General features: G+C 45.0%; 80 protein-coding genes, 2 tRNA genes and 2 pseudogenes (1 of these 84 running past the window's edge). 37 read left to right on the top strand and 47 right to left on the bottom strand.

Features of this window, described 5'->3' with window-relative positions; translation table 11 throughout:
* A protein-coding gene (locus tag QUA23_RS11545; RefSeq protein WP_333076107.1) for an AAA family ATPase crosses the window boundary here: on the top strand, nt 1-5,532 show its 3' portion. 309 nt of this gene lie to the left of the window's left edge; the window shows 5,532 of its 5,841 coding nt (coding positions 310-5,841); its start codon lies off the left edge, out of view; it ends in the stop codon at nt 5,530-5,532.
* Nucleotides 5,533-5,661: 129 nt separating this feature from the next.
* Here QUA23_RS11545 and QUA23_RS11540 read toward each other — a convergent pair whose 3' ends face one another.
* Nucleotides 5,662-7,884 (bottom strand): PAS domain S-box protein, encoded by a 2,223-nt coding sequence (locus QUA23_RS11540; RefSeq protein ID WP_333076106.1) that lies wholly within the window; start codon nt 7,882-7,884, stop codon nt 5,662-5,664.
* A 412-nt stretch (nt 7,885-8,296) separates the two neighbouring features.
* On the bottom strand, nt 8,297-9,775 hold the full coding sequence (locus tag QUA23_RS11535; RefSeq protein ID WP_333076105.1) for a leucyl aminopeptidase: 1,479 nt from the start codon (nt 9,773-9,775) through the stop codon (nt 8,297-8,299).
* Nucleotides 9,776-10,112: 337 nt separating this feature from the next.
* Between QUA23_RS11535 and QUA23_RS11530 the strand changes: the two genes are divergently transcribed.
* Nucleotides 10,113-12,314, top strand: coding sequence for a transglycosylase SLT domain-containing protein (locus QUA23_RS11530; protein WP_333076104.1), 2,202 nt, complete (start codon nt 10,113-10,115; stop codon nt 12,312-12,314).
* Nucleotides 12,315-12,536: 222 nt separating this feature from the next.
* Here QUA23_RS11530 and QUA23_RS11525 read toward each other — a convergent pair whose 3' ends face one another.
* The gene (locus QUA23_RS11525) at nt 12,537-13,034 is read right to left on the bottom strand and encodes a pentapeptide repeat-containing protein (protein WP_333076103.1); all 498 of its coding nucleotides are present in this window, start codon (nt 13,032-13,034) and stop codon (nt 12,537-12,539) included.
* A 109-nt stretch (nt 13,035-13,143) separates the two neighbouring features.
* On the opposite strand from QUA23_RS11525, the gene QUA23_RS11520 reads away from it, so the two are divergent.
* The gene (locus QUA23_RS11520; protein ID WP_333076102.1) at nt 13,144-13,512 is read left to right on the top strand and encodes a phage holin family protein; all 369 of its coding nucleotides are present in this window, start codon (nt 13,144-13,146) and stop codon (nt 13,510-13,512) included.
* A gap of 10 nt (nt 13,513-13,522) precedes the next feature.
* On the opposite strand, the gene QUA23_RS11515 is transcribed toward QUA23_RS11520, so the two are convergent.
* Nucleotides 13,523-14,311, bottom strand: a complete 789-nt coding sequence (locus tag QUA23_RS11515; RefSeq protein WP_333076101.1) for a cobalamin biosynthesis protein — start codon at nt 14,309-14,311, stop codon at nt 13,523-13,525.
* A gap of 120 nt (nt 14,312-14,431) precedes the next feature.
* On the opposite strand from QUA23_RS11515, the gene QUA23_RS11510 reads away from it, so the two are divergent.
* On the top strand, nt 14,432-14,794 hold the full coding sequence (locus tag QUA23_RS11510; RefSeq protein WP_333076100.1) for a hypothetical protein: 363 nt from the start codon (nt 14,432-14,434) through the stop codon (nt 14,792-14,794).
* 72 nt (nt 14,795-14,866) lie between these two features.
* On the opposite strand, the pseudogene QUA23_RS11505 reads toward QUA23_RS11510, so the two are convergent.
* Nucleotides 14,867-15,067: pseudogene (locus tag QUA23_RS11505) on the bottom strand (TetR/AcrR family transcriptional regulator); the annotation flags it as partial.
* Between the two features lie 97 nt (nt 15,068-15,164).
* Here QUA23_RS11505 and QUA23_RS11500 point away from each other — a divergent pair.
* The gene (locus tag QUA23_RS11500; RefSeq protein WP_333076099.1) at nt 15,165-15,527 is read left to right on the top strand and encodes a hypothetical protein; all 363 of its coding nucleotides are present in this window, start codon (nt 15,165-15,167) and stop codon (nt 15,525-15,527) included.
* Between the two features lie 8 nt (nt 15,528-15,535).
* Here the strand turns inward: QUA23_RS11500 and QUA23_RS11495 are convergent, their stop codons facing one another.
* A complete protein-coding gene (locus QUA23_RS11495) occupies nt 15,536-16,057 on the bottom strand; it encodes a GNAT family N-acetyltransferase (protein ID WP_333076098.1) in 522 nt (173 codons plus the stop codon).
* A 24-nt stretch (nt 16,058-16,081) separates the two neighbouring features.
* The gene (locus tag QUA23_RS11490) at nt 16,082-16,699 is read right to left on the bottom strand and encodes a helix-turn-helix domain-containing protein (RefSeq protein ID WP_333076097.1); all 618 of its coding nucleotides are present in this window, start codon (nt 16,697-16,699) and stop codon (nt 16,082-16,084) included.
* Between the two features lie 282 nt (nt 16,700-16,981).
* On the opposite strand from QUA23_RS11490, the gene QUA23_RS11485 reads away from it, so the two are divergent.
* From QUA23_RS11485 to QUA23_RS31045, 4 genes and pseudogenes are all read left to right on the top strand, one after another.
* Nucleotides 16,982-18,577, top strand: a complete 1,596-nt coding sequence (locus QUA23_RS11485) for a pitrilysin family protein (protein WP_333076096.1) — start codon at nt 16,982-16,984, stop codon at nt 18,575-18,577.
* 276 nt (nt 18,578-18,853) lie between these two features.
* Nucleotides 18,854-20,335: a pitrilysin family protein gene (locus QUA23_RS11480; RefSeq protein ID WP_333076095.1), complete on the top strand. Its 1,482-nt coding sequence runs from the start codon at nt 18,854-18,856 to the stop codon at nt 20,333-20,335.
* Nucleotides 20,336-20,737: 402 nt separating this feature from the next.
* Nucleotides 20,738-23,293, top strand: coding sequence for a hypothetical protein (locus QUA23_RS11475; RefSeq protein ID WP_333076094.1), 2,556 nt, complete (start codon nt 20,738-20,740; stop codon nt 23,291-23,293).
* A 12-nt stretch (nt 23,294-23,305) separates the two neighbouring features.
* Nucleotides 23,306-23,434, top strand: a pseudogene (locus tag QUA23_RS31045) (helix-turn-helix domain-containing protein); the annotation flags it as partial.
* Between the two features lie 50 nt (nt 23,435-23,484).
* Here the strand turns inward: QUA23_RS31045 and QUA23_RS11470 are convergent.
* From QUA23_RS11470 to QUA23_RS11460, 3 genes are all read right to left on the bottom strand, one after another.
* Complete coding sequence (locus QUA23_RS11470; protein WP_333076093.1) at nt 23,485-24,231, bottom strand: Uma2 family endonuclease; 747 nt, start codon at nt 24,229-24,231, stop codon at nt 23,485-23,487.
* 138 nt (nt 24,232-24,369) lie between these two features.
* A complete protein-coding gene (asnS, locus tag QUA23_RS11465; RefSeq protein WP_333076092.1) occupies nt 24,370-25,761 on the bottom strand; it encodes an asparagine--tRNA ligase in 1,392 nt (463 codons plus the stop codon).
* A gap of 113 nt (nt 25,762-25,874) precedes the next feature.
* The gene (locus tag QUA23_RS11460) at nt 25,875-26,240 is read right to left on the bottom strand and encodes a DUF2203 domain-containing protein (RefSeq protein WP_333076091.1); all 366 of its coding nucleotides are present in this window, start codon (nt 26,238-26,240) and stop codon (nt 25,875-25,877) included.
* A 115-nt stretch (nt 26,241-26,355) separates the two neighbouring features.
* On the opposite strand from QUA23_RS11460, the gene QUA23_RS11455 reads away from it, so the two are divergent.
* A complete protein-coding gene (locus QUA23_RS11455; RefSeq protein ID WP_333056391.1) occupies nt 26,356-26,631 on the top strand; it encodes a DUF6439 family protein in 276 nt (91 codons plus the stop codon).
* A 246-nt stretch (nt 26,632-26,877) separates the two neighbouring features.
* On the opposite strand, the gene QUA23_RS11450 is transcribed toward QUA23_RS11455, so the two are convergent.
* Nucleotides 26,878-27,366, bottom strand: coding sequence for an anti-sigma regulatory factor (locus QUA23_RS11450; protein ID WP_333076090.1), 489 nt, complete (start codon nt 27,364-27,366; stop codon nt 26,878-26,880).
* Between the two features lie 697 nt (nt 27,367-28,063).
* Between QUA23_RS11450 and QUA23_RS11445 the strand changes: the two genes are divergently transcribed.
* Nucleotides 28,064-28,957 (top strand): alpha/beta fold hydrolase, encoded by an 894-nt coding sequence (locus QUA23_RS11445; protein WP_333076089.1) that lies wholly within the window; start codon nt 28,064-28,066, stop codon nt 28,955-28,957.
* A gap of 89 nt (nt 28,958-29,046) precedes the next feature.
* Nucleotides 29,047-30,087 (top strand): aldo/keto reductase, encoded by a 1,041-nt coding sequence (locus QUA23_RS11440; protein ID WP_445243491.1) that lies wholly within the window; start codon nt 29,047-29,049, stop codon nt 30,085-30,087.
* A 317-nt stretch (nt 30,088-30,404) separates the two neighbouring features.
* Here the strand turns inward: QUA23_RS11440 and QUA23_RS11435 are convergent, their stop codons facing one another.
* Together QUA23_RS11435 and QUA23_RS11430 are read right to left on the bottom strand one after the other, a co-directional pair.
* Complete coding sequence (locus QUA23_RS11435) at nt 30,405-30,545, bottom strand: hypothetical protein (protein WP_242717219.1); 141 nt, start codon at nt 30,543-30,545, stop codon at nt 30,405-30,407.
* Between the two features lie 108 nt (nt 30,546-30,653).
* Nucleotides 30,654-32,345, bottom strand: coding sequence for a transglutaminase family protein (locus QUA23_RS11430; protein WP_333076087.1), 1,692 nt, complete (start codon nt 32,343-32,345; stop codon nt 30,654-30,656).
* 422 nt (nt 32,346-32,767) lie between these two features.
* Here QUA23_RS11430 and QUA23_RS11425 point away from each other — a divergent pair, with 422 nt between their 5' ends.
* Together QUA23_RS11425 and QUA23_RS11420 are read left to right on the top strand one after the other, a co-directional pair.
* A complete protein-coding gene (locus QUA23_RS11425) occupies nt 32,768-33,634 on the top strand; it encodes a DUF928 domain-containing protein (protein ID WP_333076086.1) in 867 nt (288 codons plus the stop codon).
* 432 nt (nt 33,635-34,066) lie between these two features.
* Nucleotides 34,067-36,229 (top strand): ShlB/FhaC/HecB family hemolysin secretion/activation protein, encoded by a 2,163-nt coding sequence (locus QUA23_RS11420; protein WP_333076085.1) that lies wholly within the window; start codon nt 34,067-34,069, stop codon nt 36,227-36,229.
* A gap of 89 nt (nt 36,230-36,318) precedes the next feature.
* Here QUA23_RS11420 and QUA23_RS11415 read toward each other — a convergent pair whose 3' ends face one another.
* Nucleotides 36,319-36,717, bottom strand: coding sequence for an alr0857 family protein (locus QUA23_RS11415; RefSeq protein WP_333069077.1), 399 nt, complete (start codon nt 36,715-36,717; stop codon nt 36,319-36,321).
* A 153-nt stretch (nt 36,718-36,870) separates the two neighbouring features.
* Nucleotides 36,871-37,386 carry an HNH endonuclease gene (locus tag QUA23_RS11410; RefSeq protein ID WP_190660760.1) on the bottom strand — a complete coding sequence of 172 codons (516 nt, stop codon included), beginning with the start codon at nt 37,384-37,386 and terminating at the stop codon, nt 36,871-36,873.
* 567 nt (nt 37,387-37,953) lie between these two features.
* On the opposite strand from QUA23_RS11410, the gene QUA23_RS11405 reads away from it, so the two are divergent.
* Together QUA23_RS11405 and QUA23_RS11400 are read left to right on the top strand one after the other, a co-directional pair.
* Complete coding sequence (locus QUA23_RS11405; protein ID WP_039886507.1) at nt 37,954-38,289, top strand: ribbon-helix-helix domain-containing protein; 336 nt, start codon at nt 37,954-37,956, stop codon at nt 38,287-38,289.
* Between the two features lie 439 nt (nt 38,290-38,728).
* Nucleotides 38,729-40,060 carry a D-alanyl-D-alanine carboxypeptidase gene (locus QUA23_RS11400; RefSeq protein WP_445243492.1) on the top strand — a complete coding sequence of 444 codons (1,332 nt, stop codon included), beginning with the start codon at nt 38,729-38,731 and terminating at the stop codon, nt 40,058-40,060.
* A 141-nt stretch (nt 40,061-40,201) separates the two neighbouring features.
* Here the strand turns inward: QUA23_RS11400 and QUA23_RS11395 are convergent, their stop codons facing one another.
* Nucleotides 40,202-41,308 (bottom strand): N-acetylmuramoyl-L-alanine amidase-like domain-containing protein, encoded by a 1,107-nt coding sequence (locus QUA23_RS11395; RefSeq protein ID WP_333076084.1) that lies wholly within the window; start codon nt 41,306-41,308, stop codon nt 40,202-40,204.
* 506 nt (nt 41,309-41,814) lie between these two features.
* On the opposite strand from QUA23_RS11395, the gene QUA23_RS11390 reads away from it, so the two are divergent.
* The gene (locus QUA23_RS11390) at nt 41,815-42,990 is read left to right on the top strand and encodes a serine hydrolase (protein ID WP_333076083.1); all 1,176 of its coding nucleotides are present in this window, start codon (nt 41,815-41,817) and stop codon (nt 42,988-42,990) included.
* A gap of 451 nt (nt 42,991-43,441) precedes the next feature.
* Here the strand turns inward: QUA23_RS11390 and QUA23_RS11385 are convergent.
* Together QUA23_RS11385 and QUA23_RS11380 are read right to left on the bottom strand one after the other, a co-directional pair.
* Nucleotides 43,442-43,513: transfer RNA gene (locus QUA23_RS11385), tRNA-Gln, on the bottom strand.
* 101 nt (nt 43,514-43,614) lie between these two features.
* Entirely contained in the window at nt 43,615-46,422 is a 2,808-nt protein-coding gene (locus tag QUA23_RS11380) for a GAF domain-containing protein (protein ID WP_333076081.1), read from the bottom strand.
* Between the two features lie 740 nt (nt 46,423-47,162).
* On the opposite strand from QUA23_RS11380, the gene QUA23_RS11375 reads away from it, so the two are divergent.
* Nucleotides 47,163-47,549: a response regulator gene (locus QUA23_RS11375; protein WP_015175702.1), complete on the top strand. Its 387-nt coding sequence runs from the start codon at nt 47,163-47,165 to the stop codon at nt 47,547-47,549.
* Between the two features lie 147 nt (nt 47,550-47,696).
* Here QUA23_RS11375 and cheB read toward each other — a convergent pair whose 3' ends face one another.
* The 10 genes from cheB to QUA23_RS11325 form a co-directional block, all read right to left on the bottom strand.
* A complete protein-coding gene (gene cheB, locus QUA23_RS11370) occupies nt 47,697-48,782 on the bottom strand; it encodes a chemotaxis-specific protein-glutamate methyltransferase CheB (protein ID WP_333076079.1) in 1,086 nt (361 codons plus the stop codon).
* 272 nt (nt 48,783-49,054) lie between these two features.
* Nucleotides 49,055-51,544 carry a hybrid sensor histidine kinase/response regulator gene (locus QUA23_RS11365; protein ID WP_333076112.1) on the bottom strand — a complete coding sequence of 830 codons (2,490 nt, stop codon included), beginning with the start codon at nt 51,542-51,544 and terminating at the stop codon, nt 49,055-49,057.
* A gap of 105 nt (nt 51,545-51,649) precedes the next feature.
* Complete coding sequence (locus tag QUA23_RS11360; RefSeq protein WP_333076111.1) at nt 51,650-53,509, bottom strand: methyl-accepting chemotaxis protein; 1,860 nt, start codon at nt 53,507-53,509, stop codon at nt 51,650-51,652.
* Nucleotides 53,510-53,995: 486 nt separating this feature from the next.
* Nucleotides 53,996-55,456: a methyl-accepting chemotaxis protein gene (locus QUA23_RS11355; protein WP_333076077.1), complete on the bottom strand. Its 1,461-nt coding sequence runs from the start codon at nt 55,454-55,456 to the stop codon at nt 53,996-53,998.
* A 423-nt stretch (nt 55,457-55,879) separates the two neighbouring features.
* The gene (locus tag QUA23_RS11350; protein ID WP_333076075.1) at nt 55,880-57,010 is read right to left on the bottom strand and encodes a chemotaxis protein CheW; all 1,131 of its coding nucleotides are present in this window, start codon (nt 57,008-57,010) and stop codon (nt 55,880-55,882) included.
* A gap of 3 nt (nt 57,011-57,013) precedes the next feature.
* A complete protein-coding gene (locus tag QUA23_RS11345) occupies nt 57,014-58,690 on the bottom strand; it encodes a CheR family methyltransferase (RefSeq protein ID WP_333076072.1) in 1,677 nt (558 codons plus the stop codon).
* Nucleotides 58,691-59,079: 389 nt separating this feature from the next.
* Nucleotides 59,080-60,846 carry a R3H domain-containing nucleic acid-binding protein gene (locus tag QUA23_RS11340; protein WP_333076070.1) on the bottom strand — a complete coding sequence of 589 codons (1,767 nt, stop codon included), beginning with the start codon at nt 60,844-60,846 and terminating at the stop codon, nt 59,080-59,082.
* A gap of 129 nt (nt 60,847-60,975) precedes the next feature.
* Entirely contained in the window at nt 60,976-62,127 is a 1,152-nt protein-coding gene (gene ldpA / locus QUA23_RS11335) for a circadian clock protein LdpA (protein WP_333076069.1), read from the bottom strand.
* Nucleotides 62,128-62,553: 426 nt separating this feature from the next.
* Nucleotides 62,554-63,876 (bottom strand): four-carbon acid sugar kinase family protein, encoded by a 1,323-nt coding sequence (locus tag QUA23_RS11330; protein ID WP_333076068.1) that lies wholly within the window; start codon nt 63,874-63,876, stop codon nt 62,554-62,556.
* A 193-nt stretch (nt 63,877-64,069) separates the two neighbouring features.
* Entirely contained in the window at nt 64,070-64,738 is a 669-nt protein-coding gene (locus QUA23_RS11325; protein WP_333076067.1) for a hypothetical protein, read from the bottom strand.
* A gap of 96 nt (nt 64,739-64,834) precedes the next feature.
* On the opposite strand from QUA23_RS11325, the gene QUA23_RS11320 reads away from it, so the two are divergent.
* Nucleotides 64,835-66,007 carry an IscS subfamily cysteine desulfurase gene (locus tag QUA23_RS11320; RefSeq protein WP_190739111.1) on the top strand — a complete coding sequence of 391 codons (1,173 nt, stop codon included), beginning with the start codon at nt 64,835-64,837 and terminating at the stop codon, nt 66,005-66,007.
* A 133-nt stretch (nt 66,008-66,140) separates the two neighbouring features.
* Here QUA23_RS11320 and QUA23_RS11315 read toward each other — a convergent pair whose 3' ends face one another.
* Nucleotides 66,141-67,163: a glycosyltransferase family 2 protein gene (locus tag QUA23_RS11315; RefSeq protein WP_445243490.1), complete on the bottom strand. Its 1,023-nt coding sequence runs from the start codon at nt 67,161-67,163 to the stop codon at nt 66,141-66,143.
* Nucleotides 67,164-67,218: 55 nt separating this feature from the next.
* The gene (locus tag QUA23_RS11310; protein WP_333076066.1) at nt 67,219-67,971 is read right to left on the bottom strand and encodes a C40 family peptidase; all 753 of its coding nucleotides are present in this window, start codon (nt 67,969-67,971) and stop codon (nt 67,219-67,221) included.
* 108 nt (nt 67,972-68,079) lie between these two features.
* On the opposite strand from QUA23_RS11310, the gene QUA23_RS11305 reads away from it, so the two are divergent.
* Entirely contained in the window at nt 68,080-69,018 is a 939-nt protein-coding gene (locus QUA23_RS11305; RefSeq protein WP_333076064.1) for a serine hydrolase, read from the top strand.
* Between the two features lie 154 nt (nt 69,019-69,172).
* Here the strand turns inward: QUA23_RS11305 and QUA23_RS11300 are convergent.
* The 4 genes from QUA23_RS11300 to alr all read right to left on the bottom strand — a co-directional run bounded on the left by QUA23_RS11300 (nt 69,173) and on the right by alr (nt 72,806).
* Nucleotides 69,173-69,261, bottom strand: a tRNA-Ser gene (locus QUA23_RS11300).
* A gap of 97 nt (nt 69,262-69,358) precedes the next feature.
* Nucleotides 69,359-70,498 (bottom strand): patatin-like phospholipase family protein, encoded by a 1,140-nt coding sequence (locus QUA23_RS11295; protein ID WP_333076062.1) that lies wholly within the window; start codon nt 70,496-70,498, stop codon nt 69,359-69,361.
* 47 nt (nt 70,499-70,545) lie between these two features.
* A complete protein-coding gene (locus QUA23_RS11290; protein WP_333076060.1) occupies nt 70,546-71,394 on the bottom strand; it encodes a mechanosensitive ion channel family protein in 849 nt (282 codons plus the stop codon).
* 209 nt (nt 71,395-71,603) lie between these two features.
* Nucleotides 71,604-72,806 (bottom strand): alanine racemase, encoded by a 1,203-nt coding sequence (alr, locus tag QUA23_RS11285; protein ID WP_333076058.1) that lies wholly within the window; start codon nt 72,804-72,806, stop codon nt 71,604-71,606.
* A gap of 134 nt (nt 72,807-72,940) precedes the next feature.
* On the opposite strand from alr, the gene QUA23_RS11280 reads away from it, so the two are divergent.
* Entirely contained in the window at nt 72,941-74,521 is a 1,581-nt protein-coding gene (locus tag QUA23_RS11280) for a peptidoglycan-binding protein (protein ID WP_333076056.1), read from the top strand.
* 95 nt (nt 74,522-74,616) lie between these two features.
* Here the strand turns inward: QUA23_RS11280 and QUA23_RS11275 are convergent, their stop codons facing one another.
* The 4 genes from QUA23_RS11275 to QUA23_RS11260 form a co-directional block, all read right to left on the bottom strand.
* On the bottom strand, nt 74,617-75,654 hold the full coding sequence (locus QUA23_RS11275; RefSeq protein ID WP_333076055.1) for an S-layer homology domain-containing protein: 1,038 nt from the start codon (nt 75,652-75,654) through the stop codon (nt 74,617-74,619).
* Between the two features lie 182 nt (nt 75,655-75,836).
* A complete protein-coding gene (locus QUA23_RS11270) occupies nt 75,837-76,718 on the bottom strand; it encodes a hypothetical protein (protein WP_333076053.1) in 882 nt (293 codons plus the stop codon).
* A gap of 132 nt (nt 76,719-76,850) precedes the next feature.
* On the bottom strand, nt 76,851-77,456 hold the full coding sequence (locus tag QUA23_RS11265) for a DUF1517 domain-containing protein (protein ID WP_333076052.1): 606 nt from the start codon (nt 77,454-77,456) through the stop codon (nt 76,851-76,853).
* Between the two features lie 467 nt (nt 77,457-77,923).
* Nucleotides 77,924-78,469, bottom strand: a complete 546-nt coding sequence (locus tag QUA23_RS11260) for a hypothetical protein (protein ID WP_333076051.1) — start codon at nt 78,467-78,469, stop codon at nt 77,924-77,926.
* 357 nt (nt 78,470-78,826) lie between these two features.
* On the opposite strand from QUA23_RS11260, the gene rfbB reads away from it, so the two are divergent.
* From rfbB to hpsJ-A, 4 genes are all read left to right on the top strand, one after another.
* Nucleotides 78,827-79,933, top strand: coding sequence for a dTDP-glucose 4,6-dehydratase (gene rfbB, locus QUA23_RS11255; protein ID WP_333076049.1), 1,107 nt, complete (start codon nt 78,827-78,829; stop codon nt 79,931-79,933).
* A gap of 387 nt (nt 79,934-80,320) precedes the next feature.
* A complete protein-coding gene (gene crtA / locus QUA23_RS11250; protein WP_333076047.1) occupies nt 80,321-81,172 on the top strand; it encodes a cyanoexosortase A in 852 nt (283 codons plus the stop codon).
* Complete coding sequence (locus QUA23_RS11245; RefSeq protein WP_333076045.1) at nt 81,172-81,840, top strand: cyanoexosortase A system-associated protein; 669 nt, start codon at nt 81,172-81,174, stop codon at nt 81,838-81,840. The genes crtA and QUA23_RS11245 overlap by 1 nt, the downstream gene beginning before the upstream one ends.
* 185 nt (nt 81,841-82,025) lie before the next feature.
* The gene (gene hpsJ-A / locus QUA23_RS11240) at nt 82,026-82,706 is read left to right on the top strand and encodes an HpsJ-like protein, cyanoexosortase A-associated (protein ID WP_333076044.1); all 681 of its coding nucleotides are present in this window, start codon (nt 82,026-82,028) and stop codon (nt 82,704-82,706) included.
* Nucleotides 82,707-83,040: 334 nt separating this feature from the next.
* Here hpsJ-A and QUA23_RS11235 read toward each other — a convergent pair whose 3' ends face one another.
* Both QUA23_RS11235 and rpaB read right to left on the bottom strand, forming a co-directional pair.
* A complete protein-coding gene (locus tag QUA23_RS11235) occupies nt 83,041-83,688 on the bottom strand; it encodes a cofactor assembly of complex C subunit B (protein ID WP_333076043.1) in 648 nt (215 codons plus the stop codon).
* Nucleotides 83,689-83,785: 97 nt separating this feature from the next.
* The gene (gene rpaB / locus QUA23_RS11230; RefSeq protein WP_071587789.1) at nt 83,786-84,517 is read right to left on the bottom strand and encodes a response regulator transcription factor RpaB; all 732 of its coding nucleotides are present in this window, start codon (nt 84,515-84,517) and stop codon (nt 83,786-83,788) included.
* A 164-nt stretch (nt 84,518-84,681) separates the two neighbouring features.
* Here rpaB and radA point away from each other — a divergent pair, with 164 nt between their 5' ends.
* The 11 genes from radA (at nt 84,682) to QUA23_RS11175 (ending at nt 107,192) form a co-directional block, all read left to right on the top strand.
* Nucleotides 84,682-86,238 (top strand): DNA repair protein RadA, encoded by a 1,557-nt coding sequence (gene radA, locus QUA23_RS11225; RefSeq protein ID WP_333076042.1) that lies wholly within the window; start codon nt 84,682-84,684, stop codon nt 86,236-86,238.
* Nucleotides 86,239-86,283: 45 nt separating this feature from the next.
* Nucleotides 86,284-86,520, top strand: a complete 237-nt coding sequence (locus QUA23_RS11220; protein ID WP_333076041.1) for a type II toxin-antitoxin system prevent-host-death family antitoxin — start codon at nt 86,284-86,286, stop codon at nt 86,518-86,520.
* Between the two features lie 102 nt (nt 86,521-86,622).
* Entirely contained in the window at nt 86,623-86,874 is a 252-nt protein-coding gene (locus tag QUA23_RS11215) for a DUF4258 domain-containing protein (protein ID WP_333076040.1), read from the top strand.
* Nucleotides 86,875-86,887: 13 nt separating this feature from the next.
* Nucleotides 86,888-87,127 carry a DUF2283 domain-containing protein gene (locus QUA23_RS11210; RefSeq protein WP_333076039.1) on the top strand — a complete coding sequence of 80 codons (240 nt, stop codon included), beginning with the start codon at nt 86,888-86,890 and terminating at the stop codon, nt 87,125-87,127.
* A 60-nt stretch (nt 87,128-87,187) separates the two neighbouring features.
* Complete coding sequence (locus QUA23_RS11205; protein WP_333076038.1) at nt 87,188-88,144, top strand: WD40 repeat domain-containing protein; 957 nt, start codon at nt 87,188-87,190, stop codon at nt 88,142-88,144.
* Between the two features lie 46 nt (nt 88,145-88,190).
* Nucleotides 88,191-89,048, top strand: coding sequence for a TIGR02587 family membrane protein (locus QUA23_RS11200; protein WP_333076037.1), 858 nt, complete (start codon nt 88,191-88,193; stop codon nt 89,046-89,048).
* Nucleotides 89,045-89,449 carry a TIGR02588 family protein gene (locus QUA23_RS11195; RefSeq protein ID WP_333076036.1) on the top strand — a complete coding sequence of 135 codons (405 nt, stop codon included), beginning with the start codon at nt 89,045-89,047 and terminating at the stop codon, nt 89,447-89,449. The genes QUA23_RS11200 and QUA23_RS11195 overlap by 4 nt, the downstream gene beginning before the upstream one ends.
* A gap of 987 nt (nt 89,450-90,436) precedes the next feature.
* Entirely contained in the window at nt 90,437-96,130 is a 5,694-nt protein-coding gene (locus QUA23_RS11190; RefSeq protein WP_333076035.1) for an AAA family ATPase, read from the top strand.
* Between the two features lie 333 nt (nt 96,131-96,463).
* Nucleotides 96,464-102,259 carry an amino acid adenylation domain-containing protein gene (locus QUA23_RS11185; protein ID WP_333076034.1) on the top strand — a complete coding sequence of 1,932 codons (5,796 nt, stop codon included), beginning with the start codon at nt 96,464-96,466 and terminating at the stop codon, nt 102,257-102,259.
* Nucleotides 102,252-106,112, top strand: coding sequence for a beta-ketoacyl synthase N-terminal-like domain-containing protein (locus tag QUA23_RS11180; protein ID WP_333076031.1), 3,861 nt, complete (start codon nt 102,252-102,254; stop codon nt 106,110-106,112). The genes QUA23_RS11185 and QUA23_RS11180 overlap by 8 nt, the downstream gene beginning before the upstream one ends.
* A 45-nt stretch (nt 106,113-106,157) precedes the next feature.
* Nucleotides 106,158-107,192, top strand: coding sequence for a methyltransferase (locus QUA23_RS11175; protein ID WP_333076029.1), 1,035 nt, complete (start codon nt 106,158-106,160; stop codon nt 107,190-107,192).
* Between the two features lie 346 nt (nt 107,193-107,538).
* Here QUA23_RS11175 and QUA23_RS11170 read toward each other — a convergent pair whose 3' ends face one another.
* The 7 genes from QUA23_RS11170 to QUA23_RS11140 form a co-directional block, all read right to left on the bottom strand.
* Nucleotides 107,539-108,132 (bottom strand): CPBP family intramembrane glutamic endopeptidase, encoded by a 594-nt coding sequence (locus QUA23_RS11170; protein WP_333076027.1) that lies wholly within the window; start codon nt 108,130-108,132, stop codon nt 107,539-107,541.
* A 31-nt stretch (nt 108,133-108,163) separates the two neighbouring features.
* On the bottom strand, nt 108,164-109,246 hold the full coding sequence (locus QUA23_RS11165) for a DUF3326 domain-containing protein (RefSeq protein ID WP_333076026.1): 1,083 nt from the start codon (nt 109,244-109,246) through the stop codon (nt 108,164-108,166).
* Entirely contained in the window at nt 109,243-109,434 is a 192-nt protein-coding gene (locus tag QUA23_RS11160) for a hypothetical protein (protein ID WP_333076025.1), read from the bottom strand. The genes QUA23_RS11165 and QUA23_RS11160 overlap by 4 nt, the downstream gene beginning before the upstream one ends.
* 57 nt (nt 109,435-109,491) lie before the next feature.
* On the bottom strand, nt 109,492-109,809 hold the full coding sequence (locus QUA23_RS11155) for a 2Fe-2S iron-sulfur cluster-binding protein (RefSeq protein ID WP_333069026.1): 318 nt from the start codon (nt 109,807-109,809) through the stop codon (nt 109,492-109,494).
* A 244-nt stretch (nt 109,810-110,053) separates the two neighbouring features.
* Nucleotides 110,054-110,599 (bottom strand): Uma2 family endonuclease, encoded by a 546-nt coding sequence (locus QUA23_RS11150; protein ID WP_333076024.1) that lies wholly within the window; start codon nt 110,597-110,599, stop codon nt 110,054-110,056.
* 154 nt (nt 110,600-110,753) lie between these two features.
* Entirely contained in the window at nt 110,754-111,935 is a 1,182-nt protein-coding gene (locus QUA23_RS11145; RefSeq protein ID WP_333076021.1) for a GTPase, read from the bottom strand.
* Nucleotides 111,936-112,130: 195 nt separating this feature from the next.
* Nucleotides 112,131-112,670, bottom strand: a complete 540-nt coding sequence (locus QUA23_RS11140; RefSeq protein ID WP_333076020.1) for a Uma2 family endonuclease — start codon at nt 112,668-112,670, stop codon at nt 112,131-112,133.
* Between the two features lie 195 nt (nt 112,671-112,865).
* On the opposite strand from QUA23_RS11140, the gene QUA23_RS11135 reads away from it, so the two are divergent.
* Nucleotides 112,866-115,310, top strand: a complete 2,445-nt coding sequence (locus tag QUA23_RS11135; RefSeq protein WP_333076018.1) for a type ISP restriction/modification enzyme — start codon at nt 112,866-112,868, stop codon at nt 115,308-115,310.
* Nucleotides 115,311-115,343: the final 33 nt, after the last annotated feature.

Genomic DNA, 115,343 nt, shown 5'->3' with positions numbered 1-115,343 from the left:
CAGGAATGGGCGATTAAAGGGAAAAACGCACTATCTTTGAGAGAGTTTTTGGAAATCGCGCTCGCTCTTTGCAATACCTTAGATATTCTCTACCGAAAGCGCATCATTCACAAAGACATAAAGCCCAGCAATATCTTAATTAATCCCGAAACCAAACAAGTCAAATTAATTGACTTTAGTATTGCGTCTTTACTTCCAAGAGAAACACAAACTTTGATAAATCCCAATGTATTAGAAGGGACACTTGCTTATATTTCCCCAGAACAAACTGGTCGAATGAATCGGGGGATTGACTACCGGACAGACTTTTATTCTTTGGGTGTGACTTTCTACGAATTACTCACAGGGAAATTACCATTTGAATCAAATGACCCAATGGAGTTGGTACATTGTCATATTGCCAAAGCAGCACTATTAGTACATGAAAATAACCCACAACTCCCCTCGGTAGTCTCAGAGATTGTCAGTAAATTGATGGCAAAAAACGCCGAAGATAGATATCAAAGTGCATTAGGACTGAAATATGATTTAAAAAAATGTTTACATCAACTACAAAAAACTGAGAAAATTCAGAGCTTTAAAATTGCACAACGGGATAGGAGCGATCGCTTCATCATCCCCGACAAACTCTACGGACGAGAAACCGACGCAGCAACCCTGCTCCAAGCCTTTAAAAGAGTCAGCTTAGGCGCAACAGAAATGATGCTAGTGGCAGGTTTTTCTGGAATTGGCAAAACCGTCGTCGTCAACGAAGTTCATAAACCCATTGTGCGGCAACGCGGCTACTTCATCAAAGGTAAATATGACCAGTTCAACCGCAACATCCCGTTGAGTGCCTTTGTGCAAACCTTCCAGGACTTGATGGGACAACTATTGAGTGAAAGTGATACTCAGGTGGCGCAGTGGAAAGACAAAATCCTCTCAGCTTTGGGTGAGAACGGGCAAGTCCTAATTGAAGTCATTCCCGAACTCGAACAGATTATCGGCAAACAACCTGCTGCCCCTGAACTTTCAGGTAGTGCCGCCCAGAACCGCTTCAACTTGCTATTCCAGAAATTCATTGCCGTATTCGCTAAAGCAGAACATCCTTTAGTGATGTTCCTCGATGACTTGCAGTGGGCAGATTCAGCCTCATTGAGCTTGATGCAAGTGTTGCTGAGTCAAAGCGAGGTGGGCTATCTGCTAACGATCGGGGCATACCGAGATAATGAAGTCTTCCCCGCTCATCCACTAATGCTGACATTGGAAGAGATGAAGAAAGACTCAGCAACTATCAGCACCCTTACCCTCACCCCGTTAAGTCAATCTCACATCAATCGTTTGGTTGCCGACACCCTCAGTTGTTCCACAGTTCTAGCGCAACCGCTGACAGAGTTAATCTATCAAAAAACCAAAGGCAACCCTTTCTTTGCCACGCAGTTTCTCAAAACCCTGCATCAGGAGGGCTACATTGCCTACGATCTGCAAGTCGGACACTGGCAGTGCGATATGGTAGCAGTGCGATCGCTCTGGCTCACTTCGGATGTGGTGGAGTTCATGGCGCTGCAATTACAAAAGTTGCCAGAAGCCACTCAAGAGATACTGAAGCTAGCTGCTTGTGTGGGGGCACAGTTCGATCTGGAAACATTGGCGATCGTTTCACAACGATCGCCAACCGATGCCGCAACAGCATTGTGGAAAGCCTTGCAGGAAGGCTTGATTTTACCCACGAGTCAGATTTACAAGTTTTTTCAGGGTGCGGGACAGTCTGAGGCAGAGGATACGGTTAATCCCACCTATCGATTTTTGCATGATCGCGTCCAGCAAGCCGCCTATTCTTTAATTCCCGCTGACAACAAACAAGCAACCCACCTGCAAATTGGACAATTGCTCCAGCAAAAGCTCTCAGAAATAGACCGAGAAGACAAGCTGTTTGATATTGTCGGGCATTTAAATTTAGCCATTGAGTTAATCGCGCCACCGGAGGAACGGCAAGCTCTAGCACAACTGAACTTGAAAGCGGGAACTAAGGCCAGAAGTGCGACCGCTTATGCTGCGGCAAAGGTTTATTTGCAAAGCGGGTTGGAGTTACTTTCGCCAGACTGCTGGGAAACTCAGTACGAATTGACGCTCAATCTGTATGTAGCCGCCGCCGAAGCCAGTTACTTGAATAGTGACTTTGAGGGCATGGAGCAGCTTGCCACATTCGTCTTGCAGCAGGCACAGACGATTCTCCACACAGTGAAAATCTACGAAATTCAAATCGCAGCACACACGGCTCGCAACCAAACATTGCAGGCGATCGCAGTCGGTGCAGAGGCGTTGAAGCAATTGGGGGTAGAGTTCCCGACAGAAGCAGACTCAGCCAGGATTGGCAGTGCTTTACAGCAGCTCAAGGAGCAACTCCAGGGCAGAGAAATTGCCGAACTGGTTGATTTGCCCGCGATGAGCGACCCCAATGCTCAAGCCGCCATCCAACTGTTAGGAAGGTTATTTTCACCCGTGTACCAGGGGATGCCGGCATTGCTGCCTCTGTTGGGCGCGACGATGGTGCGGTTATCCCTGGAGTTTGGTAATGCCCCCGCTTCAACGATCGGCTATGTGGTTCACAGCATGGTACTGTGTGCCTTTTTCGGCGAAGTCGAAACTGGCTATAAGTTTGGTCGATTAGCACTCTCAATGCTGGAGCAGGTGACTACTCAAAGTATGAAGTGCATCACTTTGGGGATGTTTGGGTTTTTCATTCAACCTCACCAAGAAGCGTTGCGGGCAGCACTTGTGACGTTGAAAGAGAGTTACAAGGCAGGTATGGAAACAGGTAATCTGCTCAGTGCCGGCTACGACATAGGAAGCTACTCCCATCTGGCTTTTTTCGCAGGTGTAGAGCTAGACCTGTTGGAACCCGAATTAGCAGCTTACAGTGCTGCTATGGCTCAGATGAACAATGATTCGGCGGGTTTTCTTTTGGACATGACGTGGCAAACGGTAAAGAATTTGCGAGAAACGGTGAGCCAGCCCGATCGCCTAATTGGTACTGCCTATGATGAAACCGTGATGCTGCCCAAGCACCAGCAGGATAACGAACTCATGATGATTGTCGTTGTCTACATCTTCAAACTGCTGCTTGCCTACTCATGCGGCAATTATCCGGCTGCTCTCGATATCCTCATCAAACTCAAGCCCTGTTGGATGGTACTATCGGGAACGGTTTTTATTCCCATTTTCCATTTCTATGCGGCGCTGACGCATCTGGCACTCTTCCCCACCGGGTCAGAACCAGAGCAAGCTGAACGGCTGACTGTGGTTGCTACCCATCAAGCGGCTCTGCACCAATCGGCGCACAATGCCCCGATGAATCACTTGCACAAATGGCATCTGGTGGAAGCAGAGCGATATCGGGTGTTGGGTGACAAAGCCGCTGCCATTGAGCATTACGATCGGGCGATCGCGCTGGCTCAAGAACACCAATTCATCCACGAAGCAGCTTTAGGCAATGAACTAAGTGCTAAGTTCTATCTGGAATGGAACAAAGAGCGCATCGCCCAGGAATACATGACCCAAGCCTACTACGGCTATGCTCGCTGGGGAGCCAAAGCCAAAGTTGCAGACGTAGAACGTCGCTACCCGCAACTGCTGGCTGCTATCCTTGGGCAAGCTCACTCTGCCCTCTCGGTCAACGAAACCGTCTTTGCAGTAGGAACCGTCACCTCCACCACTTCCTCCTTCAGTGTCTCCAATTCCCTCGACATCTGTGCCATCCTCAAAGCTTCTCATGCTATTTCCGGTGAAATCGAACTGGAAAAACTACTTTCATCGTTACTTTCGATCGTCATCGAAAATGCTGGAGCCGATAAATGCGTGTTAATGCTGTTGCGAGACTCGCGCCTGCTGATCAAAGGGTCAATTACTGTAGGGAAAGAGCCAGTCGTGTTGCAGCGCCTTCTGGTTGAAGAGAGTCAAGAAATTCCCCTGAAGCTGATTTACAAAGTCAAGCGTGACAGGCAGACTGTTGTGCTACTTGATGCCAGTGCCGATCCTACTTTAGCCAATGACCCGTATATCATGCGTCAGCAGCCGAAGAGTATCTTGTGTAGCCCGATTTTGCATCAAGGTAAGTTGATGGGCATTTTATATCTAGAGAATAATTTAGCAACGGGGGCGTTCACGAGCGATCGCGTTGAACTACTTAACTTACTTTGCGCTCAAGCGGCGATTTCCTTAGAAAATGCTCGACTTTACGAGCGATCGCAGAACTATGCTCAACAGCTAGAACAGTCTCTGGAAGAGTTAAAGAATAGTGAAGCCCGCTTTCAGAAACTTGCCAATAACGTACCTGGCTTGATTTATCAGATTCGGATTCAAGCCGATGGTTCTGCTTCAGTGCCCTACGTCAGTTCTGGATGTCAAACACTCTATGAAGTGGCGGCAGAGGATGTGATGCTAGGAAAATACAGCCTACGCGATTTTGAACATCCCGACGATCGAGCAGAGACGTTTCGGGCAGTTATCGAGTCCGCTCAAACGATCACCCAATTTCAACATGAGTGGCGGATTATTACTCCCAATGGGAATGTGAAATGGGTGAAAGCCGCTTCTCAGCCAGAACGTAGAGAAGACGGAGAAATCGTTTGGGATGGAATGCTGATTGATATTACCGATCGCAAGCAAGCAGAAGCAGCGGTGATTCAAAAATCACAGGAACTCGAACAGACTCTGGCAGATTTGCAGAACACCCAACTGCAAATGGTGCAAAGCGAAAAAATGGCATCACTGGGAAATCTGGTAGCAGGTGTTGCTCATGAAATTAATAACCCCGTGGGCTTTATTTGGGGCAATTTGAATGAAACCCAGCAAACGGTGCAAGACTTAGTGGAGCATCTCAATCTCTATCGCGATCGCGCCTCAGAAACAGAGCTTGCAGACCATGCCGAAGATATCGATTTAGACTATATCATCGAAGACTGGCCTAAAATGGTTGACTCCATGAAACTGGGATGCGATCGCATTAAAAGTATCAGCACTTCGCTCCGCACCTTTTCTAGAGCTGACAAAGACTATAAAGCGCCCTTCAACATCCACGAGGGCATAGATAGTACGCTCTTAATTCTCAAATATCGATTGAAAGCGAACGATGAGCGACCCGCCATTGAAGTAGTGAAAGACTACGGCAATATTCCGGCGATCGAATGCTTCCCGGGACAGCTTAACCAGGTGTTTATGAACATTCTAGCCAATGCGATCGATGCGTTAGATGAATCAAATACTGGTCGAAGTTTTGCGGAAATTCAGGCAAATCCCAACCGCATTACAATTACAACCTCACTAGAAGATAACCAGGTGAAAATTACCATTACTGATAATGGAAATGGTATGAGTGAATCAGTCAAAGAGAAAATATTCGATCATTTGTTTACGACGAAAGCGGTAGGGAAAGGAACGGGATTAGGATTGGCGATCGCACGGTTGATTGTAGTTGAGCAACACTTTGGTATGCTCGAAGTCTACTCAACTTTAGGTCGCGGTACAGAATTTATAATTTCACTGCCATGTTGAGCATTAGCTGGCTAATTTATAGCCTATTTTGGGATTTTTCTTGAAAATTGAAAGTTTTTTACACCCCACTTTACAATTTATAGTGAGCGATAACTTCTGCCAAATTATTGATACTTCCGTTGCACTAATTTATAAAGGAATCTCGATCGCAAATTCCGTACCTTCTCCTACGGTGGAACGGCAGCTCAAGGCTCCGGCGTGTTTTTCGGCGACAATTCGGTAACTGATGGCTAACCCCAAACCAGTGCCTTTTCCCATCGGTTTTGTCGTGAAAAACGGGTCAAATAATCGGCTACGCACGTCTTCTGTCATGCCGATCGCATTATCGGCAATGCGGATGCAAATACTATTTTCGTTTAGGGCTTCTGTACGAATGCTAATAGTTGGTTTCCAATCGTCGCCGACCGCCGCAGATCGCCTTTTTTGGTTGCAAGCATCTTCCAATGCGTCAATACTGTTGCTAAGGAGATTCATAAATACCTGATTGAGCTGACCTGCATAACATTCTATTAAAGGGAGTTGACCGTAATCTTTGATTATTTTTATTTCTGGGTAGTCGCCTCTGGCTCGGAGTTTGTTGTGCAATATTAAGAGGGTATTATCTATGCCTTCGTGAAGGTTGGTAGGTTTTTTAACCGAGTCGTCTAAACGCGAGAAATTTCGCAAGCTCAGAACTATTTCGCGAATGCGATCTGCTCCCATTTTCATCGAAGATAATATTTTTAGTAAATCTTCTCTCAGAAATTCTAAATCGATCTTGTCAATACATTCTTGAACTTCTACCACGGGCTGAGGATAGTGTTTTTGGTAAAGTTCCACAAGCTGCAACAAGTCTCGGATATATTGGCTGGCGTAGGAAATATTGCCGTAGATAAAACTGACAGGGTTATTAATTTCGTGAGCTACTCCAGCTACCATTTGACCGAGACTTGACATTTTTTCGGTATGAATTAGGTGAGCTTGAGTTTCTCGAAGTTCTTTGAGAGCGATTTCTAGCTGCTGGGCTCTGTTGTTGGCGATCGCCTCCGAGAGCCGTAAAGCATCCTCCGCTGCTTTGCGTTCTGTTATGTCAAAAATGGCGCCGTTGAGAGATAAAACTTCATCGGCTGCGTTGAAAAGGGCTTGACCTTTCTCTGTAACCCACCGCACATTTCCGTCGCAGTGAATTAGGCGATATTCGATGATGTAAGGTTGTTTTGTCTTAATAGCCCGATCGATAATTGTCTCGATCTGCTCAGCGTCATCGGGATGAACTATACTCGGAAAAGCCTGCACCGGTTTTTGCATAAAGTTAGCGGCAGGATAGCCGGAAATAGCTTCTATGCCACTGCTGATAAAAGTTAGGCTCGATCGCCCAGCAGCACTGCACCGGTAAACCGCACCGGGAATGCTAGAAACTAATGACCTAAACTCTTCTTCCCTTTCTCGCAAAGCGGCCTCAATCCGCTTGCGTTCGCTAATGTCACGAGCAAACGCGCACTGATATTCTTTGCCGTTAAATTCCAAATGGTCGATCGTAATTTCTACCGGAAAAATGCGACCGTACTTAGTGATGTGGTGAACTTCAATATTAACCGAACCGCAACGTTTTAAGACTTTCCAGTGCAAACTCCAAGCAGTTTGGGGAAAATCTGGATTGATGTCGTGCACGGTCATTGAGAGCAATTCAGTGGCAGAATATCCCAATGAAGTGCAAGCAGCATCGTTGACGTACAAAAATTTACCGTCGGGCCCGATCCAGAATATCGCATCTGCCGATCGGTCGATCGCAAACTGAGTCAGTTGCAACTTTTCTTCAACTCGCTGGCGATCGGCAATTTCTTTTTCTAACTGTTCATTAAGCGAATTGAGAGCTAAAGCGCGATCGACAATAGTATCTGAAGCGTAAAAATCGATCAATTCTTTCGCCAATTCTCCTTTCTCGATATCATGCTGGTGCTGATTTTCTTCTACCTGTTTTAACGACTGTTGTTGAAATTTTTCTCTTTGATTAAAACCCGACTCGGCAAGTGCTTTCGGCATCAGGGCGAGGGCGACTGCGGCTAAAAGCCAAGAAATCAAAGCACTTGTAGCTTTGAGAGTTACCGACAGCCAATATATGGAATGCCAAAGCGTCCAAACTTCCGTCAATTTAGCCGCGCCCCAGGCAAAAAAAACAACGGCAAACACCCGGAAAATCTTACGGTGAGAACCTTGGCGGGTAAAATAAACTAAAGATAGGGCGATCGAGCAATAAGCCAGTGCCGTCAGCGAGTCAAAAACAGCGTACAATCGCAACTCCGGCACCACCTTGCAGGCGAGTGTAGAAGATACAGCAAGTGTGGAAAAAAAAATTGTTAATTGTTCTTGCATAAAGTTCAAGAAAAAAATTATCTGTACCAATGCAAATCCGATCAAATCTAATTATTTGATTTCGGCTAGTGAAATATTTACATAATTATATACTTTTTTCATTTTTTATGAAACAGCTATTTTTTCAGGAAATGTCAAAACTGTGGAGGTGGGGCCATGGGAAGGAAGATTTTCCCAAGTATGAGCAATGGTGAGCCTCACGGCTAGCAACGCTTAAGTTGCTCCCTGTAACGGAATAAATAGGTTCGCCTAGCTCTTGATTCAGAAACATTTAAATTGTTAATGATCGGTATTAAATTTTCTTTTAGATTACTTAAGCAGTGAGCCAGGGGTTTTTAACCCCTGGCTCACAGATGGACTAACAGACTTTTAAGGCAGAGAAAATCTCAATTTTTGGGCTGGAAATCCACAATTAAGCGCCGCCCAGGGCCCACTGCACCAAAGTCCGAACTCCAAAACCGGTAGCCCCAGGGCCATTGTAACCATTTTCTTTGTCAGTCCAAACCGGGCCGGCAATATCTAAATGCGCCCATGCAGTATCCTTTACAAACTGCTTCAAAAATAGCGCCGCCGTAATCGAACCGCCGGGGCGTGGGCCAGTATTTTTCATGTCGGCGTGCAATGCTTTCAAGCCCTCAAAATACTTCTCTTCCATCGGCATTCGCCAAAATTTTTCGCCTGCCAATTCTGAGGCGGCGACTATTTCGGCGGCGACGCTATCTTGAGGACTCCACAAACCCGCGATATCGTCACCTAAAGCAATTACGCAGGCGCCGGTTAGAGTTGCTAAATCGACAATTGCGTCAACTCCCAATTTATCAGCAAATACCAAAGCATCAGCCAGGGTTAAACGACCTTCAGCGTCGGTATTGTTGACTTCAATTGTTTTGCCGTTGGAAGCTGTAAGGATGTCTCCAGGGCGCATGGCACGGCCGCTGATCATGTTTTCAGTGACGGCGCTGATAAAGTGAACTTCCACATCTGGTTTGATGTGTCCGATCGCCTTTGCCGCTCCCAAAGTAGCCGCAGCGCCGCCCATATCTATTTTCATCATTTCAATGCCGCTGCCCGCACCTTTGATGTTCAAACCGCCGGAATCAAAGGTCAATCCTTTACCCACAATTGCTATTTTGCGGCGCGGTGTGCCTTCTGGTTTGTAAGTTAAATGGATGAATTTGGGTGGTAAATCCGATGCTAGGGCTACGCCCAGAAAGGCTCCCATTCCTAGTTTTTCACAGTCTTCTCGCTCCAGTATTTCTAATTCTAAACCGCATTCTGCAGCCAGACTTTGAGCAGTTTCTGCCATGGTAATCGGGGTGACAAAATTTGCCGGCGCTGCGACTAATTCCCGTGCTAAAATGACTCCGGCAGTGATTTGGCGGGCGCGGGCGATCGCACTTTCGGTACCGGCAAAACCGAGCAAATGAATTTGTTCGATTTGCGGGCTTTTGTCTTCAGGTTCCGATTTGAAACGGTTGTCTTGATTTAGGGAGAGTTCTACACCTTCGGCGATCGCGCTTGCTGTAACATCCGGCGCGTTTTTCCACACCGGAAAGCTAATTCCGAGAGTTTTGCATTTCTCTTTTTTGGCTAACTTGGCGCAAACGCCCGCAGCTTGCCGCACCGTGTCTAATTTTAAGTCCTCTGTTTTGCCCAAACCCACGATCGCAATTTTGCGAATGGGATTATTGCCGCCGACGCGGGTGATGGCGCTCGTACCCACTTTGCCCTTAAAATCTACTTCCAGTAGCAGCTCTTTCAAAGTGCCTGCAAGCTTTTCATCTAATTGTGCCAGATCGCCGGTGAGTTCCAGGGCGTCCTCAAATAGACCAACTGCCAAGGCGTCTCCGGTCCAAACAGAGCGGGGCGTATCGGTGACTAGAAATTCCATGTTTTGATTTACACTTTAGATTTTAGATTTTAGATTGTACTTTGTACTTGGTGGTTTGTGGTTTTTCCTTTGTGCGGGCAAATAGATCGATCGCACAAATTTTCCGCTCCACATCAAAATAAATTCTGCTACTATATCAGCCAAGTCCGCCTGCGATCGGATCTTCCACCAATCTCAATCATCTGTTTGGGGGTCGGCTGTCCGTTTTTGCCCCACTCTTAACATTTATTTCTCGTTAAACAGGTCTCCTGCCTGTGATGGCGTGGAACACCCATCCTGCCTCTGATGGCTTTTGACAAACGATCGGTTATCTATTGTTATTCTCTTAAATTTTCCCATGCTAAAACGACGCCGGGCCAGATTTTCTGTTTTAATCAGCGTTTCAGTTTGCGTTATTGCGATCGGCTCTTTGGTTGCTGCGATGAAATGGATGGGTTTTGGCTCGGTCCAGAAGGCTCAGCAGCCCCTGAATGCAGCGAATTCCGAATCGGAAGTCAAGATGCTGGTGTCGCTGTCACCGAGCGAGCGATCGGCGAAATTAGTTGAACTCGCAACCAGTCAGTCTGCAAGTACGAACCCGCAGCAGGAAATCTCCCCTCAAAGCCGCGCCCGCTACCTGCTTGCCAGCGATTTAATCCAGCAAGGAAATGCCGCCAAAGCATTAAAATTATTGGACAAATTAGAGCAAGAATATCCGGTTTTAGCTGCTCACATTGCCCTAAAAAGGGCGCAAGCTTACCAATTGAGCGGCGACAAAGGCAAAGCCCAAAAAGCTTGGCAGGAACTGCTCAAAAACTATCCGAGCGACCCCGTAGCAGCAGAAGCTTTATATGTTTTAGGCAAGTCAAAACCGGAATATTGGCAACAGGCAATTACTGAATTTCCTGGTCATCCCCGCAGCGTAGAAATTGCCCTCCGCAAGTTAAAAGAAAATCCCAATCAGCCGCAGTTGATGCAGCTCGTAGCAAAACACGGTCATTATGTCAAAGATTACGGGACAATTTTGGAACAACTGGTGCAGCGAAACAGCGCCGCTTTGAAACCGGAAGATTGGGAAGAAATTGCCTTTGGCTATTGGGAAAAACAAGATTACGGCAAAGGAGCTATTGCTTACGGGAAAGCTCCCCGCAACGCCAAAAATCTTTACCGCAAAGCTCGCGGTTTGTGGCTCGACGGAAAAATCCCGGAATCGAGAATTGCCTATCAAGAATTAGTGCGCGAGTTTCCCGATGCCGAAGATACTGGTTTGGGTTTAATTCGGCTATCGCGGCTGAGCGAACCGAAAGAAGCGATCGTTTTGCTCGATCGAGTTATTAGCAAATTTCCCAATTATGCCCCCGAAGCTTTGTTAGATAAATCGCAAATTCTCGACAAAGCACGCAGCGGTCAGCCCGCCTCAGATACCCGCAAGTTGCTCTTGACAAAATACAATAATTCTGATAAAGCAGGTGAATTGCGGTGGACGATCGCCCAGCAGTTTGCCAAAGGCGGAGATTTAAAATCAGCTTGGCAGTGGGCAAGAGAATTAACCACCCACAATCCCGACAGCGAACAAGCTCCCGAAGCCGCATTTTGGGTCGGGAAATGGGCACAGCAACTCGGTCGGCAACAAGACGCCAAGACTGCATTTGACTACACGATCTTACGCTATCCAGAATCATATTTTGCGTGGCGATCGGCTGTACTTCTTGGCTGGCCAGTCGGCGACTTTACCACAGTCCGAGATTTGTCTCCCAATGTAGTGCGGCCCCCTCAGCGCCCCGAACCAACTGCGGGTTCTCCTGCGTTGAAAGAACTCTATCAATTAGGTCAAGATAGAGATGCCTGGACGCTGTGGCAAATAGAATTTATCGATCGCGTAGAACCAAGTATTGCCGAACAGTTTACCGACGGTTTAATGCGAGTAGGAGTCGGAGACAATTTAGACGGTTTGTGGATGGTTGGGAGTTTGCGGCAGCGCGATAAACCAGATGATAGAACCCAATACCTCGAACTCAGACAGCAACCGATTTATTGGCAAGCACTTTATCCTTTTCCTTACTTAGAAACCATTGTCAAATGGTCGCAAGAACGCAAAATAAATCCCGTATTAGTAACAGCATTAATCCGGCAAGAATCGCGGTTTATGCCCGCAATCAAATCATCAGTTGGCGCCACAGGTTTAATGCAAGTAATGCCGGAAACAGCAGCTTGGGTTGCCGCTCAAATCAGCCTCAAAAAGTATTCATTGGAGAATGTCGACGACAACGTTAAACTCGGTACGTGGTATTTGGATCACACTCACGACGAGTACAAGAATAACTCGATGTTAGCTGTGGCGAGTTATAATGCCGGGCCAAATGCAGTATCAGATTGGTTGAAGAGGTTTAATTTTAATGACCCGGATGCTTTTGCGGAAAAGATTCCCTTTCCTGAAACGAAAGGATACGTAAAATCGGTGTTTGAGAATTACTGGAATTATCTGCGGATTTACAATCCAGAAGTTAATCAGTTAATGAGTGAGCATTATGCGGCTGCTCAGAAAAAAGCAAAGCCTTAGTAAATTTGGTTTAGGCTGTCAGAAGCCTGAGTGCCCGTTCCACAAACAAATTTATTTGTTGTATTTATTGATTGTGGGGTGGGCTTCTAGCCCGGAACAGGCAAGATGCCCGTTCCACAAACAAATTTATTTATTGTATTTATTGATTGTGGGGTGGGCTTCTAGACCGGAACAGGCAAGATGCCCGTTGCCGAAATTGAAATTATGGGATTGTAAAATAAATTAGCGACATCCCAAGGAATCACGAGTAGAAATCCCTGTTTGAGAATTAATACCGCTGGCTTTTGTGCACAATTCTTTAACTTGTGAGCCGTCCATAATTGCGTCTGTAAAATCAGCGCCGGTGATATCTACACCCTCAAAAGTAGAACGCAGCAAAATTGTTTCGGCTAAAATTGCATCACTTAAATCGGCATTAGTAAATTTAACTTGATCAATCATTGCATTAGTTAAATTGGCTCCGTGCAAATTCGCCTGAGTCATCACCGAAGCGCTCATAATTGCTCCCCGCAAATCGGCATTAGAAAAATTAGTCAAATCCATATTAGCGTTAGAAAACTCAGCGGCGCGCAGCATTTGACCCGAAAAATCGCGTCTTGTCAGTTCGGCGTTGCTAAAGGACAACGGCGGAGCGTAATATTTAGATTGAGCCAGGGCTGGACGCGGCAGGATGAAGATAGTTAGCGCCAAAAGGAATGCTGCTAGTTGCCGAAGTTTCATAAGTCTGATATTCTCGCAAGGTGGGTATTTCGTAGTGTATCCCGAACTTTGGTCGATCGACTAAACAGGTACAATCTTAATTAATAGTGATGGAGATGGAAAAAAAGATATGCTAAGTTTTTTCTTAACTTGGATAGTAGCAGCAGTTTCGCTGATCATTACCGCTAACATTGTACCAGGTATTTCGGTGGTTAGCTTTCCGGCTGCGATGGTGGCTGCTGTTGTTATCGGATTGGTGAACGCGGTTGTCAGACCGATTCTTACATTGCTGACGCTGCCTTTGACCATTATTACTTTAGGTTTGTTTTTATTCGTTGTGAATGCAATTTCGCTTTCCCTGGCTTCGTGGTTGGCGGGTGCGTTCAATATCGGCTTTGCGGTTAACGGTTTTTGGCCAGCTTTGTTGGGCTCCATTGTGTTGTCATTTGTTTCTGGGTTGATTGGTCGATTTGTGAATGCCAATACTTTGTCTCAGTAATACATTATCATTATCCCAGATACTCGATGGGGCAAACTGCAACCGCTACTGTTACCGCAGAACCCGCCCTAACCCCTCCTTGTGAAAGGGGGGGATTTTTGCTGCGAAATATTTTTTTAGGAACTAAGAGGGGATTTGAACCGCAGATAAACGCAGATGAACGCAGATGGTGGATGGATATCTGCATATCTTTGTGTTCATCTGCAGTTAAAATTTCTTCAATCGCACAAAGTGCCGCAGCTTCTGCTACGCTGGGCGTCCCGACTGCTTTTGCTGCAATATTAGAAGGATTGGGGACTTCTACGGAACTTAAAATTTCAGCCGCAAAGGTTTTTAACGGCCAATTTCGCTCTTGACAAAGTTCTAACAAGCCGACTTCACCTGCTTTAGTGTTTATTGTTGCAATACCTGCGATCGCACTTTCCGCTAAATGATAACCGCGACATACTTGTTTAATCGCTGTTTCGATTAATTCTCGCGCTGTGCCGCGTTCGCAACCTATCCCTAACCACAACACTCTCGGATGCCACTGAACTTTTGGCAAAGCAGATTCCGGCGAAAATCTTCTCTGCGTGAAACTAATCCAAATTCTGGCTTTGATAGTGGATAGATTTTCACCCTCCCAATACAAAGAATGTTTTTCTGGCAGACTGTTTTGCCACAAAGTAGAACCAACTTCTTGAATTACTTCGACAGTTTCCCCTCTAGCAAGAGTCGCCGCCACTCCTGTCCAGTCCCCTTCGCCTCGACTCCAACCGCTGGGAATGTCTAGCATATCTAAAGTGAATTCATCGCTCATTATTCAGTTATCTATTCTGTAGTTTCACTACGACCGCAATCTTAAAAAAAAATTAACACTCTGTTTAGTGAAAATTTTGGTATAATTGTAGCACAAACTACAAAAAATCCAACATTTAAGATGGTAGAACTAAATCAGTTAGTGTTAGAGCTTGAAAGCAACCTCAAATCGGAAGGAGTGAAAAAAGAATGGAAAGAGCGTCGCCCAAGTTGGGTGAGCGATGTGGCAGCATCAGTTAACCTGACATATCTAGCAGAATTGCTAGTTGAATGGCAATCTAACTTGCAGGGTAAATCGGTGGATATTCAGTGGGAAGAACGTCGGAACCGTTGGGTAGAAGAATGTCTGGCAGCATCGATTGTTCAAGAAGTATCAAGTTTATTGCTGGAACTAGAAACCCATATAAATTCGGAAGCTATGGCTGATGAATGGCAGCAGAATCGCGATAATTGGGTACAGCAAATGCACAAGTTTAACGAGTAGTGTCGAGGAGCCAGAGCCTGTAGATATTGCGTTTTCAGGCTCTAAAATTTCCTCATGACTAATGACTAATGATTCATCTTTCTGCCAAACCCCATTCAGAAAAATATCAGCGAGTCCTTCAGCCATTTCCTGCATTTGCTGCCGAGAAGCATTCGGCTTCATAATCGTATTTTGACTGAAGGGCGCGACTGCAAACATTCCCACAAATACCTGAGCGACAATTTTCGGATTCGTCTTTGGATAAACTTGTTTTTCCATCGCCGTTTCCAAATAAAGCCTCAGCCACATATCTCATTATAAAAAACCCACAGTCTAAATTACTAAAATTTGTACAAGAATAGCACAAACTGCAAACAAGACAAAATTTAATATGGTAGAACTAAACCAATTACTGTTAGAGTTTCAAGCCCACCTAAACGGGGACGCAGTGACGGAAGAATGGAAAGAACGTCGCAACTGTTGGATGAGCGAGGTGTCAGCAGCAATTGACGAAAAACATTTAGCAAAATTGCTAGTTGAATTAGAATCAAATTTTCAGCGAGACGCGGTACAAAGTCTCTGGAAAATGATCCGTGAAAGTTGGGTAGAAGAATGTCATATAGCATCGACGCTGGAAGAAGTATCAAGTCTATTGCTGGAACTTGAAAGCAATACAACTTGGGAAGTTGTGACAGATGAATGGCAGCAGAATCGCGAGAATTGGGTACAGCAAATGTACGAATTTATAGAGTAATAATTGACTTAATCAAAATCCACTTTCATGGTGAATGATGTCCCTCCTGTGCGGTTGATTGTCTCGCTTCCGTCAATTATTTTAAATCCCGATCGCTCGTACAAACTCACGGCTCGATTCGAGCTTCTGACACTCAGGGATACCGATCGATAAGAGACTTTTGCTGCTGACAACAAACGATCGAGCAACTGCGTTCCTACACCCTGATTTGTATATTCTGGAAGAACCGCGATCGCCAATTCCGGGATAGTATCATCAACCCAGCCAAACCCCTTGTCATCCCCTGTAAACAAACGCAGCCAGGCGGCTCCTACTGGCTGGCTCCCGTTCAATTCGATTGCTGCGAAGCCCAAATCGTTTGCACGTCCCCAATTCTGGACATATTTCGCAATTAAAGGATGATTGACAACAGCTTGCACCGTTGATTCACCTTCTTCTGCCATGTGCGCCGCTTCATACAGCATTTTCCAGAGAAAAGGCTCGTCTTCCTGGGTTAGCGACCGAATAGAATAGTGCAAAATTTTGCCCATAACAACTTTTCCCTGTTGCCCTAATTATTCATCTTTCAGCAAAACCCCATTCAAAAAAATATCGGCTAATCCTTCAGCCATTTCCTGCATTTCCTGCGGCGAAGCATTCGGCTCCATAATCGTATTTTGACTGAAACCCGCGACTGCAAACATTCCCAAAAATACCTGAGCGACAATCTTCGGATTCATCTGCCGATAAACTCCTTTTTCCATCGCTGTTTCAAAAAAAGCTTCAGCAACATCGCTCATTTTTCCGATGACTTCCAACTGAATTCTGTCGCGTAAATCCGGGTGAAATTGCGCCTCCAAAAAACACACCCGCATCATGTCGCTATTCTCGCGGATATTCAGCATCCGTCGCCGCATCACCTGAGCCACTGCTTTGTAACTGCCCATCTCGCTTAATTCAGTCAGCAAATCCGTCAGCAACTCCACCCATCCTTCCGTCGCCACCTCAATCAAAATCGCTTTTTTATTATCAAAATGCCGAAATAGCGTACCCTCGGCCACCCCCGCCGCCACTGCTAAATCGCGAGTTGTCGTGCCGTCGTATCCGCTGCGGGCAAACAACCGCTGAGCGGCTTGTAAAATCCGCTTCTTGGTTTCTGTTTCAGAAGGAGGAGACTGATTAAAAATTCGCATGGCTTTGCAATCGGTAATTTGCGACTTGGAACTACGGGTTCGGGACTGAAGCGCTAAATAATGTTAAGTTTTAAGTTGTGCGCGGCTTTTATCCCAAACTTAAAACTCCTCGCCGGGCCCCAGACCCTTTTTGAGATTTGCTGTATCAGCCTAACATCTGCGGCGCAACAGATCGCTTATGCCTCCAAAAATCTTTATCCTGAGAAAAGAATCTCTGGCCACCGAGCACAAACATTTTTTTGTTTGACACTCCAAAATCTAAAATCTAAAATCTAAAATCGAATGACCCCGCAGTTCCAAAAACCCCGTGAAGCGAAGCTATCCCGTAGGGAATCGCCCGATCGCCAAACTCGATTCATCGCCTCCCTGCTGGCCGCTGTACTGCTGTGGTGGGGCATTTCTCCCGAAATCGCCCTTGCCCGCCCCAACCCCGCTAGCGGCTCCCAAGCAGTTTCTGTTCAACCGTCGCTCGATCGAGTAATCAGCCAAGTCAGCGAATTTAAGCTCGACAACGGCATGAAATTCATCGTACTCGAAAGGCCCAGAGCGCCCGTAGCATCGTTTCTGATTCACGCCGATGTCGGCGGCGCAAACGAACCCGACGGTCAAACAGGCGTCGCTCACTATCTCGAACATTTAGCCTTTAAAGGCACGCCAAAAATCGGCACTACCGACTACCAAGCCGAAAAGCCGCTGCTAGAAAAACAAGACCAACTCTTCGAGCAAATGCAAGCAGCCAAGGCCAGCGGCAAAACTGAAGAAGTCGCCCAATTAAAAGCAGAATTTGACAAAGTTGAAGCTGAAGCTTCGCAATTTGTCAAGCGTAATGAACTCGGCAAAATAGTGGAACAAGCAGGCGGAGTCGGACTAAATGCCGCTACTTCCACCGACGCCACAATGTATTTTTACAGCCTTCCAGCTAATAAGTTAGAAATGTGGATGTCGCTGGAATCCGAGCGATTTCTAGAACCAGTATTTCGGGAATTTTACAAAGAAAAACAGGTAATTTTAGAAGAGCGCAGGCTGCGAACCGAGAATTCTCCGATCGGACAAATGGTTGAAGTTTTTGCCAACAAAGCTTTCTCTGCTCATCCCTACCGCCGCCCCGTAATTGGCTACACTGAAGACATTAAAAACCTCAGCCGCAGCGACGTGCAGAAGTTTTTCGAGACTCACTATGTCCCCAGCAAACTGACTGTGGCGGTGGTAGGAGACGTGAAAGCTTCGGAGGTGAAGCGACTAGCTCAAATTTATTTCGGCCGTTACAAGGCGAAACCAGCCCCTCCCGCATTGCAGATTGTCGAACCTCCCCAAACGCAAACTCAGGAAGTCACGCTGAAATTAAAAACTCAACCTTGGTATTTGGAAGGATACCACCGGCCGGCGATGAATCATCCCGACAATGCGATTTATCAAATGATTGGTTCTTTGCTCAGCGATGGCCGCACTTCTCGGCTTTACAAATCTTTGGTAGAACAACAGCAATTGGCGCTGGCGGCTCAAGGTTTTAGCGGTTATCCGGGGGAAAAGTATCCGAATTTGATGTTATTTTACGCTCAAACTGCTCCGGGCCGTACGGTTGATGAAGTAGCTGCAGCTTTGAGCAAGGAAATCGATCGCCTAAAAACTGAGCCCGTTTCTGCTTTGGAATTGGAGCGAGTGAAAACTCAGGCGAGAGCCGATTTGTTGCGATCGCTCAATTCTAATATGGGCATGGCATTTGCGCTGGTGGACTATCAAGTAAACACCGGTTCGTGGCGAAATTTGTTCAAGGAATTGGATGCGATCGCGGCTGTTACTCCCGCTGACATTCAGCGTGTCGCTCAGGCAACTTTTCGCCCGGAAAATCGCACGATTGGTAAGCTTTTGCCACTGTAACCAGAAGGAAGAAGGAAGAGGTAATAAGGAATAAGGAAGAAGGAACACTCGTTTCCAGGCTCTGCCTGGGAACGCATATCCGCGAGGCTCTGCCTCGAATTGTCAACTTATGAAATAAAGGAATAAGGAAAAAGGAAGAAGGCTCTTCTGCTGAGCTCAGGGTAAAAAGAGGGAAGAAGAAAGAGGGAATAAACACTCGTTTCCAGGCTCTGCCTGGGAACGCATATCGGCGAGGCTCTGCCTCGAATTGTCAACTTAGAAAACATTGGAGAAAGAATGAAAAGGACTAAATTGAGACTGAAAAAAGTAAAGTTATTTCTGCTATCGCTTTGCTTTTTTACTGTTTCACTTGGCACGTTTAATTTGTTACCTTCATTTGCGGCGGCACCCAAACACTACGACGAGTTAACATTTCCCCCGCTGGCAGAAATTAAACTGCCTAAATACACTCGCTTCGAGCTGAAAAATGGCATTCGGGTGTATCTGATGGAAGACCGGGAACTCCCGTTAGTCGGGGGAACGGCGCTATTTCGCACGGGCGAGCGCTTTGAACCTGCTGATAAAATTGGGCTGGGAGGTTTGACGGGAGAAGTGATGCGAACTGGCGGCACGAGCAGGCATACGGCTGATGAATTAAATCAGTTGCTAGAACAGCGAGCAGCTTCAGTAGAAACTGGGATTGATGTTGCTTCTGGTACGGCTAATTTTAGTGCTTTAGCTGAAGATGTGGAACCCGTGTTTGACTTATTTGCGGAAGTGATTCGGGAGCCAATATTTGCTCAGGAAAAGTTAGATTTAGCAAAGAATCAAACTCAAGGTGCGATCGCCCGCCGCAATGACGATCCTGACGGTATTACCGGCCGCGAGTTTCAAAAATTAATTTATGGCGATCGCAGTCCTTACGCGCGCACGGTAGAATACAAAACCCTCGCCAATATTTCCCGCGATGATTTGGTGAGTTTCTACCAGAAATATTTTCATCCCAAGAATATGATTTTGGGTATTTCTGGCGACTTTGATACAGCTAAAATGCGATCGCTCGTCGAGCAAAAATTCGGCAACTGGCAACCGAGTCAAAGTGCAGAAGTGCCTGCACTACCAACCGTATCGCCAGCAAATAGGGGCGGCGTATTTTTGGTAAATCAGCCGCAATTAAGTCAAAGTTACGTGCAAATAGGACATTTGGGCGGAATGCTCAGCAGTCCAGATTACGGTGCTTTGGACGTGATGAATGGGGTTCTCAACGGTTTCGGTGGTCGTTTGTTTAATAACGTGCGATCGCGCCAAGGCTTAGCTTATTCAGTATACGCCGCTTGGAGTCCGAGATATGACTATCCGGGGGTGTTTGTCGCTGGAGGCCAAACGCGATCGGACGCCACAGTACCGTTTATCCAGGCAATTCGCGCCGAGATCGATCGTATCCGCACCGAACCAATTACCCCGGCCGAATTAGCTTTTGCTAAAGATTCCACCCTAAATTCTTTCATCTTCAAGTTTGAAGACCCCAATCAAACTTTGTCGCGATTAATGCGCTACGAATACTACGGCTATCCCGAAGATTTCATTTTTCGCTACCGCCGCAGCATCGAAGCAGCAACAATTGCCGACGTGCAGCGCGTAGCCAAGACTTACTTGAAACCGGAGAATCTGGTAACATTAGTAGTGGGAAATACGGAGGCTATTCAACCGCCGTTATCGAGCTTGGGAACTTCAGTCAAAGTGCAATCTGTTGATATCACAATTCCCTCGGCGACTTAATCGAGAATTGGTGGCGATTCTCAATCATGGTGCAAAAATATGATGTCCGGTTAGATAAGCATAATTAAGTTCGTAGTTAGGACTTTAGTCATTCTTCAGACAAGGAGAGAGGACTTTAGTCCTCACTACAAACACGCGCTAATTATCAGCAATAACCGGGCATTATATAATCTCAAATCTGGTTAGATCAGCATTTTTGATTTGGAGAGTGGGATGGCGCGAGCGCTTTACATCACGCAGCAGTCGGTGGGTGCGGCGTTGAAAAGTTGCGATTGAGTCCAGCATCTGTGACCCGCCCCACCCCGACCCACAAACTAGAACAATAAAATTATTTTTACCAAAAATATTCTAGTAGTTTAATATATGTAAAGTACCTTGTTAAATACAAGATTATAGCCATCCATGCTTAATGCAAAATATAAAATAACTTTCACTTCCGGGCATCCGCATCCTTATGAGGATTATATTTATCAAATTCAAAATCAATTTCTATCTGCTTTGATAACAGGGCTATTGAAACGGTTAATAGAGGAGAAACAGACTTCTATAGATGAACAGCTTCGTTTATTATACGATAATAAGCATTGGAATTATGTTAAGGAACACTCAGGATTTAAAAAATATAAAAACAAAATTGTCGATACTTTCATTACTTCAAGCCGTCACCTAATTTTATTTAATAAAATTTTTAAAACATTTAATATTGAAGCAGGTGCTTTATCAAATTCTCTTCTAATTTGTGAATGTCTAGATAGAATTCCCCAAGAACTATCGGCGGAAATTTTAGAGGAGCTTCTTGATAGATTTATGGAAGAAGAGCAGTATAGAAGATCTCCACAAGATAACTCTCCTTTTTGTGAGGCACTCACACAAAGCCAATCGGTTTCTCCAGGTTCAGAACCTGACAAGCAAGTTGAAGAACATGAGAAATTACAACCATCTCCACAAGCGTTAGAAGAAGAGATTCAAACGTTCCAAGCAGAGGAGCGAGTCAAGTTTTCTCATCTAAGTTACATTAAGAGTGAAGTAGAACCAAAACTTTCAAAAGTTCAGTATGAACTGAGTGAGTTGCTCCATAAAATATTAGTAAACCTTCATCCCAGACGCACAGAAGCCTCTCTGATAAATGAGTACATAGCCCATTTAAATAATGTTCAGGAGTTAAATATTTATGGTGAACGGCCTGTTTATAAATTAGCCCTAAGAGTTAGAAACATCTTAGTGCTATCTTACTTTAAAGAGAGTGTAACTTTTCCAAAGAATATAATCAAAGATGTGGTGAACAAATTGGTTAATTTATTCAGGGAAAACCTGGAAATTGCTCTGGCTGTTAATCGGGCTAAAGGAATTACCTCACAGGAACAACTAAATTTTTATGTAAAAAATACTGTTTATCCACTTCTCTGCATGATGCAAAAGAGGATAATCAATATTCCTATACATACTGAAATACCAGAAGAATTTCAGAAAAATGAGATTGGGTCAAGTCAGTATATTAATTTAGTAAACGAAGCACAAATCTACAACCCAATTCCAACATCTGAGTTTCTCATTTCCAATTCTGAAGAAATTTACTTAAAAATTATTGAGGTTGTGATAGCAAACAATAATTTTGAAGAACTTCGTTTTATTCTGCGTGACGTATTTCTAAAAGCTGCTGAAGAAATAGCATCTTTAAAATCTATTGAAATTGATAGTGAAAAATTTGAAACCCAGTATTTCGCCCGTAACTCCTCCAATGTATTGCTGGAGTTCTCCCGTTTTTTTCTTGGTAGCATTACAAAAATTATATCTGAGCATAAATTAAATTCATTGCAAGAAGTTTTAATGAATCCAATACACTTCTTAAAATTATTTCATTATTTAGATAGTCAGTTTCCTCCTATTTCTACATGGACTGTATATCTACCTGTTGAGGGTATAAAAGTTTCTGATAATGTTCCTAGAGCTTTTTTCCCAGAGCAAAATAATTCTGCTAGTGAATTATACGAAATCAAATTTCTGTCAGCCAAAATTTTAGAGTCTATCTCTATTCAAAGTACATTACAAAATATGGGACAACCTGTTATTATGTTTTCGACTGACGCAGTAGATGCCTGTGCTGTTATAGCGAATATAAGTGCCAGAAATGGATATCAAGCAGCTACTACTGCTATCACTATTCTGTTTGAAACCATAGAGTCTCAATTTTTCTTTATGAACTCTGGTTATCAGTATCAGATAAAGCTTCACAGACAACGTAATAAGAAAACGGTTTGTTTTTGTAAAAAGAGCAGCGACCCTGCTCTTCAACAGCCTTGGTCTATATCAACAGTTCTTTTAGCTGGATGGCGAGGTACAACTGAGTTTGATTTGACTGAGCAGACTGAAAAGCTGTTTTCTCTCCCCAGCAGATTGTTTAAGATTGTGTCAGACAGAGCTCAACTCAATGATAGTCTCGGTAGTTTGGCTCAAGATTTAATTCACTGCATCAAGCTATATAGACAAGGGTATTTTGCCGAACAATTGTCAGAACGGTTTAGACTTTACTGGACTATTCTCGATACCATTCTTTTGCCTGAAGACACTCCCGGAATAGCAATACACTTAATCCCCTACAGAGTTTCTATGTTCTGCTTGGGCATGGAAAATTTAATTGAAGCAGGCGATGCTTATACATACGAGCAAGCCAGACTGTGGATGCGTGAAGATATAGAAGATCTCTACACTTTAGTTAGAAACCCACTAATTCATAAAGGGATCAATCATGCTCCTGCATATGAGAGGCTACTTGAACGGGTTGAAAGTATTGTGCGTTTAGTATTAATACGAATAGCTTATTACGTTATTTATATGCCTATACCTGAAGATTTTTTAGAAAAGGGGTTGGATGGTATTATCTCTTTCTTAGAACAACTCTATCCGGGAGTTGAGCAAATTTCTAATAGGATTATCGCCACAGATGACACAGATATGTAATATCAATAACCGATAGATCGCAAACCAGAAGTCCTGCGTGGTATTGCAAAAGGTTTGACCGATCGGGAAATTGCCGCCATCCAGGACGATCGCCCAAAAACAGTAAACTCTCACGTCAACAACATTCTGGGTAAACTGCAAGTGAGCGATCGCCCGCCTGGAAAAACTCGACTAACAAACATGGCGAAATTTCATGTCAGCCGATCGGGATCGACACCCAACTCGCGCAACTTTGCCGCCAATAAATCCGCCCGCTGGCGTTCCTGTTGGGCCCGCTGGCGTTCCTGTTGGGCCTGTTCCGAGCTCCACAGCAGCAGATTTCCCTGCGAATCCCACCAGCGCAGCCAGTTGATAGTTTGGCCCAGCCGTTCCCCCGGCCAAATCCCCAGCCACAAATCTAACTCTGGAATCCGCACCCGTCCGTCAGCATCAGCAGCCTGCGTTTCATAGGCTCCATTTTGCAGATACCGCACTTCCAGCTTGGGCTCGTAGGGATCGTAGGTGACGTAGGTGGGCACTTGCAGAATCTGTTCGTAGAAGTAGAGCTTGCCGTAGGGAGGAGTCGATCGCACCGACAGTTCCCCGTAATCTTCATTAGACAAAAACTCCATCACCACCGATACCGGCGCACCCTCCAGATTCGGCGTGTAACTGCGGCGAATGGTGCCCTCTGCGACTCGATGCACTTGCGGCACGTAAAACCAATCCGGTGCTTTGACTACAGTCTGCTTGTTTACAGTCGCTACCAGTCCAAAATTGGAACCGATTAGGGCGATCGGCCCAATAAGTCCAGCGACTCCCAGAGCATCGGTGAGAGCGGCCGCAAGGGGTGGTTGTTGAATATTTTCCACGGGATCGTCCGGTAATACAAAGTCGGCTGGTAAGGCTTCCCAGGTGACAGTTGGTGCTTTGGAACTCGATGGGATTTTAAGAACCATTAGCTCATACCATTTTAGATTTTAGATTTTAGATTTTAGATTTTAGATTTTAGATTGGAAGAGAAGGTGTTTGTAGTGATGATTAAAGTCCTCCTAAAACTCGCTCGGACTTTAGTCCTCACTACCAACAATCCTCAACTAAAAATCAATACTCAAAGGCGCTCTCGGAAACGGAATCACATCCCGAATATTCCCCATTCCCGTCATAAACTGCACTAACCGCTCAAATCCCAGACCAAACCCAGCGTGAGGGACAGTACCGTAGCGGCGCAAATCCAAATACCACCACAATTCCTCCTTATTCATACCCTGCGCTTCCATGCGTCGCTCCAATACATCCAGCCTTTCTTCCCGCTGCGAACCGCCGATAATTTCCCCAATATTAGGAGCCAAAACATCCATTGCTCGCACGGTTTTCTCGTCATCGTTTAAACGCATATAAAATGCTTTAATCCCGACTGGATAATCGCTAACAATTGTCGGCTTTTTAAACAAATCCTCAGCCAAATAACGCTCGTGTTCTGACTGCAAATCTAAACCCCAACTGACAGGAAAATCAAACTTTTTGTCGGCTTTTTCCAAAAGTGCGATCGCCTCCGTATAAGTAATCCGCTCGAACTGATTATTAATGATATTTTGAGCAGTAGCCAAAACCGTTTTGTCAATGCGCTCGTTGAAAAACTCCATATCTTCCGGGCATCGCTCCAAAACGTATTTAAAAATGTACTTTAAAAACGCCTCAGCCAAATCCATATCTCCCTGCAAATCGCAGAAAGCCATCTCCGGTTCAATCATCCAAAACTCAGCCAAATGTCGCGAAGTATTAGAATTTTCCGCTCGAAAAGTCGGCCCGAAAGTGTAAACATTTCCGAAAGCCATCGCCATAACTTCCGCTTCCAACTGGCCGCTAACTGTTAAATAGGCGCGCTTTCCAAAAAAGTCTTTAGCATAATCAACATCTTGCGAATCAGTGCGCGGCACATTCTTTAAATCAAAGTTGGTAACGGCGAACATTTCCCCCGCACCTTCGCAGTCGCTAGCAGCAATAATCGGAGTATGAACCCACAAAAAACCGCGTTCTTGAAAAAATTGGTGTACCGCCGCCGAACAAGCATTGCGGACTCGAAAGACAGCACCGTGGGTGTTTGTGCGCGGCCGCAAATGCGCGATTGTCCGCAAAAATTCAAAGGAATGCCGCTTTTTTTGCAACGGATAAGTTTGCGGGTCTGCATCACCGTAAACTTGCACTTGTGAGGCTTTCAACTCAATACGCTGTCCTTTTGCTGGAGAAGCTACCAGCACTCCCGACACTTCTAGAGATGCACCTGTATTCAGTTGTTTCAGTACATTTTCAAAGTCTGGCAAATCGGAATTTATGACTACTTGCAAGTTAGCCATCGCCGAACCATCGTTGACTTCGACAAAGGCAAATTCTTTCAATTCGCGCTTAGTGCGAACCCAGCCTTGAACAGTTACAGTTTCGTCGGGTTCACCTGCGCGCAAAATTGCTGCAATTCGTTGATTTTTCATATCCACTCCTGTTTATTTAATATTTATTTTGCACCATCTTTCTCTCTTTTCTCTTCCTCTGCGTCCTCTGCGCCCTCTGCGGTAAATAAAAAAATCAAAAATCCCAACCTTGTTCAACCTGCATAGGATTTCAAAATCCAACCGATCAAAATGCCGAGTCCCCCAAAGCGAACTGCTTGCCAAAAAGGTTGTTTTATGCTTCCCCAAGAAAACAGGCTGCTTTCTAAATTCAATTCGATAGTTTCCAATTCTTGCTCAATTTCCCGCAATTCTTTTTTGAGTTGCGGCAATGGATTTTGGCGTCCCGACTGGCGGATTTCTTCGCGCCGATGGCCGAGTTCGACTTGGCGCTGTCGATCGACCTGAATTTGAGTGTACCGTTCTTTGACTGCCGCAAGCGATCGCTCCACTGCTGCGATCGCTTGAACAAACTCACTTTCTTGCTCTTCCGGATTTAACTCTGACGGCTGTTGAGGCATTTCGATCTGCAAACCTGACAATAATAAAAAAAACCGATTTCCAATTAAGTTGTTATTATATGCAGTATATTTTTTAAATTCAGAAACGGCAGCCAAATCCCTATAATTGCCAATTATGCTTGAAACTACACAAACAACCCAAACTGTCAACCTCAACGAGCTGAGCACGGTAGAACTAGCCCAAGCTCTAGCCGCGCGCCTCGCCATCCCCGAAAAAGATTGGCACCGCCTCAAAGCAAACCGTTCCGCGCGGGCCTGCGAGCAAGCTGCGGCCGCTTTGGTCTTTTTGCTCAAAAAACAGCCCGAAGAAGCTCTCCCGCGCTTAAACCAAGCAGCAGGATGGCTGGATAGATCGATATCTGCTCCTCCCTGTCCCACCCACGGCAAATAATTTTGAGTATAGAGTCTTGAGTTTTGGTTTGATTAGTCGCTCAAAAATTAGACAATCGCGCCGATCGATCGAGCAGCGCGATTGTGAGTTCAAAAGATTTATACTTTTTTAACTCAAAACTCAGATTTTGCATTATGATCAGCTATCAATAGCCAGAGCGTTCAAATTCTCATTGCAAACTTCAGTCCGGAAACGAAAAATTTTCCAGGTCTAGCTGAGATGAAAAATGCTGCTTTCATAGCGCTGCTAGCGCAAGCGAGGCAGTCGGTAGCGACTTGGAAGTTCTTTGCACAGCCGTAACTCTGTACCTTGAGAATTCCACTCTACCCGATCGAATATTTGGTAAAGAATAAACAAGCCTCTACCGCATTCCTGTTCCACATTGGGTAGTCCAGAGTTATCTGAAACGTCCTCTGCTAGGAGACTGTCGCAATCATCGGTATAAAGGTTACAACTGCAAGGGGCATTAAAGCCAGAACCTTGATCCGATATCACCCACCAATATTGGTTTTGAACGATCGAAAAACGGACTCCAACAGTTTTACCGGGGTCTAATTTGTTTCCATGCTTAGCAGCATTTACCAAAGCTTCTTGAAGCCCCAACCGCAATTCCGCTTGCCAGTAATCTGGCACCTCTGCTAGGAGCAGATCCAAAATAGGACAAAGGTATAGAGTAGAAGCGAAGCTAATCGTAATCCAATTGCGTCCGACGGGACGAGGTGAAATAGCAATCACTCAGAAAACTCCCTAACTTTCAGGTGGATAAAGTTCACACCCTGCATAGTTGGCTCCCTAGTATTCAAAATGCTAATTAATTGAGCGGCGCAGCTCTACTTCTATATTAGAGTATCTAAGCAATTAAGAACAGCAAACAACGTCACAAAATATTCACCGATTCTGAGAAACTTCTGCAGAGAACCATCGGTAATTTTACTTATAACTTCTCCCAGCCACGAATTTTTTGATTTCAGCTTTTGCCAACTCGCAACCAAACAGCTCGCTGCATCCCCCACGCCGTCAACACCTCTTTAACAAACGATCCCCACCTGGAAAAGCTCGCAAATAACTATAAAAAAGTCGATCCCTTGACCCTCGCCCATCAGGTTCGACCCTGGCCGCCAAGCTTTGCACCCATCGCCCCAGAGCTATCTCTTACCGACACACAGCAGAATCATCATACCTAGGTATGTTGCAGCAAAAACCCGATTTATTTTCCTAAATGGGATCTGGCAAAACATCTCCCATTGCTGCGCCCCTCACAAAATCAATATTCGTTACAAAACTTATTAATTCTGAGTGCGGAAGAGCGCCAGCTCTCAACTCGCTCACATTGACGAATCCTTTGCTAGCTGAACCTCGGCGCGGATGGCAAACTTTATAAATCTGAGCGTCGCGATACAATAGTTAAAGTAAATAATTATTTCTTTACATTATGCAAGCAAACCCAGCCTTCACCACAGCCCCCATAGCCGGCACTTACTGGCAGTGGCGGGGGCACTCAGTATACTACGTTCGATCCAGCGATCGGCATCCAGAACGCCCTCCCCTGCTGTTAATTCACGGTTTTGGAGCGTCCACAGACCACTGGCGCAAAAATATCAGCGGGCTGAGCAAAGACTTTGAAGTGTGGGCGATCGACCTGATCGGATTTGGGCGATCGGCAAAACCCGAATTGCAGTACAGCGGCGACCTCTGGCGCGACCAACTCCACGACTTTATCACCAACATCATCGGCCGGCCAGCCGTACTAGCCGGCAACTCCCTCGGAGGCTACGCCGCCTTGTGTGTAGCAGCCCAGCGCCCCGAATCAGCAGCCGGACTCATACTAATCAACAGCGCCGGCCCCTTCAGCGAACCGCAGCCCGCACCCGAAGCCCCGCCCTTGCAAAAAGCCATATCTGCAGTAGCTAAAACCTTATTTCAGCAAGATTGGGCAAGTTTTCTGCTATTCCAGTACGTGCGCCAGAGATCGACAATTCGCAAAACTCTAGAAAAAGTATATCTCGACCAAAGCGCCGTCACAGACCAATTAGTAGAAGAAATATACCTTCCCTCCTGCGATCCCGGTGCCCCCAAAGTATTCGCTTCCGTATTCCGAACACCCCAAGGCGAAAAAATTGACGTATTACTTAGTCAATTAACCTGCCCGTTGCTAATGCTTTGGGGAGAAGGCGATCCGTGGATGAATTCCACAGAAAGAAGCGCTAAATTTCGCAAACACTATCCGCAGTTAACAGAACACTTTATCAAAGCTGGTCACTGTCCCCACGACGAAGTACCAGAACAGATAAACGAACTGATTCGCGCATGGATAATTGACCAATAGTCGATCGGCACATAAATCATTTTCCCCCGGCCATCTCCTCCTTCGGAGAGGGGGAAAATTATCCGATTTGCAGTAAAAGTTTATGTATTGTGCCAACACAAACGCGGTTAATTTCTCTCACATATTCTGAGGAGACGGAAACAATGGCCCGCAAAAAGACTCGTCGCAATTTTATATTGAGCAGTATAGCAGTTGCCAGCAGCATTGCAGGCGCTAAGGCGATCGAACAGCAGGATCGGGAAATCGCAGCCGCACCCAATAACCAGGCGGCTGCCACAGTAAAAATGCCAGAACGACTGTTAGGCAACACCGGCGTGAAAGTACCGATTTTCGGTTTGGGGGGAGGCGGACAAACACCGCTGTCGCAGAAGGGAAGAGAAGCAGAAGCAGCGGCGCAAATTGAACGCGCTATCGAACTAGGCATTCGCTATTTTGACACGGCGGCCGAGTACGGGCCCAGCGAAGAAAACTTAGGCAAAGTTTTGCCACCATATCGATCGCGCCTATTCCTAGCCACAAAAACCTCCGCCAGAGACAGAGATGGCGCGTGGAGAGACTTAGAGCGATCGCTCAAAAGATTGAAAACCGATCGACTAGACTTGTGGCAACTCCACCACGTCTCATTCCAAGCCGAATTAGACCAAATTTTCAGTGCCAAAGGAGCAATAAAGGCGATCGAAGAAGCCAAAGAGCAAAAAATAATTCGTTTTTCCGGCATAACCGGACACCACGAACCTGCTATCATTGTGGCCGGCTTGGAGCGCTATCCTTTTGACACAACATTAATCTCCCTCAACGCCGCCGAAAAACATCACCCGCGCTCCTTTGTTACCAGCGCTTTACCAGTAGCCAAAGCCAAAAACATCGGCGTCATAGCCATGAAAATACCCGCTTACGGCAAATTATTTGAGAACGGTGTTTTAGATGGAATGCACCAAGCAATGGGCTACACGCTTTCACTTCCCGGCGTTAACTGCTGCATCATCGCTGCCGACTCAGTAAAGCAATTAGAAGAAAACTTAAAAGTCGCCCAAGCATTCCAACCGCTGAACGAAACAGAAATGGCAGCACTTGAAAAACGCACCGCCGCCGCTTGGCAAGAAAATACATTTTTCCGACAGTGGACTTAAACTCCCCAATCCAAAATCCCCTTTTTCCTCTGTGTTCGTTGTGGTGTATTTATTGTGGCGCGGGCGTCTCGCCCGCGAAACCAAATCCGGGTTAAGTACCCTGTTTATTTTTTACTCTCGCGTTGCGCGGACTTTGTTTGTGTTGTAGCTGTTTCAACGGCCGAATCATAAACGGCGTGGCTACGAACCTATAACGGTTATGTTACTGAACTTAATATCATCTGCGGTGAAAACATTTCAAATCAAAAAAACAAGGCGACCTGGTTGGGTAGCCTTGGTATGTATCATAAAATATGCAGTTTGTCAACAGCAAAAAGCTACTTTTTTTTCCGTTTAGCCTTATCTAACCGCCTGCGATCGCGCCATTCAACCGCCGTCAAATAAGCAACCCCGCCAGTCACCGTCACCAGCAGTACAAAGGCCACTAAAACAAGAATATTAGCAATCGAAAATTCCACAACCCCTCTTCCTCTGATGTTACATTTTCTACTTTCGATTTTAGATGAAAAATGTTAACAATTAACAGTTGAATATAGACGGCTAACTGTTAATTGTTAACACTCGATTCAAACTGCTGGCAAATCTTCCAAAATTGTAAACCTCACATGATTAATTGCCAGACTCCCCACGGAAACATCCTCCTTGTTCAAAGGGAGACCGCCGCTCGTGAGACTTTGAAACCGAATTCCCTTGCCAATTTCTACGTGATACCAAGCCAAACCCATAAAAAATCGCAAAGGATAAGGGCCTCTGTCTTGAATATCATCAGGATTAGATTCCATCGGCACCCAGCCAAAACCCGGAATGTAAAATTCCAGCCAAACGTGATTGAAATCCGGCTCCAGCGACACACCTTTTCTGTCAGCAAAAGCCGGACACTTGTAGCGCCCGATCGTGCGGCAAGCAATCCCGTTTAACCTAGCCAAAGCCAACAACAAGCCCACGTACTCGCCACAAGAACCGATGCCGCGGCGTAATACAATATCGGGAGTGTCAATGTGAGGCCTAATCCCGTAAGAAAGTTGGTCGTAAACAAAATTGCGAATGCTAAGTAACTTCCTCAGAATATTAGTTTCTGAGCCAATGGCAGCCACAGCAGCCGATCGCACAATCTCCGTATCCATCGCTAAATTGTCATTATCCACCAAATACTTAGCTGCAAACTCCGGCGACAGCTTGGGAATCTTTTCGACATCCCTAGGTGACAACTGATACTTAATTGATCGAACTTCTAACAAAGCCTTCCAGCCAAAAATTCGGCGTTCCCCATGTTGCAGCCGATCGAACTTAAACACCGCCACCCGTTCCCCTTCCTGAATTTCCTCAGTAAAAGGCATTCCAATCGGCGTAATTTTCCTGACCTTTTGCCGGTGAGTTTCCGAAGGCAAAGCAATCCGCCACTCCAAATTTTCGATTTCTACCTCATCGAGAGGAGACAGTTCCTCCACATAAGACATTTCCATCAAAAAACCGTTTGACAGAGCGTAGCGCTCGGCTTCATTGTAGTGAAAAGACAAAGGCTGAATAAAAGTGCGATCGCGCTTTGTCAACTGAAAAGGATCTTCCGAATTCGGGTCATCCCGGATGTAAAGTTCATCCCCGGCATAAGCCACGTACAGAACCTCCTCTCCCGTTTCGGAATCCTTGTGAAAAGCCAAACCAGAAGGCGACTCAAAGGGAGTCAAAACGCTAAATTTAATCTCCCCAGTTCCCCGTTCCAAACAGTAAACAGTTTGCTCAGTCTTGTCGCAAACCCAAATTTCCTCATCCCGGACTGTGATATTTTCCACCCCTATACCGGGAGCGTAAAACCGAGTAATTTCTCGACCAGTTTTCAGGTCAAAAACCAGAATCGAGTTTAATCTCTGGCAAGTCGCATAAAGCGTAGATTTCCACACAGCAATCCCGTCAGCAGGATAAGAAAGTGAAACAAAATGTTCCGGTTTGAGTTCAGTTATCGCCCCATCCCGAACTGCGCCCCGACAGCAACAAATATCCTCATCCCGCGCAAACCAGAAAGTATCTTCCGAAATAGCCAGCCCGGTTGCGCCCGCAAACTTAGCCGTTTGATAAGGATTCAAAACAGTAGTGTTGTCACTTTCTCGATCGATCTCCAATAGCAGCCCTTCGGCGCGATCGACAGCGAACAACCTATTTCCTAAAAAAGCAATGCCGTGCAGTGCCAAGACTCCGATGGGTCTTACCATCCGCAGCCCCGAAGGCTGTTTGTCCGAGAGAACAGGTGAATCGAGATTCATGCTAAATTTCTTGCCGGTATTGTACAGAAAACCTGATTTGTAACTTGTAGCCGATCGCTTGAGGTTAACCAGCAAAATTGCCGAGTTTCCTGATATTCAGGATTGACGCATCAACCGCGTGTTTTTATGAAAAAACGCGCTGTATCCTCTGGCTAGAGTTAAAAGAACCCGAATATTAGTCTTTGTCAAAGTTGGGTTTAACAAGCTCAACCCAACCTGGTGCCGTGAATGGAAGTAAGTATAACTACTAAGCTACCACTGACAAAGGCGACACAGAATTATATGTTGAGCACAGCGACAAAAATAATCGTATCTGCCTAAAGAGATAAATTAAGTACAACAGATTACTATATCCGTCAAAACCTTGGATAGAATAAAACCGTGCGATAAAGTTCCTAGGTTCATCAAAAGGCAGGTTCGTCATGGCTTTGAAGTCTGCTCTAAATATCGGTGCTTTTTCATTAATTCTGTCTTTAGAGGCAGTTGCCGCCGGTAGTTTCTTAATACCAGCAGAGGCTCTCAACAGCCCCGCAAACGTTGTCAAGCGCCCCCCACCACGGCAGCTACCCCTCAACTTGCAAACAGTTCAACCCCCTGAAACCAGCGGAAACAGACCGAACATTCAGCCAACGGGTTCCACGTGGAATACCTTTCAACCGCCGGAGGACGGAGTACCCGGAAGGCGTGAAGGGGGAGGAACCCGCGGCTTAGAATGCCCCACGGCCACAACTGCCTTAACTGCCTTGATTCCCCAATCAACTATGGGGCAAACCATATCAGCAAAGCCAACATTTTTCTACTACCTTCCTATAGCCCTCGACAAAACAGTTCAGTTTGAGTTAGCAGACCAAAGAGACAAAACACTGTACAAGAAAAGTTTTCGCATGGTAACTAGCCGTGCAGGTGTAGTTAGCGTCAGCCTCGGCTCCGACGACAACTCGCCAGCGCTGGAAGTTGGCAAAAACTATCAATGGTACTTTACTATCAAATGCAACCCAAAAAATACAAGAGATGATGTTCTCGTTTCCGGGTGGATCAACCGCACCGCACTCGCCCCAACCGTGCAAACAGAGTTGGATCGATCGCCCGATCGCACCAAGCTCAGTATCTTCGCCCAACAACGTCTTTGGTACGAGTACCTGGCAACTCTAGCTCAATTGCGTATCGAGTCTCCCAGCGATGCCAGTTTAGCGCTCAAGTGGTCAGCACTCTTGAACTCAGTCGAACTCGGCAAAATAGCCCAAGAACCCTTAGTCGCAAGTGAGTTAATGCCTATCACAAAAAAATAATTCAGCACCAATTTCAAAAAAGAATGCAACGGTAGGCAAGCCCCAAACGATGATAGCCATCAGTCAGCCGATTTTAGATTTTAGATTTTAGATTTTAGATTTACTTGTTGCATTGAATCTGGAATCTCGAACAGGAGTCTAAAATTTTAGGATCTACGCTGATGAGCGTTCGGGGCACAGTATCCGTTTTTGGGTGAGTCATTGCCAAATCTCAAATCTCAAATGGTATGACTGGTGCAGCAAGTACGACAAACTCGGTTTAAAGCGCGGTAATTGGCAGCGCCACAGATGATTTTTGGCTGTTGCGGGTTGTTTCGTCGATCGTGCTAAATAAATTAAATTTTGTGTACCGATCGGCAAGCAGTTCGGACTTCTGGCATCTTGAAAGGCGGACTGTGAAGATTTTGATGGTCAAATTTCGCCTAATACTAAATGATAAACTGGCATAGTCAAGCAGCCGACAAACTTATTTTAGAGAAATTATTAATTATGCGCCCGAATGCAAATATTGCACTATTTCGGTTGGGGATTTCACTTCTAACTTCGCTCCCGATGGTTTGCTTTTACACCAATAAAGCTATATCCCAAACAAAGGATATTTCTCAGTTGCCTGTCGCCACTGACAACTCAGCAGATAGGGGCAATCAAGTATTAGCACTGCAAAAACTGGAAATAAAGCATGATGAAACAGCTACCAACTTAAATCAGCTTCGCGATTCCATCGAGACCAACCCTGAACCAGAAACACAATCTAACCCTGCCGAGAACAGCCAAGATGCCTGTTCCACAATCGATGAAGCTGCTTGTGGTGCGGGCATCTTGCTCGAACAAACAAATCTGGTTGACAACGATCCCCAATGTCAGAACCAGCTAAATTGTAATCATGTTTTAGCCCAGAACCCGCAGACGCCACCGGGAAACCTCCCGCCCGACTTAAACCGCGATCTACTACCAGATCCGCTGTTACCGTCGCCGCCAACTCAGCCAGATCCAAATCGCGATCGATTTCTGCAACCGGCCCCGCAGCCTTCCCCAGAATCTCCCCAAGTACCACCCACAGTAGCGCCGCCGTCCCCGTCACCAGTTCCCCCAACGCTGCCGAATACACCAATTGAGGTGCAGAAAATTCAAGTAGTTGGCAGCACAATTTTAAGCCAAGATGAAATTAATGCCTTAGTCAACCCCTTAGAAGGCCGTTCTACCACCCTAGAACAGCTCAAACAAATCGCTGACAAAATTACCGAAATTTACCTCAATCGTGGCTACATCACTTCGAGAGCAGTCTTGCCGCCCCAAACTATCACCGCAGGGGTAGTCCAAATTCAAGTGATTGAAGGCAAGCTAGCCCGAATTGAGGTAGAAGGAACTAAAAGATTGAATCCGAGTTACATCCGCAGCCGGATTCGACTCGGTGCCGGAATGCCTTTAAGCACAGCTTCATTAGAAGACCAACTCCGGCTGCTGCGAGTCGATCCTTTATTTGACAATGTAGAAGCCAGTCTGCGGGCTGGGGATAATGAAGGCGAGAGCATTCTGATAGTCCGAATCTCGGAAGCTAATCCATTTCAACCTAGTTTCAGCATTGACAATTACTCGCCTCCCAGTGTCGGTTCCGAAAGATTGGGAGTTAGTTTGCGGCACCGCAATATAACAGGAAATGGCGACGAACTTGCGGCGGCTTATTATCGATCGCTCGGCGATTCAGACGTGTTTGATTTCAGCTATCGCGTGCCGCTAAATGCGATGAACGGCACTTTGCAATTGAGGGCGGCACCGAACCGCAACAGTATCGTACAAGCACCTTTTGACGCTTTTGACATTTCGGGAAAATCCCATTTATTTGAAGTTAGTTACCGCCAGCCACTGCGGAGAACCCCGATCGAAGAATTTGCCTTATCTGCGGGTTTTACTTATCAGACAGGCAGAACTTTTCTCGCCGGCGAACCGTATGCTTTTGGCATCGGCCCGGACTCCAATGGTGTCACCACTACGAGCGCAATTAAGCTGGGACAGGACTACATTCGGCGCGACCCGCAGGGCGCTTGGGCCTTGCGATCGCAATTTACGATCGGCACTAGCTTGTTTGATGCTACTCAAAACGAAGGTTCTGACCCGGACGGACAATTTTTGAGTTGGCTGGGTCAAGTGCAGCGAGTACAGCGATTGAATGACAAACATTTATTAATTTTGCAGGCAGACTTGCAGTTGTCAGCTAATAGTTTGTTGCCTTCCCAGCAATTTGTAATTGGCGGCGGGCAATCTTTGCGCGGCTACCGCCAAAATGTCCGTTCTGGCGATAACGGCTTCAGAGTTTCCATCGAAGATCGGATTACTTTGCAGCGCGATGCTTCGGGAAATCCTAAACTACAATTAGCTCCATTTTTGGATGCAGGTACGGTATGGAACGTTGCGAACAATCCTAATACATTAACCAATCAGACATTTTTAGCAGGTGTGGGTTTGGGGGTAATCTGGGAACCGATACAGCGAGTGAACCTGCGGGTAGATTACGCTTTCCCTTTGGTGAGAATTAGCGATAAAGGCGACAATCTGCAAGATAAGGGAATTTACTTCAACATAATTTATACGCCTTAAGGAGAGAGGGAGAGTGAAGAGTGGGGAGTGGGAGAAAGTGGAAGATGAAGAAAATATTTCCCTCTTCCCTCTTCCTTCCACATCCGATATTAATCGCCGACTTCCCCGACAACCTCCGCAGCAGCCTGAGTTTCGAGCCAGAGATTGAGCAGCAAGAGCTCCGCCCGATCGCCCAATACAGTCGCAAACACGCCGTCAGCCCCCTCGGACACCTCAGAAATCCACGTACCGCGCAGAGTCACTTCTACAAAGTCAGTATCCGCAACACAAAGCTCGATCGCATCGTTGTCGTTTCGGCGGGCCTCAGATTCCAACAGAGACAGCGCCGGCAAATTCGCGGGCAGCAAAAATGCCGCAGTGCTCGGTTCGACGCTGATGCTTTGACCAACTCGCATAGCCAGCACAACTCGCAGCGCCACTAACTGTTCGGGAGATTGAGCCAAACGCTCTAGGTTAAAGCCCGTTTCAGTGTAAGTCAACTTCAGCATATTGACAGCCCTAAATTTGGAATTGAAAGTTTAAAATTGGTAATTGAAAATTGGCGATCGGGAATTTGGAATTGCGATTTAGGGCAGATTTTAGATGAGAATTACGCATCAATTTAAAATCTAAAATCTAAAATCTAAAATTCTTCCCATTCCCTATTCGCCTATTTGGTATTCGTGCCAAAACAGTTCGGCAAAAGCAACAGTGGGGTGTATGGGGGCCTTCGGCTTAGTTCGCAGAGACATTCCAGCTTCTATGGGAGTTCGATCGCCCTTACGAGAGTTGCACCGTTCGCAAGCCGTCACCACGTTGTCCCAAGTATGCGGGCCGCCCTTCGATCGAGGCATCACGTGATCCAGCGTCAAATGTCGGTTGCTACCGCAGTATTGGCAAGAATGAGCGTCGCGGCGCAGAACTTCCCGGCGATTGACCGGGGGCACTTTCCACAGGCGTTCCCTGTTACCAAAAGTCAAGCGGATTTGTTCGGGTACGTGGATGCTGGTGCTGGGCGATCGCACCAGCCAGCCGTTGCCGATGCTAAAATCCAGAGGTTCAGCTTTGCCTGTTACCAACAGTACGATCGCCCGTTTGATGTTGACACGGCTCATTGGTAGGTAATTTTGAGAAAACACCACCACAGATTGCCTCAATACATCAGTTACTACGGTCACGGCTTGCTCCTCCTCATCAATTTTGGATTTTAGATTTTAGATTTTGAATTTTGAATTTTGCTTGCTTCGTCAGCATTGGCTACATCTGGTTTTTTCCCAGTTCCCCAAGCGGATCGAATTTCTCAAATATCCAATCAAATGCCCCCGCTTCTCTTACTTAGAAGCGGGGGCTAGAAAAACTGCTAAAGGCAAATTTTCATCCTGTCTTGGTACAGTCGTTTAGCTGTACCTCCCGCTTCGCGTATCTCGATGTGGCTGTGCCACTGGCAGACCGTCTCGGTCTATCTCGTTGTAATTAATTTCTGCCGTTTGTCCTAATCCACTATAACCGGGTTTAATTAGGCCCAAGCCCGCCCACGAGGTCGCTGCGACAGTCGCAAAACCCGTGCTAAAGACGTGCCGTAACGACTCAGAGTGACTCGTGGGGCGATCGCACTTCAGTTGATAGGTGGAGTAGGTGGGGAGAAATTTCACTGTAGGCAGAAGGTGGTTAAGAGGCTTTCAATCTAGCTGTAAACATACTACACTGATATTACACATATGTCCACCCGTCACGGAGAAAAAATTATGCATACCCTACCTAGAACCTCAACCACCGAAATGGAAGTCACCAGCATTCGACTAGAAAGAGAGCTCAAGGAGAGACTTAAAGAGCTCGCGGGCAATCAAGGCTATCAAGCTTTGATTCGAGATTTGCTCTGGAATTACGTGCAGCAGAAGTCTGGAGAGTATCGCCAGATGTTTTCTCGATCGGATATTCGAGCCAGCATTAATGCCACAGCACAGCAGGAGGAACGCTGCGCGCTTACAGGAGAGTTGATTCGACCGGGCGGGCCGATGTTATTAGGCCTGACGATGCACGGCGAAATGGTGCCGCTGAGTATAGGGAGTATGGCTGGATAAACCAGTTTATCGAAAATTTGTGAGAGCGATCGGCCTGGGGTGAAGGCCCCAGGCACTGAGGATCAGACTATTTTAGATTTTAGATTTTAGATTTTAGATTTCAATACTTCGGACAGTTTTTGATTACCAACCGTAGAATAAGGGTTTCCCGGCTCCAAGGCAATCGAGCTACCAACGAAAAATCGAGGGTTTCAGACTACGAACTAAAAACAGTCCGGACTATTGGTATAAAATTCCGCAGTCTTTAAACAATCTCTATTGAACGAACCGCGAAGACGCGAAGAACGCGAAGGAAGATGGAGAAGAAGAGAGGTAATGTTAGCAGTTCGCAATTCTGGTAACGCAGATGCGGAGGCTCTACAATGCGCTGGCTAGTGCTAAAATTTCCATCGGGCGTGCCGAACAGACGATCGTACATTTGATGAAAAAAATTAAGGTAATGCTGAAAAACCCCTACTTAACTGCTGCGAGTTCGATCGCCCTTCTCACAATTATTGCCGGATGTGCAGCTACTGAATCACCTCAACTTGCATCTCCCTCTCCTGTAGCTGAATCTTCTCCGCCCCCAGTTAAACCAAGTCAACCTCAGCCCTTAATAGTCTCTGTTAGCAATCCCGAAACCGCCACAAATACCAAAATCCAGCAATATCTTAACGGGTTGGCAGCCCAAGGTTTTGCCAAAGAAAACCAAGGCGTCTGGATGCAATCTGGCAATACTTTGCTAGCAAATCATCAAGGTACAGTTCCTCTGTCAGCCGCTTCTATTACCAAAGTAGCAACATCTCTGGTAGCGCTGCAAGAATTCGGACCGGAACATGAATTTATCACCTTAATTGGTACAACGGGAAAAATTGAAAACGGCGTATTAAAAGGCGATTTAATTGTACAGGGAAACGCCGACCCGTTGTTTGTATGGGAAGAGGCGATCGCCCTCGGTAACGCCTTAAATCAAAAAGGGATCAAGCGAGTCAGTGGCAATTTGATAATTGTCGATAAGTTTTACATGAACTTTGAACTCGATCCCCTCAAATCGGGAGAATTGCTCAAACAAGGATTGAACAGTCAAATCTGGCCCAGCGAAGCCGCCGCCCAGTATCAAACCCTGCCTCCCAATACGCCGAAACCCCAAATAGCCATTGAGGGTACTGTACAAGTTTTGCCAGCATCTCCCAACGATGTGCAGCCTTTAGTCAAACATTATTCTTTGCCCCTTACCGAACTGATCAAAAAAATGAATCAGTACAGCAACAATCTCATGGCAGATATGCTAGCTGATACTGTCGGCGGCGCCAAAACTGTCGCGCAAAAAGCAGCAGCAGCAACCGGAGTTCCGCCCGCAGAAATTCAACTCGTCAACGGTTCGGGATTGAGCGAAGAAAATCTCATTTCTCCCCGGGCTGCTTGCGCGTTATTTATAGCTTTAGAACGCTATCTTCAACCTTACAGCATGACAGTTGCGGATGTCTTAACTGTAGTTGGGAAAGATCAAGGAATACTGGCAGAACGGGCGCTTCCCAAATTAGCAGTAGTCAAATCTGGCACGTTGGATAATGTTAGCGCTTTGGGCGGAGCCCTGCCAACTCAAAAACAAGAAACTGTGTGGTTTGTGATTATGAATGGAGGGGCAAATGTCGAGACATTTCGTACTCAGCAAGAGGTTTTGCTGAAAAGCTTTTTGAATGAGTGGGGAAGTGTTCAAGTTTCTCCACCCGAATTAACGCCAAATCCTGCTAGAAGTAGTAAGGTATCTCGCAGTGAAATTGTTCAATAAGCTGTTGTGCATTTAAATTTTATATTCCAGGCGCCTCGCGTGCCCACCCCACACGAGAGTTTGTAGGGTGCGTCAGTACAGAAATTTTAAATTTTCAGCTAAAATAATGCAAGCTGATGCACCCTCCCAGTACAAACCAATTTAATTAGGAGTTTTCGCCCTAGCTACCACAATGCCGATCGCACTTTCGACTCTCCTAATATATCTCTGCAAGTCGTAAGCAACTGTCACCTCCCCAGCAGGCGAAGCGTGAATTAAACCCATATTGCCGTCAGCATTGCGGTAGACTAAACCCGTGTGGGTGACATCCAATCCTTTAACATCCGTGGCTACTGCTACAATATCCCCTGGTTTTAACTGAGAATAAACACTTTTTATCCGATTTGTCGGAATGTAATTAACAGTAGTTTTTGCTAATTCTGCTTCTTGGCTGACTATGCACTGATAAGTCGCTTCGTCTTTGACCATTTGCGGGTAACTGCTGCGGTGCTGGCTCATGAAATTTAGTGTTTTATTCATGGGGACTCCACCTAATTCAGCGGTGATATTTTCCACAGTTTGCCGTTTTTGATTGTCGTTAATCCATTCGGAAAAATAGTGCAATCTGCTGCAATAACCGTTGATTTTACCGTTTAAATAACGCTGTTCTTCTATGCGATTTACAAAATTTTGATAGTCGTAATCTTCTACTGCTACGCCCCTGGCAATCGCCAAAACAGTTTCTACAAACAAAACGCAATCAAATTTATTCAAAGTTACGATCAACTTTTCTTCGCCGGATTTGTCCAGCAAACCAGCGGCGTAGGGCTTTCCTAAGAAATTATCGGCGATCGCCTGGACGATTTCTCCCATCGAGCGATCGTGCAAATTTTGTTGTTTTGCATACTGTACCACCTTTTCAAAACGTGCTATGTCTTCAGGCTGTGCAGCGGTTTCTCTCTCGGTATTATTTGAGTCTGGTCGTCTTGCCAGCACATTCAGCAATTCGGAATAGGAAATTTCCGCTAAATTGTTGAAGTCCCACAACATACTCGGCAAACTGGAAACAGTTTGCTTGTTTGTTATTTCCAGATTTTCGCTTTTTCCCGTCAAGGAAAACGCTAAATCCACGCCCTGTCCTGCTGTTTGTCGCTCGACAACATATCCCGTAGCAGATTGAGACTGAAATGCCCAAACATCAGGTATCAAAGAGTTATTCACGCCGACGATCGCAAATCCCAAAACAGCCAGACTCCAAAAATTTCTCATGTTTTTCAAAGGATTTTGCTTCAACTCAGTGCTATCCTGAAAATTTTACAATTACTAGAAGTCTCAATCAGCCTAGTAGACCGATAAAATTGGCAACAGCGGACTAGATCGATACACTTGTCATTTAGATGCCGCCCTATTATAAACTGATCGTGCGAGTTTGATAGCACAAAACTGTAATGCAAGTAGAACGCCGACGCCGCCCCATCGGGCCCCAACGCCCAATCGAGTCCCGACGCCAAAGCACCGAGCGTCCAGTCCAGTCGCGACGCCAAAGCACCGAGCGCCCAGTCCCATCTCGTCGCCCAATCCAGACCCGACGCCCCATAGACCTCTTGCAAAAGTCGCTCTCAATTCTTGAAATTATCTGGGTTAATCTGCGTTCATCTGCCTTGTATCTGCGGTTGACCGATCGAGCAAAGATTGATGCAACAGGTCTAATCCAATCCCGACCCCATAGCAGCCAGAGCCCAGTCGGACGCCGACGCCAAAGCAGCGAAGGCCCAGTGCCATCTCGTCGCCGAGTGAGGACGAAATTTTCTCGGCTAAAATACCGTAACATTTTGTGTTTAATCGCCGGGGCGATCGCCATCGGTTGGATTGTCACAATACCGTTCAGAATTCGCCGTCCCCCAGAACCGCCAGTCATCTTGGCTCAACAGCCCATCTCGCCTCAAGAAACACTCTCGCCTCCGACAATTGAACCATCGGAAAATTTAGCCGATCGTCAAAGCGAGCCTACGTTTAGCTACAACATCAAAACACCTCCCAATCCCGTTTACTCTCAAGAATTGCAAGGGATTGTTGATGAATCTGTAAAAATTGCAACCAGCAAAGGATTGCCTGCAGAACGGCTATCAATTACCTTATTTGATGTCAGCAATTCCAAAACTCACACCTTCGCCGGATATCAAAATCAAACTCTCCGATTTCCCGCTAGTGTTGCCAAGTTATTTTGGATGGCAGCGTTTTACTCAGCCATTGAAAAAGGCCTCATTACGCAAAGAGAATCTGCCTTTAAAAACGACCTGGAGCAAATGATTCGCATCTCCAACAACGATTCTGCCAGCAGGCTTTTAGACAAAATCACAGATACAAAATCCGGCGGACGGCTCGCAGGAGAAGAGTTGCAAACATGGCTGAAAAAGCGCACTCAAATTAACACATTTTTCCAGTCTGCAGGCTACAATGATATTCGTATAAGCACCAAAAATTATCCCATATACTATTTGAGGCAAGAAGGTCCAATCGGTCGCGACTTACAATTGCGGGGCGATGCTTCCCAGCCGATTCGCAATCAAGTAACAACCGACCAAGCCGCCAGATTAATATATGAAATTTATACTAGGCAAGCGGTTTCTAGTGTCGCCAGCCGCAAAATGGCTTACTTGTTGACGAGAGACTTAGACCCCAAGGCCTGGAAAAATGACCCCAGCAACTCGATACAAGGATTTCTCGGCGAATCTTTACCAACTAATATTTATTTTGGTTCCAAAGTAGGCTATACTTCCAAATCCCGCAGCGAAGCGGCATTTGTCAGAACTTTAGACGATCGCGCGATTTATATCTTAGTTGTTTTTGCAGACGATCCGGCTTATTCCAAGGACGAAACAGCCTTTCCTGCAATTTCCCGATACGTTTTCGATCGGCTAAATGCTCGTGGCCCCAGCACTGTGCAGTGATATGGACTAGGGCGGGTTGACTGTTGACTGTTGACTGTTAGTCGAAAAACTGAAGGATGGTTGATATCAAATCCAGTAGCATCGGAATTATTCATCTCTCTGTTCTCTTCCTATGTATTCTCTGCGTCAAGAGCGGTTTAATCATTCCAATGCAACCGGATTTGATATGAGTGTTGAATGTTGACTCGATTTTACAATTCCGGCGCACTCAGAAGTGATATTACGCACAAACAACGGTTTCTGCCAAAAATGGGCAATGACGACCAAAAAAACCAATTTCTTGACCACAAATCTAGGCTTTTAGGTAAAATCCGCAGCAAGAAAGCCGGTTTCTTATATTTTGTGAACAAGTCCTAATTAGGTTTGTAGTTATGAAGTCGGTCTTCTCTCGTCGCCCTTGGGCAGAGTAGAAACAATCAGTTCAACAATTGATTCACCGGACACAATTTAACTGGGGCGAAAGGATTCGAACCTCTGAATGGCGGGACCAAAACCCGCTGCCTTACCACTTGGCGACGCCCCAACGTCTTAACCTTCACTATCTTAACATTCAAACACAGCAATCTGTCAAGCATTTTGACAATAAAATTTAAAAAATCTTTTTGAAACCGATCGCCTGCAGGTTTATTCTTTGATCGCACGGGGGCGAGCTACCGGGATTTCAATCCTGAAATCCGCTCCCTCTCCTGGTTTCGAGATACAGTTCAAGCTTCCTCCGTGTTTTTCCACCACAATCTGGTAGCTGATAGACAAGCCGAGTCCCGTACCCTTGCCCACAGGTTTAGTGGTAAAGAAAGGGTCAAACAAGTGGCATTTAGCTTTTTCGGCCAATCCGGGCCCGCTGTCTTGAATCCGAATCACCACAACTTGACCGCTTGACTTTCCTGAATCATCAGCCTCCGAGTTTGGGGCCACCACCGCCGTCGAGATTTTAATCGTCTTGGGTGGAGGCTGATTTTCCAAAGAGTCGATCGCATTCGCCAAAATATTCATAAATACTTGGTTTAGCTGCCCGGGATAGCACTCTACCTTCGGCAACTTGCCGTAGTCTTTAATTACCTCAATTCCCGGTACGAGTCCATTTGACTTCAAGCGGCTCTGCAAAATCAGCAGCGTGCTGTCAATCCCTTCGTGAATGTCCACCCGCTTCATCTCGGCTTCGTCGTGCCGCGCAAAGTTCCGCAGAGACAGGACAATTTGGCGGATGCGTTCAGTTCCCATCTCTATTGAAGACAGAATTTTCAGCAAATCCGGCACTATGAAATCAACATCGATTTCTTCGCTTTTGTCGAGAATTTCAGGGCAAGGCTCGGGGTAGTGCTTTTGATACAAGTGCAGCAAATCCAGCAGATTTTTCATGTACTGCTTGCAATAAGTCAAGTTGCCGTAAATAAAATTAACTGGATTGTTAATTTCATGGGCGACGCCGGCGACCATTTGACCCAGAGAGGACATTTTTTCGTTTTGGATGAGCTGAGCTTCTTTCTGCTGCAACTGCTGCAAAGTTTCCGTCAGTTGGCGGGCTTGAGTTTGAGCAGCTAAGGCTGCCGCGCGGGTTTGGGCGTAGAGTTCGGCTTGGTCGATCGCGATCGCCAGTTGATCCACCACCGCTTGCAGCAATTCCACTTCGCTTGTCGTCCAGGAACGGTGGCTGCTGTAATGGTTGCAAACTACAGCACCCATTTGACCGGAGCGAGTCTTGAGCGGCAGCAGCAGGTTAGAAACAATCCCCATACGGGTCAAAAAATCTCGCGTCGGCTGTTCGATACAGAGTGCTGTTGCCGCGTCCCCGATCCGGAGGGTTTGGCGGTGGCAAATTTTCTCGGCCAGCAGGGTTACTTGTTCGATCGGGTATTCTGTGAGCCGCTCCTTCAGTTCGGGATTTGCCGCCTCGTGGGTGATTGCAAAGCTTGGCTGCCCGTCTCGCGAGATGGAATACCACAAAAAGTAGCACTGGTCAACCTGCAACAAGCTGCGAATTTCGTTGACAGCCGTATCTAAAATTTTGTCGAGGTCGAGGGAATTTCGCATCTGGCTGGCGAGGCCGAACAGCAAGCCTTCCCGGCGGCTCAACAATTCTTCTCGGGCCGTGATGCGATCGATCGCCACGGCGATGGCATTAGCCATGCAGCTCAGAACTTCTAGCGCTCCCTCGCTTACCAAAGCGCTACTGCACAGAGCCATCACTCCCACCAGTCGCTCCTCCACTATCAGCGGATAGGCAATGGCGCAGAGAGACGGGTTCGACATTAGGCATACAGGAGCCCTTTGGAGTTTTCCCGGTTCTGCTCGCACCCAATCTTCTATTTCCCGTTGCCACCCTTCGGTGCTGAGTCCTGAATCGGCCTGCAATTCTAACTGCTCTGTCTGCGGGTTGAACGTCCAGATACTCGCCTCTTTGGCGTCGAGGTAATCTACCATTGCCTCGGTGCAGCGGTTGAGGATGGGCGATATTTTCCCACCTTGTCCGAGGGCGGCACCGACTTTAGCTTGCAGAGCTCCCAAGCGCAATCGCTCTTCTAGCGACGCGGCCGTTAGTTGGCGATCGGAGATGTCCCTGGAGCCGACAACGATTTCTCGGATTTGTTTGGTATCGTCTGCACGCCCAATGCTCGCTGAAGTTTCCCACAAATATTCAGGTTTGCCTGTTTCATCGAGCGTCGGGAGCTTTTTTGTTGGGTATATTCTCATGCTGCTCTGTGGCGTATGTACCGCACACAAGCTGTCACGGTTCGAGCCAGGAACTAACTCGGAGATTTGCTGGCTGTTCGAGGTGATATCTTCTACCTCTGTCAACGATTTCTGGGCTTTGAGTAATTGCCAGCGCAGCTCCACCAAACTCGCAACTTGCCGGCTCAAAGCTTGTAGAGCTTCTATCGTTTCTTTTGTCAAGTCTCGCGGCACCGAGTCCATGACGGATAGCACTCCCAGCACCTGGCCATGAGAGCTGACAACTGGGATGCCGGCGTAAAATTTCACGAAGGGGTAGAAAACGATCAGGGGGTGTTCGCCAAATCTCACATCTGTGGAAGCGTCTCGGAAAATGGCGGCGGGCAGTTCTTTAAAGGAATTGATAGGGAGTTCAACCGCCAATTCGGGAGCAACTGGCGGTTGTTGCAGGGAAATTGCCCGGTCAAATTCCGAGTTTGAGTTTGATCTCTGGGCAAACTCTTCGGGAGTTTGGTTCAGGGCGCGATCGCAAAAATTCAGGTAACGGTGGGCCAAAGTTCGATCGATACCTAACTGCGACTTCAACCAGTGGCGATTACCGTCAATCAAGCTCAAGAAAGCAATAGGAGTTCGGCTGATTTGAGCTGCCAAACCTACCAAATTGTCCAAGCAAGCGTCTGGAGCAGAGCCGAGAAGTTGATACAAGTCAATGTTATGGAGCTTGAACACTTTTTTACCAAGAGGCAAGGGTGCTTTCATCATATGTAACTGCCCGTCTAGTTGCTGGCAACCGCCCTTCTCAATACTTCCCTTGAAAAACAAGCTATGAATTCTGCGCTGGGAGACTCTGGGCGCAAATTCGGCGCAGGTTGCTTGCGCCGAATTCAGACTAACCTCTTGACTGATCGGGAAACTTTTGAGTTATCGGAGTTAGAGCACCCCAAATCTTAGACTATATAAATTATACTTCCAGTTGACTATGCTTTTGAATACCTCCGGCTCTCTAAATTTAAGAGCCTGTGTTGGGAGGAAGCCGCTTTCCAAAATATATGACTATTGCTTATCTAGAATTTTTTTATCAGTTTAATTGTATTTTAACAGACTTGTCTAATCGTGGGTAGCTGGCTTGCTGGTAGATTTAAATCAGGGGTTTGTGCCACAATACCACTGTCCTTTACCGAACTCTGCCTTAGCCGGGAGTTCAACTACTGTTAGGAGATGAATTACAAAAGATTGGTAAGATGTTAAACTTTGTAACAATAGTTGTTCAAACTCGACCTTTAGGGTTTCTGGGCCCGGATGCACATTTGGCAACTTTTGTAATTGCCGATCGACCACTCTCCCAATTCCTTTTTTCGAGTTTGAAGTAAAAAAACAGGGGTAATGTTTCAACTAACGCTCCAACGGGGTTGACAATTATTGTGTAGAGGCCACCCTCAAAAAATAACTGCAGGAAGTATGTTTTGTATTTTCAAGAACTATAAATAAACAGGGAGAAGAATATGTCTGCAAGTAGCAGTCAAGTACCAACTATTTTGGCAGTTGATGATAGCGTCGTGATGCAAGGACTTGTTAAACAGGCCTTAAGCAAAGAGTTTCGAGTTCTCGTAACCGACAATGCAGTGGATGCTTTGTCAACTATTTATCACGAACAAATTTCTGTTTTGTTGCTGGATGTTTCGATGCCTGGTATTGACGGATTGGAACTCTGCCGCACGGTGCGGAGCTTGCCTCAGTTTCAGAATTTGCCGATCGTAATGCTGACAGCGCGAGATGGAGCCTTTGATAAGGTACAGGGGCGTTTGGCGGGAGCAACAGAGTATTTAACTAAGCCGTTTGATGCTGATAAGTTGCGCGAGGTAATTGGTAAGTTTATCAAAATCAAATAAGCGGACTTAGAAAAAAATTAGTTTTGAGTAATTAATGAAGTAATTTGAGTAGTTAATGAACTAAAAAGTGGCGATGGTACTCTCTGAACCTCGACTTCTTTAACAAGTCTGGCGGCGGGGTATTCTGCACAATTTGCAAGGTAAGTCCTAAATTTTTAATTTAGCCAGGAGTAGGGGGGCGATCGCACTGACAGGTAGAATATATTGGGCAGCACCGAGGGCGATCGCCTCCTTGGGCATTCCGAAGACAATGCAGGTAGCTTCGTCTTGGGCGATTGTCAACCCTCCTTGTCTGGCGATAGCCAACATTCCGTCAGCACCATCTCTACCCATTCCTGTCAGCAAAACCCCCGCTGCTCCCCGACTATAAAAATTAGCTACTGACTTAAATGTCACGGTTACAGAAGGGCAGTGTCCCGCGGCATGACCAGCTTCTGAATAAAAAAATCGCCCTTGAGAGTCCAATTCTAAATGACGTTTTTCTGGCGGGAAATAAACAGTTCCTGCTTGTGGCAATTCCCCAAAAGAAGCTATTTTAACAGGCAGTTTTGATTCATTACTCAGCCAATCAACTAATCCTTGTAAAAAACCTTCACTGATGTGCTGGACACAAATTATAGGTACGGGAAAACTAGCCGGAAGCTTAGAAATAATTGCGTACAATGCTTGCGGTCCCCCTGTAGAAGCCCCTATAGCCAATACTTTAATAGTTGGGGATTTAACATTTTCGTTGGAAAATTTGTAATTAGGGACAGGTGCTTGGTTGATTTTTACAGTTTGATTATTATCTTGTGTTGGCATTTTTTTTTGATGCCGTGTAAATACTTTAACTCCTGAGAGTATTTTAACCTTAGCTATTAATTGATTGGCTAGAAGAACGTAATCTGATACCAGCCCGCCCATCGGTTTAGGAAAAACATCCAATGCACCAGCTTTTAACACTTGAAATACATTCTGAGTATCATTCGCTTGTACTGAGGCACTAATTACTAAAATGGGTAGCGGATATTTCTTCATTACTTCTTCCGTAAATTCTAACCCGTTCATTGGTGCCATGTTCAAGTCGGTACAGATTACTTGGGGCTGAAGTTTGGGGATTAATTCTAGTCCTTCTAATCCGTTGCGAGCGGTTCCTACAACTTGGATGTCGGGCGAGGACTCAAAAATTCGTTTGAGGACGATCGTAACTACTGGAGAATCTTCAACTAACAATAGTTTAATGGGCGATAACATCTGTTTGCTGAAAAATGGGGAATGGGAAATGGGGAATGGGGAATTAGGCACTTGTAATGCCCTACGACTTACTTCCCTTGGGCTTCGTGAGCGGGCAAGCCGGGCAGAGCGAGTGGCTAAGCTCAGTACAACTAGCTCAGTAACCGCGTAGTCAAAGTATTGGGTATTCAGCATCGATGCACTGCTAATTGTGCACTGGGTACTGGGTATTGAGCCTTGTTAATTGGTAGTAAATAACAAATGCCTAATAACCAAGGACTAATGACTCATGACTAAACTAACCTTTTTAGTGTATCTACCAACACATCTTGATTGAAAGTACCTTTAGAAATATAAGCATTTGCCCCCGCATCAGCTCCTCTTTTTCTATCTTCATCCGATGCCAAAGATGTCACTAAAATTATCGGCAACTCACTGTATTCTTTTTGCTCCCTAATTTTTATAGTCAGAGCCAAACCGTCTAAATTTGGCATTTGTATGTCAGAAATCACAGCATCAAAATTGCGAGTTTTTAATTTATGGAAAGCATCCAATCCGTCTACCGCAGTCACAACTTCGTAACCCGCACCTTCCAGGATGCGCTTTTCTTGAGTGCGCGTGGCGATCGAGTCTTCTGCTAACAGTATAACTTGTTTTCTGCTGGCAGTCTCAAGTTGCGATCGCGCACCAGCAACCATACGGGAGGAAACTTGCTGGCGTACAGATTTTATCAAATCGTGGGGATTGAGTACCATACAAACTTCCCCAGTCCCCAGAATTGTGGCACCCGAAACATTTCGCACTCGTTTCAGCAATTGACTTTGAGGTTTCATCACCACATCTTGTTCGTCTATCAAAGCATCTACAAATAATCCCAATCTTTCCTCCCCAACTTTCAAAACAATACAAGGCATTTTTGAAGAAGTTGAATTGAGGAAGTAGTTTTGATTTTTTCTCAGAGCTTCGCTCCCGCTTTCCTGCCTCAAATACCGATTTTTTTGCCATCCTTGTCTATTGTTTAATTCTAGTAAATCTGTTAGATGAGCAACTGAAAGAGGCTGACCGTTTGAAAGTATAGTTTCCTTACCTTCTATAGCAAATATCTCAGACTGAGACACCTGTTGAGCCGTGTCTACAAACTCGACTGGTAGAGCATAAGGAATGTCTTCAACTATGACAATTAATACATTTGCTGTAGCTAAAGACGTGCTAATTTGCAGTCTAAAAGTGCATCCTTTACCCGGTAAAGACTCTACTTGGATACTACCTTTTAGGGCTTCAACATTAGTCCGAACTACATCTAAACCTACCCCGCGCCCCGATACTTCGGTAACAAATTTCTTGGTCGAAAAACCCGGAGTAAAAATCAAAGACTGTATTTGATGGTCTGTCATTTCTGCCAGTTTTTCAATCGTACAAATATTACGCTTTACAGCCGTTTGTTCAATGCTCTCTAGATTTAGTCCACGCCCATCATCAGCAACTTCAATAATAATATTGCTAGCCATATTATAGCCTTTAATTCGGAGAGTAGCCACGGGAGGTTTACCTAGTTTTTTCCGCTCTTCAACAGTCTCAATACCGTGATCTATCGAATTTCTAATCATGTGCATTAAAGGATCTTTCATTTCCTCTAAAATGCGTTTATCGGCTGTAGTTTCGCCTCCTTCAATCACTAATGCAACTTCTTTACCTTCCCGTTTCGCTAAGTCTCGAACAGTTCGAGGAAATAAATTAAAAATAGTAGACAAAGGCAGCAGTCTCAAAGTGCGAATTCCTGATTCTAATGCCTCAGCGATTAATTCTAGTCTGGCAGTATCTTCATAAACTCGATTTTTCAAGTGGTTAACTAAAGTTCCGAGACTTTCTAAACGTTCTTCTGTACGTTGATAGTAATCCTGCAATTGGCTAAATTTACCGTTGGCTTTAATACCGTTTTCATCTATTTGCATCCGATCAACAGTCAACCTCGTTACAAAATATTCTCGGCTCCACTCTTCCCACAAAGTTGTAATTTTTTCTATCTCTGCAACTCGGTGTCCTAGCCGAGTTTTTGTGACAGTAAGTTCCCCTGCTTGAGTCATTAAATCGTCTAAATTTTGAGTAGCAACGCGAATGGTTTCAATGCGGTAAGATGAGGCTAAGGAGGCAGTAGCTGCCGACTGCGAAGCCGATGCAGTGGCTGGTTCAGAAGGTGCAGGCAAGTTTTGAGCTTCCACAAGAAATTCTGGCTTGGATTGTAAGGGTAAAAAAGAGGAATTTTTCTCTAAGTTAAGAACTTGAGAAGTTTCAACATTTGTTTCTAGTTCTTGGGTAGCAGGCTCAGTAAATTGCGGTTCTACCAACGGTTGTTCTGGTACTTGTGAAGATGAGGCATCTACTATTGAGGCTGCTGGCTGTGGCTCAGTAGAAGCACCCATCATGCTAGCGAGGATGTAAAAAGTATTAACGCCGGAATCTTCCCCGGTAACGGCTTCGTTAACGAGTTTCCGCATGGCTTCTAAACCTTGCGAAAGTCGATCGCTAATATCCGAATTCAGTTGAGTTTCCCCCCGCTTGATGTCTCCCAAAATATGCTCCATTTGATGAGCTAAAGATACTACATCTTTTACGCCTAGCATCCCAGCATCACCTTTAAGAGAATGGGTTTCGCGCAACAATTGTTCTAACTTACCTAAGTCGCTCGGATGTTGCTCTAAGTACAGCAATCCGTCGTCTAGTTTCTGTAAGTGTTCTTGACTCGCGACTTTAAATACATCTCGAAGTTCTTGATCTTCAATCATCATATATGTTTTTGAGTAATAGGTAATTGAACAAGGTTCATGGGTAATTCGTAATGATAACTATGTTGAATAATCAGTCTATTGCTAATGACTAATCACTAATCACTACACTACTTCTTTAAGATTAAATGCAGCTTCAGTGAGTTGTTGAGTACCGATTTTAACTTGAGTAATACCGCTGACTGTTTGAGACGCGGATTCCTTCATAGAACTCATGGCATCACCTACTTGCTGAATCGCTATCGCCTGCTGTTTAACGTTAAAGGAAATTTGCTGGTTGCTAGCAAACACCATATTGCAAGCTTCCCTCACACCCGTAAAAGCTTCTGCCGTATCTTGTGCTGTTTTCACCCCTTCTGCAACCGTTTTGCGACTATCTTCAGTTGCTTTCACCGTTGAGTCGATCGCACCCTTAATTTGTGGAATAATACCATTAATCTTTTGTGCTGCTTGTTGGCTTTCATCTGCTAACTTACGAATTTCGCTTGCTACCACCGCAAAACCTTTACCGTACTCGCCGGCTCTGACTGCTTCAACAGCGGCGTTGAGAGCCAGCATATTAGTTTGGCTGGCTAAATCGCTAACCAAACTTGCGAGAGTCGATATATTGCCAATCTGACTCGTGCTGTCGTCGAGTCGATGATTTTGCTTAGAAATTGCCACCACAGCTTCTCTAAGATTCAGCATTTGATTGAGAGTTTGATCTACCTTTTTAGTCCCTTCTTCGGCTAGATTTAAAGCTTGGCGAGCGGCAACGGCAACAGACTCAGCTTGCTCGGCTGTTTCCTGAGAAGATCTGCCCAAATTTTCTAGAGTTATAGTTGTTTGATTAACCGAGACAAATTGTCTATTTGCTATTTGCTCTTGCCTGTTCATATTAGATTCTATCTGCATTGAAAATGACGATATCTCGTAAATTAAACCCCGAATTAGAGCAACTATTTTTTGCAAAAAAAACCATCCAAATCCCAGCACCACAGCCAGAGAAACAATAGCAATAATTGCTGCTATTCTTTGAAGATAATCAATAGAAGAAAATAGTATTTTTTTGGGTGAACTATCCACAATTACTAAAAATTTATTTGTATTTTGTTTGCTGGGAAAAACTGTATTATAACTAATCACTAGATCCCTATTATCAATATTTCCCTCACCACCTGAGAGTATTTTAGCAACAATGCCTGCTGAATAATCGTTTTTGACATTTTCCTTGGTTTTAAGTTCTAATCCCCATGCTTTTTTAGGATTGGGATGAGCCAGATAATATCCATCTTGATTTAAGATAAAAGATTGATCTGAGAATTCATGATTAAAATTTTTAACCCTATCGATCAGAGTGCTACCCAGAGCATTGCTAATCAAAATACCTTGTCTTTCTCCTTTGGGATTAAAAATTGGAGTTGCGTAGCGAATTGTTGGCTTGTAAGGAATTTCTATTTTCCCCCTTTCCTGATTCAGCTCTAAAGAAGACACATAGACTTCTCCTGATTTTAGCTTCATAGTTGCCATAAAGTAATCTCTGTCTGCTTTATTTTGTAGTTGAGACTCTGGAATAACTTGGATATTTGTGCCGTCAGAATCTACGCGCACGATCTCCTTGCCACTGTTATCTATGTAACGCAATTGCATATAATATGGCTTGGCTTCCATCATAGCTAAAAATGTGACTTGCATTCGATAAAGCCAATCTTTATAATTAGAATTAGTTTGTTTGTCTGCTCCATTTCCTTCTTTAGCTCTAATCATTCCCTGAATAGGGGGAGTTTTGGGGAGAAACAAAATATCTGCTCTCATATTTTCAAATTTGTTAATCATTTGATTTGCGGTAGAATTAACACTGTCACTAAGGGTTATTAATGCTAAATTCTGCAGGGCTTCTGTTGAAGAATAAATTCCATACCAACCAACAATAGATACTGGAATCAAGGTACTTAAAATTAGGAGTAGCAACAGTCGGTGCTGCATTTTTTGGAAAAATTTGTTAATCATGGGTTACTATAAATTGGTTACTGGTAATTTGTACGCTCGCATAGTCTAAGTATAGACAATAGGGAACATATAAGTGCGCGTAGCAGAAGTATAGCGAATGGGTAATGGGTAGTAAATAAAAAATAACAACTTCCAAATAATAACTCACAAATCACAACTAACTACAGTGCAGATTAGATATCAACTCAGGTGACATTGGAATTAATATTACCCACAGTCAGGACGTGGCAGTGCCGTATCCCTACAATTGATCGGGGTAGGGACACGGCACTGCCGAGTCCTCGGTATCATTCTGATGCAACCGAAAACGATATGAGATTAGGTTATGATTTGCTAAGAAACAATTTATTACTCCCGTTAATATCCCTGGAATTGTACCGCGACAAATCGCCAAAGCAATTGCTTTAATTCTTAAGGATATATTTTGCATTTTTTGGAAACTACTCATGATTCATCTATCTCTTACAAAACTGCCTTCAAATCTAAGGCCGCTTCATTCAATTTTTGAGTGCCGACTTTAGTTTGACTGATACCGCAAGCGGTTTGGGCTGCGGCTTGATTTAGAGAGTTCATAGCTTGCACTACCTGTTCGATCGCGATCGATTGCTGTTTGGCATTCAGCGAAATTTGCTGAGAGTTCAAAACCACATTGTTAATGGCATTGGCAACTCCTGCAAATGCCGCTGCGGTTTCTGAGGCAATGTTCACGCCGGATTCCACTGTTTTAGTTCCTTCGTCTGTCACCATTACCGTTGAGTTAATCGCCTTTTGAATATCAGCAACTAATAGATTAATTTGAGCTCCTGACTTTTTACTGCGATCGGCAAGTTTGCGAATTTCTGACGCCACCACGCCAAACCCCTTGCCGTGTTCTCCCGCCCGCACTGCTTCAACAGCAGCATTGAGTGCTAACATATTAGTTTGATTGGCCAAATCGCTAACTACAGTTGAAATATTACCAATGTGATCAGTTTGTTCGCTCAACTCTATAATTTGTCCTTGAATATCTTGAACTTTAGTTTTTAGAGCTGCCATTGCTTCTAAAGTTTGTTCTACAGCTTTTGTGCCACCTCCAGCTAAATTCAAAGCTTGCATTGCTTGAACCACGGCGGTTTCTATCTGCTGTGATGTCGCCCTGGAAGATGCTCCCAATTCGTCCATTGTAGTAGTAGTTTGATTTACTGAAGCTGCTTGCTGACTTGCCATGCGTTCCTGTTCTTCCACGGTGGCTGCAATCTCAGTGGAAGAAGTGGCGATCGAGCTAATTGCCCGATCGATAGTTTGGGCAATTCCTGACGAAATGAGCCAAGCTATAATCGTACCTAACACCAATAAAAACACGGAACCAAATACCAATGCCGATATCAAGAAAACTAAAGATTGCTTCGTTTTTTCGGTGGCTTGCTTAATCGCTTTTACTTCTACTTCGCGAAATTGCTTATTTAGTGCCACAAATTCCTCCACAAATTTTGTCGGTTTTCCTGTGTTAAATATAGCCAATGCTTCGGCTCTATTATTTTGTTGTAATAAAACAACCATTTTATTAGAACCATCATAATATTCGTTGCAGAGTTGTAGCATCCTCTCTAAACGAATTCTCTGTGCAGGATTTTCGATCCTCAACTCCGCACTCTTACCCGACTGGCGAGCTAATTCTGCACCTGTTTGAAAATCATTTAAAAACTGCGGATTTTTATTAATTAAATAGCCGCGCAACCCTCGTACCATTTGTTCAGCACCTGCGGACATATCATTTGTGTGTCTGATCACATTTTCTATTCTTTCTACTTCTGCAAAATTATTCAAAACCTGATTAGTAGTTGTATAAACTAGGATGGGAAAACCCAAGTATATAGTTGCTGGTGCTACATAAGCCAGCAGCATTCTATTTCTAATATTTAATTTTATTAACTTAGAAAACATATTTTTCTCCTTAATTTAAGCACGTACATACACGAATTACATTGCTTAGTCAAATCTCGCTTGAAAAGCGGATTTGGTATAACTCAATACGCTTGGGTTAAAACTATTTATTCCTCAGAGATCCCCGTCGCATCCCCCGCATCGTTGCGAGGACTTTGAGTAAGTTCTTGTCCCCGCCTTAGTAGGGGCGGTGCCCCCGTGCCCGCCATTGGCTAGGGGGGATCGAGCTTAACTCAACCGTATTGTGGTATAATTAACTTCTTTAGTCCTGGACGCATTTCAAGATAATTCTCTCATGCTAAGTCCCGCTGGTCACCAGCCCTGATCTCGCGTTGAATCTGGATTGCGAAGAAAATGAAGTATCAAGCCAGATGCTTTAGTTGACTCATGAGACATATGCTTTGGGTAAGCCCTGTTCTTGATTCAAACCTCTTCATCAACAACTACTCCTCCTTTTGTCAGCAGTTTTTGCAAGTTTAGAATAGCCATCATTTTTTCCCCGTAAATAGCTGTCCCCCGTAGATATTCGCGGTTAGCAGAATGCAGTGCTGCCGGAACAGCCGCAATTTCCGACACATTTAAGTATATAATATCTAATATTTCTTCAACAACTATACCAGCGACTAAATCCGCCACTTCAACAATGATCGCCTTAGAGAGATAATTTGCAGGATCCAACATATTTAAAGACATATTTAAAACACTGCGAATATCAATTAGCGTCACAATTTCTCCCCGTAAATTTATATTTCCCACTATGCGATCGGGAGTGCAAGGAACCGGAGTTACTTGGCTAATATCCGTAAATTCGCGCACTAGATCCAAAGGAATACCAAAGTATTCGCTCTTCAAAACAAACACCGCCAGGGACATATTAATTGCAGCATCATTTTCCCCCCCGCCTCGCCGTCTCAAATGATTAGCGCGCGATTGAAAAATTGCTTTTTCTTCTGGGGTAGCGTGCGGGCAAAAAACGTGACGATTGCTCAAATTTTTAGGATTTTTGCCTAACAATTTTGCATTTATTTGCCACTGTAAATTTTCTATCTCTGCCTCACCTGCTGCTGACTGACTACCTGGATTGCTTGGAAAAACAGGCCAACTTCCCTCTGACTTTTCGGGAGAATATCGAATTAAGTGATCGAGATTCAGCAGCATGATAATATCGGCTTCACAGCGGGCAAGTCCAGCTACAAAATAATGAGAGGCTTCTGAATTCTCTCGCCCGTAAGATAGCTGCGGAGTGATGGCTTCTTCTGAGAGTTCTTTAACTTCGCGAACTTGATTGACAATTATACCAACTTTCGATTCTTGCCACTCGATGACGATCGTACTATCTGTCACAGCATAATCCTGCCAAGCGTATCCAAAACGGAGATTGAGATCCATCACGGGCAGAATTTCGCCCCGAAGGTCGATCGCCCCAACAATATCTTGAGGTGCTTCTGCAATTGCTGTCAACTCCGGCAAAAAGAAAATTTCCCGAACGTAGCAGGCTTCTATACCGCAGAGAAAACCGTTCTGTTCAAAGATAAGATACGGTTTAGTTTCCATATTTTAGTGTACAGTTTCTTTACTGTATAATTTTAACAATTTTTTTTTAACATTCATCAGCACTTGACTAGCTGTCATTTTCCCCTGGGAATCTATGGGAGTGTGGGGCGGTAGTGCTTTCAGGATTTCACAAGATGAATTGTACATTTTAAGAGCTCTTTTTACTTGACCTTCTTTATTGTATATATTCCCTAGTTCTATATAAGCTGAAACAAAAGACGGACACATATAAATAGTCCTCTTTAATAATTTTTTTGCTATTTCCAATTGTCCCTGTTCTTCAGCAATTTGAGCTTGTAAATAATCAGTATATACTGATCCAGGCTCTACTTTTCTAGCTCGATTACAGTATTCTATTGCCTGAGAATAATTGCCGGCATTTGCCTGAACTTGAGCAATTAAAAAATAAGCATCAAAATTATGCCCCTGCAAGTCTATTGCCTCTTGTGCCTTGTTGATTGCCTCAGCATAATTTTTATTTTTAAATAATTTTTTAGCCTCTAAAATTAGCATTTGAGGCGTTTTAGTTTGAGTATTTTCTGATATTATTTTTTCTGTAACTGACACGGCAGTGTTCGGCAAACCGTCCTCCAGATAGGGAGAGGGCAGCATCTTGCCCAGCGGATTACTTATTTTTAATACTGGCGGCATCTCTATCTCTGAAAAATTGCTGTTAGTAGTAAAACGAGGTGGCATCGTTTCCCCTGTTAGCAACTCACCACTATCATCGCCCATAGTATTTGCTTTCGGCAATTCCCGAAATGCCGAGTTGGCTTCCCCTACCGTCGCAACCCTAGACTCTATTTGAGAGCCTTCCTCCATTACTGCATCCCGACGCTGATAAACCACCGACTCCGGGAAAATCTTGGGTTCAAACTCGTTCATAATTTGACCGTAAACTTCAGCGTGACCGGTCATTAAATATCCTCCGGGTCTCAGGGTATTGGCAAATTTTTTCAGTACCAGTGAAATATACTTGTGTTCAAAATAAACAAAAACGTTTCTACACAAAATTAAGTCTATGTTATAAAGATTTTGGTAAATATTAGGAAACTCATCTGTGATTAAATTTACACAGCTAAAGGTTACACTTTCGCGCAATTCTTGATTGATTTGCCAATCATTTTGCCTCTGATGAAAATACTGCTTTTGTATCTGCGGTTCAACCAAGCGAAATGACCAAGGGCTGTAAACTCCCTGGGGCGCTTTTTTGATTACTTTTTCATTGATATCTGTACCTAAAATTAATATTTTCCATTGTTCCCAATCTGGAATCAATTCTTTTAAAACAATAGCTAAAGAATAAGGTTCTTCACCGGTAGAGCAGCCCGCACTCCAGATTCGCAGTGTCGACTGCATTCCCAATGTCTTGTGCAAGTTTCTTTTCTGCTCTATCACTTCAGGAAAAATTACTTTTTTTAACAGAGAAAATTGTCCTTTATCTCGCATGAAATAACTTTCAATTGTTGTTAATAGCAATACTAATTCTGCCCACTCATTTTTACTTTCAAAAGTTTTGGCTGTTAAAAGTTTATAATATTTTTCGGGCTCTGCAATTTTTTTTGCTCTCATTCGAGTCATAATTTTATGAGACAAACCAGCTCGATCTTGTGACCTAATTCGCACACCAATCTCAGTAGTAATTAAGTTGATAAATAGCTGGACTATGGAATCATTCATGTCAACTTAGGGAGATTAATTTAATAATTTGGGAAGTGGCAAATTTTACTGAGCTGGTGCTGAGTTTGTGCTGAGCATAGCTGCTAGCCTGCGGCTCATCCGTTCGCAAAGCCGAAGGGAGCTGAAGGGAAGTGCGTAGCTGAACTATTGAGAATTGGGGAACTTGTAAGCTCGTGTAGTCGAAGTATTGGTAAGTAGAAATTGGGGAATTGGAAATTAGAAATTGGGAATTTAGCCGATCGCATTAACAAGAACAGTGTTACACAACATCATATCAGAAAGTGGCCAGCTACTTAAAGGAAAAAGGCAAAAGGTAAAAGACACAAGCCAGGAAAAAATTATCCCTTCTGCCTTCTACCTTCTGCCTTCAAAGGCACTACTCTCCAACTTTAAGCTGGATATATCCGCAAGCGGCGATTGGGTTCTTCCCCAAAACTGTGGGATTTCAGGTGATAGTGTTCCACAAGTTCGTGCTGCATTTTGCGGACGTTGGGAGAACGGGGCAGGAGTTCCACCGGCTGTCCCTTCGGAATGACAATTTGCTCGACTGCTAAGCGCGTTTCTTCGAGAGCTTCGAGCTCGTCAGAAGAACCGCTGCGGGCGAATAAGGCGAGGTCTGCCACTTCCGGGGTACCTGGGTCATCCATGTCCAACAGGCGCCGCAAAGCTCTCGCTACGTGGGGAATTGTGCCGGCTTTAATTGTGTGCAGGGGAACTTGGCGAGTTTTGGCCAAGTGCCTCAATTTCGACTGGTTCCGAACGTTCGATCGCAAAGCCAAAACCACGTCAGCGCTCTCAATATCCTTTGTCAGCAGCACCGGCAGGTTCAGGGTAGAAATCACCTGTTCGAGCTGGTGGCGAGCTATGCCGTAAGGATAAACGTGGAGGGGTAAATCTTCGCCGTTAGGGCCGAGATTCTGGGAAAAACGTCCGGGCTTAGGTACCGGCTCGACGGACAGGGATTCTTCGAGTAGTTGCTCGAAATACCGAGTCTCAGAAACTGGCGCGCTTTTAGCAGCGAAGTTCTCGCTGGGAGCGGGCATCGGCACCATTTTGCCAGCACTCCGCCACCCTGAGATCGGTGTGACTGGCCGGATTGCTGATACAGCAGCCGGGCCGCTGGAAGCTGCCATCCCCGGAAACCGGGCGGGGGGAGTTGCCGACTCCTGCTCGATAATTACTTCTCCAGTCTCGCTGACGCTTCTGATTTGCTGGCTCGGTTCGCGTCCCCGCAGCAGAGTGTCGATCGCCTCTGCAACTCGCTCGTGGATTACCCAGCGCTCGCGTTCCAGCATTTCGATGGCAATTTCAAAAGTTGGCGGTGCTTTGCGCTCCAAAACCGTCTTTTGAGAACCGCGCCGTCTTGCTTCGTCATCTCCCAGCGTCACCGCTTGGATGCCCCCAATTAAATCTGCCAGAGTCGGGTTTTTCATCAAGTTTTCGATCCGGTTCCCGTGGGCGGTACCGACCAACTGCACGCCCCTTTCGGCGATCGTCCGAGCCGCCAAAGCTTCGAGTTCCGTGCCGATTTCGTCAATCACGATCACTTGCGGCATATGGTTTTCCACTGCTTCGATCATGACTTGGTGCTGGAGTTCGGGACGGGAAACTTGCATTCTGCGAGCTCTGCCGATCGCTGGGTGGGGAATATCTCCATCTCCGGCAATTTCGTTGGAGGTGTCGATGATTACCACCCGTTTTTCCAAGTCATCGGCGAGCACGCGGGCAATTTCCCGCAGGGCCGTGGTTTTGCCAACACCGGGGCGGCCGAGCATCAAAATTGACTGACCGGTTTCCACTAAATCGCGGATAATGCCGATCGTCCCGAACACAGCGCGGCCGACCCTCAAAGTCAAGCCTATAATCTCGCCGCTGCGGTTGCGAAGGGCGCTAATTCGGTGCAGGGTTTGCTCGATACCGGCTCGATTGTCGCCGCCGAAGTGGCCGACTCGCTCGATGCAATAGTTGAGGTCTGCCTTGGAAACTGGTGTTTGGGAAAGAGGTTCGGCCAAGGATGGAAAACGAGCTTCTGGTCGGCGGCCCAAATCCATGACAATCTCAATGAGATTGTTGCGCTGCGGGTGCTGCTCTAAGGGCTGCCGGATCTCATCTGGCACGATGTCTAATAATCTGTTGAGGTCGTCTGTAATCTGCATTCGCCTCGATGTGTTCGGTGACGTTTTCAACTTTTTAGTCAGTTGTCAGTTAACAGTTATCAATTGCCAGTTGCCAGTTGTTTTTTACTTGTAACTAATGACTTCTGACTAATAACTAATGACTAATGACTAAAATTCTTTGAGCTGGGAAACTAGAGAACAAGCTAAACTCACGGCCTCCGAGAGAAGTTCTGGGACGGCTTCAAGCTGAGGTAGCCGAGATGTTTGAACTTCGGCTGCTGGCCGCGCCACTGCCACCGGAACGGCATAGGCTCGATCGATCTGCATTGTTTCTAATTGTTCTAAAATTGGCGATAGCAAAACCCTGGCATAGCTGCCGTAAGCTACACCTGCAATGTATGGGACAGAGGGAACTGATAAATTTTTCCCCCCATCCTTCATCAGTCCCTCGGCTCTCAGCTTGCTGACAGTGTGAGCATTAGTGCCGCCTGCAAGTTGCACGTATCCCGGCAACTGGGCAGCCAAAACTTTTTGACCGAGTTTGACCGCGGCTCTAGTAGTTCCTGTTCCGATATCTCCGCTCATTGGCCTACCGTCAGTTTGCCAAATTAGGGGACAAGGAAGGGGGGAAATTATTTGATACAGTGTCCGCAAATAATCAATCAAACCGTCTCCATCGGGGCAACTAATTGCTATTACCTTGAGTTGAGCGACCCAGGGAGCTATACTCGACCAAAGTCGCGCAAAATCTGCCTCTCTGCCTACTTGCGTGTGGATTTCTAGGGCGTCGGCACCGGATTGCAAGATTAAAGGTGCGATCGCGGCGGGAGCAGACACGTAAGAACGAGTGTAAATCAGTTGGCTCGGACAAATCGGCAGACAGCGACCGCAGCCATAGCATTGCTGGTCTATCACCCCGGAAAAACCACTGCCAGCACTCTGAAAAACTATTGCTTCGGCTGGACATATTTTTTCGCACGGCCGCCAGCAGTCCGCCGGACAATCGGCTGGGTTGAATTCGGCTTTGCGAAAATGCGGGTCTTCCCCATCGTTTAAACTCACCATCAGCAACGGCAACCCTTTGCCGCCAAACCTGCGGTTTTGAGTTCTTGCCTGTAATTCGCTGGCCACTTGTAGGGCTTCTTTCGCTGCGGCGACGGCGGCGGGATCTGCCGCGACATCGATACAGTCAGCGCCTGCTAAGGTGTAAGCCAAGGTGAGATTCCGTACAGCAGGCAGGTGTTGAAAGCTCGCCCCACAGATCAGCTTGAACCAATGGCCATCTTTTAATGAGTTTAGGGGATGATAATGTTCTGTCACCCTTATATGCTAATCCTTTGAGCTGAAAATTACTATGGGGAAATTTCTACTTAATTTTAAAATTCCGGCTGATACGAGCTGGAAACGCTACTGATAGGAGTAGCTCTGGTGCTGTTGGCCCTATATGTAGAGTTCGGAGGTAACTATTTTTGAGAAATCTAATTTTTTTGAGAGTGCCTAAAGATGACGCGCTTTTCAACTTTGCCGATCGGCTTTTGTTACGGACAGACTCTCTATCCTATCATACTTGGGTCGATTAGGCAAGAAAAAAGTAAACTAAAGATTTTTTTTGAAGTGACCGTGGAGTGGCAGTAGCTATAAAGTTCGATCGAGCATTGAAACCCATCGACCAACCGCAGATGAACATTCTTCTCCCTGACTCGAAGCTAAATTCATCTGGGTTAATCTGCGATTGGTCGAGCTATACTACTTGCTCAGCCGCTTGTAAACCGTAGCCAAAGCATGGCTATCCCCCACATTTCCCGGAAACAAAACCACTGGTAAATTGGGAAACAGAGGATGATCTGCATCGGTTTTTACGACAGAACAACCGGCAATAATTTGACCGATTTGCCTGACACTTTTCAGCGACAAACCTGTACTCAAAACATCATTAGAAGTAATTCCGCCCTTGCTAATCAAAAATCCGATATCTGCAGGCAGTCCCCGCACGATATCCATCAATAAAGCAGAAACCGCTTCTCCAAATTTTAACCTAATTTCTGCATTGTCAAATTCGAGTTCCTTGCGGCTGGTATAAATTACAGGCGTTTTGCCATCGGCATGAGCAGTGCGGCATTTTTCGAGAATTTCATCGAGCATTTGAGTGCGATACTCGGGTGAATCTTCTAGCAAGTGAGATACATCTATTTCAATGCTAACTATATTGGGTTCTTTTAACAAGCGCTCCAATTGTTCCGTAGTTTTCTTAACGTGGGAACCAACTATTACTGCACCCGGTTTGCCATCCCTCACGTATTTTGCCATTTCGTCGGCTGCTACTGGCTGTGGGCCGAGGTCAGCTAAGGATGTTAAAATACTCGCTGCACTGCGGAATAAAAACTTTTTGCCTTGACTGACTGCATTGAGAATGTGTTTGGCAAATGTGTCTAAATCGCCTTGGCTTTGGCCGTCCACAACCGCACATTGGTTGTCTGTCATGTCCATCAGTCGATCTAAACTTCCGTAGCGAATGTCTCCGAGTAAAATGCGATCGACTGCATCAGCGGGGATGCGACCTTTGGTTTTTTCTTCTACATAGTCTGGGAGGTAACTGTGACTGTAGCCGAAGACTGAATCTTTGGCAAATTCGGTTTGATGTACTGGTGTCGGGACGCTGTTAACTACTAGGTAGTGCACGCTGTGGCGGGTAATTCTGCCTCCCTCAAAAAACGCGGGAATCAGAAAATGGGCGTCGAAGGGGCCTAGTTCTTCGGCGATCGCGTCAGTTTCGATGGGATAGTGGCCGCGCAGGGTAGAATCGGAACGGCTAACTATTAGGAAGTCTTCGATTTTTTCGGCGGCGATCGCCCTTTTTAGATTTTGGCACACTTCGCGGGTGACGGAGGCTGCTTTTTCGGGAGTTAGCGATCGAGTATTTGTCAGTATGAAGAAAATCGGGCACTTGTCCCGCAGCCCCAAACGCAGGGTGTCTTCGTCCCAACGTGTCAGCAGCAAGCAACTGTGCACGGTTTGAGAACCAGTCGGATCGTCGTCGAGAACTATAATCTTGGGTTTAACAGAAGACATACTGACCTGGTTGTTAACGTCACCTTTCCAAGATATCCTTACCTGTTACGTAACAGGAAAAAATTTACAATAGTTATGATATTTTTTTTCACAATTCTCATAACTTATAATTTGGAGAATGTGTTTTAGTTATATCGGTTCAATAAGCTGCCTATTGCTAGTGGGTAAGAGGCGCACGCAGCCGTGCACGCTACTAAGTTTTGCCATTTTTAAAATTAGCAGCGTTTCGATCTTGCAACTTTTTCATTTCTGCTTGAACTCCGACAGCTACCTGCAAAGCTTCGTTGAGCAATCGCCCTTGTTCGCTGGCTCGATCGCTAATTTGCAGGGCATTCAAATTTTTTAAGTTATTGGCAAACAATTCGGAGTTAGTAGCGACAAATTTTTTGTTTTCCCTAAGAATTCTTTCAGTTTTCAAAGCTCGAACTAAATCGTCTCTGATTAGTTGCAAAGCTTGAATAACTTTTGCGCGATCGCCGATTTTGACTTCCGCATTGCCAGCATCTTCTATCTTGTCATTAATTTCAATCGCTTTGATTATACCGTTATAGCGATCGACATCATCAAAAAGATTGATTAAATGTTGGTTTTGCCGACTGCACCAAATTTTCCAGGCATCCTCCAAGATTAAACCAACTATCGCAGTGAAGTGAAGGACGAACCACCACACATACGCCCTAGGAAATATCGCAACTAGCAGCCAACAACTGATTAGAACCAAAACAATTAAACCGACTGTTTTCAAAGCTTCGCGGGCAAACTTAGTCGCTGTCGGCGGCCGGTATACGCGATCGGGCCCGGCGCCTGTGAGGTGCTTGAGCTCACCGAGAGTAATTTCTAATCCCTGAATGTCAGCTCGCATAAATCTTCACAAATATTTCTTAAATATAAAGTTTTGTTGTAGAACAAAGGGCTCGTCTACAATAAACCTAACACTTTTTTCACCCAAAACTGCACTATGTCCGCACGTCCTATATACCTCGACAACCACGCCACAACCCCCGTAGATCCACGGGTACTTGATGCGATGCTGCCGTATTTCACCGAACAATTCGGCAACGCAGCCAGCATCAACCACGTCTACGGCTGGGAAGCAGAAGCAGCGGTAAAACAGTCACGACAAATCATAGCAGAAGCGATCAACGCCTCCCCAGAAGAAATTGTTTTTACCAGCGGCGCCAGCGAAGCAAATAACTTAGCGATTAAAGGCATCGCTGAAGCTTATTTCAGTAAAGGAAAGCACATTATCACAGTAAAAACCGAACACAATGCAATTCTCGACCCCTGTACCTATTTGCAAAAATTGGGGTTTGACATTACTGTTTTACCGGTGAAAAGCGACGGGCTGATTGATATAGGCGATTTGATCAAAGCGATTCGCGCCGAGACAATTTTAGTTTCAGTGATGACGGCTAACAACGAAATTGGCGTTATCCAGCCGATCGCAGAAATTGCTGCAATTTGTCGCGGAAATGACATTATTTTTCACACAGATGCGGCACAGGCGATTGGCAAAATTCCCCTCGACGTAGAGGAGATGAATATCGATCTAATGTCCTTGACAGCCCACAAAATCTACGGGCCAAAAGGGATCGGTGCTCTCTACGTGCGCCGCAACAAACCGAGAGTGCAGCTAGCGCCGCAAATGCACGGAGGAGGCCACGAACGGGGAATGCGATCGGGTACTCTCTACCCACCGCAAATAGTTGGGTTTGCCAAAGCAGTAGAATTGGCAATTGCAGAAATGCCGTCGGAAACAGAACGAGTGGTTAATTTGCGGCAGCGTTTGTGGGAAAAATTGAGTGAATTGGGCGATGTTTTTCTCAACGGTCACGCTACTAAGAGATTGCCGGGGAATCTCAATATTAGTGTAGCCGGGGTTGACGGTCAAGCGTTGATGTTGGGTTTGCAACCGGCGGCGGCAGTTTCTTCGGGCTCTGCTTGCACTTCCGCAAAAATATCTCCCTCTCATGTTTTAGCAGCGATCGGGCGATCGGACAAATTAGCTTACGCTTCAATTCGGTTTGGTATTGGCCGGTTCAATACCGAAGCAGAAATAGATGCAGTCGCCGAACACGCGATCGCAACTATTCAATCTCTCCGACAAGCTCAAAAAGTCAATCAATTTTAGATTTTAGATTTTAGATTTTAGATGGGAGAATTGAAGATTAGGAAGTAGTTTTGAGTTTTGAGTTTTAAATGATTTAACTTAAGACTCAAAACTTTTCCTCTTTTTATCAACGAGTACAATTGGTATCAACCCCTTACTTAGAACCAAACACCTCGCGCACCCGATAAATCGGTTTTCCCTGCGACTCGTGATAGGTCCGCATCATCACTTCCGCCAGCAAACCAAAACAAAATAACTGCACGCCCGTCAACAGCAAAACCACAGCCAAAATCAGCAAAGGACGATTGCCAATACTTTGACCAAAAGCCAATTTCAGAAATGTCAAATAAATTCCTAAAATCGTTCCTAACGTCATAGAACTCAGTCCCAAAAGTCCAAAAACGTGCATCGGTCGAGTCAGAAACTTTTTCATAAAAGAAATAGTTAACAAATCCATCAACACGCGAAAAGTGCGCCAAATCCCGTACTTACTTTGACCGAAACGGCGGGCGTGATGGCGCACCGGCAGTTCGGCAATTCTCGCCCCTTCAATAAACGCCAAGGCGGGCAAAAAGCGGTGCAATTCCCCGTAGAGATTCAAGTCTGCTACTAACTCAGATCTATAAGCTTTTAAAGAACAGCCGTAGTCGTGCAAAGTTACGCCTGTAACGCGACCAATTAACCAGTTCGCAATTTTAGAAGGAATCAGGCGGCTGATAGTATTGTCCTGCCTATTTTTCCGCCAGCCGCTAACTAAATCGTAGCCTTCATTTAACTTGGCCAACAATAGCGGAATATCAGCCGGGTCATTTTGCAAATCGCCGTCAAGGGTAACAATAGCACGGCCGCGAGCGCGATCGAAACCTGCGGACATGGCAGCAGTTTGCCCGTAATTGCGGCGCAAAATTACAGCACAAAGGTCATCGCGAGTGCTGGCTAACTGCTGGAGAAGTTCAGCAGAACCGTCCTTAGAACCGTCATCTACACAAATAATTTGATAGCTGAGTCCAGATGGTTGGATAGAAGATGCGATCGCCTCAATCAAATGAGGCAAACTTTCCACCTCATTATACACCGGCACCACCACCGAAACATCCAGAACAACCTCAGCCTCAGCTTGCTGTCTCGCCAATTTTTCCAAAAATAATGCAGCGTCCATTTCTTTGTTAGATAACATCAGTAATCATTAGTCATTGGTCATTAGTCATTAATCATTAGTTAACAGTCAACTGTCAACCGTCTACCGTCAACAAATAATGAGGTTGATAACTTGCCACAACTTTACCATATCCCCGCAATTGCTGGTAATAAGCTTGACTGACTTGATCCCCATCCTCCGACAAAACATCGATACCGATACCGTTGCGACCTTGTGCTTGTCCAGAACTGTGAATGTAGCGATTATCTCCGAGATACAATCCTACGTGAGTTGCTTTTTCGGGCGTACCAAAAAATACTAAATCCCCTGGTTCTAAAGCACTGATACTAACAGGTTTAGTAAAAGCTTCCTGCTGATAAGCATCCCTCGGCAACCAGATGCCTGCCGCCACAAAAGCCGCTTGCATCAAGCCCGAGCAATCATAATTCGGCCCGACTGTACCACCCCAAAGATAATAATTGGATTGGTTCATAGCCTCACGAGCGAAAGTAATTACTATTGGTAATTTTTCCTTGATTTCTGCTTCAGAAAGCACCAGAGGATGATACACTGTTTCTGTCGGATCGAGCAACTCAACATCTCGAATATCCAGCCATCCCGGATAATCATCTTCGCACAGCCGCACCATCACAGCCCTTGTATCCCCCTCAACAACCGAGTCTATGCCATTTCTCCGCCCCTTCATAAGCTGGGGGGGGTCAACTACTCGCAAATGTCGCCCCAGGGCTGCTTGAGTTGCCAATCGATCGCACTTTGGGGAATCGTAAATATTTATGTGCGATCGGGCTCGGTACTCCACAACATCCGATAATTGATAATTGGCCATTGCTAATTGCTCATTGTTTGCTGTTAATTGTTCGCATTTATTGTTCGCATTTAACGATAGATTGCCATTAGCTGCTAGCCGTTAACCGTTAAGCGTCAGCCATTAACCATGACATTTTTCCACAAAGACGAACAATTAGAAACCCTCGGCAGTAGCATTATAGACTCCGCATTGTCAAAATTTACAGGATTAAGTGGCGATCGTATAGCCATTACCTGGATAGTCTACGATCCGCCGGTGCGAGTCAATACAGGCGGCGCGCTGAGTCCAGAAGAATTTTGGAAGTATCAACCGCGAGGTTTTAGCGCTAGAGCTTCCGAACGAATTTATCCAGCCAGCATCGTCAAATTATTCTACCTCGTTGCCATCTGGGAATGGGCGCAAAAAGGCATGATTCAAACATCGCCAGAATTAGAACGCGCCGTCCGAGATATGATAGTTGATTCCAGCAACGACGCCACCAGTTTAGTAGTAGACGCCCTCACCGGCACCACCAGCGGCCCAGAATTATCACCCGCCCCCTTTGAAACTTGGAAACAGCAGCGAAACATCGTCAACCGTTACTTTCAATCATTAGATTGGCCGGAATTACAAAATATTAACGTCAATCAAAAAACCTGGTGTGACGGCCCCTACGGTCGCGAGCGAGCAGTTTTGGGAGAATTAATGGAAAATAGAAATATGCTGACTACAAATGCAGCGGCGCGTTTGCTGCACAGTATAATCGGCGGCGTAGCTGTTTCTGCCCAAGCATCGCAAGAAATGATGGGTTTAATGAAACGCAGTTTAGACCCAGCAGAATTAGAGGCAGATCCCGAAAATCAAGTAACGGGTTTTTTAGGCGGGGGATTGCCAGAATCAGCAAAATTGTGGTCAAAAGCAGGACTGACAAGCCAAGTTCGTCACGATGCTGCTTATATTGAAATAGCGGGTTTGCGGCCGTATTCGTTGGTTGTATTTACCGAGGGGAAAGAGAATAGCAAGAATGAAGAGATTTTGCCATTTATATCGCGGCAATTTGTCGAAGCGATGAAAGCACTTAATTAGATTTAGTAGTTGATTATTGCGGCTAGACTAGACTTGAATTGCAAAAATAATTGGGACGGGGTAGAAACCCATCCCACAAGAAAGTTTTGTGGGATGGGCTTCTACCCCGTCCAAAAATTTGATTAAAAGGAATTTTTTCCTAGAAACTCTAAAACGGAGAGGGAGGGATTTGAACCCTCGAAGGATGTTAACACCCTTAACAGATTAGCAATCTGCCGCTTTCGACCACTCAGCCACCTCTCCAAGATGACAGTAACTAACTATAGCACACACATCTTATTTTTGCCAACCCCTAATTGAAAAATTCCTCAATCCCTTACTCTGTATACTTTTCGCGACCTCACCCTCCAGCCTCTTCCCCAAAGCCCCTAGCCTTCAAGTGCTTCTCCCAACTAAAATTGGAACTCAAAAAGAACCTCTTAGTATACAAATACCCCAAGCGGTACAAGTGAGCCTTGCGATCGCCATCGAGATTAAAGTCCGTCGTCGTCACCCTAGCTTCAGTCACATCAATATTAATCACCCTGCCTTTATCCATTTCCCGCTGGTGATAGCGGTCTCTTGCTTTCATCATCGTTCTGAACATCGCCGCCAGCATCGACAGCGGAGTATCAATCTTAGCTTTAGTCTCAATTCCGGTATCGACTAATCGAAACCCAAAGGTAAACCAGCGCGGCATAGGGGGAGTCGAACCGACGGATTGTTTGTCATAAATCCACAGGGGGAAATTGCTCAAAATTCCGCCATCTACAATTAAGTCATCGCCGAGTTTTCCCGGTTCAAAAAATAGGGGAATACTCATCGACAACCGCACAGCTTCAGCTACGCTAAAATCTTCGGGATTTGCGAGTCGCAACTGCTGGTATAAAGCATCGGAATCTGCCGATTCCTGCCGTCGCAAGTCATCGGGAATTACCAACATTTCACCGCGAGAGAGGTTGGATATTACTACTTTTAATTCCCTGTCTTTTACGATTTGTTTGACATCGGCAAAAGTGTGCAAGTTACCTCGACCGAGCATTGTTTCCAGCCACTGCCGGAACGGTTGCGCCGAATATTCTCCCATCTGACGGCTAACTGTTAAGAAAAGTAGAGTCCAAGCAGGAGATTGCAAGTCGTCGGCGGGGTCGCCGTTTAAAATTAGAGGACTGTTTTTTTGAGTTAAAAATATGCTGTAATCGAGCTGTCCTAAAATTTCCTCTAAATCATCAATTGACAAGTCGGTTGCCAATACTGCGGCGGTAATTGCACCTGCTGAAGTGCCTGCCAATTTTCGCCACCGGATGCCCAAATCGCTACAGCACCTGAGTGCTCCTAAAAATGCAACTCCGCGCACGCCACCGCCTTCAAAAACCCCATCGGCATAGATTTGACCGTTTTCGTCGGGAGGCGGAAATTTGCTGAGAATTGTTTGTTTCTCGGTTGCGGTGATTCTGACACCGGGTTCTTGCAAAATTTGCTGCGGATACCACTTGCTCATGGGAAATACCTCCGATAAATTTTGGGTTTTAGATTTTAGATTTATATCTATTGTTCTTGATTGTTGTCGGCTTCCATTGCCTCTTTGACGTATTGTTGAACTTGCGATCGCACTTGTTCGTAGGCCACCGACGCGCACCAAGGTCGGAGAGATAAAATAGTTGTATCGGGAGTAATCTCGGCCACCAAACAAGTCGGGGGCGGATTCTCCAGCACCAGCGGGTGAGAGTGGGCAATTTCTAATAACTCAGCTACAGTTGGACGAATTGGCCGATCGCCAATATCAATCTTCAAGTCTACTCGCCTCGTTCCCATTGCCGTTGTATTTTTCAATGTACCGTTAAACAACTGATTGTTCGGGACAATAATTTTTATCCGATCGTCTGTCACCACGGTTGTTGAAAAAATCCCGATACTGTCCACCACTCCCTTAACATCCCCAGCTTCGATCCCATCTCCGACTTCAAAGGGGCGCAAACTAATCAACATTACCCCAGCAGCAAAGTGCGACAAAGTATTTTGCCACGCCAAACCAATGGCCAAACCCGCGGCACCCACCACCGCAACCACACTGGTAGTTTGAATTCCCAACTGACTCAAAGCGGCGACTACTCCCACTACCAAAATCGTAATTTCAGCAGCTTGAACTAAGAATTTCCGCAGCGTGGCTTCGGTGCGACTCAGTGCTCGGCGAGTCACGCGGCCCGCAAAGCCGATCGCAAATCGCGTAATTAACAAAATGCCGATCGCCCACAGCAGTTGAGGTACAATTTTAAACCCCAATTCTACGAATTTTTTCGAGAATTCTTGGGCTACTTCCAAGGCTTGTGTTCTTTCTGCATTTAGCTGAGAATAGAAGGTTTGAGCTATGGGTAAAAACTTCTGAATAACTGTCATATCAATTGGGAATTGGGAATTGGAAATTGAGAATTGCAGTATCAGTCTTATCGCTTATTACGAGAGTCCGACGGGGGTTGAAAACCCCTGTCTCATAGCGGAAGTCCTCTAAAAGAGGACTAAAATCGATAATTTTATCCTTCAAACTCTTGAGTCGGTTTAAACTACTTTTGCTATGAGGCAGGGGTTTAAACCCTGCCGGACTACTGTTAATAGTGTACTGCTACGCGGGGCAATCGGTGTTTAAAACTGCAGAGAATTTCCCACGAAATAGTTCCTAAAATTGCCGCCCAATCGTCAGCAGTAATTTTATTTTCGCCATCTTTGCCCAACAGCGTCACCACTTCGCCGACTTCTAAATTGGGAATATGGGTTACATCCAGCATTAACTGATCCATCGTCACAGCTCCCACTTGCCGCACGAACTGACCCCGGACTAAAACCTGCATTTTATTAGAAAGATTGCGCGGAATGCCATCTGCATAGCCGATACCAATTACGGCAATCTGTGTCTGGCGCTGAGCTATAAATTGATAGCCGTAACTGACGCCGGTTCCTGCTTCAATTGTTTTCACCTGCGTTACCCTAGCTTTTACCTGCATTGCGGGCTTCAAGTTGGCGATCGACTGCAAGTGAGGTGCTGGATAAAGACCGTAGGTAGCTAAACCGACTCGCACTAAATCGTAGTGCAAAGCCGGGTCAGCGAGGGCGGCAGCAGAGTTTGCCAAGTGGAGGCGAGGGGGGGTAATTCCTGCTATTTTAATTTGCTCGATCGCCTGTTGAAACCGCTGGTGCTGCTCTCTCATAACTGCGGGGTCGGGACTATCTGCTGTCGCCAAGTGAGAGTAAATACTGGCTAATTTTAAATTGGGCAACCGCTTGACTAATTGCACAAATTCTGTAGCTTCTTGCCAGGGCGTTCCCAAGCGAGACATTCCGGTATCTAACTTAGCGTGAACCGGCAAAGATTGGTTCAGATCTGCGAGAACTTCCGAAAAAATTAGTGCTTGTTTGGCAGTACAAATAGTGGGCTGCAAGTGCCAATGGGCGATCGCCTTTACCTGTTGGGCTGTATGGGTTGCCCCCAACAGCAAAATCGGCGCTTCTATTCCAGCTTCTCGCAATTCTATTCCTTCGGGAATTGTCGCCACTCCCAGCCAACTAGCACCTGCTTGCAATGCTGTTTGACTGACTGCAACAGCACCGTGACCGTAAGCATCCGCTTTCACAACTGCCATCAGTTCTGTGTGGGGAGATAAGAGCTTTTTAAGCTGTTTTACATTGTGAGTTAAAGCTGCTAAATCGATTTCTACCCAAGCCCGCTGGCAAAGCCCCCCGTTATCGTCCCACAGCAACGTCTGGCGGGATTCTTTTGTCGTTGATTCTGCGGTTGTTTGTTCCCCACTCCACATTGTCGATCGCTCCTACTTGCTTACACCATTAAAAACTGCTTGGAGATTTTACTCTAAGTTTGATTATAATAAGATTCTCTCTTTCATCAAAGTTAACTGGTGTATCATAGCACCAAAAATACCCGGTAAAAACTATGGACGGACTGGCCTACCTACATTTAGCTGAAACTTGGGAAACGGCTGCGGGTCAAACTCGATCGACCCACTCAAAAAGGCACCTGAATTTAGCCTCTTCTGCTTTACTTTTCTTTACGATCGCTCTCACAATTTTCAATTTAGTCAATCCCGCACTCGCCATCAAAAAAGGTGATTCAGGCCCGGAAGTAGCCGAACTCCAGAAAACTCTACAAAACGCAGGCTATTTTCGCGGTAAGGCTACAGGATTTTACGGTTCTCTCACCCAGGCTGCTGTGAAAAAGTTTCAAGCAGAGAACAACCTGAAAGTTGACGGAATTGTCGGCCCTAAAACCTTGTCAGCACTGAAAGGTAAGCCGGAAGAGGCGAGTATTGAAGCTGCGGAAAAAATCGCGCCCAATATCGATCGATCTTCGCCATCTCCTAGCGCCACCGAAAACACAAACGAACTCGAAGATCAAACTCAAACTCAGACCCAAGAACCTCTATTTCAAGAACCCTCTTTGCCGCCCTTTAAAACTGAAAATTCCGAGGATCAAGAAAGTGAGTTGCCACCCACAAAGCTCGTAAATCCTCCCGATAATACTCAAGGAAAAATGACGTTGAAAAAAACCATTTACGGTAACATATCGCCAAAATCAATAGTTTATTCGGGAGCGGGTTTGTTTTTTGCTCAAAACATGATGTACCGCCACACAATCACAGTTTACGACAGGAACTTTAAATTAGTCAAGACTATTCCCGATACAGTAAACTTGTCGAAGTTCGGCTTTTCTAAATTCAAAGGCAATTATAAAGGCTCTCCCGTAGAAGCTGCTTTTTCAACCGATGGCAAATATGCCTACGTCTCCAACTACAAAATGTACGGTTCCGGGTTTAGAAATCCGGGAACCGACAGGTGTTCTCCAGCGGCAAAACACGACCAAAGTTTTCTGTACCGCATCAATACCCAAACTTTGACAATAGAAAAGGTAATTCCTGTAGGTGCAGTTCCGAAATTCAATGCTGTTTCGCCTGACAATCGCTTCGCGCTCGCTAGCAATTGGTGCAGTTGGGACTTGAGCGTGGTTGATATCAATAAAAATCTCGAAATCGAGCGAGTGAAACTGGGTGCATATCCTCGGGGTATTGTTGTTACTCCCGACTCAAAAAATGCCTATGTTGCCATCATGGGTTCTTCCGATATTGCGAAAGTGAATCTCATCGACTTTTCGGTAGAATGGCTGAAGAATATTGGCAATGCGCCGCGTCATTTGACGATCGACCCCAATGGAAATTATCTTTATGCCACTTTAAATGGTGAAGGAAATGTGGCAAAAATTGACCTAAAAACGGGTAAAGTGGTAGATAAAGTTTCTACAGGAAAAGCACCTCGAAGCATGACAATTTCCGATCAGGGACAACTGCTTTATGTGGTCAACTATTTCTCGAATACTGTTAGCAAGGTTAGGACGAGCGATATGAAAGTGCTGCAAACAGTGAAGGTTAATTCAAGTCCGATCGGGATTACTTACGATCCGGAAACTAATCAGGTTTGGGTAGCTTGCTATTCGGGCAGTATTATGGTGTTTCAAGATTAATTTAGCTGCTTCGTAGTGAAGGCTTCAGTCCTTACTACAAACAATAACGATTAAATGTTATTGTGGGGCGGGCTAGGAGCAACGCCCCTAAAATATTATTTGGGCAACTTTAAAGGCTTCACAACATACTGTGAAGACTTAGCAGGTACTTTGCCGTTTTTGGCCATAGCTTGGTAAATCATGGCTGCGACTTCAGCACGAGTTGCTGTTCTATTAGGCTGCAAAAGTGTGCGCTTCGGGTGGTTAACAACAATGCCAGCTTCTGTGGCTGATGCTACTTTGTTAGCTGCCCATTTCGGTACCTTTGCCCTATCTGTATAAACTTGTAAAGTTTTGGTTGCTCTTGTTGATGGTTTCAGGCTCAAACCGCTCGCTAAAGCTGCGATTACTTCGACACGCGGAATCTGTTTTTCGGGACGGAACTCATTGTTTGGGTATCCTTTAAGATATCCAGTTTTGACGGTGTGGTCGATCGCAGGAGCTACAGGGCTTTTGTCTTTTACGTCTTTAAAATCAATCGGTTTTCGGATCGGCTCTTTGTCGTCGGACATTCGTTGAATTAAGCGCGCTAGTTCGGCTCGCGTCATCGGTTCGTCGGGGCGAAATTTGTTGTCGGTGGACTCAGCAAAAATTTTCCGATCGACTAAAGCGACAATGAACGGACGCGCCCAATATTTGTCTGGAACATCTGAGAATCTAACGGGCCCAACTTTGGGTTTATCGGCTTTGGGTTTATCGGTTTTCGGTTTGGTAATTGCTGGATCGGGAGTCGATGGCGCAATTGCCTTGTTGGGAGGAACAACGATTACACCCACCGGAGGATTTTGCGGTAAAATCGGTCCTAAAGGTGCCACAGGTGCGACTTCCCGTTCTGAGGGAATCAGGGTTGTAGCGGGCGATCGCAAATCGGAACTTGGCGATTCGGGTGTTAATATTCCCGGGCTCGCGGGTGTGACAGCAGGTTGAGAAAAAACGGCTGGAAATTGCCAATTTCTGGCATTCAATCGATCGGGATTTTTACCTGTTACCCAAAATAAAATTGCTCCCATCGTGCCGAAGGCAACCAAGATCGCAATCAATTCATCCAATCCTAGAGGATTTCTTTCCCCTGACGGGGGTTGTGAAGAAGACATATTGTCACCTACATACCAATGTAGAAATTAAATCACATATTTTTTGGGTCTGGGGGAAACAGAGAAGACTAAATCAATTATTCCAAAGTTTTCATTCTCCCTACCTGCGGCTGCATGACATCGGGAGAATATATAAAATCAACTTTTACCGATGTCAGTTGCTGATTTTTGCCATCTTCAACTCAGCGCCTTCTACTCCCGAAAGAGCGAGTCCGACTCGGTTGACGAGAATTCCTGCCACTACCAAAACTTGGCTGCCGCTTGTATTGATTTTGACGTTGCTGCGGCGATCGCCTCAAAGTGCTGCCACCGTAACCCGAACCGGTCGATCGATTGCCATTTGGCCGTGCTGAGGGTCTTACTGGCTGGTTATATGTAGGCGAGCGCAAGCGGCCGGTCGTCCTTAAAACTTGACGGTTTCTCACAGCCGGAGGCGGAGTTCGATACCGAGTTTGATATTGGTTAACAGCTTGGCCGTAAGTATTGCCATAGCCGCCATATCCTGTCATAATTCCCGGTTGATACACTGGCGGCATATAATATTGCGGTCTAAATAACAAACTGCCGATCGCCTGACCGGCTATAGCCCCAGCAAACGGCGCCCAGAAGCCAGATTGCTGCCGCACTACTACGGTTTGTGGCTGACCTGTTTGAGGGTTATTGACAGTTTCAGTAACGTTGTGAACGTACTCAATTTTAAAATCTTCTGTCAAATGCAAAACCGCTTGATTGTTATTCACATTTAGATAACTTTTCTTGCCTGCTGATATTTCTTCATCCGTTAACCGAGCCATTTGCAAATCCGTAGTGCGGTAAACTGGGGGACTGCCGGGGGGAGTATTCAGCAACATCAAACTGTATTCGCCATCCGCATCGTCGTAGGTAGCTTGCTGTACAGGATATTGACCTTGACTTAAGTTATTATTTGGTGCAGGACGCACTGTGTTAATATTTGGATTGCCAGCAGGATTTGTCGAAGTTTGTCTACTAGGAGAACCGCAGGCGGTTGCCGTCCATACAAAAGTTAAAGCCATGAAATAAATTGTCAGTCTTCGCAGCATCATAAATAGTAATTTTTAATTTTTAATTTGTAATTTGGCATGGGTTGTTTTATAATTGCTCCGGCTTCCTTCTTCCCGACATCAGTTACATCAATTACACCCGTTACTGAATCCGTTGCCGAACTTCTTCCTTCCTTAAAGGGGAATAAGTTCGGGGAAATTGATCAACACTTGGTCATTGGTAAGTTCGTCTCCCAACTGTGCGGGAGAAAAGTGAACTTGCACAGCTCGGAGCCTTTCTTGGTAATGTAAATTAATCAGGGCTTTTAAACCGACTTTCAGCGCGCTGATGTCAGCTAGGTCAGTTTCTAGGGCAGGAACTTCGCCTTCATACGCAACTGTCAGCATCACCACCACATTTCTAGTTACAGGCAAAGACAAGGGGGAATTTTTATCGTAAACAGATGTACTGTATTGAGGCTCGCTGAGATAGCGCTCGGCTGAATCCGTGAAAAGTTCATCCACATAATCGCCGGCTTCGCCTTCATTCCAAAAAATATCGCCTTCATTGGCGGCTGCTTGCCAGTAGTTATCGTACTGCAACAGGTGATTGCAAATTTCTACAAGACCTTCTCCTAAAACTGCTATGTCGCCATCGCCATCAATTGCTTGTCTGGCGGTGCGGTTGAGAACTCCTAACAGCGGTGCAACTTCTTCGCCTGTTAAGTGAACGAACACCCGGCAAACTGCCAGTCGAGTTTTACCTGTAAATTGATTGAATCGATCGCGCCAAGCATTCATAATAACCTATAGTTGTAATCTGTAGGGCTATATTTCCCACCATAGCAGGGGATTTGAACTCTTGCCGTCTACCCTCAGATTGATCTGAAGAGTATTTTTAGCGATCGCCTAGGCAGCGTACTGTCTCGCTTTGACTCATCTAATTTTATAGCAGTTTTCCATCGGATCAAATACAGTTAAATTACAGTAGGAAAACCGCACAGCCTTGTCCTGACTGGGAGCAGCGATTTTTAATAATTGCTATGAGATTGATGATGGTAGCAAGACTTTTTTTAATTGATATTAATTCAGCGCTCGTTTGCTTAGCCGGAATATGATATTGTGTGCTATCGATTCATCTGTCTATTGTTGGCAGTGCTTAGCGATCGCCATGACAAGAAATTGTAGGGGTAGATAATTTCAACTCAAAAAACCTCCAATCTTGCAAGATTGGAGGTGCGCTAAGCGAATACGTTGGTTTGAGATAACTATTTGACGATCGCGCTTTGGACTTGTTCGATCGCAATTTCAGAACTCAACTCAGCAACTTGTGAAACTGGCAAATCCAGCTCGCCGCCCGGAGCTTCTGGGTGTTCCCGAACGGCTGCAACCGCATCTGCTGACTCAGCTACAGCACCCGCCGCCGCCAAATCGAGCAACGCCGGAACTTCCATGTGTCCAGAAACACCTGCATCTGCGATCGGATCGATCGACTCTTCAAAAACTTCAAAATTATCGGTCATCGCAGCGCAAGCAGCAGAAGCGCGCTTGCCGGCGCGGTAGCTCATGTAGGCCGCACCTGCGCCCCCAAGCCCAGCCAAACCGAGGAAACCGAGAGCTGCTGTTTTGTAAGATTTCCACGGATTCATGCGCTCCGAGCCGCCGGAACCTAGGATTGTTGTCGCAGAACCAGATTTAGCCGCCCCAGATTTGCTGTAGGAACAGGGGTAAGCAGATGCAGCGTCACAAACAGCGATACTGCTTGCGATCGCGACAACGGAAGCAATGCCAGCTAACACTTGAAACTTCTTCATGGTGCTCTGGAGATTGTAAAGGATAATTAAAAAATTAATGGTAACAGCTCTTTACAAATGTATCAACTCTGCGCGCCACCCATATCGAGGATCGATCGCAAAAGTCAGCTATAGCCTCACGCAATTCTAATTTAAATTTGCCAGCTTAAAAATTTGCAATGCTTGCTTTGTAAGCGTTTCGGCAAAAAAAAAGGTAGAAGTTAAACTTTTGTGAACCAATACTTCGATCGCGCCCAACTTAGAAAATCTGAGGTGAGACACTAGAAAATTTAGTTACAGACTGGCAAACACTTGGTGACAAACTACTTTTAAGGCTACTTTTGTAAAGGCTTAGTTATTGGAATAACTCTTATTTTTATGACAGACAACGCGACTCAAGGCATTGAGCGAGATCCTCGCCGATTGTTGGTGACGGGCGGGGCTGGATTTATCGGCTCAAATTTTGTGCATCACTGGTGCAGCACCTATCCGGGCGATCGAGTAATCGTACTCGACGCTTTAACCTACGCCGGAAACCGACAAACCCTGGCAACTTTGGAAGGAGGCGAAAATTTTCGGTTTGTGCAGGGGGATATTTGCGATCGTACCTTAGTCGATACCTTGCTCAAAGAAGAAAACATCACCACAGTCGCGCACTTTGCCGCAGAATCCCACGTTGACAGGTCAATTATCGGGCCTGCAGCCTTTGTTCAAACAAACGTTGTCGGAACCTTCACGCTTTTAGAAGCCTTCCGCAAGCATTTTGAAGCAATTGACGATCCCTCTTTCAAAGCACAAATGCGCTTCCTCCACGTTTCTACCGACGAAGTTTACGGCAGTCTCGGTCCTGATGACCCAGCCTTCACAGAAACAACTGCCTACTCGCCCAACAGTCCCTACTCAGCCTCCAAAGCTGGCAGCGACCACCTCGCCCGCGCCTATTTCCACACCTACGGCGTCCCGACAATTATCACCAACTGTTCCAACAATTACGGCCCCTATCACTTCCCAGAAAAGCTCATTCCATTAATGTGCATCAATATGCTATTGGGCAAACCGCTGCCAGTATACGGCGACGGTCAAAACGTGCGAGATTGGCTCTACGTTCTCGACCACTGTCGCGCTTTAGATGCCGTTATTCACCGTGGTCAGCCTGGGGAAACCTACAATGTTGGCGGCAACAACGAGGTAAAAAATCTCGATTTAGTAAAAATGCTGTGTCAGCTAATGGACGAATTAGCTGAGGATTTACCCGCCCGTCCTTGCGAACAATTAATCACATTTGTCAAAGACAGAGCCGGGCACGATCGGCGTTATGCTATTGATGCCAGCAAAATTAAAACAGAGTTAGGTTGGACTCCCTCAGTAACCGTTGAAGAAGGTTTGCGGCAGACTGTAGAATGGTACTTAGCCCATCGGGATTGGTGGGAACCCCTGCTTTCGGAGGAATATCAAACTTACTACCGGAAAGTCTACTCTAATTAATCTACTCTTGGACGCACTGGCTACCAAAAACCAGCACCGGTAAAAAACTGGTTTTCAAGCTCAAGAGTGCGTCCAATAAAGGTTTCTGTCTTGCCTTCAAGCTTTACATTTAAACTCCCGGCGCAGAAACCGGGTTAGAGAAAGGAAAATTTTTAGTTGAGTGCGATCGATCAGAGTTAAAAAACCTGTTTTCTTTAATCTTTGCGCCTAACTTCAGATTTAATTAGGGGGACGTAATTATCACACACATTCGCCCTTGTCAATCATTGTGAAGATTTAGTTAAAAATCATCCGAAACGCATAAATGCAAGTGTTTGTAGCTGATAATTTTAATAGAGTTACAAGATTAAGCATTTTAGAAGCTTTTAGGAAAAACAAAAAGCACCAATGACCGAAATAAACTGGCTCAAGCACGTCCAAGAACCTAAATACTGGCTGTTAGGCATCGCCTCCGGTTTGATTGCCATACACCTAACTCTAACTTCCAGAACAAACGACACAGACCTGTTTGGTACAATGTTACTGTTTTGGGGAGTCGTAGCATTTCTCATTTGGGAAAGGCACGAATCCTTAACTTTTGAAAGCGGAGTTTTTGCCAGCTTCTTTGGGTCATCGTTAATTGCTTTAATATTGCTCAAAAGTTCGTCCATATCTGGATACGACTTTTTTATCCGAGCAACGCCTTTTTTGTCGGGAATCAGTCTCGCATTGCTGGCTTCCGGCACAAAAGGAGTAAAACAATATAGGCAGGAACTTCTAATTCTTGGCTATACAGCTATTCCTCCAGGATTGATCGGAGTATTCGTTGATGTCGCCCTATTAACAGCAAAATTTTCAGCTTTCCTCCTCCACTATCTAGGATTTGAAGTGGTGCGAAAAGGGGTTTTTCTAATCCTGGAAAATGGCAGCGTGGAAGTGTATCACGGCTGTTCTGGCGTAAATGCGATGTTACAATTGTTAGGACTAGCTCTGGTTTTCTTACTGATGTTTCCTACCACTACGGGTCAGAAAATGGTATTGCCATTCGTGGCCATAATTACTGCATTTCTAGTTAATGCCGCGCGAGTTGCTATCATGGCAGTGCTGGTATCGCTATCTCAACCCGAAGCATTTAAATACTGGCACGAAGGAAATGGTTCGGTAATATTTTCTATGATTGCTGTATTTATTTTCGGGTTATTCTGCTGGTTTGCAATTTTGAAAGACCAACCCCAAAATAAGGAAGGACAGAATTTCTAATGGCTATTACATCTTGGAAACCACTTAGGCTTTCCCTGTTGGCTGTTACTTTGGGAGGGGTTTTGTTGGTTGCCGGAAAATTGGTTTTCTATCCATCGGACGGCAAGAATGTGGCAACCCCGTTTGAGTTTCCCGAGTCGGTGCCTCTAGCCGATTGGAAACTAAACAAGAGCGCGCTTCTGGAAATTAAGGAAAATTCAGAATTCAAAGCTGCCAGGAAATATGAATATCAAAAAAATAGCATGGGTCTAGAAATAGAGATGCGCTATGCGGTAGACAGCATTGGGGATGTGGAAGGTATGATGAAGGGACATACTGTTCTGAAGTCGAATCCTGGTAAACTAGCATTGGCAAACACTCAAGGCGCGGGGTTTCACGGACTTTTGCAACAGCAAAATCGACTGTATTTGAGTTCATGTATCAATCCTCATGGCAGTCCTACAGTAACTTCCCAACAGTTTAGATATAATCGAAATACTCGCGATTGGCAGCCAAACCGTATTCTGTTTTGGTTGTTGGGTAGGGGAAATATTCAAGACCGGCGCTGTTTGTGGACTCAGATGTCTGTGCCTTTGGATAAAACAACTCCAGAAGATGCCAAAAAAATTCTAGAGAATGCTTGGGTTTCTTGGTATGGGTGGTGGCAGCCGCGATTTCCCGAGCCTTGAGTCGAGTCAGTGGATTTTAGATTTTAGATTTTAGATTTTAGCTTTTAGATTTACTCCACAGGTGAATCTGGAAGCTGGAACAAGAGTCTAAAATTTTTGATTCTCTATGACTGTTGTCGGGGGCCTGTATCCGTTATTGGGCGGGGTCAAGAGAGATTTTTCTTAACAACAACTCTGATTATTTTATGAATGACTTACAAGGCGAACAAGGTTTTTCTATCTACAGACTGCGTTGGATTGGCTACGGTCTATTAATTTTGTCTGTATTAGATACGATTGCAGTTCTTATACCAGCAAATTTTGGCAATCGCCTCTGGGAATTGCAGACGATTGGGGCAGTAGTGGAACGGGTTCCCGTTCCACTACTGGCAATGGCGCTGATATTTTTTGGAGAAGGGTACGATCGCAGAGGTTTGGAAGACGTTTTTTTGAAGGTTTTGTCTTGGGTTTGTCTGCTGCTAGGTCTAGTTTTTCTGTTGATGCTGCCTTTGGGAATTTTTGGCACTATCTATGTCAACAACCAAAACAACCAGCAAATTACTACTCAAGCAAACCAACAATTAGCTCAGTTGCAGCAGGTGGAAGATCGGCTAAAGAAGGGTAGTCCTGAAGATTTAAGGAATTTGGCGGGGGAACTTACTCGTTTGGGGGTACAAGCGGATACGCAAAACCCACAGCAATTGAAAGAGCAAATTCTTTCGAGAATTACTCCGGCTAAGGAACGGTTACAGACGCAAAGTGCTGCGGTTCAGCAAAGTCAGCGTGTGGGGTTATTTAAAAATGCTGTTAAGTGGCTGCTCGGCGCGCTGATTTCTAGTGTTTTGTTTTTTACTCTGTGGCGCGGTACTGACTGGGCTCGCGAGTAGTTTTGAGTTTTGAGTTGCGATTTGTGAGCTAGTAAGGTGCGCCTAGCGCACCCGGAGATTCTTGTTGAGGACTAAGGTGCGCCCTGTACACGCAGCCCGCGTCTTGGTGGTTAAGAAGACCCTCAAACCCTGGAAATTTCGTTGGGGGGAGCGCTGGCTCTTCTTCTTTTCAAAAGATATCGGTAATAAATCTTGTTTATTGCCGATAGCCAACACCGAGAATGAGGCAAATCGGTCGTTAGCGCAGCCCTCGAAGAGGATCGCACCTTGACAGCGCTGGCATTGTGAAATCCACAATCTCAAATCTCAAATCCACAATCCACAATCCACAATCTCAAATCTCAAATCGATTGATGGTATTTTCTAGTTTGTCGGCAATGCCCTCAACCCAGTTTTCATCTTGTTTTGTATAGCTGCGGGGTGCGTTAGCACCTAAAATTAAAACGCCTTGGGTGCCGATCGGCTGACAGATAACTCCTTGAGTATTTTCTGGCAAATAGTCAAATTCTATTCTACCAGGATAAATATTGAGATTTACTAAATAAACAGGTTTATTTTTGTCGAGCACTCGCTGCAATATCGGCCCTGGTTTGACTTCGGGATTGATGCCTAAAATGCCACGCCGCAATAGGACTTTTCCCTGATACACAATTACGATCGACCTTGTGGCGGTATTTGTCAACAGCAAACGCGACGCCCAAGCTAATTCTATTTTCACAGCCTCAGGCAAATCCGGCGCAAATTCAAAACCTTCTTCGCCGATAAGTTTTACGGAATCGGGCGATCGCGCTTGCACCTGCTGCCACAGCAAACCTGTTAAAATCAGCAGAGCGCTGATAATTACTCCCAAAGCGTCCGATCGAGCTTGAGAATCTGTGATTTGCTCTGTCAGCAAGCGGTTGACCATTAGCAGCGTACCTGCTAATCCTCCTGCAACTAAGGGCAATTGCCGCAAAACTTTATTAGGATCAGATTTAGTCATTAGTCATTAGTCATTAGTCATTAGTCATTAGTCATTGGTAATTGGTAGTTGGTAATTTAACTAATGCCAACTGCCAACTGCCAATTGCCAACTGACTTTATCCTACTTCTCCAATTTCGACAATTCGCTGGAACAGATAGCCGGTGCCGCGGGCGGTGAGAATTAATTCGGGATTGCTGGGGTCGTCTTCCAACTTTGCCCTAAGCCGCGAGATGTGAACATCCACTACGCGGGTGTCTACGTGGCGTTCTGGCGTGTATCCCCACACTTCCTGCAAAATTTCCGATCGCGAAAAAGGCTCTCCAGAACGGCTGACAAGCAGTTCTAACAGGCTAAATTCCATGCCCGTGAGCCGAATTCGTTCGTCGCCTTTGTAAACTTGGCGCTTGTTGGTGTCAATCCTAATATTGGTGACGTGGATGACTCCGGAGCTGGGAATTCCCGATGCTCCGTTTTTGTCCACCCTCCGCAGTACCGAACGGATGCGGGCTTCGAGTTCTTTGGGAGAGAAAGGTTTGACGACGTAATCGTCGGCGCCCAATTCTAAACCGGTGATGCGATCGGCTACGTCTCCCAAAGCGGTTAGCATGATGATGGGCACGTCTGACTCTTTACGCAACTCCTGACAGACGCCGTAACCGTCTAGCTTCGGCATCATCACGTCCAAAACCACTAAATCTGGTTCGGTGTTGCGAAATGTTTCGAGAGCTTCTTCGCCGTCAGCAGCGGTGACGACATCGTAGCCAATCATGGAAAGGCGAGTCTCCAGAATGCGGCGGATACTGGCTTCATCATCGACTACCAGAATTTTTTCTTTATGGTTTTCCAAGTTACCGAGCACTCCTTAAGTTACATTTCAGATAATGTTAATTTTTTGTACCCTATCATAGAAGACACGAATTGAATCATGTGTGGAGATCGGTCTGAAAGCTTGATAATTGCTTTAACTCAGACTTTTCTAAATGTTAGGGTGACTATTTATCATAGTAAACAATGCCTAAGCCTCGAATACAATATATTTGTCGGGAATGCGGGTATGATTCACCACAATATTTTGGCAGGTGTCCTAGCTGTCAGAAGTGGGATTCTTTTGACGAGCAGTTAGAACAACCTACTGCTGCTGTGTCGCGGGCGGGTTTAACAGGGGTGACAACTAAGACAGTGGGCGGTTCGCCCCCTGATAAGTCGAAGGGTCAACCAAGGGTATCTTTCAGATTATCGCAGATTTCCGACCAAACTCAGTCTCGCTGGCCTTCTGGTTACGGGGAGCTCGATCGAGTTTTGGGAGGCGGGATTGTTCCCGGATCGCTGGTGTTGATTGGGGGGGAACCGGGAATCGGGAAATCGACGCTGCTGTTACAGGTGGCGAATATGTTGGCCCGCAAGGATCGGATACTGTATGTCAGTGCGGAGGAGTCCGGCCAGCAGGTGAAGTTGCGATCGCAGCGTTTGGGCGTGGCTAATCCGGTTGAATTGTCAAGCAACGGCGGGCATAAATCTGGCAGTAACGGGGAAGCTAAAAAGGATTCGGAGGACAATTCAGCGGAGAATTTCTATTTGCTTCCAGAGACGGATTTAGAAGTTGTTTTGCGGGAGTTAGAAGCGCTGAAACCGAATGTAGCGGTGATTGACAGCATCCAAACTATTTATTTTGCTAGTTTAACATCGGCTCCGGGTTCGGTGGCTCAGGTGCGGGAATGTACGTCTGCTTTGATGCAGGTTGCGAAAAGGGAAAATATTACTTTATTTATTGTCGGTCACGTTACGAAAGATGGAGCTTTGGCGGGGCCGAGGGTTTTGGAACATTTGGTAGATACTGTACTGTATTTTGAGGGCGATCGCTTTGCTTCTCATCGACTTTTGCGATCGATGAAAAACCGTTTTGGCGCGACTCACGAAATTGGTGTTTTTGAAATGGTAGCCAACGGTTTGCGAGAAGTAGATAATCCGTCGGAGTTGTTTTTAGGGAATAGAGATGAATTTTCTCCCGGTACTTCGACGACTGTTACTTGCGAAGGAACTCGACCGATTTTAGTGGAAATTCAGGCGTTAGTCAGCCCTGCAAGTTTTGGTTCGCCGCGCCGCACTACTACTGGTGTGGACAATGCTAGATTGCAGCAAATTTTAGCTGTTTTGGAGAAAAGGGTGGGGATTCCTTTATCTAAATTAGATGTAATTTTGGCGACGGTGGGCGGGTTGAAAGTGGATGAACCGGCGGCGGATTTGGCAGTTGCGATCGCCGTTGTGGCCAGTTTTCGCGATCGGGTGGTTGATGCACGCACTGTTTTGCTTGGGGAAGTGGGTTTGGGGGGACAGGTGCGGCCGGTTTCGCAATTAGAGTTGCGGCTGAGGGAGGCGGCGAAATTGGGTTTCAAAAGGGCGATTATTCCTAAGAATCAACCGGTGCCAGATTTGGGGATGGAGATTATTCCGGTGGCGAAGGTAATCGATGCAATAATTGCGGCGATTCCGGCTACTCCCGCTCAGTTGCAGCCTGGTGATTTAGAGTTTCAGCCTGTGGATTTGGAGGAAGAGGATTTATCTAATTGAGTTAGAATGGTGATGTTGTAGATTGATATTAAGGATGCACAAGTTATGTATATAGTAGACATTATTGAGGCTAAAGAAAAACTTCTGGAATTAATCGAAGCGGCGATGAGAGGGGAAGAAGTTTCGATTAGTAAAGATAATCAGCATGTTGTAAAATTGGTAGGGATACCGCCAGTTAATAAGAAGCGGTGGCCATCCAAAGCTGGGAGTGTTAAAGGTATGGTTTGGATGTCTGATGATTTTGACGAACCGCTAGAAGAGTTTAAGGAGTATATGGAATGAGGTTGTTGTTGGACACTCATGCCTTTATTTTGATGCTTATGCGTGGCTGTGGTGAATTAAGTTAGTGCAAAAATAAAGAGGCAAAAAGGAGGTAATAGCAACGTGAGCGTTAGATTACATCCCCATGCTCAAGCACGATTGATTGAGCGAGGTGCAACTGAGGCAGAAGTAATTGCTACTGTTGAAAGTGGCACAACTTTTCCGGCTCAATTTGGCAGAACCGGATTTAGGCGCAACTTTTCCTTTAATGCTGAGTGGCAGGGAAAAGTTTATGCTATGAAGAAAGTGGAGGCGATCGCAGCTAAGGAAGGCGAAGACTGGATGATTATCACTGTAATTGTCAAATTCTTTTGAGCAGGAGGTTCCCGTGAAACTGACTTACGATCCGAGATACAACGTAGCTTATATATACCTGCAAGAAAAAACCGCACAGGTAAAAACTATCCAGGTTAGCGAGCAAATGAATGTGGATATTGCCCCAGACGGTACTATTTATGGAATTGAATTACTTAATGCCAATCAACAATTAGGAGCGGATAGTCAAGGAAAACTGATTGTTGTCAACGAAGCTTTAGGAGAATATTCCGAAATTCAGCTTGCACTTTAATGGCATTTAAAATAATCAGTAAAAATGTGGTTGCTGGATGAATGCTAGGAGTAATATCAAATGATTCAAACTAACTGGCAATGCGTACACACCCTTCACGGGCATTCATGTTCGGTAACTTCTGTTGTCATCACTCCCGACGGACAGACTGTAGTTAGCGGAAGTGCTGACAGCACAATTAAGCTGTGGAACCTCAACACAGGTCAAGAACTTCACACTTTATCAGGACATTCACAAGGGGTTAGATCCATTGCCCTCGCCCCTGATGGACAAACTCTTGCTAGCGGCAGTAAGGACAAAACTATCAAGCTTTGGAATCTCAGCACTAAAGAGGAAATTTACACCATCACCGGACATTCAGACATAATTACTTCTGTAGTTATCAGCCCCGACGGGAAGACTCTGGCAAGTGCCAGTGAAGACACAACTATCAAACTTTGGAACCTTAGAAATGGAGAAGAAATTCGGACTTTAAAGTGGCCAGTAGAAGTATTTTATAGTTTGGATATTTTATTCAGCCCTGACGGAAAGATTCTACTTAGTAGCAGTGCAGATGATTATGTTTCTCTAAGTGCAGTAGCTTTTAATTTAACCACTGGAGATGAAATCTGGACCAAGAATTGGCAGGAGGGTATGGCTACTGTTTATGCCACTGATGTCAGCCCCGATGGAGAAACATTTGCGACTTTGCACTGTTCAGGAAATATCAACCTGTGGAATCTGTACACAGGAACAGAAATCTATAGTCTTCCGAAAAATTCAATGGGGGACTACTACTTAGTTTTTAGCCCGGATGGCAAAATTATCGCAACTGGTGGATGGGGGGATTCTGACAGCGAAGATGATGGTAGCGAACCCGGAACGATCGAACTTTGGAATCTAGAGGCTAGAGAGAAGATTTGCACTCTTTTAGGACACACATGGGGAGTTTACTCTGTGGCTTTTAGCCCGGATGGGGAGACTCTGGTTAGTGGAAGTGATGAAAAGACTATCAAGATTTGGCAAAGAGATTTATAAGCACGGGAAATTTTGTATAATTTTTAATGGGCCTTTTAACTGAAAAATGAACCAGAGAAAAAAACAGCGTAAAAATCCGTGGTCAAATGAGCTAAACGACATCATTCGAGGCGCATCTGGCGGCTTTTTATTCGGGATTCCCCTGCTTTATACGATGGAGGTTTGGTGGATCGGTTCGCATACTAAACCAGCGGAAATGTCGATCGCGATCGCAACTACTTTTATCGTCGTTTTCTTGCTGACTCGCACTGAAGGTTTTCGCAAAACTAAGGACATCCGCTGGCTAGATGCTGCAATCGATACCGTAGAAGCGATCGCCATCGGCATTGTCTGCGCGGCTTTTGTCCTGTTTTTGCTCAGGGAAATTACTCCGGAGACTCCGCTGCAAGAAACTTTGGGGAAAATCATATTTGAAGGCCTGCCGTTTGCCTTGGGAGTTGCTCTAGCAAGCGGTTTCTTGAGTGGCGATCGCTATCAAAGCTCAGACAGCGAAAAGGAACCTACCATCAATCCAACTGTAGCAGATATCGGCGCTACTTTAATCGGCGCGATGATCATTGCTTTCAACATCGCCCCAACTGACGAAATTCCCATGCTAGCGGCAGGTATTTCACCGCCTTGGCAATTAGCAATTATCGCTGCTTCGCTGCTAATTTCCTACGGTATTGTATTTGTAGCAGGCTTTACTTATCAAGCCAAACGGCAGCAACAGCAAGGGATTTTTCAGCGTCCCCTCAGCGAAACTGTCATGGCATATTTAGTGTCGCTGGCGGCTTCTGCATTTATGATGTTTTTCTTCCAAAAACTGAGTTTTGACGACCCGTGGTCGATTTGGTTGAGCTATACGTTAGTATTAGGATTGCCGGCCACTATTGGCGGCGCGGCGGGGAGGTTGGCGGTATGAGTGAAAGTAATAACGAACAGCAACCAAAAAGAACTTTTGCTGAATGGGCGACATTTGCGATCGCCTGCTCGATCCTTTTTACCCTCACCGGGCTCGTACTCTACAACTGGGTGACTAAAAAGCAGGAACCTCCGATTCTTTCTGTCACTCGGAACACGCCTATTCGCGAAACTCAAGGGCAATTTTACGTACCGTTTACAGTAACAAACACGGGCGGGGAAACGGCAGAATCAGTGCAAATTATTGCAGAACTGCGCGTCAACGGCGAAGTCTTGGAATCCGGCGACCAACAAATTGATTTTTTGTCAAGCGGCGAAACTCAAGAAGGAGCTTTTATCTTCAGCCGCGATCCGCGTCAAGGTGAGTTGATTGTGCGATCGACCAGTTACAAACTGCCTTAGTAGTGCTAAAAAAGTAATGATACATTGTAGTGATGTACAAAATGTTAGATGGCACGGTTGTGATTTTCTAGCGATTATGATGAAAAAAACCGGGTTTTTCTCGGAGTACCCTAGAACCAATGATGCTATATTAGCATTAGTTATTGCTAATCTATCGCTTACAAAGCCTCTTTTTCCTAACTGTTATTCTGGCCAGACTGTCAAAAAGGATCGCATTTACAACGGTAAACAGCGGTTTAAGTTTCTTAACTGCGATCGGCAATTCGTTGAACATCCGCATTTATAAGGTGATTGACCAGCAGACACGAGAACTAATTGATCGATTGTTGTTAGAACCTATTTCACTTGCCGGGATTGCTCGTGCGATCCAGATTTCTCAGCAATGGCTCCAAACCTACGTTAATGAGAAATATGCTGGGGTACCCCGAAGCGTGGATTGATGGAATCCGTAGGAGAAGCGAGTTATTTATCTGTCTCCTTTTTCTCCCGGTTTAAATCCGATTAAAAGCAGAAGAGTCTCACCTCAAAAAAGATCTACGTTGGGTTGGTGCACGTAAGTAATTACACCTGAGTGTCAGCAATTGTGGACGGATTCGACTCGATCGCTCTCCCATCTTTCACAAATTGGTTCACTCGTTGTAGTTACTGTACCTCATACGGTTGAAAACCGCTATAAACGAAGGTGAGCGGGGCGGGTTTTAAAAGGGCAAAATCTCTCCTAGTAATGATTACGGGCTAAACCCGCCCCACAGACCATTTATATTGTTTTGCGCCTATCTACTTAGCTGCGGGATGTGTTATCATCAAAAATATAAAACTTAGATAAAAAGGGTCATATGTTTTACAAAAGTTCAGATTCTTTTAAGCTAGTTAACGAAAAAATCCTTGTTTCAGGTTGCAATTTTAAAGAAATAGATATTTAGCTAAACTGCCCCAACTCTTTACTTTCGCACAGCATCAAATACTGTTAAGAGAGATACAAAATTTATGAATATCAAGGTAAATTACAAACTAATAGAAAAAATTCATGAAGGTTTAAATACAGTAGTTTATCGCGCAGAGAGGAGGGAAGATCGGACTGCTGTGATTATCAAAGCCCTGATCGCAGAGTATCCTACTCTCGAAGAGATTATGCAATTGAGACATGAATATGAAATCTCCCGACATCTCAATTTAGAAGGTATTGTCAAGCCCTATGGATTGGAAAATCATCATCATGGTCTAGCACTGATATTGGAAGATTCAAGAGGAGAAGCCCTCAAAAAGTTTTTGAATGGTCGCCAACTTGAACTCAAAGACTTTTTAAAAATTGCTATTCAGTTAGCCGATACTCTGGGTAAGTTGCACGATAACAAAATTATTCATAAAGATATTAAGCCCACAAATATCATCATCACTCCTGCTACGCTCGAAGTAAAAATTACTGACTTTAGCATTGCCACGCGCTTGTCGAGAGAAACCCAAACACTTAGCCATCCCACTTTACTAGAAGGCACAATTGCCTATATATCGCCAGAGCAAACAGGGCGGATGAATCGCTCAATTGACTATCGCACCGACTTCTACTCTTTAGGTATCACATTCTATGAAATGCTGTGCGGTGAAGTGCCCTTTAAGGCTACAGATGCGATGGAATTAGTTCACTGCCACATCGCTAAACAGCCTGTCCCGCTCTGGGAGATTATATGGGAAAAAGAGCAAAATAGCAGAGTAGAAATTACGAGAGATAATCCCACATCTAAAATTCAAAATAGTGAGATTCTCAAAGCAATTTGTGACATAGTGATGAAATTATTAGCCAAAACTGCTGAAGATAGATATCAAAGTGGTTATGGTCTCAAAGCGGATCTAGAACAATGTCTAAATCAATTAGAACAAACTGGTCAAAATTATAACTTCATTCCGGGTGAGCGTGATAAGTCAGGTCAATTTCTGATCCCACAAAAACTGTACGGACGAGAAACAGAAGTAGCCAATCTAATGGATGCTTTTGACAGAGTTAGTGCTGGAACAGCCGAGATCGTGCTAGTTTCCGGTTACTCAGGAATAGGTAAATCTTGCTTAGTTTATGAAATCCACAAACCCATTGTCGGAGCCAGGGGTTATTTTATCGCTGGCAAGTTTGACCAATTTAAACGTAATATTCCCTATGGAGCGTTAATTCAAGCTTTTCAAGAACTAATTCGCCAAATATTAACAGAAAGCTCTGAAAAAATTAACTTTTGGAGACAGAATATTTTAAATGATTTAGGTTTAAATACTAGAGTTATAATTGACGTTCTTCCCGAATTGGAATTGATTGTTGGCGAACAACCTGAAATTTCTCAATTAGGGGCAAGCGAATCCCAAAACCGTTTCAATCTTACCTTTAAGCAATTCATTCATGTTTTTACCCAAAAAGCACATCCGCTAGTTGTATTTTTAGATGATTTGCAGTGGGCAGATTCAGCTTCTTTGAAATTGGTTCATGTGCTGCTAACTGACCGAGATAGTCAATATTTATTGGTGATTGGAGCCTATCGAGATAACGAAGTCAGCCCAACTCATCCTTTAATGCAGACCTTAGATAGTATTTATTCATGCGGGTCAATAATACATAATATCGTTCTCCAACCGTTGACACTTAGTACAGTCAATCAATTAGTTGCTGACACCTTGGGTAACAACTGCTCATCCGCAGTCCCCTCTCTTGCTTGTTTTTCTGACCAACACGGAAAAATTGATCGAGAAAGTTTGCTTGCTAAAAACAATAAAAATGAAATAGAAAAATGCAAGTTACTAGCTGAGCTAGTTTTTAATAAAACTCAAGGCAATCCCTTCTTTTTAACTCAACTGCTTACCTCCCTTTACGCAGAAAAACTGTTGACATTTGACTTCACCATTGGCAGATGGCAGTGGGATATGGGTCAAATTCAAAGTGTTGCGATCGCAGATTATAATGTCGTCGAACTCCTAGCCAGGAACATTCAAAAACTCCCTCCCCGCACCCAGAAAATTTTAAAGTTAGCAGCTTGTATTGGCAACCAATTTAATTTAGACGTTTTGGCAATAGTAAGTGAAAAATCTCTCTCACAAACGGCATCTGCTTTATGGGATGGGCTTCAGACTGGTCTAATTTTGCCTATCGGAGAAAGTGCTTACAAAATACCGTTAGTTTGCAAGGGTAATGAGTCCTTGATAATAGGCAATACTCAAGAAACCCCATCAGAAATTAATACTTACAAAGTATCCTACAAGTTTTTGCATGACCGGGTGCAGCAAGCGGCTTATTCTCTGATTCCTTCTGCTGAGCAAAAAACTACCCACCTAAAAATTGGTCAACTATTGTGGCAGAATACAAACCAATACGAGTTAGAAGAAAATATTTTTGATATTGTTAACCAGCTCAATGTGGGAGTAGAATTCATTACCGAGCAAGAAGAAAAATATAAGCTGGCTCGATTAAATTTAATAGCTGGTCAAAAAGCCAAAGCAGCATCAGCTTATGAAGCTGCGGTCATGCAATTAAGAGTAGGGTTAAAACTTTTACCAGAAAACAGTTGGCAGAATAACTACGATCTTACCCTCGCACTATATGTAGAAGCGGTGGAAACGGAATATCTTAATACCAATTACGAAAGGTCAGCGGCTCTTGCTGAAGTAGTTCTGCAACAAGCTAACACCCTACTGGAAAGAGTGAAAGTATACGAGCTACAAATCCAGTTTTATATGGCTCAAAATCAGATGTTAAAAGCCATTGATACGGGACTGCAAGTGCTGGATATGTTGGGTGTTTCCTTGGCAAATGACGAAGGTGACGGGGGTTTTGTGGTTCAATTGCCAGAACTCACGGATTTAGACAATATCCCAGAGATGACAGACCCTTACAAAATAGCGGCTTTACAGATACTAATTACATTAGGTTCTTCTGCTTACGTTGCTAAGCCGGAGATTATGCCCCTAATTGTATTGGCTCAGGTCAATCTCTGTGTTCAACATGGTCATTCACCTTTAGCTGCTTTTACTTATGCACTTTATGGTGCTATTGTGTACGCTAGCAGTGGCGATATAGATACAGCATATCATGCAAGTCATCTAGCTTTAAAGATATTGGATAAATTTAATGCCAATTTTCTTAAATGTAAGATTTACAATTTATTTAATGGTTTGATTAGACTCTGGAAAGAGCATCTCTCAAATGTATTACAACCGCTTCAAGAGGGGCTTCAAAGTGGACTGGAAACCGGCGATATAGAATATGCTGGTTATTGCGTTACTGTCTATTGTGCTAGCATATTTTTGACTGGGGAACGATTAGACATTGTAGAAGCGGAACAAGAGCAATATCTTGACTTAGCGCTCAAACTAAAACAAGACTATTCTATCTATTACATCCAGATATTTCACCAGTTGACACTAAATCTTCAAAATGAAGCTGACACCAGATGCCAGTTGGTGGGCAAAAGTTTTAATGAAATACAAATGTTGCCTGTTTTTATTGAAACTAACAATAGAATTTTGCTGTTTATTAGTTATCTCGCTAAAACGATTCTCTTTTATATGTTTAAAGATTCTAAGAATGCCGTTACTAACGCCAGTTTAGCCGCAGAACACGCAGTCAGTGTGATGGGTATGGTAGTTTCTGCTCCTCACAACTTCTACTATTCGCTGGCTCTCCTTGCTCAGTATTCCCAAGTTTCAAGTTCGGAGCAAAAAGAATACCTTGCTATTGTAGAAGCTAATCAACAACAAATGCAGAAATGGGCATTTCATGCTCCTTGTAACTTCCAGCATAAGTATGATCTTGTGGAGGCGGAGAAAGCACGCATTCAAGGGCAAATTATAGAAGCAATGGAATATTATGACCGAGCTATAACGGGAGCTCAAGAACAAGGATACATTCAGGAAGAAGCACTAGCATCGGAACTCGCAGCCGAGTTTTATTTCTCCCTAGGCAGAGATAAGTTTGCTCGAATCTATGTGACACAAGCTTACTACGGGTATATTCGTTGGGGAGCAAAAGCCAAGGTTAAAGATTTAGAGTCTAGATATCCTTTGGTATTTTCCGAGATGCTGATGCGAGAAGCTATAAGCATAGAGATTAATAGGACAACAACAACATCTACCACGGGAGGAAGTTCGGCGGTTTTGGATTTGTCCACTGTGAACAAAGCATCTCTGGCCTTGGCTGAAGAAATTGTTCTTGATAAGTTGCTAGATAAGTTACTTAAAATTGTGATGGAAAATGCTGGAGCTACAACCGGCTGCCTGATCTTAGAAAAAGATGGAAAGTTAGTGATAGAAGCTACAGGTGTTGTGGGTAGAAATGTGGTTGAATTGTGTTCAGAATCACCCGTCGAAAACAGTGAGAATCTGCCCATTACTATAATTAATTATGTAGGCAGAGTTAAAGAAAATGTAGTTTTAAATGATGCAGCAGTGTCACAAAGATTCATAAACGATCCTTACATCCTAAAAACAAAACCCAAGTCAATATTATCTATGCCTCTTATTAATCAAGGCAAGCTCATTGGCATTCTTTATTTGGAAAATAATATAACAACTGGTGCCTTTACAACGCAGAGGCTGGAAGTATTAAAAATACTTTCTTCACAAATAGCTATATCTCTTAAAAATGCGATGCTTTATGGAAAATTGGAAACCGCAACTCACAAGTTGAAAACAGCTAATGAACAATTAGAGGATTACAACCAAACGCTTGAACAAAAAGTAGAAGAGAGGACTCTGCAGCTAAAAGAAAAAAATAGCCTCCTTAGAGACCAAGCAATTCAACTTGAACTCACCCTAAAAGAATTGCAAGCAACACAAACTCAGCTAATTCAAACTGAAAAAATGTCAAGTCTGGGGCAAATGGTTGCTGGTATCGCTCACGAAATTAACAACCCAATTAACTTTATTTACGGCAATCTTACCCCCGCTAGCGACTATTTTCATGACTTGCTGGGGTTGCTGAATCTCTATCAGGAGCAATTGCCTAATGCAACTCCTGAAATTAAAAATTTTGCAGAAAATATTGACCTGGAATTCTTAACTTCCGATTTTCCTAGACTGCTTGATTCGATGCAGCAAGGGGCAGAACGCATCCGCCAGATTGTCTTGTCGCTGCGGAATTTCTCGCGATTGGATGAGGCGGGAATGAAACGAGTAGATATCCATGAAGGGCTCGATAGCACTCTGCTACTGTTGCAAAATCAGCTAAAAGCTAAGCCCGACCATCCTGGAATTGAAATTATTAAAGAGTATGGTCAGATCCCTGAAATAGAATGTTACGCCGGCTTCCTGAACCAAGCATTTATGAATATACTCAGCAATGCGATTGATGCTATAGAGGAATCATTAGTGACTTCTCGTATAGCATCAATCCACAATAAAAAATCACAAATTCGTATTCGTACCAGACTCATAAATACTAACCAAGTAGAGATTCGGATTGCCGACAATGGAGCGGGGATGACAGAGGAAGTAAGCCAGAAGATTTTTGACCCTTTCTTTACTACAAAACGTGTCGGCTCTGGCACTGGTTTGGGATTGGCTATTAGCTATCAGATTGTAGTAGAAAAACATCATGGTAGGCTGACTTGTATTTCCGCTCCTGGACAGGGAGCAGAGTTCGTGATTCAGATTCCTCTCAAGCAGGGAACTGAGCGCTTGGGGAGGGCTAAAGCCCAACTACCTACCTGACTTAAGGGTTGATTCAAAGGTACGTAGTTGCGCTTCAGCGCTCTTTGGGGGCTAAAGCCCAACTACGTACCTAAATGTAGATGAAATAGTGACCGCGATCGCAGAAAGATCGCGATTAACATATATCATAAAGTGATTAGGCGATCGCAGCAAACGTTTACCGAGCTTAGCTTTATTGGGTGGTGCTAGCCGCTATCACCCCCATCTGACTGCCAATATATTTAAATAATTTAAGCCTTTTGGTTAGGGTGTGCTATTAACTCCGCAACTCGGATGGGAACGGATCAAAAAACTCAAAAAAACTCAGTATTGCCCTATCTAAGGAAGAATAAAATGCTAGGTAATTTTCAAGATACTTGCATCCACCAGCTATTTGAGTTCCAAGTAGAGCGATCGCCTGACGCTATTGCAGTAATTTTTGAAGGGCACCAGCTAACCTATCAGCAGTTAAACTCCCAAGCTAATCAGTTGGCGCATTATCTGAAGACTCTGGGTGTTGGGCCAGAGGTATTGGTTGCAGCCTCTGTAGAGCGCTCCGTAGAAATGGTTGTAGGTCTATTGGGCATTCTCAAAGCTGGCGCAGCTTATGTACCACTAGATCCGAATTATCCAGTAAATAGACTGGCATTCATGTTAGAACATTCCCAAACGCCAGTATTACTTACACAACAGCATTTAGTCGATTCTCTTCCCGAACACCAAGCTCATGTTATCTGTTTGGATGGGAATCTAGAAACAGTAAGTCGCTTCACAGAGGAAAACCCAGAGAGCAGGGTGACACCGGATAATTTAGCTTATGTGATTTATACATCGGGATCTACTGGTCAACCCAAGGGAGTAGCGATCGAGCATCGCGGTGCCGTTAACACACTCCTCGATATTAACCACCGCTTTCAAGTAGGAGCAGGCGATCGCGTCTTAGCTGTATCTTCCCTCAGCTTCGACCTATCTGTATATGACATTTTCGGCTTGCTGGCTGCGGGAGGAACTGTGGTTATCCCTAAAGTATCAGCAACGCCAGATCCCGCTCACTGGGTTGATGCGATCGCGCAAGCACAAGTAACTATCTGGAACTCCGCACCCGCCTTGATGCAGATGCTTGTGGATTATGCCGCTGCTCATACCAAAGATTTACCCTCATCTCTGCGCTTAGTCCTTCTCAGCGGCGATTGGATACCGCTGACTTTGCCAGAGCAAATCAAAGCTTTAATCAAGAGTGAATTGAATCAACCCCTCCCCAACCCTCCCCTTGCTAAAGGGAGGGAGCTAGATGGGACTGAGTTGGCATCTGGTGTAGGCAAACTTTCAACCCCCGCTGTTATCGGCTTAGGAGGTGCAACCGAGGCTTCTATCTGGTCGATTTTATATCCCATCGAAACTGTTGACCCCGCCTGGAAAAGCATCCCTTACGGTCGGTCAATGACTAACCAACATTTTTACGTGCTCAACGAAGCGATGTCACCGTGTCAACAGGGAGTAGTCGGGGAGCTTTATATTGGAGGAATCGGTTTAGCCAGATGCTATTGGCGAGATGAGGAAAAGACCAACAAGCGCTTCATCACTCATCCTCATACAGGCGATCGCCTTTACTGTACGGGCGATTTAGGTCTCTATCTACCCGATGGCAACATCGAATTTCAAGGCCGCATCGACCACCAAGTGAAAATTCGCGGCTTCCGCATCGAACTCGGCGAGATCGAAGCAGTGCTAGGACAACACCCAGACGTGCAGGTAGCAGTAGTCGCAGCACAAGAGGATGTACCTGGACAGAAGCGCTTGGTAGCTTATGTTGTTTCCAAAGTTACCGCAGAACGTACACCCTTCAAAGGCGAGTGTTTAGCGGAATTTGACGGCGATCGCTCCGTTAAACTACAAACAGAAGACATATCCATCGGTGGTATCGGCGTGGTTGGGGTTCCCGATGATTGGTCAAGAGGTAAGCAGGTTCGTCTGCGCCTCGTACTACCCGGAAATACCGAAGAGCAATGTTTTGAGGGAACTGTTGCTTGGTGTGAGGGAAATCAGGCAGGGATTGAGTTAGCTCTCACACCCACTGAAGAAGCTGTAATTCAGCAGAGCATAGATTATCTCTTAGAAACCCAAGGCTTCTTAAAATTTTTGCAACGCACCGTCGCAGGAAAGTTGCGTAACTTCCTGAAAGATAAGTTGCCCGAATACATGGTGCCTTCCAGCTTTGTATTCCTGAAAACCTTGCCACTAACGCCCAACGGCAAAATAGACCGCCAGAAGCTATTAGCGCCTGCCGTTAAAATTTCCGAAGTAGCACAAGATTATGTAGCACCTCAAACTCCTGTCGAAGAGGTAGTGGCAGGAATCTGGGCTGAAGTATTGGGGCTAGAACGAGTTGGTATTCGCGACAACTTCTTGGAATTGGGAGGTCACTCCCTGCTAGTCACGCAGATTGCAACTCGAATGCGAGACACTTTCCAGGTGGAATTACCGTTGCGTACCCTGTTTGAGTCTGCCACAGTCGCCGATCTTGCTCACAATCTGGAAATCGCCAGTCAAAAAGCTCCCATACCCCAGGCTCCGCCGATTCAAGCAATTTCGCGGAACCAGGATTTGCCTTTATCCTTCAGCCAGCAACAACTGTGGTTCTTATGTCAACTGGCGCCCGATACGCCTTTCTATAACGAACCGATTACCATTCGCCTGCCTGGTTCCGTCAATATTGTCGCACTAGAGCTTAGCATCAGCGAAATCATCAAGCGTCACGAAATTTTGCGAACGACCTTTGCTCTGGTAAATGGGCAACCAGTGATGGTGATTCAAGATGCTTTTAATTTTGCTTTGCCAGTGGTGAATCTTGGGGAATTTCCAGAGACTGAACGGGAGACTGAAGCCTTGCGGCTGGCAACTTTGGAAGCGAAGCAGCCTTTTGACCTCGCCCAAGGGCCGCTGGTGCGGGGTACTCTCATGCAGTTGGGCGAGGCGGATTACAGGTTGTTCCTGACTGTTCATCACATCGTTATCGATGCTGTTTCTCTATACAGCGTGTTGTTGAAGGAAGTCGCGGAACTCTACATCGCCTTTTCTTTAGGCTTGCCATCGCCCCTCTTAGAATTGCCGATTCAGTTTGCGGACTTTGCCTACTGGCAGCGGCAATGGCTACAGGGCGAGGTGCTGGAAAACCAACTGAGATACTGGAAGCAGCAACTAGCGGATTTGCCAACACTGCAACTGCCGACTGACCGATCGCGATCGCCAATGCAAACCTTTCGGGGTGCAAGGCAATGTCTAGCCCTACCCCTGAGCCTAACCGAGATGCTTAAGGAGCTAAGTCGTAGGGAGGGTGTCACCCTGTTTATGACGTTGATGGCAGCATTCCAAACCTTGCTCTACCGCTATACGGGGCAGATGGACATTCCAGTGGGTACTGTCGCCAACATCCGCAACCGACAAGAGCTAGAAGGGATGATTGGTTACTTCCTCAACACTTTAGTAATGCGTACTGACCTTTCTGGCAACCCCAGTTTTGAGGAACTGCTGGTGAGGGTACGGGAGGTGACATTAGGGGCTTATGCTCACCAAGAATTGCCCTTCCAGAAGCTAGTGGAAGAAATACAGCCAGAGCGTAATCTCAGCCATAACCCTCTATTTCAAGTCGCCTTTGTCCTCGAACCCCCGCTTGTCGAAATTGATGAATGGACAATCAGCCAGCTAGATGTGGATACCGGTGCGGCAAAGTTTGATCTGTACCTTGAGCTTGATGAGAAACCATCAGGCATCATTGGTCGCCTTGAGTACAACACTGACTTATTTGATGCTGCAACTATCACTAGGATGTTGGGAAATTTTCAGACTTTACTGGAAGGAATTGTCGCTAACCCAGAGCAGAAAATTGCAGAATTGCCCCTCTTAACTGAGTTTGAACGACAGCAGTTAGCAGCGTGGAACCATACCGAAACTGATTACCCTAAAGATACTTGTATACACCAGTTGTTTGAAGAGCAGGTAGAGCGATCGCCCGATGCGATCGCATTAGTTTTTGAAGATGAGCAACTGACCTATAAAGAGCTGAATCAACGAGCGAATCAGTTAGCGCATCATCTGCGGAATTTGGGTGTGGGGCCAGAGGTACTGGTGGGCATCTGTGTAGAGCGATCGCTAGAAATGGTAGTGGGCCTAGTGGGCATTCTTAAAGCTGGGGGGGCTTATGTACCGTTAGACCCAGCGTATCCCGCAGAGCGTTTAGCTTTCATGTTAGAAGATGCCCAAGTCCCAGTGCTGCTGACTCAGGCGCGGTTGGTGAAATCTCTTCCCAAACACCGAGCGCGTGTCCTCTGCCTGGACACAGACTGGGAAATCATTGAGCGACAAAGTGAGGAAAACCCTAGATGCAGCTTAACCTCTGAGAACTTGGCTTATGTGATTTACACTTCGGGATCTACAGGCAGACCAAAAGGAGTTATTGTTTCTCATCAGGCGGTAAACCGCTTGGTAATCAATACAAACTACATTACCTTTCAACCAAAGGATATAGTTGCTTTTGCCTCGAATTTTTCATTCGATGCCGCTACATTTGAAATTTGGGGAACGTTCATTAACGGCGCGAAACTCGTTGTTATAACCAAAGATGTAGCACTTTCTCCTCAAAACTTTGCTGGTCAAATCCAACAACAAGGTGTCACTGTATTATTTTTGACTACTGCCTTGTTCAATTTATTAGCCAAAGAAGTCCCATCAGCTTTCCATTTGGTACGACACCTTCTATTTGGAGGAGAAGCTGTTGAGCCTAAATGGGTCAAAGAGGTACTCGATAAAGGTTCACCTCAGCGACTGCTTCACGTTTATGGGCCTACCGAAAATACAACATTTAGCACCTGGTACTTGGTGCAGGATGTTATAGAAGAAGCTACAACTATTCCTATAGGTCTACCCATCTCCAATACACACTGTTTTCTACTAGATGCTCAAAAACAGCTTGTCCCGCTCGGCGTTCCCGGAGAGCTATACATTGGCGGCGCTGGTTTAGCACGGGGCTACCTCAATCGACCCGAACTAACTGCCGAGCGCTTTATCCCCAACCCCTTTACCAACAAATCAGGCGATCGCCTCTACAAAACTGGCGACTTAGCCCGCTACCTACCCGACGGCAATATCGAATTTCTAGGTCGCATTGACCACCAAGTGAAAATTCGTGGCTTCCGCATCGAACTCGGCGAGATCGAGGCCGTGTTGAGCCAACACCCGGATATACACGAGTCTCTAGTTATCAACCGCAAGGATGCCTCCGGCAACCAGCGCCTAGTCGCTTATATTACTTCTAACCTCAGACCAGAACGAGTGCCTTATCAGAGCCCATGTCTGGCTGAATTTGGCGGCAGTCCTGCGGTGAAACTCCGCACAGAAGACATTTCCATCGGTGGTGTCTGCATAGTAGGCGTACCAGATGCTTATCAGCCCAGCCAACCCCTCCGCCTGTACCTGCGTCTACCTGGTTTCAGTGAGGAGCAATGGTTGGAGGGCAGAATCGTTTGGCGACAAGGGGAGCAATGTGGGATTGTGTTCGCCCTCAGCCGGAATGAGCAGGCTCTAGTGCAACAAAGCATAGAGTATCTCATGGAAACTCAGGGCTTCTTGAAAGTTTTGCAACGCACAACAATCGGCAGCTTACGCGACTTTTTGAAGCAAAAACTGCCCGACTATATGGTGCCTTCCGGCTTTGTGTTTTTGAATCATTTGCCGCTCACACCAAACGGCAAAGTAGACCGTAAAGCACTGCCAGCTCCCGATGCTATTAACCCACAGTTGGAAACAACTTATATCGCACCTCAAACTGAGATCGAACAAGCGATCGCTACCGTTTGGCAACAGGTCTTACACCTAGAGAAAGTCGGTGTCGATGATAATTTCTTCGATTTAGGCGGTCATTCATTACTGATGGCTCAGGCTCAGAGTAAACTGAGAGAAGCGATCGACAGAGATGTTTCCATGATTGAGATGTTTAAATATCCAACCATCAGCTCTTTGGCTAAATATTTAAGTGAGGAGCCAGAGGAAAAATCCTCTGTTGGGCAAAGTCGAGAACACATTAAAAAACAAAAAGAAGCAATCAATCGCCAAAAGCAAAAACAACGCTTGCAAGGAAAGAATAAAAATGGATAACTCTGAGACTACCAGCTCTATAGAAGGTATCGCTATCATCGGCATGGCAGGTCGCTTTCCCGGTGCTAAAAATGTTGATGAGTTTTGGCAAAACCTACGCGATGGTGTGGAATCTATTTCTTTCTTCTCCGAACAAGAACTAGAATCTTTAGGTATTGACCAATCAGTGGTGCGTGACCCCCGCTATGTAAAAGCAAGAGGGGTATTAGAAGATATTGAGTTATTTGATGCTTCATTCTTTGGGTTTAATCCTAGAGAAGCTGAAATTACAGATCCACAACACCGCTTTTTCTTGGAGTCCGCTTGGCAGGCTCTAGAAAGTTCTGGCTATAACTCGGAAACTTACGAAGGTTCGATAGGAGTTTACGCAGGCGCAGGGAGTTTCAATACTTATTTTTTGAATAACCTTTATCCTAATCACCAGCTTAGAGAATCCGTTGGAGATTTCCAACTTGCGATCGCCAATGAGAAAGATTTTCTGTCAACTCGTGTTTCTTACAAATTAAACTTGAAAGGGCCGAGTATTACTGTCCAAACAGCCTGTTCTACTTCATTGGTTGCTATTAGCATGGCTTGCCAAAGCTTGCTGAATTACCAATGCGATATGGCTTTGGCTGGTGGGGTTTCTATAGGCGTTACCCAAAAGGCAGGATATTTTTATAAAGAGGGAATGATTCTTTCACCAGACGGACATTGTAGAGCCTTTGATGCGAAAGCACAGGGAACTGTTAGCGGTAGCGGTGTGGGAATTGTGGTTTTGAAAAGATTAGAGGAGGCGATCGCGGATGGAGATTATATTCATGCGGTGATTAAAGGTTCTGCGCTCAATAATGATGGTGCTTTCAAAATTGGCTACACAGCTCCCAGTATAGATGGTCAAGCGCAGGCGATCGCAGATGCTTTAGCACTCGCAGAAATTCCCCCTGAAACCGTCAGCTATATAGAAGCTCACGGAACCGGAACACCCCTGGGAGATCCGATCGAAATTGCCGCGTTGACGCAAGCTTTCTCACTCGAAACTAAGAAAAAAGGCTTCTGTGCGATCGGTTCTGCCAAATCCAATATCGGACATTTGGATACTGCTGCTGGTGTTACTGGCTTAATCAAAACTGTCCAAGCTCTCAAACACAAGTTAATACCGCCTAGCTTGCATTTTGAACAGCCTAATCCTAAGATTGATTTTGCAAACAGTCCCTTTTATGTCAATACTAAGCTTTCTGAATGGAAAGCAGATAAAACTCCCCGTCGTGCTGGAGTTAGTTCTTTTGGCATCGGTGGAACTAATGCTCATGTGGTACTAGAAGAAGCGCCTAATGTAGAAAAATCTGGAGAATCTAGACCATCACAACTGTTGGTTTTATCGGCAAAAACTAGCTCTGCACTTGATAGTGCAACGGTAAATTTGAGCGAATATTTAAAGCAACATCCAGATCAAAATTTTGCTGATGTTGCTTATACGCTTCAAGTTGGTAGAAAAGCTTTCAGCCATCGACGGATAGTAGTTTGTAATGAGATAGAAGAAAGTGTTATTGCCCTCGACACTCTCGATGCAAAACGAGTTTTTACCAGCTTCCAAGAGTCTAAAGATCGACCTGTCGTATTTATGTTTTCAGGACAGGGTTCGCAGTACATCAATATGAGCTTGGAACTCTACCAAGTTGAACCAACATTTCGCCAACAGATCGACCTATGTTCGGAAATTCTTAAACCTCACTTGGGAATTGATCTACGCGACGTAGTTTATCCAAGTGAAGCACAAGCAGAAGCAGCTACAAACCAGCTAAAGCAGACTGCGATTACACAGCCAGCACTGTTTGCGATCGAGTATGCTTTAGCTAAATTGTGGATGTCTTGGGGAGTGCATCCCAAAGCGATGATTGGTCATAGCATTGGTGAATATGTAGCAGCTTGTTTGGCTGGTGTTTTCTCGTTGGAAGATGGCTTATCCTTGGTAGCTGCACGAGGTAAATTAATGCAGCAACTGCCGAGTGGTTCCATGCTTGCAGTTCCACTTCCAGAACAGCAAGTGCAACCCTTTTTGGGCAATAAACTCGATTTAGCTGTGATTAACGGAGCATCTATGAGCGTGGTTTCAGGTGCTACTGATGCCATAGATGAATTGGAACAAAAACTACTTGAAAAAAGTGTAGAGTGTCGCCGATTGCACACTTCTCATGCCTTCCATTCACAGATGATGGAGCCAATTTTAGAACCCTTCAGCGAACAAGTTAAAAAAGTTAAGCTGAACTCGCCTAAAATTCCCTACATCTCCAATGTTACTGGTAATTGGATAACAGCAATGCAGGCGACAAGTCCGAGTTATTATGCTCAACATCTGCGGCAAACAGTACGCTTTGCAGATGGGTTACAACAGCTATTAAAAGACCAAAATCAAATATTGCTAGAAGTGGGGCCCGGACGGACGTTGAACACGCTAGCAAAACAGCATCCTAATAAAGGGGCTGAGCAAATTGTACTTTCTTCATTGCGCCATCCACAAGACCAAAATTCAGATTTAGATTTCTTACTTACTACATTGGGTAAACTCTGGTTAGGAGGAGTACAAATAGATTGGTCTAAATTTTATGCTGATGAGCAGCGTTATCGTCTCCCATTGCCGACCTATCCGTTTGAGCGCCAACGTTATTGGATTGAAGCACCAGGAATCGAGCAACCGATTAAAATTGCATCTTTACCAGATGAAAATTCCCAACCAGTCGATTCAACACCACATCACTCAAGACCGAATTTAGACAATACCTATATTGCTCCTAGAGATGAAATTGAGCAAACTATTGCTACTATCTGGCAAGAATTTCTCGGTATCGAGCAAGTAGGGATTCATGATGATTTTTTTGATTTAGGCGGAGATTCTTTATTAGCCGTTCAACTAATAACTAAAATAAACGAAACACTGCAAAAATCCTTGTCTCCCCATAGCCTATTGCAATCATCGACTGTTGCAGCTTTGGCGGCATTAATTAAAGACAATTCCGGCTTATCGGATAATACTAACCAGCCACTCCAGCCAGCTTCTGAATCTTTGTTAGTAGAAATTCAGCGCGGTAGTTTTAAACAACCTTTGTTCTTAGTTCATCCGGTAGGCGGTCACGTTTACATTTATCGGGATTTAGCACGTTATCTAGGTTCAGATCAGCCTATTTTTGGCATACAAGCCCATGTTTCAGATGGGGAAACAGAGTCTTTCACTAAAGTTGAGGAAATGGCTGCTCGCTATATTGAAGCAGTGCGAGTTCAACAACCAGAAGGCCCCTATTTTTTGGGTGGTTCTTCCTTTGGAGGAACTGTTGCTTTTGAAATGGCACAGCAACTCAATGCCCAAGGTGAAAAGATAGCGCTGCTAACTTTAATAGATACTCCTGGGCCCGGTCAAATGCCTGTTTTAGAAACGGAAGATGATACAGCAATTTTGGTATATTTGCTAGGTGTTGGGTTCAATCTGTCTCTTTCTATGGATGTCCTTCAAAAACTTGAGCCAGATGAGCAACTTGTCTACTTTTTAGAGCAAGTAAAGATTGCTAATAGGGTAGTTCCTCCCGATTTTGGTTTACCTGAGATTCGCCATTTTCTCCATCTGTTTAAAGTACACGCCCAAGCGATGCTAAGTTACATCCCTCAAACTTATGGAGGTCGAATTATATTTTTCCGTGCTACAGAACAAAATGAAGTTAATGCCAAAAATCCAGAATTACCTTGGATTGAGGTTGCTACTGGAGGAGTAGAGGTTCGAGAAGTGCCGGGAAATCATATTACTATGAATTATCCCCCTAATGTTCAGGTTATGGCAGAACAACTTAGAGTATACCTTGATGAGGCAAGGCAGCTAATTTAGATTTGCTTTTTGGTTTTTAAATAGATAACTTTCACAGGATTTCCTATGGCTTTATATACAGAGAATGCCCAACCAGAAGGCGAAAACTCATCGTCATTGCTACTAGAAATGATGTATGGGTTTAAAATATCCCAGGCTCTTTTGGTCGCGGCAAAACTAGAAATTGCAGATATTCTGAGTGATGGTTCTAAGACTGCTGATGAACTTGCGAAAGCTACCAGTGTAAATTCTCATGGTATTTATCACCTGATGCGTATGCTAGTAAGCGTTGGTGTATTTTCTCTGGAAGATAATGAAAAGTTTTGCTTAAATTCTCTGGGAAAACATCTCCTGACTGGTACTTCTGATTCTTTACGAGGTACGGTTTTGGCAATGGGTGATGAACTATATCAGGGATGGGGGAATTTACTTTACGGTATAAAGACTGGAGAAACTCCATTTGAACATACTTTTAAGACTAATTTTTATAGCTATTTGAAGCAGAATTCTGATGCGGCAGTAAATTTCAATGAGTGGATGAAGGAGACAACAAGGGAGTGGCTGCTTCCGGTGCTTGAAGCTTATGATTTTTCAGACGTTAAGACACTTGTGGATGTTGGAGGGGGAATTGGAACCCTAACGGCTGTGATTCTGAATGCGAATCCCAAGCTACAAGCTATTTTGTTCGATCGCGAAGATGTTGTGGTTGATGCGAATCAGGTTTTGGAAGTGGCTGGAGTTGCAGATAGGTGTCAAATAGTTGGAGGCAGCTTTTTTGAGGCGGTTCCCCCTAGTGGCGATCTTTACTTACTCTCTCGTGTCCTCCTCAATTGGGACGACGATCGTGCTATTACAATTCTTAAAAATTGCTATCAAGCTATGACAGCTAAAGATCGGCTGATGATTGTTGATTTTATGTTGCCTGAAGGCAAAATGTCGCCATTTATTGGCATGGGTAGCTTAACTTTGTTCATTCTGGGGGGTACTTTTATGCGAACAAAGGATGAATTTTATCATTTACTTTCTTCCGCAGGGTTTAAAGTGACTAATATGATAGAAACAAAAGGGCCAGTAAGTGTGCTCGAGGCGAAACCTGCTTGACATTATCAGGTCTAAAAACACCGGGAATATTCTGGTGTAAGATTCCTATTGCTCAGTTAATATCCATCCTCTTATAGCAATTCTGAAAAGTTCTGCAACAATAACAAAAGTAGGTTGGGTGGAACGAAGTGCAACCCAACATCAGGACTGTAGCAATATTTTTCAGAATTGCTATTATCGGGACTTGAACAAATTTCAAGTCCAAACAAAGCCTAAATCGGCTATTTGTCAGGCAAATACGTCACCATTATGTTGCAGCCAAGCAAAAAAAACGATCGGACTTTGACTGTGCGATCGCCTTGCTAGCGATTTCAATCGCCCGGTTTATGGTCGATATTCATCTATCCTATCGCTTCACCGCATTGTTTTCCCACTTCCAAACACAGCTAGAAATCAAATTCGTGCAGATATGAGCCGTAATTGGCACTAACAAATTCCCAGTAGCTAAAACGCTGTAACCCAACAGCAATCCGACAGCAGTTGCCCAAACAGCATAAGGCCACTGATCGATGCCTCCCAAGTGCAGAATGCCGAAACAAAAACTCGATAACACTAAACTGGTAACATTCAATCCTAAAGCAGACAGCATAACGCCTCGAAATAGCAATTCTTCGCTAAGTCCGGGCAGCAGTCCCAGCCAAATCAAATCCGGCCAAAACAAAGGTTTGAGCACTACTTCCAAGTAAACGTCTGCACTCCGGCGATAACCCGGCCAGAGGTGATAAACGATCGCACTACCGCCTGTAATTGCCAGTCCGATCGCACATCCTGTGAGCAAGTCGATTCCTATCAATTTGACTGGCAAAAGCGATACCGATCCAAATAGCAACCACAATTTAGCAACCGCCAGCAACATAATTGCTGTCACGCCCATTGCTATTAAAACTTGGGTGCGCGTCAAGGGTTCAATTTCAGGATTTCCGGGAAGTTTTTCTGCCACTTAATCACTTTTAGATTTGATGTTTGAGATTTTAGATTTGTCTTGTTGAGTCAGACAAACAACGCAGGGAGGAGATGTCTGCACCCAAGGAAGCTGGACTGATGCCGGCCCGCAAAGCGACCAAAACTCCGATCGCCTCTAAATATGAGTTTACCTGCAAAGCTTTGATTCCGAGTTTTTCTGGAGTCGCCTGCATCTGGGTTTTGTTGTCGCCCACAGCGATGATTTGTACGGACGATCGCCCACTCAAACTCAGAATAGCACTGCCGCCGCAGGCTGTGGCGGGTATTACCACCGCATCAACTCGATCGGCGGTAATTGATAATTGATTGTGCTGCTGGCTTTCTGGCGCTACCAATTGGGGAGCTTTGCTGAGGCCGGCAAGGACGCAAGGTAGGAAAGTATAGCCGATTTCCTCAGCAGCCGATCGCGGAGACAGGTGCGGATCGAGGGGAAGTGGGGAAAGCGCGGGGGCGTGGGCGCAGGGGATTTTAAACGTCCTGACGATGAGGTGGCTGATCACAGCTTCCGCGCCGGCGAGGGGGTCAACTCCTTTGCCGCGGCGGTAGTTTTCGAGGGCGAGGCTGCCTTCATCGTCGGGAAATCTGGCTACAACTGCGATCGCCTCTACTCTTGCTTGTTCGATCAATTTTTCTGCAGCGCGCAATAAACTGTCGGGATTGCCGATCGTCCCCCAGGATGCCCCTGATTCAGAAATACGCAATTCTACTTGCAGGGGGCGATCGGTTAAAACACAATCAGTTATATTCAAGCCCAATGTAGCTTTCGCTGCATCAGCCGCTTGCAAGTGGCGCAACTGCAAGTCTGGTTCGATCGCAGAATCGAGGATTAAGCCGATGCGATTTTGATGTACCGGTTGCAGTCCCCAGCATCCGGCAGCAAATTTGTCAAGGGCGTAACCTTCAACGTAGAGAGCGTTAGGTATCGGCCAATAAAGTTGAGCGCCGTTGAGAACGTTGGGGTGAGTGATCAGGGTGTCTGAAATTTGGGCGATCGCCCTAGCCACCGGCAGCGCATCTCCTGCAAACCCACCAATCGATGCTCCAACGCCTGTAGGGACTATCAAAACCACTGTCAAAGGGCGGGGGTTCACGATGTTGCGGGGGATGCTTCCACGAGCACGTAACCTTCTACCACAGCCTTTTGCCGATCGACATCCACGTCTGTGACGGCCCAGCGCAGGGGTTCGCCGTGCTTTTGCAGTTCAATTTCAATAGCCGAGTGCAGTTGCTCGGCGGTATCGTGGAGGTCAACTTCTGCGGAAATGAAATGGGTGGTCATAGGGCGATCCATAGTGGTTTTACCGCTAACGGTACTTAGGTCAATTTTAGCTTAGTGCTAGGATTTACCGAATTGGCGATCGTACACAATGTCTTCTTTTTCTGTTTCTATCTTCAAGTTCGATCGGGGATAAGCAACGCACAGCAACACATAACCTTCTGCCTGAAGATCGGGACTAACGCCCATACCATCAGCTTGATCGACCTTCCCTTCAATAATTTTACCAGCACAGGTAGTACAAACCCCCGCATTGCAAGAACTCGGCAACTCAATGCCGGCGTCGTTAGCGGCGCGGAGAATTTGTTTATCTTCGGGTACTTCTACAGTATAAGTAGAGCCTTGGTGGATCAATTCAACAGTGTAAGTCTTAGACATATTTCAATTATTGGTTTTAATTCCCCAATTGGAATTTACGCTAGATTTGGAAACAAAGCAATCAGTATTTTACCCCTGTTTGTGCTTTTGTGCAAATTTACAACTGCTGTTTTTATTGATAATTTTTTTTATTAATTGGCTGGGCGAGCGATCGGCATTTTGTCAATGACTTTTTCACAAATTATTACAATAGTCACGGCGGAACTCTGCCACAAAGCACTTATACCTAATTAATTTTTGGCTTTCAAGCCAACAACTCATCAACCGCAACACTAAAACCTGGGAGCACTAGGTGAGTGCTGACTGTAGAACCCTGGTTAAAGGTTAACTTTTGAGTTTGAGTCATTATCAATATCCAGCGACTTTCTGGAAAAACTATCCAAACTTCCAGACAACCTGAATCTAAATATTCTTGTGCTTTTAGAAATATTTCTTCCGCAATATCAGTAGGAGAAACTATTTCTCCAATTAACGGCGGACTTTGAGGCAAAGTAGGAACATCGCCATATTGAGCAACAAGTTCAGGAGTCAGATAAGCTACATCAGGACGGCGCACTCGCCTGTCAGTACGGCAAGGAACTTCTGTATAAACTTCGCCGCCTTGTCCGCTAGATATCTTATAACTTCTCCAATAATAATCTAGTCTAGATTGGATTCGACTGTGTTTTACTGTCATGCCATTTTTCTCCGAGATTTGCCCGTCCACCCATTCCATATCATCGGCGGGACAGGCTATAAAGTCTTCTAGAGAAACATTTTCTGATAAAACGGCTGCCATTACCATAGCCATTTACTCCCTTTTGCAGAATTCACTCATATTGTAGCAATCAATTGGTAATGGGTAATTGGGAATTGGTAATTGGGAATTGGGAATTGGAACTAACAAATAACCTATGCCCTATGCCCTATGCCCTATGCCCCATGCCCAATACCCAATGCCCAATTTACTCAATATTAATTTGATTGGGAGGTTTAGGTTGCTCCGGTTTCTCATCCTTCAAAGTTTTACGCCCAGAACTAGCATAATCCTTATAAAAATCCACAAACATCTTTGTCAACTGCTGCAAAGAAAGTTGTTCCCCATTAACTTGAGCTTTCATATAAGCTTTAAGCACTTCAATGTAAGCCAAACCGAGGGCAAGCGTTAGAGTTGCTGCGGTTGCACCGGAGATAGCACCGCCGACAACAGTACCCGCACCAGGAATCATTTTAATCAAATTAGTAACAATACTTCTGCCAACAGCAGTCACCCCACCTGTGCCGCTAATAGCAGACAGCATCGCCGAAATAAACCCCTTATCAAAGGGCATTCCAAAAATTACAGTAATATTAGCAATCATTGCCGTTTGCATCGTCATCAAAATCGGCGCATCAGCAAAGGGTACAGGAGTCGCGCCGACAATTGCAGAACCTGCAACATAAGCACTTAGATATTTAAATGCCATATCGGATTTGAGCGCAATATTGGCAATTTGTTCTTTAACAAAAGCTTTTTTAGCTACTTCCGGCAGCAGTTGAAACGTTGCATCTACCAACTTGTCTAAACCGTGAGATTTTACTGTATAATCCTCATCAATTTCTTCCGGTTCAGCCATGACGGGGATGATTTGACTGACGGGCAAATTCATGTGTTCCAGTTGCTTGAAAAACTCGCTGGGCTTTTTAGATGTAGTTTGAGTCAAAACTAAAATCACTGGTACATCTTTGACTTCCATTTCTTTTAGCCAGCTTTCCTCAACAGATTCTATTCTATTGGCGCTGTGATTGATGCAGTACCAGATGACGTGAATGTGTTCTTTGGGGTGCAGGAGTCTTTGGTCTTCAATCAGTTTAGCAACGTTTAATTGAATAACTTTAATTTGTTCGGCGTTAAGTTCGAGTCCGGGAGTATCGTAGACTGTAATTGGGCAATTCGGTTTGGTATATTGGCGAATGCCTTGAGTGATGGGGCGGCCGACTCCGGTTTCTGCTAAGCGCTGGCGAAAAACGGAATTTATTAGGGTACTTTTGCCGACGCCGGTTTTGCCTATGACTAAAACATTACACTGTCCCACTTGGTTTTCTGCGTCTTTGAAGGCGTAGTAACTTCTATTTAAAAGCTCGTCTAAGGAAAAGTCGTCTGACATGGCGGTTTGCTCCGATAATGGTGGGAGATTAATTAAATACCACCGAATAGAATTCCGATGCTATACAAACGAAGTCCGCGAAGGCGGACTGAGGATTCTTAAACATATTGTAGCAATTTGATTTCAGAACTGGTGGAACAGGTAGAGGAGAGCTTTGTGTCGCGTGCTGCTACATGAAAGGTTGTAGAATTGAGTTTAAGCTAGTAATTGATCGACTTCGATGCTAAAACCGATCAGGATTTGTTGGGTGGTGGCGGTATCGCCGGATCGAAATGTCAATATTTGATTTTTAGTCATCACGAATATTAAACGACTTTCGGGAAAAACTAACCAGACTTCCTGACAGCTAGATTCTAAATATTCTTGTGCTTTGAGAAAGACATCTTCAGCGATATCGGTGGGTGAAACTATTTCGGCAATTAACGGAAAACTTTGGGGTAAAGTGGCAAGATTACCGAATTGTGCAACTAATTCGGGTGTGAGATAAGCGACATCGGGGCGGCGAATTTGCCGGTTAGTGCGGCAAGGAACCTCGACATAAGCTTCTCCCCCTTGTCCGCTAGAATCTTTGTAATCTTCCCAAGAATTCCCCAGTCTCAACTGAATTTTACCCGTCTTTAGTGTCATGCCATTTTTCTCTACGAGTTGACCATCTATCCATTCCATGCGATCGCACGGATGAGCCATGAAGTCTTCTATGGTAAGATTATCCTGTAGGGCGGCAGTCGCGAGCATAGGTGTTTCCTCGATTTTGGAGAGTTTGCTAATACTATTATCGCTGATGCCGTGGGAATTTTTGGGGGCGATGGGTGCGGGCAATTCCCTACGGGATAGCTACGCGGCGTGTACTTTTATTTTCTTTTGTTTGACGGTAAAAAAGTTACAATATCGCTTAAAATTAAATCAGCAATTTGCGCTCCCCCATCCCCCATGCCAAATCTCAACCTCAAGGCAACCCACAAACCTGTTAAAGCATATTACGAGGCCCTGGGACAATTTGCGAAATTGGGGATATCTCACGAATTAGCAGTAAAGGATGCTTTTGCCGATTTGCTAAAGTCTTGCTGTCAGCAATTTGGGTGGACGCTGGTACCCGAAAAAGAGATGAAAATCGGCAACAATAAGCGAATCAGAGTTGATGGGGAATTAGTGCGGGCCGACAGTTTCAGACACGGTATCTGGGAAGCAAAAGACACCCATGACAAGCTGGAACGCGAAGTTAAACAAAAATTTGCTGTTGGCTATCCCAAAGATAACATTATTTTTCAAGCACCGGAACGGGCAATTATTTGGCAAGGCAGCAAGCAACTCTGTGATGAAGATATCACAAAACCGCAATCCCTAGTCGATACGCTGAAGCTATTTTTTGAATACCGAACTCCCGCTATCGCCCAGTGGGAAGTCGCCGCCGCTGAATTTGGCAGCCGAGTCAAAGATTTAGCAGCAAAACTGATTAATCTGATTGAGGGACAACGCAAAACTAACAAAAGATTCATTCAAGCATTTAATGACTTTACCGCCGTCTGCCGCCAATCAATTAACCCCAATCTCTCCGAAGCTGCTGTCGAGGAAATGCTAATTCAGCACATCCTCACCGAACGCATTTTTCGCCGCATTTTTGATAACCCAGATTTTACCAACCGCAATATCATCGCTGTTGAAATCGAAAAAGTTATTAATGCTTTAACTTCTAAATCCTTCAGTCGCGACCATTTCCTCGGAGAAGTTGACTATTTTTACCGTGCCTTAGAAGAAACCGCCGCGACAATTGATGAATTTAGCGAAAAACAGCACTTTCTAAACACCATTTACGAGAAGTTTTTCCAAGGGTTTGCCATCAAGGTTGCGGATACTCACGGCATCGTTTACACTCCTCAACCGATTGTGAATTTCATGGTCAAAAGTGTTGAGGATATCTTGCAAAAAGAGTTTGGCAAATCTTTAAGCGATAAAGGAGTGCATATCCTCGATCCTTTTGTGGGGACAGGGAATTTTATGATGCGGGTAATGCGGGAGATTCGGAAAACGGCACTACCGCAGAAATATGCTGACGAATTGCACTGCAATGAATTGATGTTACTGCCTTATTACATTGCTTCGATGAATATCGAACATGAGTATTTTGAGGCAACCGGGACTTATCAACCATTTGAAGGTATTTGTTTAGTTGATACTTTTTCTGACCAAAAAGTACAGCAACTTTCTTTGTTTACGGCGGCAAATACAGCTAGGGTAGAGAGGCAGAGAAGTTCGCCGATTTTTGTTGTAGTTGGCAATCCACCTTACAATGCTTTTCAAATCAGTGAAAATGATAACAATAAAAATCGCAAGTATGAAGAAATAGACCGTCGCGTTGCCGAAACCTACTCGGAAGACTCGAAAGCAACTAATAAAAATGCACTGTCTGACCCTTATGTGAAAGCGATTCGCTGGGCATCGGATAGAATTGGCGACGAGGGAATTGTAGCTTTTGTAACTAATAACAGCTTTGTTAATGATATTGCTTTTGATGGAATGAGAAAACATCTTCAGAAAGATTTTGATGCGCTTTATATCTTGGATTTAGGAGGAAATGTTAGAAAAAATCCCAGACTTTCAGGTACAACTCATAATGTTTTCGGCATTCAAGTAGGGGTTAGTATTAACCTGTTGATCAGGAATAAAAATGGTCAAACTTCTAAACCTGCACAAATTTACTATGCACGGGTTGATGAGTTGTGGCGCAAAGAAGAAAAGTATGAATATTTAGAAAAGTATCAAGATCGAGGTGGGGTTGAATGGCAATTAATTCAGCCCGATCTAAAATCCAATTGGCTAACTGAAGGATTGCAAGATGATTTTGAGACGTTGATACCGATTGGTGGCAAAGAAGCTAAAGCTTCTAATAAAATTGACGAGAGAGTCATTTTTCATATTTATAGCAGGGGAGCTGAAACAGCACGGGATACATGGGCATATAATTTTAAAAAAGATGATTTAGTTGAAAATATTAAATTATTTATAGACTATTATAATCACCAAGTTTATCGCTGGTATCATCTAAGAAAACCGGGGGATACTATTGATAACTTTGTTGAATATGAGGATACTAAAATTAAGTGGAGTAGCCGTCTCAAAGAATGCCTTGCAGCCAATGTCAAAACCGAGTTTACTCCTGAAAAAATCCGGCTGGCACTTTATCGCCCTTTCAGTTTGCAATTTTTGTATTTTGATGAAGTTTTAACTCATCGTCGCGGTCAATTTCCATCTATATTTCCTGTACCAGATACTGAAAAAGAAAATCGAGTAATTGCCGTGACAAATCACTCCCAAATTCCCTTTCTAGTACAGAAGACATCTCCGAAAAATAAAATAAAGAGTAGGAAGAGATGGTAAAATATCTTTTTTTCGGGACTGAACATGAGTTCG

The sequence above is a fragment of the Microcoleus sp. Pol1C5 genome, assembly GCF_036701115.1.
Lineage (GTDB): Bacteria > Cyanobacteriota > Cyanobacteriia > Cyanobacteriales > Microcoleaceae > Microcoleus.
Note: the sequence above shows the minus strand (reverse complement) of the source record. Positions and strands in the feature narration are given on the sequence as shown.

What these genes read in the sequence shown, in the direction of transcription:
- QUA23_RS11490 (WP_333076097.1), bottom strand. Translation starts at nt 16,699, where the DNA reads ATGCGAATTTTTAATCAGTCTCCTCCTTCTGAAACAGAAACCAAGAAG.
- QUA23_RS11475 (WP_333076094.1), top strand. Translation starts at nt 20,738, where the DNA reads ATGCTTAATGCAAAATATAAAATAACTTTCACTTCCGGGCATCCGCAT.
- rfbB (WP_333076049.1), top strand. Translation starts at nt 78,827, where the DNA reads ATGACAGACAACGCGACTCAAGGCATTGAGCGAGATCCTCGCCGATTG.
- QUA23_RS11155 (WP_333069026.1), bottom strand. Translation starts at nt 109,809, where the DNA reads ATGTCTAAGACTTACACTGTTGAATTGATCCACCAAGGCTCTACTTAT.
- QUA23_RS11280 (WP_333076056.1), top strand. Translation starts at nt 72,941, where the DNA reads ATGGACGGACTGGCCTACCTACATTTAGCTGAAACTTGGGAAACGGCT.
- QUA23_RS11535 (WP_333076105.1), bottom strand. Translation starts at nt 9,775, where the DNA reads ATGGAATTTCTAGTCACCGATACGCCCCGCTCTGTTTGGACCGGAGAC.
- QUA23_RS11325 (WP_333076067.1), bottom strand. Translation starts at nt 64,738, where the DNA reads ATGCGAGCTGACATTCAGGGATTAGAAATTACTCTCGGTGAGCTCAAG.
- QUA23_RS11495 (WP_333076098.1), bottom strand. Translation starts at nt 16,057, where the DNA reads ATGGGCAAAATTTTGCACTATTCTATTCGGTCGCTAACCCAGGAAGAC.
- QUA23_RS11470 (WP_333076093.1), bottom strand. Translation starts at nt 24,231, where the DNA reads ATGGTTCTTAAAATCCCATCGAGTTCCAAAGCACCAACTGTCACCTGG.
- QUA23_RS11415 (WP_333069077.1), bottom strand. Translation starts at nt 36,717, where the DNA reads ATGCTGAAGTTGACTTACACTGAAACGGGCTTTAACCTAGAGCGTTTG.
- QUA23_RS11480 (WP_333076095.1), top strand. Translation starts at nt 18,854, where the DNA reads ATGAAAAGGACTAAATTGAGACTGAAAAAAGTAAAGTTATTTCTGCTA.
- QUA23_RS11340 (WP_333076070.1), bottom strand. Translation starts at nt 60,846, where the DNA reads ATGCAGATTACAGACGACCTCAACAGATTATTAGACATCGTGCCAGAT.
- QUA23_RS11295 (WP_333076062.1), bottom strand. Translation starts at nt 70,498, where the DNA reads ATGAGCAAGTGGTATCCGCAGCAAATTTTGCAAGAACCCGGTGTCAGA.
- QUA23_RS11330 (WP_333076068.1), bottom strand. Translation starts at nt 63,876, where the DNA reads ATGTCTTCTGTTAAACCCAAGATTATAGTTCTCGACGACGATCCGACT.
- QUA23_RS11425 (WP_333076086.1), top strand. Translation starts at nt 32,768, where the DNA reads ATGGCTTTGAAGTCTGCTCTAAATATCGGTGCTTTTTCATTAATTCTG.
- QUA23_RS11140 (WP_333076020.1), bottom strand. Translation starts at nt 112,670, where the DNA reads ATGCTCGCGACTGCCGCCCTACAGGATAATCTTACCATAGAAGACTTC.
- QUA23_RS11275 (WP_333076055.1), bottom strand. Translation starts at nt 75,654, where the DNA reads ATGTCTTCTTCACAACCCCCGTCAGGGGAAAGAAATCCTCTAGGATTG.
- QUA23_RS11195 (WP_333076036.1), top strand. Translation starts at nt 89,045, where the DNA reads ATGAGTGAAAGTAATAACGAACAGCAACCAAAAAGAACTTTTGCTGAA.
- QUA23_RS11420 (WP_333076085.1), top strand. Translation starts at nt 34,067, where the DNA reads ATGATAAACTGGCATAGTCAAGCAGCCGACAAACTTATTTTAGAGAAA.
- radA (WP_333076042.1), top strand. Translation starts at nt 84,682, where the DNA reads ATGCCTAAGCCTCGAATACAATATATTTGTCGGGAATGCGGGTATGAT.
- QUA23_RS11460 (WP_333076091.1), bottom strand. Translation starts at nt 26,240, where the DNA reads ATGCCTCAACAGCCGTCAGAGTTAAATCCGGAAGAGCAAGAAAGTGAG.
- QUA23_RS11200 (WP_333076037.1), top strand. Translation starts at nt 88,191, where the DNA reads ATGAACCAGAGAAAAAAACAGCGTAAAAATCCGTGGTCAAATGAGCTA.
- QUA23_RS11205 (WP_333076038.1), top strand. Translation starts at nt 87,188, where the DNA reads ATGATTCAAACTAACTGGCAATGCGTACACACCCTTCACGGGCATTCA.
- QUA23_RS11265 (WP_333076052.1), bottom strand. Translation starts at nt 77,456, where the DNA reads ATGAATGCTTGGCGCGATCGATTCAATCAATTTACAGGTAAAACTCGA.
- QUA23_RS11530 (WP_333076104.1), top strand. Translation starts at nt 10,113, where the DNA reads ATGCTAAAACGACGCCGGGCCAGATTTTCTGTTTTAATCAGCGTTTCA.
- QUA23_RS11405 (WP_039886507.1), top strand. Translation starts at nt 37,954, where the DNA reads ATGCATACCCTACCTAGAACCTCAACCACCGAAATGGAAGTCACCAGC.
- QUA23_RS11430 (WP_333076087.1), bottom strand. Translation starts at nt 32,345, where the DNA reads ATGAATCTCGATTCACCTGTTCTCTCGGACAAACAGCCTTCGGGGCTG.
- QUA23_RS11315 (WP_445243490.1), bottom strand. Translation starts at nt 67,163, where the DNA reads ATGTTATCTAACAAAGAAATGGACGCTGCATTATTTTTGGAAAAATTG.
- QUA23_RS11395 (WP_333076084.1), bottom strand. Translation starts at nt 41,308, where the DNA reads ATGAGAAATTTTTGGAGTCTGGCTGTTTTGGGATTTGCGATCGTCGGC.
- QUA23_RS11540 (WP_333076106.1), bottom strand. Translation starts at nt 7,884, where the DNA reads ATGCAAGAACAATTAACAATTTTTTTTTCCACACTTGCTGTATCTTCT.
- QUA23_RS11365 (WP_333076112.1), bottom strand. Translation starts at nt 51,544, where the DNA reads ATGATTGAAGATCAAGAACTTCGAGATGTATTTAAAGTCGCGAGTCAA.
- QUA23_RS11290 (WP_333076060.1), bottom strand. Translation starts at nt 71,394, where the DNA reads ATGACAGTTATTCAGAAGTTTTTACCCATAGCTCAAACCTTCTATTCT.
- crtA (WP_333076047.1), top strand. Translation starts at nt 80,321, where the DNA reads ATGACCGAAATAAACTGGCTCAAGCACGTCCAAGAACCTAAATACTGG.
- cheB (WP_333076079.1), bottom strand. Translation starts at nt 48,782, where the DNA reads ATGTTATCGCCCATTAAACTATTGTTAGTTGAAGATTCTCCAGTAGTT.
- hpsJ-A (WP_333076044.1), top strand. Translation starts at nt 82,026, where the DNA reads ATGAATGACTTACAAGGCGAACAAGGTTTTTCTATCTACAGACTGCGT.
- QUA23_RS11515 (WP_333076101.1), bottom strand. Translation starts at nt 14,311, where the DNA reads ATGAGCGATGAATTCACTTTAGATATGCTAGACATTCCCAGCGGTTGG.
- alr (WP_333076058.1), bottom strand. Translation starts at nt 72,806, where the DNA reads ATGTGGAGTGGGGAACAAACAACCGCAGAATCAACGACAAAAGAATCC.
- QUA23_RS11400 (WP_445243492.1), top strand. Translation starts at nt 38,729, where the DNA reads ATGCTGAAAAACCCCTACTTAACTGCTGCGAGTTCGATCGCCCTTCTC.
- QUA23_RS11235 (WP_333076043.1), bottom strand. Translation starts at nt 83,688, where the DNA reads ATGACTAAATCTGATCCTAATAAAGTTTTGCGGCAATTGCCCTTAGTT.
- QUA23_RS11525 (WP_333076103.1), bottom strand. Translation starts at nt 13,034, where the DNA reads ATGAAACTTCGGCAACTAGCAGCATTCCTTTTGGCGCTAACTATCTTC.
- QUA23_RS11355 (WP_333076077.1), bottom strand. Translation starts at nt 55,456, where the DNA reads ATGTTTTCTAAGTTAATAAAATTAAATATTAGAAATAGAATGCTGCTG.
- QUA23_RS11260 (WP_333076051.1), bottom strand. Translation starts at nt 78,469, where the DNA reads ATGAAGAAGTTTCAAGTGTTAGCTGGCATTGCTTCCGTTGTCGCGATC.
- QUA23_RS11510 (WP_333076100.1), top strand. Translation starts at nt 14,432, where the DNA reads ATGGTAGAACTAAATCAGTTAGTGTTAGAGCTTGAAAGCAACCTCAAA.
- QUA23_RS11175 (WP_333076029.1), top strand. Translation starts at nt 106,158, where the DNA reads ATGGCTTTATATACAGAGAATGCCCAACCAGAAGGCGAAAACTCATCG.
- QUA23_RS11310 (WP_333076066.1), bottom strand. Translation starts at nt 67,971, where the DNA reads ATGGCCAATTATCAATTATCGGATGTTGTGGAGTACCGAGCCCGATCG.
- QUA23_RS11135 (WP_333076018.1), top strand. Translation starts at nt 112,866, where the DNA reads ATGCCAAATCTCAACCTCAAGGCAACCCACAAACCTGTTAAAGCATAT.
- QUA23_RS11485 (WP_333076096.1), top strand. Translation starts at nt 16,982, where the DNA reads ATGACCCCGCAGTTCCAAAAACCCCGTGAAGCGAAGCTATCCCGTAGG.
- QUA23_RS11345 (WP_333076072.1), bottom strand. Translation starts at nt 58,690, where the DNA reads ATGAATGATTCCATAGTCCAGCTATTTATCAACTTAATTACTACTGAG.
- QUA23_RS11150 (WP_333076024.1), bottom strand. Translation starts at nt 110,599, where the DNA reads ATGGCTATGGTAATGGCAGCCGTTTTATCAGAAAATGTTTCTCTAGAA.
- QUA23_RS11360 (WP_333076111.1), bottom strand. Translation starts at nt 53,509, where the DNA reads ATGCAGCACCGACTGTTGCTACTCCTAATTTTAAGTACCTTGATTCCA.
- QUA23_RS11455 (WP_333056391.1), top strand. Translation starts at nt 26,356, where the DNA reads ATGCTTGAAACTACACAAACAACCCAAACTGTCAACCTCAACGAGCTG.
- QUA23_RS11145 (WP_333076021.1), bottom strand. Translation starts at nt 111,935, where the DNA reads ATGTCAGACGACTTTTCCTTAGACGAGCTTTTAAATAGAAGTTACTAC.
- QUA23_RS11380 (WP_333076081.1), bottom strand. Translation starts at nt 46,422, where the DNA reads ATGATGAAAGCACCCTTGCCTCTTGGTAAAAAAGTGTTCAAGCTCCAT.
- QUA23_RS11445 (WP_333076089.1), top strand. Translation starts at nt 28,064, where the DNA reads ATGCAAGCAAACCCAGCCTTCACCACAGCCCCCATAGCCGGCACTTAC.
- QUA23_RS11350 (WP_333076075.1), bottom strand. Translation starts at nt 57,010, where the DNA reads ATGGAAACTAAACCGTATCTTATCTTTGAACAGAACGGTTTTCTCTGC.
- QUA23_RS11185 (WP_333076034.1), top strand. Translation starts at nt 96,464, where the DNA reads ATGCTAGGTAATTTTCAAGATACTTGCATCCACCAGCTATTTGAGTTC.
- QUA23_RS11190 (WP_333076035.1), top strand. Translation starts at nt 90,437, where the DNA reads ATGAATATCAAGGTAAATTACAAACTAATAGAAAAAATTCATGAAGGT.
- asnS (WP_333076092.1), bottom strand. Translation starts at nt 25,761, where the DNA reads ATGAAAAATCAACGAATTGCAGCAATTTTGCGCGCAGGTGAACCCGAC.
- QUA23_RS11220 (WP_333076041.1), top strand. Translation starts at nt 86,284, where the DNA reads ATGTATATAGTAGACATTATTGAGGCTAAAGAAAAACTTCTGGAATTA.
- QUA23_RS11320 (WP_190739111.1), top strand. Translation starts at nt 64,835, where the DNA reads ATGTCCGCACGTCCTATATACCTCGACAACCACGCCACAACCCCCGTA.
- QUA23_RS11180 (WP_333076031.1), top strand. Translation starts at nt 102,252, where the DNA reads ATGGATAACTCTGAGACTACCAGCTCTATAGAAGGTATCGCTATCATC.
- QUA23_RS11245 (WP_333076045.1), top strand. Translation starts at nt 81,172, where the DNA reads ATGGCTATTACATCTTGGAAACCACTTAGGCTTTCCCTGTTGGCTGTT.
- QUA23_RS11305 (WP_333076064.1), top strand. Translation starts at nt 68,080, where the DNA reads ATGACATTTTTCCACAAAGACGAACAATTAGAAACCCTCGGCAGTAGC.
- QUA23_RS11160 (WP_333076025.1), bottom strand. Translation starts at nt 109,434, where the DNA reads ATGACCACCCATTTCATTTCCGCAGAAGTTGACCTCCACGATACCGCC.
- QUA23_RS11520 (WP_333076102.1), top strand. Translation starts at nt 13,144, where the DNA reads ATGCTAAGTTTTTTCTTAACTTGGATAGTAGCAGCAGTTTCGCTGATC.
- QUA23_RS11270 (WP_333076053.1), bottom strand. Translation starts at nt 76,718, where the DNA reads ATGATGCTGCGAAGACTGACAATTTATTTCATGGCTTTAACTTTTGTA.
- QUA23_RS11375 (WP_015175702.1), top strand. Translation starts at nt 47,163, where the DNA reads ATGTCTGCAAGTAGCAGTCAAGTACCAACTATTTTGGCAGTTGATGAT.
- QUA23_RS11500 (WP_333076099.1), top strand. Translation starts at nt 15,165, where the DNA reads ATGGTAGAACTAAACCAATTACTGTTAGAGTTTCAAGCCCACCTAAAC.